The organism is Photobacterium sp. CCB-ST2H9 (assembly GCF_023151555.2).
Lineage (GTDB): Bacteria > Pseudomonadota > Gammaproteobacteria > Enterobacterales > Vibrionaceae > Photobacterium.
This window is the reverse complement of record NZ_CP100426.1, coordinates 229,319-344,661: the sequence shown is the minus strand read 5'-3', so window position 1 is coordinate 344,661 and position 115,343 is coordinate 229,319. Positions and strand designations below refer to the sequence as shown.

Genomic DNA, 115,343 nt, shown 5'->3' with positions numbered 1-115,343 from the left:
TCCCGGCAACTGTTTGCCATTGGCACACTGAAAGTGAAAGAAATCGTTCCTTTTACGCCTTTAACTGCTATTCCGCAATCCCATCCAACGGTTTTAGGAGCAGCCAGCCTCCGTGGTGACACCTTGCCGGTGATCGATATGGCTAAGGCCATCGGTTACCCTGCGCTCACACCGGAAGAACTGAAGCAATGCTATATCATTATCACCGACTGCCGCCGCCGGCTGGTTGGTTTTCTGGTTCGAGGGATCAACAAAATTACAGAGTGTAACTGGCATAACATTGACGCCCCGCCGCCATCGCTGGGCCGAAACATCTTTGTTACCGGTGTGACAAATATTGAGAACCAGCTGGTTCAGTTATTAGATATTGAGTTGTTGTTGTCTAAAGTGTTTCCTGATTCTCCTGAAAGCCTTCATCCGGTTCTGACCGATGTTCAGCGCGAAATTCTGCGCCCGCTGAAAATTCTGCTGGTAGATGATTCTGCCGTTGCCCGCCGCCAGCTTTGTCAGGCAATGGACAGCGTGAGCATCCCTTATCACATCGCAACTACCGGGACTGACGCCCTCAGAATGCTGAATCAGGCTGCCGACGCAGGTCACCCCTTTGAAATTCTGGTCAGTGACATTGAAATGCCGGGACTGGATGGCTACGAGCTGGCATTTGAAGTCCAGAACAGTGCCAAACTGAGTGGCACCTATATAATCCTGCACACATCGCTGTCGAGCGAAATCAGTGTCTCTCAGGCACATCAGGTGGGTGCCCATGAAGCACTGACTAAATTCGAAGCGAATGAGCTGATTCATGCCATGTTAAGAGGTGCGCATCAGCATCAGGAAAATGTGTTGACTGAAGATCAAAAAAATTATGTCGAATAATCCAAATTAACAGAATGCTGACATTCACTGCGGCAGCTATGGCACAGTTGCCGCTATGAGCAATATTCATCTTTCATTGACGGAACCCACATGTTTCAGCGCATCATTTTCAGTGCCATTCTTCTCAGCGCCTCTGGCTCAGCTTTAGCCAATCCTGAACTGCTTGCCCCTGATGAAGCAAATCATGGTTACTTTCAATTAGTCGAAACCATTGAAGTCAAAGGTGACATCGACGACAGCATTGCCCAGCTGGTGAAGAAATCTTTAAAAAATAAAACCGGCCAGTTCTACACCATAGACACCATTAAAGAAGATACACAAAAAGAAACGCTGACCCTGGTGATCAAGCTCTACAATGAACCCACAGGGATGATGACCGACCATCTGGCAGCATAATCATCACACTGCCATTTCCGCTGCTGTATCAATCATGTAATTCCGCTGTTGCCCGGTTTCTTTTGTTGCCGGGCGATGAAAAGAGTAAGATGTGGGTTTCCTCAACTTCACAGGCTGACTCTATGAAATACCAGTGGATATTGTTTGATGCTGACGAAACACTTTTCCATTTCGATGCTTACAGCGGCCTCAAACTGATGTTTTCCCGTTTTGAGGTTGATTTTACCCCTGAGCATTTCTCTGAATATCAACGTATCAACAAACCACTTTGGGTGGACTATCAAAACGGTGATATCAACGCTGAGCAAATCAAACACCTGCGTTTTGAATACTGGGCTTCCAAGCTCAATGTCACGACAGTCACTCTGAACAGCGCATTTCTTGAGGCGATGGCAGACACCTGTTCATTACTGCCAGGCGCGGCTTCAATGCTGGAACGGCTGAATCCGCACGTAAAAATGGGCATTATTACCAACGGGTTTACTGAACTTCAGGATGTCCGTTTACGCCGGACCGGGGTCACAGATTACTTCTCTACATTAATCATTTCAGAACAGGTCGGCGCAGCCAAACCAGCCCCTGAGATTTTTGATTACGCGCTGAATGCGATCGGTAACCCAGAACGCAGCAAAGTGCTCATGGTCGGTGACAATCCGCATTCAGACATTCTGGGGGGCATCAATGCAGGCATGGATACCTGCTGGCTGAATCATCATGATCACGAGGCACCGGAAGGTATTCGTCCGAGTTATATCGTCAGCCACCTGGATGAGCTGTCTTCACTCTTACTGAAAGACGTACAGTAAAATTCAGCCCTGATTGAAAAGATTTTGCTGAAGAGATTCCAAAAATAACAAAGCGCACCCTGGGGTGCGCTTCTCGTGTCTGGTTTCCAGCTGAACGTGAATCGTTACTTACTGGAGGCTATGTCGTGAAATTTTAATTACTCGTAGTCGAAATCCATGTACTCACCGCTGTCCTGACGCTGGCGCGATGGGCGGCGTTTTTTCTTCCGCGCCTGCTGATTGTAATCAAAAAAGTCATCATCAAAATCACTCTTGAGTTTGGACTTCGACCCTTTGCGGAACTTCTCATCTAACTTTGCCATGCTTGTTTCCTGACACACAACCAGATAAAAACATTGAGGATGTTGGGCCACCCCAAACCGGGCTGACCATCACCACTAAGCATAGGGGAACAATTCAAAAAAACACAAATGCTCAGCGGTATGACAAGAAAGTCGGTTCATTCGCTGCACATAGCCAATACAGCGAGAGCTTGAATTCACCAGAACCGCCCTCCTTCCAGCAGCGAGACTAATGCAAAGCCTGAATCTCTGTACAACAAGATATTTTAATCATGACAACAAAATATTTTATTCAGAAAACTGTGCTTATACACTTTCACTAATCTCACTGAACGCAACGTCCAGCAAGCGATCCAGCAACTCAATTTTCTCGTTGTCATCGCGCCAGATCAGATACAAAGTTTGCTCCATCACGGGTGCATTCTTGACGACATAAAGCTCCCCTGCTTCAACACTGTGAGCAATCACAGGCGATGGCAGATAACCGACACCACCATTATTCAGCAAATGCTCCAGCGCCATCTTGCTTGAATGGGTATGCAGTATCGGTGTTTTCTGTAACTCATATATGCGGCTATGCTCTACCGCGAAACGGGTTCCCCAGTCCAGATAAACTAAAGGCATATCTTTGACACCTGTCATATCACAATCCGGCATATGACAAACCAGTTGTAACTGATACTCCCTGACTTTATTGACAATCAGGTTGTCAATCTTGGGCGGTTCACTGGTAATGACCACATCAATGCTTTTATTCAGAATCTGTTTCGCCAGCCCCTGTCTTGAAACCGTCTCGAGTCGCAAAGCTAGGTCCGGAATCGCGCCATAGATGCGGCTGATCCAGTCTGAGATGCCATCAAACTCCCACACCAATGCCGAAGCCCCCAGCGTTATCTGATTATTACAGGAGTCTGATAAAGCAACATCCTGCCTCGCACGGCTCCAGGTCTGTAAAATCGCCTCAGCATAAGGCTGCAGCCGCTCACCGGCTGCCGTGAGGTGAACATTCCCACGCTGGCGAGAAAACAAAGCATTACCCAGTTGTGATTCGAGCTGCCGTATCCGAAAGCTGACAGCCGACTGCGTCAGATATAAATTGTCGGCAGCCCGGCCAAAATGCCTTGTTTTGGTGACTTCAAGAAATGTTTTCAGTAATTCGGTGTCCACAAGTTAACCCGTATATATAGAAGAAGGGACTCATGGCGATACTACACTGAGCGACCCGCACTTATCATTAAAAAGTTTTATCGTGACGACGAAAAACCTTTGATTTACAACTCGACAAACCTGAAAGAATATCAGCGCAAATCTCACATGGCAGGTGATCAGATGAGAAGTGTAGGCAAATTTTACGACGATAAAAATTTCCCACGCGGCTTTAACCGCTCAGGCGTATTCACACTCAGCGAAGCCAATATTCTGGAAAGTTACGGACGTACCATGCGTGGTATCCAGGAAGGTTTGCTTCAGCCTGAAAACCCGGAAGAAGTGCAGTTTTTTGCTGAAATTACAGGTCAGCAGGAAATTGCATCAGATTTCGCGAAGTGCTGGATGAAGTACCTGAAACAGACATCCACCAAGGTACGTAGCTATACCTTGTGCAATTCTCCTCGCAAATCTTCGGCGAACAGCTTTGAAGATGACAGCGATGATAGCGGCGGTAGCGATGAGGATATGGATTACTGAGTAATCTGTTGACTATCGCCATAGCAAGATGCTTTACCGAGCCATTCGCCTAATAGCGCGTGGCTCTTTTCTTTTTTGCCCCATGCAACCGGGCAATAAACTGGTTTATAGAAATGAAAATTTGTTTCGTGATGTACCCTTGGCACAAAGTAGAACCGGAAACCGACTCTACTCTACGATTGATCCATGAAGTTGCCAGTCGTGGCCATACTGTTGCTCTGACAACGCCTAGTAACCTGACCATGCGTGACAGTATGGCAATTGCCTTTTGCCGAGTGCTGAAAAAGACAATCGTTTCCAACAATGTTCCAAGCTTTTACCGGAAAGCAGAATTCCGCAAAGCCGAACTACCTCTGGCAGGGTTTGACGCCATTATCATGCGTGCTAACCCGCCGCTGGACACGATGGCGCTGAACTTCCTGGACTCGGTACGTGACGATACTTTCATTTTTAATGATATTGACGGCCTGCGGGTTGCCAATAACAAACTTTACACGGCTTCCCTGCCTGACCCGAACCGTGAGTTCATTCCGGTCACTCACGTTTCCAAAAACCGTGAATATCTCGAGCGTGTGCTGGAAGAGAACCCGAATGACCGCATGATCATGAAACCGCTGAACGGTTACGGCGGCAAAGGCGTGATTCTGGTTGAGAAAAGCGCTAAATCCAGTGTGCGTTCTTTGCTCGACTTCTATATCGGCGATGACCACAACTATGTGATTTTGCAGGATTACATTGAAGGCGCTGAACAAGGCGACGTGCGCATCATGATGCTGAATGGTGAACCTATTGGTGCAATGAAGCGTGTTCCGGCAAAAGATGATGTCCGTTCGAACATTCATGCCGGTGGTCAGGAAGTGAAGCACACGCTGACCAAACAGGAACTGCGCCTGTGTCGTCATATCGGCCCGAAACTGGTCCGTGACGGCCTGTACTTCGTCGGTCTGGATGTGATCAACGGCAAACTGGTTGAAGTCAATGTACTCAGCCCGGGCGGGATTACCCGTATCAACCGCCTGAACCGCACAAAACTGCAACGTGAAGTAATCGACTTTGTCGAGAGCGTTGTGAAAGCGAAAGATGTCAGCATCGCGCGTAAAAATAAATTCAGACAGGTTATCGAAGATGCGGCAACTAGCTGAGCATGAAGTGCTGGCACTAATCCAGCAAAATATACCTTTTGAAGCTCAGCTGGCTGATGGCAGTCTGACCATCCGTATTTCTGAGTACCAGCCGTTTGTGGCAACAGCCATTCATCACGGCAGCAGAATGCGTCCTGAACTGGTGGCCAAGTGCCACCTTTCTGCACAGGAAAGATATTTCGAAGAAGATCCTTATACAGGTGAGTTTGTCGCATCCATGCCGATTGTGCTGCAGGGCGAAGATTCCCGCTATGAATACGATCTTAATCGCGATCCGAAAAGCTGCATCTACTCTCAGGCTTGGGGCAAAGATGTCTGGCACGCTCCGCTGACCGATGCAGAAAGGTTCGCATCCCTTGCAAAGCACAGTTGCTACTACCGGATTTTTCATGCGCTGATCACGGCTCTGGAGCATAAGTTCGGCTACTGTGTCGTCTATGACGTACACTCATATAATTACGAACGCATTACCACACCGTGCCCTACCTTTAACCTGGGTACGGCGCAGGTTGATCGTAAAGAGTGGCAGTCAGAAATTAAGGATTTACTGACGCGTCTGGGTCAGGTGAACCTGCCCAACCTGGCAGTGACTGCCGGTGAAAATCTGGTCTTCCAGGGGATGGGATATCAGGCCACCTTTGTCCGTGATCATTTCTCCCGCACCCTGATCTTACCGATTGAGATTAAGAAGGTGTATATGAATGAGAATGGTGGTGAAAGTTACCCTCTGGTCATAGAGCAACTCAAAACCGAGCTGAAAAGCACTCTGACAGGCCATGCGGCTTATGTGATTGAATCACGTATGAAGCAGCCTTCAACGCGCCGACGTCAGAAAGCGCACGTACTGGACTCTAAACTGCCAAAGGAAGTTGTGCAGCTTGATCGCCAGTTATACCGGTTTGCCCGTGGCCTGAATACCCTCAGCTATATCAACCCGATCAACCTGAAGCAGGAAAAAAGACGCTTCCTGCATAATCGTGATGCGTACCAGCCTAAGTTTACGTACCGGCAGTTGGATCTGGATCCGTATAAATTCCGTGAGCAGCTCTATCGTTTGCCTGTGGAAGACATTCGTGACGCAGGTATTCAGGCTATGTACCGCAAGGTGATTGACCAGTTGGCTGTTCGTATCGACCTGCTGACCAGTCTGGGCCATGAAGAGTTTCTTTATAACTCATTGCGTTACTACGGTCGCCCGGATGAAAGCGACATCGCCAATGCCCGGTTCATCCTGCATGCCCGTGAATACGCAGAGCGTGAAACAGCTACAATCAGCGCAGATGAGGCGATTGATGCCTTCAACCTGGCTGCTGAGGACTACGGTTTCAGCTGTAAAATCCAGGGCACAACCAAACTGATCGCCCGCGCGATGGTCAGCGGACGCACAGTGAAGGTGAACCTGAACAGCCGCTTCACTCCTGCAGACCTGTATGCCCTGATTCACCACGAAATGGGTGTGCACATGGTCACCAGCGTGAATGCCGAAGCCCAACCCCTGAAAGTGCTGCAGCTGGGCCTGCCCGGCAACACGCATACGCAGGAGGGTCTGGCAATTTTGTGTGAGCACCTGTCAGGGAACTTCCCGCTCCACCGGCTGAAAACCCTGGCGCTTCGTGTCGTAGCCGTGGATATGATGGTGAATAAGCGCAGCTTCAATGAAACCTTCAGCACCCTGAAATTCGACTACGGTTTGTCTGACGATACGGCGTTTACGATTACCACCCGTGCTTACCGGGGCGGTGGCTTCACAAAAGACTTCCTCTATCTGCGAGGTCTGAAAGATGCGCTCCGCTTACACAGAGAAACCGATCTGACTTCACTGTTTATCGGGAAAACCGGCTTTGAATTCAAACCGTTGTTAGACGAGCTGATTGAACGTGAGATACTGTTACCCCCACAGTACATGCCTAAGGCCCTGTCGATGAACACAGAGACGGACCCGATTATTAATTTCATGCTGAATTGCATTGATTAAGAATCACAGACAAAAAAGACGAGATTCCCGCCGGGGATCTCGTCTTTGTTTATTCAGGCCGATCACTTACGGTCTGCTATTCCCATTCCCAGTGACGTCCGTCATGTTCCTGTGTAAACAGCATCCGGTAGCCTGAAATATTGCGGTGTGGAATATCCCGCATCACTTTGTGGAACTGCTTGTTGTTCAGATGGATCAGGTTTTCATGGTCCCCTGATTCGATATACAGTTCATCTTGTTCAAGCAGCAAATCATCCACCAGCATATTGATCTGATATGCCTGTCCCAGCGAAGGAACCGCACCCGGCTCACAGTCCTGGAAGATCTTGGACAATTCATGCTCACCCACCAGAAAATACTGTTTGCCCATAATCCGGTTGATTTTATCAATCATCACCCGCCGGTTTGAGGGGACAACCGCCATCAGATGGTCTCCCTGCTGATCTTTCAGTAAGACCGCTTTTGCCACTTGAGATGTGGGCACATGTGCAGAGATTGCAGAGCTGAAAGACGTATCAGTATGTCTGTGATGTGTCAGGCTGAAGTCCACATTATGGCTGTTGAGGAATTGCCCGACTGTCATTGCCATCGCCATAGGTCACCTCCTGGAAATCCAGTCCCACACAAATTATGAGAGGGCTCCGGCCATTTTGCGAGCCAGAGGCCCAGAAATTTTGGTGGCATATGTAAAGGTCAGCGACCAAGAATCACTGTAACCGGCGTACTTGCCAAAATGCCCGCTGCCAATAGGGGGCATCCATGCTGGAAACAACAACCCCCTGTGACGTAGAAGCATGCAGGAACTCATTGTTTCCCATGTAAATCCCAACATGACGCATAGTTCGGCCCGTCCGAAAAAAGATCAGATCACCTTTTTTCGCCAGAGATAATGGCACCGGCTTCCCTAAACGGGATTGCTCCGACGTCGTTCGGGGCAACATTTGCTGATATACCTCCGAATAAGTCAGTTGCACGAATGCAGAACAGTCAATGCCGCTTCGGGTGGTTCCGCCCAACCGGTATGGAGTCCCTTTCCAGCTTTGGTATACAGTCTGAAAACTGGGTGCAGGTGGTTGTATGGCAAGACTTACTGGAACATGAGTTGGCGTCTTTGCAGTCAGCGTTTTTTCTGCGGCTTCGTCGTTTATATCAGGCTTACTGCTACAGCCCGTCAGGATAAGAATTGCGACAAGGGCAAACATTTTCAGCAATTTCTGTCGTAAGCAGAAGAATGAAATCAGCTTCGTCGTGACCATTTCAACCTCAGCGCAAAAAAGTACCACAAAGGAGTGATTATGCACGAAGCCCTGTCCTGATGCACTCATGTCGCCGCCATCTGGACAATCTTAAAGCACTTCTGACAAAGATATTTTCACCCTACAGAACAGTCCAAATTCATTAATGCGCAGGATACGCAAGAAATTGTTTGCATTTTCAGTGAATTAGCATGCGATTTTGTGAGTTGTTGCATACAACTCATCAGACCTCTTTTGCGAAATTCCTGTACTGGATTACGCTAAAGAAAAAGCAGTTTGTGTATATAAGGAGTTGTTGTGCTCGCTTTTATCCGCCTCTTACTGGCTACCGTTTTTATTGTGTTCACCTGTCTGTTCGCTTTGATTTACTGTTTGTTCAGTCCGCGCGATCCGAAACATGTCTATTTTTTCAGCCAATGGTTTAAAGTGCTGAGAAAAATTGTCAACGTGCAGATTATTGAGCGCGGTGAGGAAAAAGTTACCGGGATCGGCAAAGCCGTCTACATCTCAAACCACCAGACCGTTTTTGATTTCGTCACCTCCCCCGGAATGGTTCGGCCCAGAACAGTTTCCATCGGCAAGAAAAGCCTGCTTTGGATCCCTTTTTTCGGTCCGCTTTACTGGATTACCGGTAATATCCTGATTGACAGGGAAAACAAAGCCAAAGCCCGAGACACCATCAAACAGGTTGTCACTGCTATTCACGAGCGAAATCTGTCGGTCTGGATGTATCCGGAAGGCACCCGAAGTAAAGGACGAGGTCTGCTGCCCTTTAAAACTGGTGCATTCAGAATGGCCATTGAGGCAGGTGTACCCATTGTGCCTATGGTGGTCAGCAGCACTTACAACAAGATTGATCTCAGCAACCGGGACAACGGGACCGTGATTGCTGAGTATCTTGACCCGATTGACACTTCAGCAATGACCGTCCAGGACGCCAGAGCACTGGCTGACCACTGCCATGAAATGATGCTGAATCATATTGCTAAACTGGATGCAGAAGTTGCTGCACTTACCGCTCAATCTGAAACTGTTGCAGCGAAATCGAGCTGATCCGGTGCCATGATAATGCGGACGGACTGATGACATCAAATGCATCCAGGACCGCCTGACTGCTCAGGATCCGACTATGCCCTAACCCTTCGGTTTCTATCAATTCGACATGGTTCAGGGCATTCGCATCCCGGGATTGCTCAATCTGTGCAAACCGATCTGAAACGTCATGTACGATCAGAACCTTCCCCTGATGTTCAGACAACCGGGCAAAAGTGTCGACTGTATCAATCGGATACTGATATTGCTGCTCGATTTCCCCGACCACATCCCGGAATAAACGAAGCGAAAAACCGGACACATCAACCATCCGATAAAGGTTGTCCCTGTAGTTCAGTACCGGGGCAATCAAAAACATCGGTTTTCCAGCCAGCTTCGGATGCTTACTTTCCAGGACCATAGTACAGCCCATGCTGTGAGCCACGACGCCTGCCAGCTCTTCCACATCCTGATCAATCACAGCTTCCAGCCCCTTTACGAATCCCGGTAAGTGGCCATACTGCCCTTCACTGTTCCCATGAGCGGGATTATCAAACGCCAGTGCGGTAAACCCCGCCGCTGCAATTTTTTCCATCAGCGGGAAAAACTGACTGGCTGAACCTGACCAGCCATGCCCCAGCAGCCACACCGGGCCATCCCCCAATGCATAAGTCATCAGACTGCCTTCAGTGCTTTGAATCGCTTTAATGCGCATCCCGTCAGGCTGTTCCGCTTGCTTGATTATTTTTTCTGGCGTCAGTAACAATTTCCGCGCCGTATTTACAGCATGAGATGGAGCCATTCTGTGATAAGCACGGGTGATCAGATTCGTTGCGCGGCGTCTGAGATTCAGGCCACCCGCTGTATTGAAATAAATTTTGCTGCTCATTGCTTGCCTCCACAAAAAAAGAACGGTCGTGCTTTTTTAAGTTTTTAAAAATTATGGTGTTCGCCACTCGGCAAAAACGGTTTCGACTTCACACCAGAACCGGCGACTTTCATCGTCTTCCAGCGCCAGAGAATGAAAGAGCTGACTACTCAGATAAGCGCCATACAGCCGAAAAACTGACTGCCAGGTATCTAAGTCTGCTCTGAACTCACCTGACAACTTCCCTTTCTCCACCTGGAGGCAGAGATAATCCAGCCAACGCCTTGTAATGATGTCGAGCTCCAACTGGACAGAATCGTCACCGTGCCTTCGTTCTTTCCAGGCATCAATAAACATACACCGGCCCTGAAAAGAATGGTTCCATGCCAGCCAGTGGCTCAGCAATGACCTGAGTTTTTGTTCTACCGAGTCAAATTGAATCCGACGGACGGGCTGAATAACATGCAGTGCAAAATAATCTCCCGCATACTGCAACACTGATACCTGCAGATTTTCCTTGGAATTGAAGTGTGCGAACAGCCCGCTTTTCGACATCCCGGATGCTTTGGCAAGCTGACCAATGGTCAGACTGTCCAGTCCATCTTTGCTGGCCAGATCGAATGCCGTTTTCAGTATGTGTTCGCGAGTGACCCGCCCTTTACTCATTGCACTTCCTTTCTCATTCCCTGAGTCTGCTGATTTTGCCTGCACACGCCACTCGGGTGACACCAACTTCGCCGAAGAACTCATTCGTGCTGTCAGACAGCCAATGGTGATCAACAGACCGACCAAGTAAAGCACGATCGTTCTATTTCAGACAAGGGAAGAGTGGTCGAACCAGCATGGTTACTTCCGACCACTCAATTCTTCCGTCCGCTAGAAATCCACGATCTCAGCAGGACAACAAAGAGTTAGTGCTAGCGTTCAGAGAAATGAAACAGACTGTCGACCTGAATCGGACAGTCGCCAATTTCGTGAACAATATCCTCTGCCTGTTTCAGAGAATCATAGCTGCAGGGGATCCCGTACACATCCGTCAGCGGATAATCATTCCCATCATTATCCTTGAAGTTCACACTCCAGCCGGCACTCAGAAAGTCATGCACCAGCCTCGCCTCGACCAGTGTGTGTTGGTTGAACATTTCGCGACATTCAGAAAGAACCATAATCAAATCCTCTCACTGCTTGGATAAAGAATAGAAATTCCTTCTCCACCTCATCACGATTCTTAACAATATAAATATAGCTAATTCTGACCGTTTCCCGAGTCGCAGGTGAACCGTTCCTGCGGGTACCGACTTCAGTAACGTGGAAGACAAGAAATTGAACCATCGATTCCGACTGAATTAGCGTTTGAGATCAACCGGATTACGGGGATAAAGAACAGCAGACTTCAGCGCGGGATGCCATCAGGCTGGTTAAACATCATCTTCTTCGAAGAGAGGGTTGCAAGAAGAGGAGACAAACTTCTCTGAAGCCTGCGTTTGCAGGCTTCAATTTTATGACGACATCGTAAACAAAATTTATTCGCCAATTGCAATAAATGAGAAGCTTCTATTCTGAAAGCTCCCATTCGCACCGCCAACATTGGCTGAAAACCCTGTTGTTTCAACAAAAGGAAAAACGATGTTGTCGAGTGGGCTTTGATTAGAGCTATCGTAGTCAGTTTGAGACCCGACAACACTTGGCGCTAAGTAAAAAGCTTGTTTAAAGCCAACTTTGTAATGGCCCGCACCAACATTTTCAACTGTAAAGTCACCACTACCAGATACAATGTTTCCATTTTTATCTATGTTGCCATAAACGATTTTCATAAATGCTCCTTATCTCTGATTAGCCATCATGTGAATAAGTACCTTTATGAATTCAAACGCACATCAATTCGATACCCCAAGAGCATAGCAAGCGATGCTTTGATGTCAAATAAACCCTACCATTCAAATTTATTGCATAATTTCCATTGAACGCTCACTGGTCTGTCATCCGAGTGATTCACCTTCTCCCCCCTCGCCGGATCATAAGCGTTGGATTGAGTATCGGATTTTTAGCGCAACCTCACACCACCAACCATCTTTGCCATTAATTTTCGTGCGGTTATAGATGATTTCGCTATCCTCCTATTGAAATCTCAGATGCATCTATGCTCTTATTCACCCGATAAAAAATCATATTAAAACAAGGGTTATACGTGTCTGCTATCTCCATTCACACCATGAAGGACGGTGAAGTCACATTTCCGGCTGGCGAACAGCTTGTATCTGCGACTGATCTGAAAGGAACCATTACTTATTGCAACCCATGTTTCTGCCAGGTTGCAGGCTACGCTGAATCTGAATTACTCGGTAAACCCCACAATATTATTCGCCATGCCGATATGCCAAAAGCCGCTTTCGCGGATATGTGGAGTCACCTGAAAAAAGGAAATGCCTGGCGCGGCGTGGTTAAAAACCGAACCAAAAATGGCGGTTTCTACTGGGTTGATGCCTACGTGACGCCGATCTATGAACACGGGAAAATGGTCGGTTATCAATCTGTCCGGGTAAAGCCAACCCCGGAAATGGTAAAAACCGCAGCGCAGGCTTATAAAGTCCTGCGGGGAAATGAAGGCAAAAGTACACTGAATCTCACAGTGCCTTCAGCTGTGCGTTATAGCTTGCTTGGTGCAGCGACTCTGCTCCCCGGCTTATACAGCCTCATGCAGGATGGTTTCTCATGGAGTGTTTTATTTTCCATGATGCCTTTACTGGTGCTGGCGCTTTGGTTCCGGGAGGAACTGTTCAATACACCACAACAGCTTCATCAGCTCAGACAGAATTATGACAGCATCAGCCGCCTGATTTATTCAGGAAACAGTCAGTACTCCATTGCCGACTACCACCTGAAAATGGCATCGGCCCGTATGCGTACGGTTCTTGGCAGAATGACAGATGCCGCCCAGCCTTTACATGTATTGGCAGAAAATCTGAGTGAAACAGCAACCCGGGTCAATCAGGCAATCCGCCATCAAAACGATAACATTCGGAATGTTGCCAGTGCACTTGATGACATGACCGGCTCTGCGCAGCATGTCAGCCAGCACGCGGAAGAGTCCGAACAATTGCTGCAAAGTACGCAAAATTTCAGCGATCAAACGCGTCATCAGTTAGACGCAACTCAGCAAAACCTGCAGGTTCTTTCTGCTCAGGCTGAACAGGCAACCGCAGCAACCGTGCAACTCAGTGATGAAGCAGCCAAAGTCAGTACGGTGATGACAGAGATTCGTGGAATCGCCGATCAAACCAACCTGCTGGCACTGAACGCTGCGATCGAAGCCGCGCGTGCTGGTGAGCATGGCCGTGGTTTCGCGGTCGTTGCAGATGAAGTCCGGGCGTTATCCTCAAGAACTCAGACGGCAACAGAACAAATCCAGAACAGTATTGAACACATGCTGAGTACCATCGACGAATGGCGTTCGGTGATAGAGCATAATCGTGATCAAACCAATGAATGTGTTTCAATTGCTGCCAAGGGTTCAGAAAGCCTGAGGAGCATGGAAGCCAATATGATTGAAATGAACAGGCTCATCGGGCAAATGGCGCAGGCGGCCGGAGATCAGGAGCAGCTCACCGATCATACCCGTCAGCATATCCACTCTATCGCTGCAGCCTCTGAGCAGAACTTTAAAGAGTTACTGCTGGTTGAAGAATCAAGCGCTGGACTCAGTGGCAAAGTCGATGACTTTGAAGCACTGGCGAAGCGGTTTGAGGAAAAGTAATCTCTTCTGATACAGCTGGCCTTCCTGGAAGGTCAGCCTTTTCTTTGTTTATCCTCGCCCTGGCTGTTTTAAAAGTACTTCCGCTTGCTTTGATCTGTGACAAACCTTTCGCTTTGACTTTGATAGCGCATCTGTCAATCCGCAGATACACTCATACTCAAACGTCGTATGAGTTTAAAGGATAGATTATGGCTGATCTGCATCAAACCGAAGAACCCTGTGAAGCCTGTGGTGTCGTTGCCGAAATAGGCTTTTTGATTCGTGAAGGTGATGAAGTTTCAGAGCTCGCCTTTGATGGTGAGAGTCAAGCAGCAATTGAATCGGAGTTTGCCCCATATCTGGCGCTGGCTCAAGGCGTCAACAGTAATGTTAAGCATCAGACAATTTATAGTGATGACGGAAGGCAGATGACTGCCCGCCTGCAATTTGAATGCAGTGCAGAAAAGATAATTTTTGACCTCAAATCCCGTTCACTTACAGCGCGTTAGCTCTGTCTTCTTTCACAATGCAGCGCATTGATTGTGCTGCATTGAGCATGTCAGCTGCATCTCACACCTTCGTCTTCAATACACCTGTCTGCAACACATCCGATTGATTGTTTCGTGCCTTAATATCCAATGTCAGCTTCCCCTGCTCCGCCACTTTTCTCTGATAACACTTTCGCATCAGGGCTGTGATATCATCCCTGCCGGATAGAAACGCAATAGGATGCACAATCATGACAGATAAAACGATCGCCTTCATCGGCCTAGGCACCATGGGTTTTCCTATGGCCGGACATTTAGCAAATGCCGGGTTTCAGGTTGTGGTCTTTAACCGCACCACTGCGACGGCAGAGAAATGGCTTGAGACCTACGCAGGAAAAATGGCCCGGACACCCGCCGAAGCGGCACAAAATGCTGATGTCGTCTTAACCTGTGTCGGTAATGATCACGATGTCCGCGAGGTTTACTGCGGGGAAGAAGGTATCCTTTCCGCTGTCCGCCCTGGTACCTTACTGATTGACCACACTACTGCATCCGCCGACGTTGCCCGTGAAATCGCTGAAGCAGCCCAACAAGTTTCAGCATCATTTCTGGATGCACCCGTGTCAGGCGGTGAAGCTGGAGCTGTGAATGGCTGCCTGACCATCATGGTTGGTGGGAGCGAGGAAGATTTCAGCAAAGCTCAGCCCATCTTTCAGCCCTACGCAAAAGCTTCAACACTGATGGGCAGTATCGGTTTTGGCCAGATCACCAAAATGGCGAATCAGATCTGTATTGCCGGCGTACTCCAGGGACTCTCTGAAGCGATCACGCTGGCAAAAGCAGCCGGATTAGATATTCAAAAAATGACCGATGTTTTGAAACACGGTGCTGCTGGCTCCTGGCAGCTGGAAAACCGAGCAGTCACCATGGCTGAAGACAAATTTGATTTCGGATTTGCCATCGACTGGATGCGGAAAGATCTCGCAATTTGTTTTGAAGCTGCAGAGAAATTAAACGTATCACTTCCGTTGACTCATCAGGTCGATGTTGAATATGAAAAGCTGCAGCAAAGAGGTCTGAATCGGGCTGATACCTCAGTTTTAATTAAGCAGTTTGATTCTTGATTCCAATTTTGCGCTGTGTTTCAGGCAGCGCAAAATCCAGAATGTTTCCCGTCGGCTGCATTCGGTGATACTACTCCCATTTTGTTTTATGGCGCTGTCTTTTCTGTATTTCCGGATTACAATTCCACGTAATCAATGCACAAAATAAGCCAATCCATGAGAAGAATGTCGAAAAGACTCCGCCAGTTCTGTCATTTCAGTGTATTTACACTAACCTTTTCTTTTCATCAGGCTCAGGCAGCCAGCCAGTTTGTTTCTGAATTAAAACTACTGAACTATACCGACAGCTATGGCAACGTGTCGTTAAGGCATTCTAAATTGATCCGTTTGCCCGACCCTCTGCATGTCAAAGGAAATTTGAATCTGGAAAACAGTGATATACGAGTTTTACCCAAAACAATTCGTGTGGATGGGAATCTGGATCTGGCCTATAGCGACATTACGATGTTACCCCGAAAACTGGAGATTGGCGGATATCTGAATCTGGCGCACACCAGGCTGACTCAGCTAAACCCACATTTACGCGTTCCGGGTGATTTAAGCCTGATTGGCATGCCGCTCACTCAGCTGCCTCCCTATTTGCAAGTAGGCGGCAACTTGTATCTGGCACATACAAAAATCACAGAACTTCCGGCGAGTATTACAGTGAAGGGAGATATTTATTTAGGTGGCATTGAACTAAAGTCGATTCCTGAAAACATGATGATTGGCGGAAAAATTTACCGGTAATTTAGATTCAGGCATCGTTTTCACCGGGAATCCAGTCACTCAGTATTCAAATCTTTTCATACTTCGATTCTTTTCATTTTCCATTCCCCAAAAAAGACTTAAGCCAGAAACACAATTCATGGGTGTTTCTGGCTACTTTCAATGGTTGGAATCAATTATCAATCTGATCGTTCTAATTTCTCGCTTCCGCGAGAAACACGTTATTTACTTCTTAGTTTTGACTTAGAAGACTGTGATTGATAATAAAACCATTGTCTACGGCTTCTATTTGTCATAATTCACCTCTCGATAAAACATAGATAAAAAGCTAAGTTTTATTCAAAGCTTTGCTACCTAATCCGTTTCACTTTACCCAAATACCGATGACAGTTGAATGACATTTGGATATCGTTAACGTGACTTATTCCAAAACAAATCTGAATTACACCATCAACAGATGACTGTCGTGTCCTTGGTACTCAGAGTCTGGAAGTAAGATAAGTATGAAGCGAGATGGTTTGCTTACTGAACTTCCTGATTTAATCACTGACCTGTCATCGCATTTGGGGAAATGCTGCTATCAGGGCCAGATCACTTTGTGGGGCTCAGGTTATCCAAGTTTTTTTCAGTGTTATCACCATCTAGTCCACATCAACCAAATCAATATAAGAGCCCCGGGCAATTTTTTCAACCGTATTTTTGACCTTTTTTGTGAGTTTTTGCTCACATTTTCGTTAACGTCAGATCCGACTGATTACAAAGCAATGTGAATCAAGACCTTAACAAGCGTTAACAAAATAAACACACAAAACTCAAACCAATTGCATATTATTTCTTGCCTGAAGAAACCTCCAAATGACCACAACTACAAATAAACCTTTGTAAAATAAGAAAAGTATCATTTTGACCAAATTTGACATCATAAAATTCACTGTTAACATATTGTTACCAACTTAACAGGAATCCATCATGCCAGTGCATACTATCTTATTAGAACAATCTGCCCAGGCTCCAAAAAAAATCTTGTTCGAGTTATTAACAGATCATCAAAACCTTGGTCGATTCTTTAACGGCACTTACCGTTTGGTGAAGCCTGGAAAACCTAAACCGAATGGTATTGGCGCAATACGCCGTGTATCTGCCGGACCATTCACTTTCGATGAAAAAGTGATCGACTATAAAGAGAATGAACACTTGCACTACAGAATCGTGAATGGCGGCCCCGTGCAAGAGCATGGCGGATGGATTCAAGTGCAAAGCCTGAATGCAGATACCAGTAAAATTCAGTACCGAATCAGCTTTTCACCCAAAGTGAAAGGTACCGGCTGGCTAATCAAGTTCTTAGTGAAAAAAAGTATCCAGAAAGCTCTCATCAGCGTTGCACGACACGGTGAATCATCATGGAAGCGCTAATTTTACTCGCCGTCAGTCCCCTTTTCTTCCTTGCGATGGTATGGGAATACCGCCGATTACGCCTTCATGACAACAAAGACTATCACTGGAAAGAAGTCGCCTGTAACCTGACCCTGGCTGGATTGCACCAGACAGCTGATGTCATTGCGACCCTGCTATTGATGCCTTTTTTTCTCTGGCTATATCAATACAGAATATTTGAGATTCACTTATCGCCGGCTACGGTCGCCCTTGCCTTCCTGCTTCAGGATTTTTGCTATTACTGGTTTCACCGGGCGTCGCACCATATCAACTGGCTGTGGGCTTCTCACATTGTGCATCACTCTTCACAGCACATGAACTTCACCACTGCTTTTCGGCAAAGCCTGACCTACCCGTTATCCGGCATGTGGATCTTCTGGTTACCGTTGATTCTGATTGGTTATCCGCCAGAGACAGTCGTTGTGGTTGTCGCAATCAATCTGGCCTTTCAGTTCTTTGTGCATACCCGGGTCATTCATCGCTTAGGCTGGCTGGAACTGATCTTTAACACCCCGTCACACCACAGGGTGCATCACGCCCGTAACCCTGAATACATTGATAAAAACTTCGCAGGTGTCTTGATTATCTGGGATAAAATGTTCGGCACTTTCGTCCCGGAAAACGAACACACACCCATCCGTTATGGGATCCGGGAAGACTTTACCGGCTGGCATCCTGTCACAGCCACCTTTCACCACTGGAAACATATCTTCAGCCGCGCATTCGCCCCCGAACAGTCTGTAAGATCCCGTTTATACCGCCTGTTTGGTCCACCCGGTCAGGACTGAACAACTGCCTGAAGTAACGGTCCGTAAAAACAACACTGGTTTACGGGCCTCATTGCTCGTATTTTTGATCCAGATTCAGTTCAACCAAGATGAAACATATTTAATATAGGCTTTATTTTATCTATCCGGTTTCCAGGAGAATGAGATGAGGCAACCAACCTTAACCACAGAGCGTTTGTTACTCCGTCCGTTACAGCTTGCAGATGCCGGGCGAATCCAAAAAATGGCTGGCGCCCCTGAAATTGCATTAGGCACAACCAATGTGCCCTATCCTTATGATTCTGGCATGGCTGGACAGTGGATCGGCAGAGCTTTGGCTGGCTGGGATCAGGGAACACTGGCTATCTTCGCAATTACATTGAAAGATACAGAGCAACTCATCGGATCGATTGGTTTGCATCATATCCAAGACAACACAGCCCAGCTTGGTTTTTGGCTGGGTGTCCCTTTCTGGCAACAAGGGTACTGTACAGAGGCAGCCCGGCGCATCGTAGACTTCGGATTTACTCATCTCCATCTCACCAAAATTTTTGCTCAGCACCGACGGCTGGACCCAAAACCGGGCAAAGTACTTGAAAAAGCAGGCCTCTCATTTATCTGTGTTAAGACAGATGCAATCCGGGTCAACAGAATCACAGAAGATTTATCTTACTATGAAGCAATGTCATCCTCTCTGGTAGAAGCTTGAGATTCAGGCTTCTCTTAAGGCAAAAAAATATCATACCTCAAAAAAATACCACAAAATTATTCACTTCATTTACACCCTGAAATGAAATAATCATCCGTTCGATTTGCGGGTTACTATAATAATGATGATGGTTAAGCAATGATTAAGTTATCAATCACTATATTCACTAGGGTAATGAGTGGGCAGACATACGAACCAAGCGGCTACAGGAAGTGACCACCCAAATTGGGATAGACTTAACACAGGATTGAAATTTCTTGGCAATAAGTAGGTCTAAATGTGAGAGCCCTGTAACAATTAACCCTAAGAAATTTAGGCGCAACCTAATCAATGGCTTTGCCACTGATAAATGAGGTGAATATTATGACTAGCTTTAAAGTACTCACTGCAACCGCTGTACTGATCATGTCTACATCAGCCCTTGCTGACATCCGCGTAACCGATGCCAACAACGGCGCCTGGGTCACCGTAACCGAAAATGGCCAACCCGCAGCAAACGCTTCAGTCTCTGTTGCGAACGTACCTCAACAACGCAAAACTTATACCACAGATGAGCGTGGTCGAGTCTTCATTCCACTGCAACTGAACTCTTCTCGTTCAGTGAAGTTTGAAGCAACGACTGAAAACGGTAAAAAATCATCACGTTACGCATTTACTGGCTCACGTAAAAACTAAGCTCAGAACTTAGTTATCCGATTGAAGGCTCCCATCCGGGGGCCTTTTAGTTTTTCAGACAATCTCAGAATGCAGAAGCCAAACGCTTCTTAATATTGAGTTTACCGATCAAAAATAAATACACCGGCTTGCTCTTGGGGACGTATGGTTGCACCATAAGTCATACCGTCAGCGAAACGGTGCAACTGAACTGAGCGAGCCCCAACAAACGCAATATCAAAAAGGATTTACGATTACAGGAGAGTAAGCAGCTATGGTTCATTTTCCAACAGCAGCAACAAGAAGTGTGTTACTTACAGGAAGCTCCGAGCAGGCCAAACGGCAAACGTTAAAAGCCGCATTCAACCAGACATGGGAAGTGTATGAATCTCTTTTCTCATTGATTAACAATCACCAGGCCTTTTACAAGAAAGCTGAACCTCTTCGCCACCCCTTGATTTTCTACTTTGGCCATACGGCTGTCTTCTATATCAATAAGTTGAAACTGGGTAAATACATTGATCGCAGGCTGAATGCTCACTTTGAATCAATGTTTGCCATTGGTGTCGATGAAATGTCCTGGGATGATCTGAACGATGCCCATTACGATTGGCCCAGCGTTGATGATGTCCGCAACTATCGTGATCAAGTGAAGTCCACCGTCAGCCAGTTCATTGACACCATGCCACTGTCGTTACCCATCAAAGAAGACGATCCGGCCTGGGTCATTTTGATGGGCATAGAACACGAACGCATTCACCTTGAAACCACCTCCGTCATCATCCGCCAGCTTCCCCTCTCAGACTTAACACCATCCCCGCAATGGGCTCCCTGCGAAGAAGCCGGAGACGCTCCGGAAAATCAGCTGATTGCCATTTCAGGCCGTAAAATCACCCTGGGTAAGCAGGAAAGTGCAGACACCTATGGCTGGGATAATGAGTACGGTGTGCAGCAATACAAGGTCGATGATTTCAAAACCAGCAAATACCTGGTCTCAAATCAGGAATTTCTGGAATTTGTCAAAGATGGCGGTTATCAGCAGGAAAGATACTGGTCTGAAGAAGGTGTTGCCTGGCTTCAGTATACACAGGCGCAGATGCCGCGTTTCTGGGTTGAACGGGACGGCGCTCTGTTACAGCGTAACCTGTGCAGTGAAATGCCGCTGCCGCTCAATTGGCCAGTTGAAATTAACCAGTTAGAAGCCAAAGCGTTTTGTAACTGGAAAGCAGACAAAGAACAGCTCCCTGTCCGCTTACCGACAGAAGCAGAATGGTCTCTGCTGCGCCAGTGTCTGAATACGGCTTCTCCAGCGTGGCAGGAAGTGCCGGGCAATACTGAACTGGCATACTTTGCTTCGTCATGTCCGGTCGATCGTTTTGAACATAACGGTCTGTGCGACATTATCGGCAATGTCTGGCAATGGACAGAAACAGCGATTGACGGATTTCAGGGATTCAAAGTTCATCCTTTATATGATGACTTCTCCACTCCAACCTTTGATGGCAAGCATAACCTGATGAAAGGCGGTTCCTGGATTTCAACCGGCAATGAAACGATTCCAGAGTCACGCTACGCTTTCCGTCGCCACTTTTATCAGCACGCCGGATTCCGTTATGTCATTTCAAAACAGGATCCGGAAAGCATGACCCATCTGAACATCTACGAAACCAACGAGCTGATTGCCCAGTACCTGGAGTTTCATTACGGCAACCAGTACTTCAATGTCCCGAATTTCTGTGTGAATGGCGTATCTCAATGCATGCAGGAGATTTCCCTGCACCATACCCATCGAGCACTGGATATTGGCTGCTCCGTGGGCCGAGCAAGCTTTGAGCTGGCGAAAATCTTTGATCATGTGGACGGAATCGACTTTTCTGCCCGTTTTATTCAACAGGCCTATTCTCTGCTGGAACAAGGAGAAAAGCGCTACACGATTCCCACAGAAGGAGATTTGGTTGAATTCAAAAGTGTCACCCTCAATGACCTTGGTTACCGGAATCTCAAGCACAAAATTCACTTCAGTCAGGGAGATGCCTGTAACCTCAAGCCTCAGTTCAGCAACTATGATCTGGTCTACGCCTCGAATCTGCTGGACCGTTTAGCGGATCCCAAAGTGTTCCTGACCAGTATTGCCGATCGCATTACTGAGGGGGGCTATCTGGTGATGACCTCACCGTACACCTGGCTTGAGGAATATACGCCCAAAGATAAATGGCTGGGGGGAATCAAAGTCAATGGTGAGAATTTCACAACCTTAGATGGCCTGACCGAAACCCTGATCCCGCACTTTGAACTGATTGCCGTGAAGGAAATTCCGTTTGTGATTCGTGAAACCAAACGCAAGTTCCAGCACACCGTTTCAGAGATGACGATCTGGCGGAAACGCTGAGGTAAAATTGCTTCTGCCCCGGACCGATACATTTCACATGGTCTGGGGTAGAATGCCCGCTTTTAACTGCGGCGAGTCAGACACGTGAAAACCCCTTGCGTTGCTAAATGTAAGAACAATGAAGGCATCTGTAGCGGCTGCCTGAGAACCATGAAAGAAATCAGTGAATGGCGACTGATGAATGATGACACGCATACTCAGACCATTGATCAAATTCAGGGAACGGAAACGACCCATAATTGCGCCTTATGCAGGCAACCGGCTTACTGCGGTATTGAAGCCGGACATCAGGAATGCTGGTGTTTTGAGCTGGCCAAACGTGACACCAGTGGTTTACCGAAAGGCCAATGTATTTGCCGGGCCTGCCTTTCCGGGTTACCGCTTCTGCAGTCGTAAACTGCTACTATTAATAGGGACATCTCCTTCACACTGCGAGTGACGCTCACATGAAAAAGTGGTTACTATTTGCTGTCTTGCTGAGCCTGACCGGGTGTGAACAGCCGCCTAAAGCTGGCTTCACCGCCAAAGATTTGCAGCAAGACTGGGTGCTCACCAAGATAGATGGCAGAGATTTTGCTCTGGCAGAGAGCCGGTCACCGATTGGCCTGACGCTGGACAGCCAGTTCAAAGCAACCGGGTTCAGTGGCTGTAATCAATTTATGGGGCTGGCTGAACTCAAAAATGGGAACCAGTTTCGTATCACGTCTTTCGTTTCAACCAAAATGGCCTGTCTTCAAAATGAAATTGCGACCATAGAAACCGTGATCGTCAGTTCTCTGCAGCAGTGGAATACCACGTCTCTGGAAAGTAATACGCTGACACTGACCACAGAGCAGCATGTGCTGACATTTGTGCCGGAAGAAATGCACATGCCGCCTGCGGGTCAACCTTAAGTGTTATGCCTTGACTTCATGGTAAGCCAGATAGGCTGATGCCTTTTCCGGCTCCATATATTTAGCCAGTGTTTTTTCCGGCACCCGGGTTAAATCAACCACGATGAGCCCGTCGAGCGCGTCATTAAAATCCGGATCCACGTTAAAGCAAACCAGCTTCCCGTTCAGGCCAAGGTACTGACGCAACAGCACAGGAACGCTTTTCCCTGTATCCATCCGGGAAATCACCCGCGACAGCAGCTGTACATCAGCCAGCGCAGTCAGCATATCCGGCTGCCAGAAGACACGTTTATCACTCGTCAGGGGGCAGGTAGGAGCCACCAATTTTGCGCTGTCCTGATCAGAGTGATGCACTGTCATACAAGCTGCCAGTAACTGTCTGGCTTCCTGGCTGTATTCATCACTGATACTGACCGGCCCGAACAAATGTGTATACCGGGGATGGCGGCAAACAAATGCGGAAATCCCTTTCCACAGCAACAACAGTGCACTCAAACTGCGTTGATACTCTTCAGCTACGACTGAGCGTCCCAGTTCAATCGATGCACCATACTGTCGGATAAAGCGCTCGTCATAGCGAAACAGTGTACGGGAATAAAGCCCGCCCAGTCCCCTGGCTGCCATCAGTTCATCCGTCAGGCCTAAACGATAAGCACCGACAACTTTTCTGGCCTGACGGTCCCAGACAAAGAGGTGCAGATAGGTTTGATCAAACGCATCCAGATCTGTCGATTTCCCGGTTCCCTCACCCACAGCGCGAAAATTGATTTCCCGAATACGTCCAAGTTCTTTCAGGACCGATGGAATCCGCTCTGCAGCGGCACAATAGACATCAAACTCGCCGCTGCTGAGCATCCGCTCCGATTCTCTCAGGTTTACAATATCTTGTTCCAGCAAATCAGCGGCAACAGGGGATTCAATCGGTTCAGCATTTGGCATGGTTCTGACAGCAGCCTGGCTTGCAGCAAAGCCCGACTCTCTCCTGCTGGCCTCACTGCCCAGGAGATAAGTGTTGAACTTCAGATAATTCACCAGTTGCTGGTCATCCAGAATATTTTTGACTTCGCTGTAGCGAATACTTTCGCCAATCGCAATCGGGATCTGGGTTGCCCGCTTATTCAGCATTTCCCGGCCCAGCATCAGCGTCCGCAGCATCGGATGAACCTTGCCGGCCATATAGAACTGACGACTATTCCGTCCGCCGATAAAGACAGGCACTGTTGTCGCTTTATGTTTATGTATTAAACGACTGACGGATTTACTCCATACTTTGTCCCGTAATTGTCCGGATTTTCTGTCGTATACAGACACCTCACCGGCCGGAAACATCAGCAGCAATCCACCAGCCGATAAATGCCGGTTGGCTTCACGCAAAGCTCTGGCGTTTGCACGAACGGCACCCTGGCCTTCAAACACATCCACACCGATAAACAGTGCATCAAGCTCCGGGACATTTTTCAGATAATGATTGGCAAGGATTTTTACATCCGGACGGATCTGTCGCAGAATCTGTGCCAGAATCACGCCTTCTGCACAGCCTAAAGGATGGTTCGCGACAACGACCGTTGCCCCCTGTCCGGGAATATGCTGACATCCACCCTTCACAACCTGGTAATCGATGCCAAGCACATCCAGGGTATACCGCAGGAAAGCTTCTGTATCTTGTCCCGCCGGGCGCTCTGCATAAAAGCGACTCAATCTGTGCAAACCAGTTGCCCATTCAGTCAGTTTTTCACCAACCCCAAACGGGGTTTTCCGTGGCAAACGAAAAGGACTTACGGTTTCCATACTATCTCCATCCGAAGTAGGTATTCGGGACAAGTATGAGAATGATTTGTGACTCAACCGTGTCAGTTGTGCGGCAGTATGATGAGAGAAATACGTCAGTTTCATGAAGTCAGACGAAATGTCTGCTCTGTCAGCGTATTCTGTCTGACATTCTTAACATTAAGCCAAAAATGTACCTGTGGTCAGGCTATCTTTGACATCATCAGAGAAGAAATGTTCACTAAGGAAGGAGGGCTTCGAATAGAAGAGGATGAGTTACCATGAAAAAAATCATGCTGATCCTGGTCCTTAATTTTGTGCCACTGCTGTTTATGCTACTGGCCCTGACCTGGCTTCCCGAGCATTGTGAAAATACAATGGCTGGTCTGATCAACTGGCTGAATCACAAACCCGAGGCCACACTCCATTCGATCTGTACGACTTCCGCTTCAGAGCTATTCAGTTCGCAACCCCTGCCAACAAATTGACACTTTCTGGACTATTCTCTCAATAGAGATCACAAAAATGTTCCAGAACGCGGCGTTGACCCGCGTCTAAAAAGTCATCTCAACACCCGGCTTCAATAAAGGACGTGGCATTTGGATACTTTGCTTGGCAAGATTGGATATTTGTCGGCCGCAGCGGGCTTTCTGTTCGTATTCCTGCTATTGCTGACCACAAAAGCAAGCAGTTTGCCCAAACGGTTACTGCAAATGACCTGCCTCTTGGGCACAGTCTGGGCATCAGCGTCATTTATTCAAATTCAGTATCAGCTGTCCATTCTGTCCGTTCTCTTCACAGAAAGCCTGCTGAGCCTGGGCTGGTGTCTGCTCATCACCAGCAGTTTGTCGGATTCTCATCATTTCACCCGCATATTTTCGGAAAAAGCGCAGGCCATTTTGTGTCTTGTGATTCTGGTGGCTGCCTTGACCGAGGCCGTCCGCTTCTTCTGGCCGGTCCTTGAGCAACGAATTTTTCTGTTCCTGCATCTTTGTCAGTCCATTATTGGTCTGTGGTTTGTCGAACTGCGCTACCGACGCACAGCCAGAGAAGAGCATCGGGCCATCAAACCGCTCTGTCTGGGGCTGGGGATGTATTTTGCGTATCACTTTGCCCTCTACGCCGATGCATTTCTGACCAATATTCTCACCCAAGGTTTTTGGCTGAGTCGCGGCTGGGTCACGTTGATTTCCCTGCCTCTGATCTTACTGACAGCCCGGCGCGCAGAACACTGGCAAAGCCGGGTATATGTTTCGCGCGACATCATTTATCACAGCAGTTTGTTACTGGTCGCGGCAAGCTACCTGCTGGTGATGTCGCTGGCCGGTTTTTATATCAAGTCGATGGGAGAAACATGGAGTGATACTGTCCAGATTCTCTTTTTTGCCCTCAGTGGTCTGGTGCTGGCAAGTCTGTTTCTGTCTGACACCTTTCGCAAAAACATCATGGTGTTTATTACCAAACACTTCTTCGCGAATAAATATGAGTACCGTGAGGAGTGGATGCGGTTTGCCACTGCCCTTGAAAACACTGAAGGTACACAGTACGACACAGCTCTGCAGGCGATGATGCATCCCTTTGGCTGTGACCAGGGTGTGCTCGCCACACTGCAGGGCCCCAGACTGAAAGTCCGTGCCTGTCAGTCAATAGACAGCCAGCACCCGGATATCGCGCTTTTGCTTGCCACAGTTGCCTTACCTGCGATTGAACATCAATGGATACTCGATATTGAACAGGCCAGACAGGGAAAAGAACCTGCACCATTTCCAGTCGATGCGGCGGCTTTAGCCCGGGTGTCTGAAATGGCTTACCTCATCCCGTTGACCAGCAGCAACGGGACCCGCGGGGTGTGCCTGCTCTCCAGACCCACATCAACCGAGAAGGTCAACTGGGAAGACAGAGATTTAATGAACGCCATCAGCCGTCAGCTCTCGGTTTACCTCAATGTTTTTGAAACAAACCGGAAACTCGCTGAAAGCCAGCAATTTGATACTTTCAACCGCATGTCTGCTTTTCTGGTTCATGATCTGAAAAATGTGCTGGCGCAACTGCAACTCCTGACCAAAAATGCCGCTCGGCATAAACATAATCCGGAGTTCATCGATGATGCCTTTGAGACCGTTGACTCCGCAGCCATCAGGCTGACAAAAGTGTTAACGCAACTGAACAACAAGCGGGTCGAGACTCAGTCGGCAGAGACCCAATCTGTGGAATTCATTGATATCCATGCACTCATCCGGCAGGTCTGCGACAGCCGCTCAGTGAAGGCGCCTTCTCCGCTGATCATTGAGCTGACCAGTGAACCCATTCAGCTCAGGGCAGACAAAGAACGATTCACCAACATCCTGTCTCATCTGGTGCAGAATGCACAGGAGGCAACAGATGAGTCCGGGTATGTCTATCTCTCAACGGCCCAAAGCGGGCATGACTACCTCATTACGATCGCGGATAACGGTGTCGGCATGAGCCGTGATTTCGTTGAGAACCGGCTCTTCAAACCCTTTGACACCACAAAAGGCAATGCCGGCATGGGGATTGGGGCCTATGACGCAAAAAACCTGATTGAGCAGCTGGGTGGCTATATTGATGTTGAATCTGAACCCGATAAAGGCACAACGATATCGATTCATCTGCCATTCAACGCCGCATCCCGCTCCGCCAGCAACCATGAAATTTGCAAGTAAGGAAGAGAATATGGATACGTTACTTGTCATAGAAGATGATCCAGGCATTCAAAAGCAACTGAAGTGGTGCTTCCCGCAGTATGACGTGGTGATGGCACATGATCGCCGCTCAGCCATCACTGCCCTGCGCCGCCATGAGCCCAAAGTGGTGACCCTCGACCTTGGCTTACCGCCGGATGAAGCCAATGCTTCAGAAGGTCTGGCCGTTTTACAGGAAATACTGGCACTTTCACCTTTTACCAAAGTCATTGTCATCACCGGCAACGATGACAAAGTTAATGCTTTAAAAGCAATTGAACTGGGCGCCCACGACTTTTATCAAAAGCCAATTGATGACGACATCCTGGCCGTGATCATCGATCGTGCCTTTATCGTCGCCAACATTGAAATAGAAAATACGCATCTACGCCAGTCGTCACTGGAAGCGAACGGATTCATCGGTAACAGCCCGCAAGTTCAGCAGGTCTGCCGCATGATTGATCGCATCGCGCCAACCGAGATTACAACCCTTATTCTGGGTGAAAGCGGTACCGGGAAGGAAGTCATCGCCCGGGCGATTCACGCCAAAGGCCCCAGAGCGGAAAAGCCCTTTATCGCAATCAACTGTGCATCCATTCCCGAGCACCTGCTGGAAAGTGAGCTTTTTGGGTTCGAAAAAGGCGCTTTTACCGGAGCTCATAAAACGACGGCAGGTAAAATCGAATGCGCCGACGGCGGTACCCTGTTTCTGGATGAGATTGGGGATATGCCTTATCCCCTTCAGGCAAAGATTCTCCGTTTTCTGCAAGAAAAGGTGATTGAACGTGTCGGCGGACGCCAGGAAATTCCGGTCGATGTCAAAATCATCTGTGCAACACATCAGAATCTTGAACAGATGATGCTGGAAAAAACCTTCCGGGAAGACCTTTTCTATCGCATCAGCGAAATTACGATTCAGAATCCGCCCCTGCGCGAGCGCGAACAGGATATCCTCTTACTTGCCCGGTATTTCCTGCAACAAGCCACTCAACCGAACGGCCAGCGCAAAATCAATGGCTTCACCGACGATGCCATACGCGCTATGCTGCGCCACCCATGGCCCGGTAATATCCGGGAGCTGCAAAATAAGGTGAAGTCGGCTGTGATCATGTCAGACAACAAACTGATCAGTGCCCTCGATCTGGCTCTTCAACCCGATGAAGAGGAATCAGCGCCCATCGCTCTGAATCTCCGTCAGGTTCGTGAAACTGCCGAAAAGCAGGCCATCACCAAAGCCCTGTCACTGAGTAACGGGAATATGTCCAATACCGCCAATATATTAGGGATTACCCGTCCGACCCTTTATTCACTGATGGACAAATACATGGTGAAAAATGATTAATTGCCGCTTCTCCATCAAGGACTGGTACAGCTCCACTCATCCCCAACAAATAGTGCCTGCCGACGAATTGTTCGGGGCAGGCTGCTTTTTTCCAATGTTTCAATAAAAAAGCCAGTGAATCTTCACTGGCTCGATGCTTTTCGTGAAACGGGTTACTCGGATAATTTCATCAATTGTTTCACCCAGTATTTTTCCCGTAAACCGGGCGGATAGTCTTCATTGAGAATCATTTCATCATCAATGCCTTCTTCTCCGGTTTGCAGCAACACCTTCCGCTTCATAATCAACAACTGATCCAGTTTTCGAATCGTTGCGATCTTCCGTTCGATCACATTGTTCAGGACTTTTTCAATCTCATTGAGGGCCTGAAATGCATTCGACGAACCGGACGGTTTGAGTGATTCATACTGACTATGATAGTTGTCATATTCTTCCCGGGCTGAGTATTCATATCTGTGCGCTTTGTCTTCGGCCGGATCGCGAGCTGTTTCCCGGGAAGATTCTGCCGGTAACTCAAGATTCATTTCAGCAACAACTTTCTCAGCATTCACCGTATTAATGGCACTGAGTCCTTCCATACAGGCGTACAGAAAAATTCGATCCGCAAGAAGATTAATTTTTCTCGGTACTCCGTGCGTATATCGTGTGATGACCTCAAACACGCCGTCACTCAGGGAGGGCGTACCGCGCCAGCCAACACAGCTGAGGCGGTGTAAAATGTATTCTTTCACCTGATCAGCGTTAAAAGGCTGCAGATTACAGGACGCAATGATTCGCTGTCTTAACTGTTCCATTTCAGGCAAGCGAATAATGCTTTTGAGTTCTTCCTGTCCCAGCAGAAAACTTTGCAGCAGCGGTTTATCGTTATACTGAAAGTTCGATAACATTCTCAGCTCTTCAACTGTATCTGCAGGTAAATTTTGAGCTTCATCCACCAGCAATACCGCCCTGCGCCCTTGCTGGCGCAGCCCGTATAAAAATTGTTCGAGCCGTTTCAGAATATCGGCTTTCGACAACCCTTCCGTGGCAATTCCGAATTTAGACGCCACCAGCTTCACGAGCTCATCTGCAGATAGCCGGGTTGTGGAGATTTGCACCGCCACAATCGACTCATCAATCCCGGATAACAGCCGGTGTACCAGAATCGTTTTACCGGTTCCCACCGGTCCGGAAACCACAATAAATCCTTCCCCCAAAGAGATGCCGTATTGCAGATAGGACAACGCTTTTTCATGATGTGGACTGGAAAAGAAAAAGCGTGGGTCGGGACTTAATTTGAACGGTTTATCCGTAAATCCAAAGTGCGCTTCATACATAGTTAAAACTCCACCCTCACATCAAGAAATAGTCGGGTTTCATCGTAATCTCTCAAAGAATTCGATGATGAACGGTTGTAATATTCTGCCCCGGTTCTGGTCGTCAGCTCCGGTCTGAAAGCATAGGTCGCATCCAGACTAAACCGATGATAATCGTCACTGTCTTTGCCCTGAGAGACATAAGTAAACTCGTAACGTTCATAGCCATAGCCGATATGGCCGGATAATGCCCGGGATAAGCGGTGATTTACGTCCAGCGCAATCCCCCGTGAATAATCGTCTGTCAGATCAGACAAAGACTCGAGGGTCTCCCTGTCAATCTGATACAGCGAAAAGCTGTACCGCGTCCGGCGTAAGCCCAGTTCAGACAACCAGCGCGCTTCTTTTCTCAGATAGAGTTCATCAATACGTCCGCCTTCCACAAAGCGATCGCGCTCGTAGCTGTCCGGCCTTTCTTCATAGGTAAAAATGTTGGTCCAGCGCCGGGAGCGGTTCCGGATTTCCGCAGTGTACGCATCCCCTCGCAAGCGCTTGTCATACTCAAAATAAAACCGTGTTTTGTCATTCGGACTGAGATTCAATGCCCCCGCCCAGAAATCACTGTTCACATCATCTTCTGAAAAGTTATAGCTCACATCGAAGTATGAATAACGATCCCAGAAGTAACGGGTCCCGATTCCCCAGTTGAAGATTTCATTCTCGGAAGAGTCCGTCACACCATCATAGTTTTCGTAATTCAGACGTATAAAGGGCGCGAAACCACCGATTGTCTGTAATCCAAATATTTCACTGATCCGGGTGAACTGCGTCGATACACCGTCATCTTTGCCTTCCCGGTCATCATAATTCAGGCTGAACAGCCAAAAGACATCTTTCACTGACCGGCCATTGGCGTAGGTTACATTTCCCCCCCATCCGGTGTAATTTCCGATGTCATCTTCGTTCGTGATCACCCGGGTATAGATTCGGGAACGTAAGTCCATGGTGCTGAGAGGATTTGTTTGATAGCTCAGCCCCAGCTCAGCCTGATTACTCTGAATGGTATCGCCACTAATCACATCCGCATTCGCATCCGTAGCGATATCGGTGGCAATGTTCTCAATCGAAGCACTGGCGTCGATCTGAAACCCGCTCCGGCCTAATCCCTTAAAGGCGTTAAAGTCCAGATTCTGATAAAACTCATCATTTCCGTCGGCATTCGTGTAAAAGAGATAGTTCAGCGCATAATCCAGACCAACATATCCCCGGCTCCCTTGCACTGTGGCTTCTATACCAGCCTCCAGCGTGGTGATCAGACTGCTCTTTTTATCGGTATCTGTTCTGTTTACATTGTCCGTAAAGGTAAATTCAGTGCCCACATATGGCGTTAACTTCACATCCGCCGCCTGGCTGGGGTGCCCTATCAGAGAAAGACTTCCCAGCAGATAAACACTAGGATTGATCCTCTGTCGAGCCATAGTCATATCCATGTCTGTATTGACCAAATACACTGCGTACGGCTTTGTTCATCACAAATCCGATTGCCATATCCTTATTGAGTTGTGACACTGCGACGTCGACGTCATCAAGACGCGTCTTGTCCTGCTCCACGACAAACACGGCCTGTCCCAGCAATTTCGACAAAGTAATCGTTTCAACCACGCCCAGGACCGGCGGACAGTCAAAGATCACCATCCGATCCGGATACCGGTGCGCCAGCTCGTTCATCACGCGCTCCATTTTGTTACTGGCGAGCAGTTCATTGCTCAGGTGATGCGGCTGACCGGCCGGGATGATACGCAGATTCGGAATTGAGGTCGGATAGATAATCTCCGACAGATGATTCACTTTCCCCTGAAGGTAATCAATGAGTCCGACGCGATAATCAATCCCCAGCATGTCGCTGACCCCGGGCTTCAGGACATCAGTATCCACCAGTAAGACTGTTTTATCTTTTTCTGAAGCCATGCTGAGTGCCAGATTCACCGAGGTGAAGGTTTTACCCTCCTGATATCCGGCACTGGTCACCATAACCAGATTTGACCGCTGATGGTACTGCGCCCCGCTGCTGAAGGCATTGTGAAAGAGTTTTTGTTTAATCGCCCTGAATTCATTGGTGATTGTCGCGTTCGCCTGCTCATCCGTATGAGACACCATCCCCATCTGCATCAGACGATCCAAATTAATCTCGATCGTCGCAGGCGGAAGCCATACCGAAGGGAAACCATCGGCGACAATCGGCTGATCACCCGGATGCGGCACAGGATCCGTGTGCACCAAATCGGGGCTGCCGTCTCGTTCAGGATTTTGAGGCTCTTTCTGTTTGTTGTCCTGCGCAGTTTTCTGCTGCATTGCTTTTTGAATAATACTCATAACCACCCCATCTCCTGCATAATTCGCGCATGAATTGAGGCATCAAGGTTCAGCGCCATGAAACCCAAAAAACACACCACTAATGCGGTACTCATCCAGACAAACCGCCAATGCTCCCTGCGTACTGCAGCCATGATGCCAGATTGCCGGGTTGGAGAGACGCCACCAAGAACCGGTAAACCTGTCATCTGATACAGCTGTCTTGCAGAGGTTGTTGTCGGATAAAGCTGACTGACAAAGAAAGCCAGTCCGAGCCCTGCTCCGACCCCGAAGACCAAGACGATAGCCAGCAGCAGCGGACGAAACGGTCCGGATGGTTTGATCGGCGCACGCGGCGGATCAACGACCCGGAACGTAATATCATCAGAAGCTGCGCCCACTTTTTGGGAAATCAGGGCAGACTCCCGACGGGACAACAGCTCTTCATACTTGCTCTTGGTAATGTCATAACTCCGGGTCAGCCCTGTCAGCTGCGCTTCAACTTCAGGCATCTTCACTAATTTTTCCCGGAGGTCAGCCGCTTTTTCCAACTGGGCTTTTTCACGCACCTGTAAAGACGCGACCTCGTTTTCAAGCTGACTGATCAGAAGCTTCAGATTCTGAAACAGTTCGGTATTTCTGAACTCACTGTTTCTGTCTCCCCCAGAAACTGACAGCAATTCTTGTTTCTGCTGTTCCAGTTCACTGATTTGACGCTTGGTTTCTTTCACATCCGGATGCTTGTCGGTAAAGCGGAACAACAGCTCATCCAGACGGGTCCGGAGCGATTCCAGCCTGTCGTCATACGCCGTCGGTTGCTCTCTCTGATTTCTGGCAGCTGTGTCCATCTCCTCATTCAGCTTATTTTTGGCCGTCTCCAGCTGGGTCCGGCGTTCCTGCAACTGAAGATGCGTGCCTTCGATCTCACTGTTCAGCCCATCAAGCTGACGCTGGAACCCTTGTTCGGAACTCGGCAGATAACCGGCATGCTTGCGCTTAAAATCTGCCAACTTACTTTCCGCTTCAGCGAGCCGCTTTTCGTAATCAGAGAGCTGACGGTTGATGAACTCATTCGCTTTATCCGTATCCTGACGGTTTTTCCCCAAAGTATTCTCAACAAAAACATCCAGGGCAGACTGCACGACATTTTTCACAAACACCGGGTCTGTTCCGCTGTAACTGATGGTGAAAAGGTTTTCCCGGCCAGCAGACTTGATCACAATGTGGTCTTTCAGCTCTTTGAGGATATCCTCATACTCTTCATTATTTGTCGCTTTCAGATCAGCATCGGTATACCGGGCAATCGTCTCCAGGTTTTTGCGGCTGAGCAGTGTTTTGACCATCAGGCTCAGTTCCTGATTGGAGTCATTCGGAATAGCCAGACCTTTTAACAGCGGCTGAAGAATCGAGCGGGTATCGGCATACACTCTCGCCTCAACCGTGTACTGATTGGGCCACAGAGTCACAACGGCCCAACCCAGCGGACAGAGGATCCAACTGGCTATAATGATCCAGCGCCGCCGTACCCAAACCCCATGCAAGTATTCAATCAGGTTCTGGAATTGTTCCTGCATAAAACCTCCAATTAGAACCAGGCTTCAGGGATGATGATGATATCGCCGGGCAAAATGTCGACATTTCTGGTGATATCACCACTTCTCAGCAGATCACCTAACTGCAAGGCATAGGCTTTCTGCTGACCGCCAACGACACGGATCAGCCGTGCATCATTGCCATCGGCAAAATCTGTCAGACCACCGGCAGCCACCATCACATCCAGCAATGTCATATTTTCACGGTAATTGATTGCCATCGGTTGTTGTGCTTCGCCAATCACCCTGACCTGCTCGCTGTAAGGTCCGACAAAGCCATTCACGATGACGCTGACAATCGGATCCCGGACATACTCTGCCAGACGTGCTTCTAAACTGTTGGCCAGTTCAGTCGGCGTGCGGCCGGATGCCGGGACATCCTCCACCAGAGATGTCGTCAGCATGCCGTCCGGACGGACAACGTAAGTCCCAGAAATTTCAGGATTGCCCCAGACAAAGATATTCAGGGTATCGCCGGGACCAATCAGGTATTTGTATTGATTAATATTTTTTGTCAGAGAGGGTTGCGGGGTTGCCGTAGGTAAAGGTGGCAACGAGTTCGACGAACAACCAGCCAGAAGCACCATCAGTGTTGCAGCTGTCAAACTTGTAATCTTCGATAGGTGACCGCTTCTTGTCATAACAGCATCCATCCTGCATTTAAGTCCGTGTCTTACATGCCTTTTTCTAAGGCTTGATGGGTTCAGTGAAGTTGCAATGACTGCCGGCGAATGCCTCATTGAACTAATTTAACTATATATGATTTTTTTATTTTGCAGATTTTTTATGCTTGCCGATACTCATTACATAAGAGGCGATTAATTAATAAATTACACCTCGGATGTGGTGAATATGACAAAAGCAAAATTTCATGATTTAAATTTAAGTAACGCTGTACTCATTTTTTCAGACATATTAGTGCTTTCCGGCATATTCTGGTGTGTTCAGCTGATTGCAAACCACCCCGAGTCATCGGGGTCTTTGTATGTCTGGAATGTCATTAATGTTGTTCATCTCATTTATTTTACACTTCCCTTACAGCTGACTCTGTTATCAGTTGGCCTTTATAATGAAAAAATCAGAGAATCTTACAGTGGCATTGCCGCCAGAATATTAGTCGCCATAAGTTTGGCGTATATGCTCTCGACGAGTCTGTACCTGATCACACCCCTGTCCTTTCCTGAAGGGTTCAGCAGAGAATGGATGTACAGTACGGCACTCGTTGCGCTGGTCATCGTGCGCTATATCGCCATCCGTTCCCGTTATCAAATGCTGGGCAGACTAAAAGTCCTGATTTTAGGGGCCGGTGAGCGTGCCAGTCTGATCAATCGCTGTATGCGACGCCAGTCCGACCGCGTTCGGATTGATATTGTCGGCTATATCCCGATGTCGGGTGATAATCTGGAAACATCCGGTGTTTCTCCGATCATCCCGCTGAATGAACCGCTGGAAGATGTCGTCCGGCAACATCACATCAAAGAAATTGTTATTGCTGCCGATGAACGCCGGGGAAATCTCCCCATAGAAAGCCTGTCCCGGTGCAAAATGCAGGGGATTCAAATCATTGAGATCATCGATTTCATCGAGAGAGAGTCCGGACAGGTTGCCGTCGACCACATTCATCCGTCCTGGGTTATCTTCAACGCGCTGTCTGCACGCAATCGCACCCGGCAACAATTTTACTGGCTGTTTAACTGCTGTATCGCTTTATTGATTCTGCTGGCAACCTGGCCCTTGATAATCGCGGTCATCCTGATGATCAAATGGGAAGACGGCCTTAACGCGCCTGTTCTGTATTCGCAGGAACGTACCGGTCTGAAAGGCGAGCCGTTCTCCATCTATAAATTCAGAAGCATGCATCTGGATGCGGAAAAGGCAGGAGCACAAATGGCCAGCCGCGATGATCCCCGTATCACACGGGTAGGACAGTTCATCCGAAAATACAGACTCGATGAACTGCCACAACTTATCAATGTTCTGAAAGGCGATATGAACTTTGTTGGCCCCCGTCCTGAAAGGCCAGTATTTACCAATCAGTTCGAACAGTCTATTCCTTACTACAACCATCGCTTATATGTGAAACCCGGCCTGACCGGATGGGCCCAATTAAAATACCCTTATGGGGAAGGCATTGAAGATGCCATTGAAAAACTGAAGTTTGATCTTTATTACATTAAGCACAGAAGTCTGATGTTAGATATATTAATTTTGATCAGAACTTCTGAAATCGTTCTGTTTGGCAAGGGGCGTTAGTATGAGTTTTTTAAACGCGCCAAAATTTTCTTCAAAATTAAATGCCATGACGGTCGATGTTGAAGATTATTTCCATGTCTCCGCATTTTCGTCTGTTATTCGTCGCCAAGACTGGGGGACAACTTACCCCTTACGCGTTGATTACAGCACAAGAGAAGTCCTGGATATTTTTGCGCAGCATCATGTCAAAGCCACTTTTTTCGTCTTAGGCTGGGTCGCAGATGCCTGCCCTTCCCTGATCAGAGCCATTACAGAACAAGGCCATGAGCTTGCCTGCCATGGGTACGCGCACATCAAAGCCAATCAGCAAACCCGAGATGCCTTTTATCAGGATGTCAGCAGGAGCAAACATCTGCTCGAAGACATTTCTGGTAAAGAAGTCCATGGTTATCGTGCACCCAGTTTCTCGATCGATCCGAGTAACCTTTGGGCATTCGATATTCTTCAGTCACTGGGGTTTACCTTCAGCAGCAGCACTTACCCGGTCAGGCACGATCATTATGGCTGTCCGGACTGGCCGCGCTTTATCCACCAGCGGGCAGAAAGATTAATGGAAATACCGATCCCGACCTATCAGACCCTGGGAACGAATATTCCTATCGGTGGCGGCGGCTATTTTCGTTTTTATCCTTACGCATTCAGTAAACGGTTCATCCGCAGCTTCACCGAACGATACGACCAGCCCTTCTGTTTTTATTTTCATCCGTGGGAGATTGATGCCGGGCAACCCCGAATTTCGCAGGCGCCTTTGAAATCCCGTTTCCGGCATTACCTGAACCTTGAACATATGGCAGCACGGCTCCACAGTCTGCTGGAAGACTTCCGGTGGAGCACGATTAGCCAGGCCTATCAATTGAATGAGTATGACTATGAATCAGGACCTGACGATTCGCAAACTAACCCGGAAAGATTACACAGCCTGGGATCAGTACGTTAATACACATCAGCAAGGCAGTTTTTTTCATCTGTCCGGCTGGCTGGATGTCATCAATGACGTCTTTGGACATCAGCCCCACTACCTGATGGCTCAGCGGGAAGGTCAGGTGGTGGGCGTTTTGCCTATGTTTGAACAAAAAAGTGTTCTGTTTGGACATGCACTAGTTTCGACGCCTTTCTGTGTCTATGGCGGTGTGATTGCTGATCAGGACACGATCCGGCATCAGCTGGAAGCCGCTGCTCTGGAATTAGGCTGCAAGCTTCAGGTGGATTACATCGAACTGCGTGACCGTCAGGAACAAGATTGCCAGGCCCCCTGGATCAGGCACTGCCATCATGCCACGTTCAAAAACAAACTGGCGGATTCAGAAGATGACATTCTCTCCGGCATCAAACGCAAGCAACGCGCTGTCATTCGTCATGCCCAGAAAAATAACCTGAGCTGGGAAACGGAAGACAATCCTGACCTTTGTTTTGAACTCTATGCTGAGAGTGTGAGAAATCTGGGTACCCCGGTATTTCACCCCAGCCTGTTTCAGAAACTGAAACAGACTTTTGGCAAAAGCTGCGAAACTCTGGTGGTACGGGATACAAATGGGAAACCAGTCTCCGGCGTGCTCAGTTTTTACTATAAGAATCAGGTACTGCCTTATTACGGCGGCGGAACACAAGCAGCCCGGGACCTGAAAAGTAACGATTTTATGTACTACCAGTTAATGGTTCAGGCCAGGCAACGCGGCGCTGAACTGTTCGACTTTGGCCGCAGTAAAATTGATTCTGGCGCCTATCACTACAAAAAACACTGGGGTATGGAAGAGCAACCGCTGCATTACCGCATCGCACTGGTGAAGGCCAAAAGGCCGCCGAACCTCTCGCCCAATAACCCCAAATATCGCTATTTCATTCGAGCTTGGCAGAACCTGCCTTTAGGTCTGAGCAAACACATCGGGCCGATGTTATCCAAATACCTGGGCTGATCGGAGCAAGCACATGAAACCTTTCATCCTGTATCTGTGTCACCGAATCCCGTATCCGCCCAATAAAGGGGATAAAATTGCCAGCTATCATCTGCTGAAATACCTCAATCAGCACTATGAGGTCTGTCTGGGATGCTTTGTGGATGACCCTTACGATCTGCAATACCAGGATAAAGTCAAAGCGCTGTGCCACGAGGCTTTCTTTGTCCGCTTGCATCCCGCTGTTGCCCGCATCAAAGCCCTGACTGCCCTGCTGGGCCGTCATCCCATGACGCTGCCTTATTATCACCATCCGGCCATGTCAGCCTGGGTGAAATCCTGCCTGAAACGCAAGCAAATTGACAAAGCCATGGTGTTTTCCAGCAGTATGGCGCAATACCTGATGGATGCCCCATCTGCCTTGCATAAAGTGATGCACTTCGTCGACCTCGATTCTGAAAAATGGCGCCAGTACGCCGAGAAAAAAACCGGGCTGGCGAGTTATGTCTTTCAGCGGGAATACCGGACGCTGGCACGCTTTGAACAGCAAGTCTGCGACAAGTTTGATTTCAGTTGCTTTGTCACCGAAACAGAGAAAAATGCGTTCACGGCTCTGGTCCCACCGGCCTGTCACCCGAAGATCAAAACACTTGAAAATGGTATCGACAGCCAGTATTTCTCACCGGACGCAGATTTCTCTCGCCATACAATGCACCCGCTGTCCCATGACAACTACATTGTTTTTACCGGTGCGATGGACTACTGGGCCAATGTGGATGCCGTCAGCTGGTTTGCCCGTCAGGTCTGGCCAACCGTGCTTCAGCACCACCCGGACAGCAAATTCTATATTGTCGGTTCTTCCCCGACCTCACAGGTGAAAGCACTGTCCCGATTACCCGGTATTATCGTGACCGGGCGTGTCGAAGATGTGCGTCCCTACCTCTTTCACGCCAAAGCTGCCGTCGCCCCCATGCAGATTGCCCGGGGAATCCAAAACAAAATTTTAGAAGCCATGGCGATGGAAAAACCGGTCCTCACAACATCATTGGGTCTTGAAGGGCTGGAAGAGTATCCGTGCAATCATCCGCGTCACTATCCGGAACAAGCCCTGTATGTTGCCGATGACGCCAGAGCGATGGCTGACTGGATCTGCCAACGGTTAAAGGAGCCCGTCAAGGCTGCAACTGCATCCAGAAATTGGATCGAAAACCACTTCAGCTGGGACGCCAGGCTAGCGCCACTGCTCACCTATCTGGAAGCTCAGCATGGTTAACCGAATCTGGTTTCGCCTGGCATTACCACTGACAGCATGGCTTTGGCTGTACTGGCCTTCAATCAGCCATATGATGTCGGTCTGGATGAATTCGAAAACTTATGAGCATTGTTTTCTGATTTTACCCATCAGCCTGTGGCTGGTATGGCGGGAAAGAGAAACCATTCGTCGGACCCCGCTGACCGTCAGCTGGATCGCAGCCGTTTCGTTAATCATTCCCAGCATCCTGTGGCTGACAGGTCGCGCCGCAGGTTTCGGGCTTTTTGAGCATGTGGCAACAGTCCTCAGCCTCCAGCTACTGCTTTGGGCTTTATTGGGCACCGTCATTGCCCGCCGGCTCTGGTTTCCGTTACTCTTTCTGTTCTTCGCCATACCTTTCGGCGAAAGTCTGATTCCCCGCCTTCAGATCATCACCGCTGATCTTTCCGTGTGGCTGCTCAATCTCAGCCACATACCGGTTTACCGGGAAGGATTGTACATCACCATTCCCAACGGCCGGTTTTATGTGGCAGAGGCCTGTTCCGGGATACGTTTCCTGATGTCCAGCGTCGCACTGGGTACATTATTTGCGTATCTGCAGTTTACGAAAACCTACAAACGAATCCTGTTTGTGGCCTTCTCTTTCGTCTTCCCGATTCTCGCTAACGGTATTCGCGCCTACGGCATCGTCCTGATTGGCTACTTAAGTGACATGAAATACGCTGCAGGGGCCGATCACCTGATTTATGGCTGGGTTTTCTTCAGCCTGATCATCATGGTGATATTTTTCACGGCCAGTTTGTTTTCAGATGCCGAGCGTCCATCGACACTTCCCATGCCACGAAAAAACCAGATTTCACCCGTGAAAAAATGGGGGGTTATCAGCATCATTACCCTTCTCTTCAGCATCACAGCTATCTGGAATCAGCAACTGACTCAGCATCTGTCGCCCGAAGCGTCGGCAAACACAGACTTCAATCCCAATCAAAAGGTAACGCTGTCGGCATGGGGCATAGAATTTCCTCATGCCCAAATGTATCAACGTCAGGCAACTGCCGGGGGAAGAGCTGAAATTTTTACGGCGCGTTACAACATCTGGCAACAGGATGGCGAGCTGATCAGCAGCCTGAATCAACTCTTCAGCAAAAAAACCTGGTCAGTCAAAACCAGTCAGCCTGTCCACTTAGCCTCAGGCGTCAAAGCCAGAACCATGACGGTGACAAATGCCAGTGGCAGCACTATGCGTGTTCTATATTGGTATTGCGTCAACGATTTTTGCAGCAGCAACCCACTGACCATCAAACTGGTCAAAGCATCCTATCGATTAGCCGGACAGCAAGGATTTTCAAATGTCATCGCTATTGCCAGTTCAGAACTGAATGACACTGAAATCCGGCAAATTGCCGAACAGGACAAGGATGTGCCCGCGGCAGAAACCCAATAACAAAACAGAATTATCAGCAGCAATGGCGGTTTAAAGGGGAATTGTATGTGCGGTATCGCAGGGATTATGAATCTGCAGCGGGCGGATCAGATTGATTTAAGGCTGCTGCAGCACATTAACCGGCTCCAGCGCCATCGTGGTCCGGATGACGAGGGATATTACACCGATGAATGGGTAGGTCTGGCACACCGTCGTCTGTCCATTATTGATCTGTCAGGCGGGCACCAGCCGCTGTTTAATGAAGACCACACGGTCGCAGTTGTTTTCAATGGTGAAATTTATAACTTCAGTACATTAGCCAGTGAACTGAAAAATCTCGGACACCAGTTTCGCACCCTGAGCGACACGGAAGTGATTGTGCATGCGTGGGAACAATGGGGAACAGACTGCCTGAAGCGTTTTCGCGGGATGTTTGCTTTTGCCTTGTGGGATAAAAATACCCACACCCTGTTTCTTGCCCGGGATCGCCTGGGGAAAAAACCTTTGTTCTATACCGTCACCCGGAAAGGGCAGCTGATCTTTGCTTCAGAGATGAAAGTACTGGTCTCCCACCCGGATGTGGATTGCTCGCTGCGCAATGAAATGGCTGAAGAATACTTCATGTACGGCTACATTCCTGACCCTTTCACGGCTTATCGCAACATTTTCAAGCTCCCGGCCGGACATGCCCTGACCCTTCAGCCCGGCAGTCAGATCTCCCCCTTCCAGTATTGGGATTTGGCGGCGCCTGCATCAGCACTGAGCTGGCATGAAACACAGGAAGCGCTCATCGAGCAATTGCAAGAAGCCGTCAGGATCCGCATGATCGCCGATGTTCCTCTGGGGGCATTTCTGTCCGGCGGTGTTGATTCCAGTGCCGTGGTCGCCATGATGTCCGGGTTGCAGTCTGAGCCGGTCAACACCTGTGCGATCGGATTTGATCAGGCCAGATTTGATGAAACACGCTACGCCCGGATGATTGCCGATCAATACCAGACGACACATTTTGAGCAACAGGTTAGTGCAGATGATGTCAGCCTGATCGAAATTATCGGCCGACTTTATGATGAGCCATTTGCTGATGATTCCGCACTCCCGACATTTCTGGTATGTCAGTTAGCCCGGCAGCGGGTCACTGTCGCACTGTCCGGCGATGGCGGGGATGAAGTATTTGCCGGTTATCGCCGCTACCGGTTTCATCTGGCAGAACAGAAAGTCAGAGACATGCTCCCTTCCCCTATCCGACAACCCGTGTTTGGCTTTCTCGGTCACATGTACCCCAAAGCGGACTGGGCGCCACAGCGTTTCCGGGCAAAAACGACCTTTCAGTCTCTGGCGCTGGATACGGTGGATGCTTATGCGAATACCATGTCAAAGCTTCGGTATCAGGACAGACAGGCTTTATTCAGCCCGGCTTACCGGCACAGCCTGAATGGTTACACCGGCAACCACATCCTCCACCAGCATGCCCTCAATGCGCCAAGCGACGACCCGCTCAAACAGATCCAATATCTGGATTTTAAAACCTGGCTGCCGGGCGGTATTTTAACCAAAGTCGACCGCGCCAGTATGGCGAACTCGTTAGAAGTGCGGTCCCCTTTACTCGATCATCAGCTGCTCGAATGGGCATTCCGCATTCCTGGCCGGGACAATATCCGCAAGCAGGAAGGTAAGTACAGCTTCAAAAAAGCGCTGGAACCCTGGCTCTCTGAAGACATTCTCTATCGTCCGAAAATGGGGTTCAGCATGCCGCTATGCCACTGGTTCCGTCATCAGTTACGGCCCTTACTCCAGGAGCAGATCCTCTCGCCTGTGATGCTGGACAGCGGTTATTTTGCCCCTGAACAACTGAAAAAAATGATCGCAGAGCATACCAGCAACCGCCGGGACCATGGGGTGGCACTCTGGAGCCTATTGATGTTTGCCCAGTTTTTGGGGAGGCAAACGTCATGAGAATCCTGACCATCTCCACCCTGTATCCGAACGCTGTCAATCCCAGGCACGGCATCTTCGTTGAAACCCGGCTCCGGCAACTGAAAAAGCATTATCCGGACATCAGGCTGACCGTCATCGCACCTGTCCCCTGGTTTCCTTTCGCACATCCGATGTTTGGCCAATACAGCGAATTTGCGTCTGTCCCTTTGACTGAAATCCGTTACGGAATTCAGGTATATCATCCGAGGTATCTTGTTATCCCTAAAATAGGGATGAATCTGACACCTGTGACGCTCGGGTATACACTCAAAAGGCAGATTCGCAGCATGATGCGACAAGGATTTCAGTTTGATCTCATTGACGGCCATTACTATTTTCCGGACGGTGTCGCCATTACCGAGGCTGCGAGAGAATTCAACAAACCTTTCACGGTGACCGCGAGAGGAACAGACATCAATCTGCTCCCGACCTTCCCCAGTGCACGCAAACGCATTCAGGAGGTGATGACGGCAAGTCATCATAACCTGGCCGTCTGTGATGCGCTCCGGACCGCCATGATTGAACTGGGTGCTGAACCAGACAGAGTCAGCACCCTGCGAAACGGCGTTGATCTCGATCTCTTCAGCTTCAGTGATGAATATCAGCAGCAATTACTCAGAAAAGCACTGGGTCTGCCACTCAATATCCCGATTGTGATTTCTGTGGGCTTACTCGTCGAGCGGAAAGGCCACCACCTGGTCATTGAAGCGCTTCGTCAGCTTCCAGAGGCTTTACTGCTGATAGCCGGCAACGGCCCCCAGAAAAAAGCCCTGACAGCCCTTGCAAAGCAATACGGAGTAGCCAACAGGGTGCGTTTTCTGGGGCGGCTCAGTCAGAAAGAACTTTCTGGGTATTATGGTGCGGCGAGCGTCCTGACGCTCGCCTCAGATCGGGAAGGCTGGGCAAACGTCTTGCTCGAATCCATGGCCTGCGGCACACCGGTGGTCGCAACCAATATCTGGGGAACGCCTGAAGTGGTTCGCCAGCCCCGCGCAGGTACGCTGGTCGAACGCAATGCTGCGGCGATTGCTGAAGGCATTCAGCACATCCTGGACAACCCTTTTCCCCGTGCAGCAACCCGGCATTACGCTGAACAGTTCGACTGGTCAGCGACATCTGAAGGTCAGTATCAGTTGTTCAATCGGCTCATCAGGGAGACCTCATGAAAATTCTGTACCATCATCGGGTTGCTTCTAAAGATGGGCAGTTTGTCCATATTGAGGCCATTCTGGATGCATTCGCGCAACAAGGCCATGAGATCATTCTTGTCGCCCCCGCAGTTTCGGAACAAGCGAGTTTCGGCGCAGATGGCGGCTGGGTCAGCCAGTTACGCCGCAATTTGCCGCGTGTTCTCTGTGAATTACTGGAATTGGGCTACAGTGCATACGATTTTTTCAGACTGTGCCGGGCCATCCTGAAACACCGGCCCGATGCAATTTACGAACGTTATAACCTGTTCCTGCCATCCGGTGTCATTGCCGGGAAAGTGTTTCACCTTCCGCTGATTCTGGAAATTAATGCCCCTCTGTTCAAAGAGCGCTGCCAGTATGGCGGACTCTCCTTCACCTGGCTCGCCCGCTGGTCTGAAGTCTTTACCTGGCGTAATGCCGACCACACACTGCCAGTGACTCATGTCCTTGCCGGGGATGTCCGTCGCGCAGGCGTTCCGGATGAGCGGATCACGGTCATCCCAAATGGCGTGGATACAATCTTGTTCCACCCCAGTACAAACCCAAAACATCCGGACTTTGCCGGACATCTGGTTGTCGGGTTTGTTGGTTTCTGCCGTGAATGGCATCAACTGGACCATGTTCTCGCGTTGATCGCTCAGGCAAATCGGCACCGGCATCCGGATGAGCTGCCCATCAAGCTTCTGATCGTCGGGGATGGCCCGGTGCTGAATGATCTCCGACAACAAGCAAAGGCACTGCAAGCTGAGCAACAAATCCACATCGTCGGTCTGGCTTCCCGGGACACCATGCCAGACTGGCTGGCACAGATTGATATTGCTATTCAGCCTGCCGTCACCCCCTGGTGTTCACCGTTAAAACTGATCGAGTATCTGGCCTGTGGTAAAGCGATTGTCGCACCGAACAGCGACAATATCAGAGAACTGCTGACTGACGGTGAAAATGCACTGTTGTTTCAGGAAGGGAAATTAAACGAGATGCTGACCTGTATCGAACGCCTGATATCCGATACACCACTTCGCCGATCCCTGAGCAATCAGGCAGCCAAAACAATCGACCAACGTAAACTGACCTGGCAACACAACGGCGAACGGATTATTTCTATTTTTCATCAGTTGCTGGAGCAAGAAAAAACACCCTGAACCAGTTATCAAATCGGTTATCGAAAACGGGACAGACACCAGAGAAACGAACCGGGACATTCACCGGTATTATTCCCAGAGACCTTGATTCAGGCAGGCGTTTGTTGAAAGAGAAAACGCCTGTCTCATTCAAGCTCTGGAAGAATACCCCTGCACTTCCGCTGTATTCCGGCGCGAATAGTCCCGCAACACCATCACTTTCACCTGCATACTTAATCCGGCCATAGCAGCAGCCAGCGCCCAGAAGAGCTCAAGGTATGCCAGCGACAACGCTGCACCCGCAACACAAAATGCCAAGAGTGAAACCTGCATCATTCTGGCCAGATCAACCTGCCACCGGTATTGTTCATTCCAAGGTGGCTGACTGAGCGTCACTATCACCCAGCGCATTTTCAGGAATGACAGCAAGATAATCAGCAAAAACAGCGCCAGCCCCACAAACCCATGATCCCCCAGAACCTGAAAATAGATACTGTGTGCGGCTCTGGATTGTTCTCCCGGAGGTGGTGTTTCAATAAAGTTGACTTTATCAACATCCACCGACAATCGTTCCCAGACCGTCGGAAAATAAGCCGCTTTAAACCCACCCCCCAAAAACGGACGATCCATCGCCATCAGGGTATGAACTTTCCAGGAATTTACACGATTAATGAATGACGTGTCATTTGTGGCCGCTGTTTCAATCGTTTCCATTCGGTCATACCACTGTTGCGGTAATATCAGGACAGACAGGCAAGCCACAACGCCGACTGCGAGCAAAGTCAGGGCTTTCCTTTTACTCTTGATCCAGAAATAACAGCCGATAATCGCCAGCGCCAGAAAACCGCCCCGGGAATAGGTGCCAAGAATCGCCAGAATGCAAAGCCCCAGCACACCGACGAGACCGGCTCGAATCCACTTCTCTTCTACCGACTTGAGCTGGTACACAATGAGCGGAATGATCATACACAGCGCGGTCGCAAAGTGGTTATTATCCGTCAGCAAATGTCCTGTCGGGCCCTGTATTTTATGCCCGCCCATGCTGGCAATAAACTTCAGCCCTTCAATCGCTCCCATAAATCCCACCGACATAATGAGACCCCAGAGAAGCATTTCAAATTCATGCCGCTGCCTGATGATTAAAGCGATCATCATGAACATCAGAAACACTTTCGAAAATTTTTCCCACTCCAGCCACACCAGCTCTGGAATAATGATCGTGTTGTAAGTTGTCAGTCCGGTCAGAATCCAGAACAAACAGGTAAACACGACGACCCCATCCATTAAAATCACTGGCTTGCGACGTGAAAACAGGTAAGTCAGAAAAGTGATGAGCGCAAAGGCGGTATTGTAGCTGATGGGTTTGGCAAAACTGTAAACCCAGTAAGAGGGTACAAAAAGCCCCGACCACAACCAGAGCGAAACAGCCATATAAGGCCTTCGTAAGGATAAACAGGCTAAGATCATGAAAACACTTAAAAATACAAGATCCCTCATGACTCAGCCTCCGGTGCTTATTTGCGATGATGTGGTTTTGCTTGTTGTTTCGGCATCACTTTTTTGTCTTGTTTCACTGAACGAACACAAAGATAAACCAGTAAAAACAGTCCCAACGTGAAAAGAATCGACTCCATCACTCCCTCCACCATGCCAGCCCTGAGAAAAAAGCCATTTCAATACAGAGTTTTATGTCATTTTAAATTGATAATTTGCTGCCGGATTCACTCTTCTCACTATAGAACCGGATTGACTGACCCACAAAATTTTGACGATGATTAATTTATCAATGTAAACCTGACTGAAAACAAAAACGTCTGGTTTCAGGATGTCATCCGGAAAGACATTTTCAGTTGCTGCTGGTCAGCGGAATACGGAACATCCGGCCCAGCTGCACCTGAATGCTCCGGTATTCTGGTATCCATCGGACTGACAATGGCAATATCAGAATCATCGCTATCGTGTACACTGCCACACCGGTTGCCACACTCACGATCAGTCCCATCACATGACTCTCAATTTGCGCCGACACCAGACTGACGCAGAAATACATCAAAACGGATACAAGCAGCGGCAGGATAACAATTGGCAGAAAACGACTGGCTTTCAGACGAATCACAGCCAGGAAAATGATCGCCACACACACAAGAAAAATGCAGCCCACAATCAGCCGCACCATGGATAAACTTGCCGGGTCGTCATATCCAAGACCATAAAAGCCGACGATCACCAGAACAATCGCAACACAATCCCACAGAAAGAGTGAAGGCATCTTTGATTTTAAAATCAGCACTGTTTGCACCACCATGTACAGTGTCATAACGATCATCAGAAAAGAAAGATGCTGCATCACGGGAATCACAGCCAACCACTTCTGGCCCAGAATGACATGAACGAAATCTTCACTGATAGCACACATACCGAAAGAAACCGGCATCACCAGCAGCATCAGCAACGCCAGCTGAGAGTAAAGCCGTTCTTTGAAGAGCTGTTCATTGTCTTTAAATTTAGCAAAGACGGAGAATGCTCCCCGGTTCATCGGCGACAGGAAATCGGTATATGGCAGCCAGGAAAACTCCTGCGCCATATTGTAAAAACCGATATCACGGCTGCTGAGCAGATTCCCCAACACCAGCATATCCATCCGGGAACGCAGATATCCGGACACTGACACCAGATACAACCACTTAGACACATACCACTGCTCTTTCCAGTACCGGGTGCTCCAACGTGGCCGGAACGGGCAAAGCATATAGCTGGAGCTCACTTCCATGACAGCCATCAGCATCACACCGGCCACCAGCGCCCAGTAATTGCCGACGATGAACGCAAGCAGGATGGTACAAACCGTACCGAGGGTTTTCGCAACCATCAGCATCACGGTTTCCATTTTAAAATTGAAGTTTTTTTCAAACACATCCATGCCCACATTATGAAAGGCACGGAGCAGCGGGATCACACTGACAACTTTCACGACCAACGCCAATTTAGGCTCGTTGGCATATGAAGCAATATAGTCAGCTGAAAACCAGAGGATGACTGCACTCACCAGACGGAAAAGCAGATTAAGCGACCAGATGCTGTTCAGTTTTTCTTCATCTTCCGTGTTTTCCATCAGCACATACTGCTTTGTACCGACAGTAGACAGCGCAATAAAAAAATAGACGAAAAACATGGCGAAACCCGCAACGCCATAATCCTCAGGAGACAGCAATCGGACAAGTACCAGCGTGCTGATCAGCCCGATACAACGGTTGTACCAGATCATCAGCAAGGTCCACTTCGCACCTGAAAAGATTGCCTGAGAATACTTATCAGCCATATCGACCGCCTTTAGGCTTCTGTCATCGCCATATCTTTCGCCAGTACAATCTCTCCGCCAAGCTCTTGCTGAAACCATTCAATATAACGACGCGTCGTCGTTTTCAGATTCAGACAGTCCTCAGCTGTCTGTGCATAAGGTGTTCTCCCCTCAACCACACTGGGGGAGTGAAATGACAGCACAAACACTTCCTGACCGATATTTAGCTGAGCCTGAGTGATCGCTAAAAGCTGAGATAGATCATTACCTTCCGGAGACAGCCGGTATTTTCTCAGTCGGAGCGCTTTACCGATGAAACGGGTGAGCCCCGTGTGATTCAACCGCTTACTCCATGACGGAAACTGATTGACTTTCATTTCAAGCCGCCTGGACACCGACAGCCATGAACTGGTGTGAGGAATATGACGGATGGCATTTTCAACGAAAGGCTGATTGGTTCGTTCACTGAAATCCGGACCACTCTGATGACTAAAGTCACAATAAGCACTGATGCTGAGATCGACCTGATAACCAAGCGAACGTAAATGCTGATTGGTCAAAGGGCCGATACCATATCGTCCTGCCAGATAGGTCACTGGCGTCATCCCGGACACAGACTGAATTTTCTCTGTCAGCAGGCGGATTTTTTCAAATTCAATTTCCGGGGAAAGATTGCAAGGATAAGATTCAAAATCGGATGCCTCTTCCTGAGTCGAGACAAAGGGCGGATTCACCCAGGGATGAAGGTGGGCAGCGAATTCCACTTGCTGATCAACCCGTGGCTGGTAATGGGAAATCACTTCCTGCCCGCCAGGACTATCGACAAAAGGATAATCCATCGCCAGGGTAATTTTGGCGCCGACATCAATTAACTCAGCCATAAAGGGAATCAGAACCTGATGATGGTTGACAGCATTATTCGCACTGTTGAACCCCTGTTCCCAGTCAAATTCTTCTTCTGCATGAATCACGACCAGCAGTTTAGCGACCATCTCTTCCCCCCTGGTTCCCTCTCAGTTTCAGAACGGTTCCGGCGTGGAAAGATTCCATATTCCGGATATTGGCACACGAAGTACGGTGAATTATTGCTTCTTAAAGATGGCACAAGAACTGCTGAGCAACCAAAGCGATCACAAAAAATTCTCCTGTACCGAACCATCAATTTTGTCATGCTGCAGCATAAAATTTTCATGCGGTACCGGGAGCAATACATCCTGTCCCAAATTCGCTGGGTTCAAAATATCAGTGCACGTTGAATCAACGCGTTCGCATAACTTGCTGCCTCAATCACAGAGCGTCCTCACAACGGGTCTTTCGCCAGATGTGTGATTTCTTACCTATACTCAGCCGAATAAGCAGTGCGATTTTTTTGCCGTCTGTACTGTGCCAGCCAGCGTATTTCATTGTGATCCCGGAGGATGCGGATGTTTCGCAACGGACTGAAAACCTACTTCGCCATCATCGGCATCCTGGCCCATCTTGTCGTGATCAGCGGGATGGTCTATCTCGTCAGACACTGGGTCACACAAAATGAAACTCTGCCTGCAACACTCCGCCATTCGGCCAATCAATTGAAGCAACTACGCCCCGAACTGCAGCCGGTACATCAGGCCATCGCCGGTGTCGCGAGCAGTTTATCCAGTCCATCCTATTTTTGGCGCGAGTTTGATACCCGTTACTGGCCCACCATCGGGCCAGACGGGCATACTCAAGCCACACCTGCGGCACCACTGGGTACCCTTTGGGTATCCGACGCGGAAAGTTTCAAGAATGCTCTGAAACAGGTGCTTCCGGGACAGGAAATCGTCCTGAAAAAAGGCCGGTATGCGCTTCAGGAAAAACGACTGGACATCAGCCAGGTCAGGCCTTCTGCATCCAGACCCATCATCGTTCGCGCGGAAGAACCCGGACATGTTGTTCTGGCGCTGAATGGCCTGGAAGGCATTGTGATCAACCAGCCCTACTGGACAATCTCCGGGCTGACATTCAAAGGCGCCTGCCCCGTCCCTTCTGACTGTGAACATGCGCTGCACATCGTCGGCGATGCGGATTACAGCCTCATCGAAAACAATACGTTTATCGATTTTAATGCGGCCATTAAAGTGAACCGTTTCCGGCAGGCCTTTCCGGATAACGGCATCATTCGCCGCAATCATTTCTACAACACTCAGCCCAGGGATACATCAAACCCGGTCACACCCATCAATCTGGACCATGGCAATCAATGGGTGATCGAGCGGAACATCATTCGTGATTTTATAAAAACCGGCGGCAACCAGGTCAGCTATGGTGCTTTCATGAAGGGAGGCAACAGAAACGGAATTATCGAAAACAATCTGGTCATCTGTAATACCAGCAGCCGTCAATATGGCGGATATCAGGTCGGGCTGTCATTGGGCGGCGGCGGCATGGGACAGGAAAACCGCCGGGACCAGGCTGCCTTCGAAGGACTGAACCACACCGTCAGAAATAATATTGTAATGCATTGCAACGATGTCGGTCTGTACATCAATAAAGTCAGTGATGCTCTTGTGAACAACAATATTTTCTATCACACTTCCGGCATCGATGTGCGTTTCCCGGAATCCAGCGCCAGACTGCTGAATAATATCGTTGGCGGACACATTCGCGAACGCGATCAGGGCAAAGCCGCTGCATCACATAACCTGCTCTTTTCCATTGATTTTCTGACCGAAAAACAAAAGCTCGATGACTGGTACAAATCACCGGCGATCGGCAATTTCTCCCCTAAAGATCAGGTCAGGCAAACAGAATTAATGTCTCAGGCAACCACTTACCCGATCACAGCACAACAGACAGTTTCGGACTTTTGCGGCAACCTTGTGAGGCCACAGGACAGCTTTGCCGGAGCATTCAAGAGCAGCGAGAATTGTTTTGTGACCAGACCCGGCGCTTCAGACCGCGAATAACTTTTTTCATCCGGTACAGGAGGTGCGGAAACCGGTAATGATATACCGCAAACCCGACGGTCTGATTGGCAAACGTCTGCTTATAGCGGGACACACCGCCCATGAAGTCATATCCGTCGAATCCTTGTTCCATGGCCATCTGAATTAACAGATAATGTGCCACCAAACCCGGCTTCAGGTGTCTGTCCTCAGCTGAACTGCTCAAGTCATAGTTCAGCGCGCTCAGATAAAACAGGACCCAGTTGCCATGATGAAAGTTGTACACCACACCCAGATCCCTTTCACCGGCATAAATATGATGAATGGCGACAGTGCCTGAAGGCAGACCGCGGCGAATCAGCTCCTGATGAAACCGGAGAAAATGCGGATTAGCAAAACCACTCTGCCCGGGCCGATTGCCCCAGCGCTTCAGGTGATAGCCAGCAGCATGCTCAAACAGTACGAGTCCCTGCGCAACTGAACTGGCCGTGATAACTTTCAGCCCTCCTGCAGCCTGATAAATTTTCATGCTGCGTTTGATCTGATACCGGGCGCTGCGAGACAGATAGCTGTCCAACGTTTGGTGCTGCTTCTGAAGAGGCGCAAAATACAGCTGGAAAGCCTGAGACTCCCACCCCACTTCCTTTTCCGGCAGAACCACAGTGCCGTCTGCCAGTACCATCAGGGTGTCTGTCCCGTGCTCAAATGTGTCTGTTCCCATCACTGCGCAGCTTAAAAAATCCTTGTCCTGAGTGACACCGACGACAAAGGTGTCAGCCCCTTTCATGTTGTTCATGACACAAGCCGTCATCAGCGGACGCACCAGATCAGCAACGGTTCGATCGAGCAGGAAATCGTTATATTCAATCCAGATTTGATCCAGCAAACGGTCGCCCGTCCGGTGGAGACAAAACTGACGACCCAAAGACAGCGAAGTCATCTTGTTTTCGTGAATCACAATAATGCCCAGCCCGACGACACACGCCTCATTGCGTGCCACCACCACAGAAAAGTCGTCCACAAAACAGTCCAACCAGGTGCCAATCCACAACCAGGACAGAAAAAGGTTTGATTCTGCACGGGCTTCCAATGCCAGCCATTGTGTTTTCAACCATTTCTGATCCGGGTTGACTACCCATTCACACTGGAAAAAATCACTGTTTCGGGCCATCCGCTGCTTTCCGACATTCTCTGAGCTCAGTTGTCTCAATCATAGCAAACCCAAAGCTTCTGACTTTTCTGAGATATTTTTGAGCCGTCTGTTTTTTACACAGCCAATCCCGCCCGGTGTCAAAAGAATGACTATCATAAAAAAGTCCACACCCAAAAAATTCGACAGGGATGCTTATGGCTAAGTTACCTCGTACTTCACTGCATGCGCTGACACTTGCCGGACTGCTCGCCGCAACACTCACTGCCTGCGGTGAACAATCGATTGAAGAATACATAGCTAAAGCGAACACTTATCTCAGTCAAAATGAAGAAAGCGCTGCCATCATCGAGCTAAAAAACGCTATCCAGGAACACCCGGATGCGGATCAGGCCCGCCTGATGCTGGGTAAACTGTATTTGCGGCAAGGTGACTTTGCCGGTGCCGAAAAAGAATTATATAAAGCCTTGCGTGGTACCCAGAACAAAGATGAAGTGGAACCGCTTCTGGCCCATGCTTATCTGGGACAAAAGAAATCCGCAGAAATCGCCGATCTGGCGGAACAGCCGCAGAGTCATCAGCCCGAAGTCCTCGCAGACCTTTATGCAATGAAATCGCTGGCCTTGCTGCGGGATAACGACCAGGAGAGTTCCCAGAATGCTTTCCTTCAGGCCCAGCGCACAGGGCAGACAACGCTCTATACCCGTCTTGCCAAAGCCAGTCTTGAGGCTTCCCGGGACCATACAGAAAAAGCACTCAAAGAAGTCGAAGCCATTGTTCAGGCTTATCCGGACAGCAGTGAGGCATGGATACTGAAAGGTCATCTCGAAACCAGATTAAATCAGGATCAGGCCGCTGCCAGCAGTTATCGCCAAGCTGTACAGAGTTCGCCCAAAGCCCTGCAATACACCCTGTTTCTGGCTCAGGCTCTGGTTAAAACCAGACAGCTCAATGAAGCCGAAAAGTACGTCGATGCCTTACTAGCTGCTTTCAGCGGTCACGCACTCACCAATGAACTGAAAGCCACCATTCTTTATGCCAGAGGTGAGCAGGATGAAGCGAAGGTGCATGCCGATCTGGCCATTCGAAATGGCTCACGCAACATCACCACTTATCTGATCTCTGGCGTCGTTGCCTATCATCAGGGGAACTATGCGCTCGCCAGTGAGCGTCTGGAAAAAATCATGCCTGTCATGACCGACAACATGGTGAAACGCCTTTACGCTGCCAGCCAGCTGAAGCTCGGGAATATTGAAGGCGCCATGCAAACCATGCGCGGTTTTGATGCCACGAATCTGGAAGACAGTCAGTTCATTTCCAGTATGAGTCTGGAATTTGCCAAAGTCGGACGCCAAGATTTTGCACTTTCGCTGGCAGAACAAGCGTCGGCCGCTTCTTCACCCGACAATCAGCTTCGGTTGGGTCTGCTGCAGTTGGCGAGTCATGACGCCACCGGCATTGAAACTCTGCAAGAAATTCTGAACAGCAATCCGGATATGCCTGAGGCCACTCTGGGACTGGCTTACTACTACATGAAACAGGGAAAGTACGAACAGTTACATGAAGTCGCAGACGAATGGCTGACCCGGGACCCGGATGACAATGCCGCCAACATGCTGAAAGCCTTCGTGCTGCTGATTGAAAACAAACCGACTGAGGCAAAAATCATCTACCGTAAAATACTCAGTCAAGATCCGGACAATATTCAGGCGAAGCTCGGACTGGCACAGATCGCCGCCTTAGACGGTGACACTGACAAAGCCTTTGATTTCGCGCGTCAAGCCTATGAAAACAAACCGGGGCACGCACTGACTACCCGCTCACTTTACCGGTACGCTCAATTCAGCGGTAACATCCAGCAGGCCTTTGATATCGTTGCGACTCAGGTGAAAGTCCGTCCGGACAATCCATCGCTGAAACTGGATCTGGCCCGTGGCTACATCTTGCGACAGCAACCGGAGAAAGCCATCGCCTATATCAGGGAGTTGCCCCCCCACCAGCAAACGATTCAAAGCTGGCAATTACTTGGTGATATTTATTTCTCACAGAAACACTACCGCGAAGCCGAAACCGCTTACAGCAAATGGCTGGAAATGGATGTTCTCAATCAGCAGGCTTATCTTCGGAATATTCAGATCAAAGAAATGAACAATAAGGTAACGGAAGGACTGACGCTCGCTGAAAAAGCAGAAGAGCAATTTAGTCAGACCCCGCTGTTTTCCCTGATGAAAGCCGGACTGCAACTCAGGCTGGGTGAACTGGATGCCAGCCAGAAAACTCTGGGCAACATGCCTGAATCTGTCAAAAAGCAGCAGTACTTCATGCACCTACAGGCCTTAAATTATCTCCAGCGCCAGCAATATCCGGAAGCCACGGCATGGCAGTTGAAACGCTATGAAGCTTACCCGGGCATCCAGAGTGCAAACGACGTTGCCGGGGCATATGCCATGAATCATGAGTCAGAAAAAGCGGCGGCTTTTATTGAGTCCGTTCTCAGGGAACATGGCGAAAAAGCAGCACCACTCCGGCTGACCCTGGCGCAGCTTCAGACAAAACATCAGCCAGATAAAGCTATGAAGCTGTACCGCACGCTGCTGGAAACAGATCCCAATAATGTGCTGGCGCTGAACAATCTGGCCTGGCTGTACCTGTCCAAAAAAGACTACAAACAAGCCTGTGACAACGCATCCAAAGCCCATGAGCTGGCGAAGGGACACCCCCAAATTCAGGATACGTACGGGTACTGTTTGCTGAAATCCGGTCAGGCCGCCAACTCTTTGCCAATGCTCGAAAAAGCCTACAGACAAGTGCAGAACAACCCGGAAGTTGCATTGCACTATGCCGAAAGTCTGCTTGCCAATCATCAAGCAGGGAACGCGAGAGATGTTCTGAGCCGCGTGAACACAACCGATCCGGAACTGCTGCAGCTCAAACGTAAATTGGAAGCGCAGATCAACCTGTAGTCTCCTGCCGCCCCGGCGACACGGGGTGGGTTAACAAAGTGCCACCAGAAAATTAGGATGAAAGACGATGGTTTTTCCTGTCAAAACAACCGGCTCATTCTTTTTCCGGATGTTCGGAGTTTATCTCTTGCTGACATTCTCATTTCCCGCTCTGGCGGCATTGCCTGAGGTCATCAGTCAGATTAAGCCTTCGATCGTCGGTGTGGGCACTTATCAGAAACTGGCCACCCCGCGTGCCAGTTTAACCGGGACCGGATTTGCAATCGGAGATGGCTCGCTGATTGCCACCAACAATCATGTTGTTCCTGCCACAATCGCCGCGAACAAAAATACAGCATTTGTCGTATTTGTCGGGACCGGAAATACGCCAGACATCCGCCCTGCGCATTTGGTCGCACGGGATACAGAACATGACCTGGCCCTCCTCAGAATCAGTGGCCCGCCGCTTCCGCCACTCAGGCTCTCTGCCCGTCAGGTCAGGGAAGGCGAAATGTACAGCTTTACCGGTTTTCCCATCGGCGCAATTCTGGGACTTTATCCGGTGACACACCGGGGCATGGTTTCCAGTATTACTCCAATTGCCATTCCAGCCCGCACGGCGAAAGAACTGTCTGTCTCCCGGCTCAATCACCTGAAAAACCCGTTTTTTGTCTACCAGCTGGATGCGACGGCCTATCCCGGCAACAGCGGCAGTCCGGTGTACAGTCAGGATAATGGCGAGGTAATCGCCATTATCAATAAAGTACTGGTCCAAAACAGCAAAGAAAACGCACTGACTCATCCCAGTGCCATAACCTATGCTGTGCCGGTACGCCATCTGAGCCAACTGCTGGCAACTCAGCCTTAAATCGGGAAGAAGACCTGTGCAACGGACCCAAACGAATCTTCTCTATCAAGAGATAAAAATACGGAAATTACAGTTTTTCGCACTGGCCCTCTTTTGGGGACACGGATTCCTGATTACCTGGCTGACCCTGATGCCTCCGGCAGAAAAAGGCGCGCTGACGGACCTGAAAAGCTATGGGATCGCTCATCTGGATTTCATTCTGCATGCCATGTGTTACGGCCTCTTTGCCGGTTATGCACTGCTGATCAGCAAACACCTGAGGCGATACAGCTATATGCTCTTGCTGCTGGTTCTTTACGGCAGTTTTCTGGAAACGATTCAGAGTATGGTCCAGCCCGGAAGGGAAAGTTCTGTCTCAGACGCGATTGCAAACCTGACAGGCGTCGTGCTGGGCGGTGTGATTTCCTGGTCGCTGATGCAAACGTTCATGACCAATCTCACTGGCACCCGAAGATAAGCGCTTGCTATTCAAGAAACATTCAGACAAATTTTTGATAGCCAGTCAGGCAAAAGTGACATTTTCCGGTTATGCTGTGGTGTTCTTATTACCCATCATGGAGACCTTGAATGAAACGCGCACTGCTCTTTTCCGCGATGCTCGCGGGAGCATCTTTACTGGCGGGCTGTTCAGACAACGAAGTCGGCGATGTCAGTCTTGGCGTATTTACCACGAAGGACATCAAACTCAATGTACTCAGTGATCCCTTAATCCCAGGTGTCACCTGCCACATTGCCAGTATTGAAGCCGACCTGGATTTTTCAGATCCGAGTGACTCCTCCATTTCCTGCCGCCAGACCGGCGAAATTACTCCGGAAATGATCGCCGCTATCGATAAATCAAAAGCGGGTGACGTGGTTTTCAAGAAATCGAAAAGTGTTTTCTTCAAAACCATGAAGATCAGACGGATCTATGATCCGGAAAGCCAGACTCTGATGTATCTGTCCTATTCAACCAAAGAAACGTCAGGCAGCTACAAACACAGCCTGTCTACAGTTCCGCTCTGGGGCACCAAAGCTTACCAGGCCCCCGTAACACCCGCTCTGCAGTAAACCCTTGTAACAATATTCACCGAACAGCTCTGACCTGTGTCAGGGCTGTTTCAATGTTGTCCCCGTCGCAATCAACACAAAAAGATCAATAAGTTAAGCTCATGTTTTGAGCGCTGACTGAGATTTTTACCTCAAAATCACTACAGTGGGCTCTTGACGGTTCTAAGAAAGCCGCTTTTAATAATTTAACAAGATAATAACAACCAAGGAATGGAATCATGACTTTGCCTTTACAGCCAAATTCTTCAAGGGAATCGCTCAAGATGCAGGCGCTGCCACATGAACGTGTATTGCAATGGGCTGAAGAACGCCCGAATGAAGTTTTTCTCCGTCAGATCATCAACCGTCAGTTTTCCGATTTCACTTATGCAGATGTCGCCGATCAAGCCTTGCGCCTGGTCAGTGCCCTCCGGGCGATGGGCCTTCAGCCTGGTGACAAAATCGGTTTAATCTCTAAAAACTGTGCTGAATGGTATATCTGCGATCTGGCCTTAATGCTGGGTAGTTATGTCAGTGTGCCAATTTTCCCAACCGCCGGAGAAGAAACCATTGAGCATTGTCTAACACACAGTGAATCCAAACTGGTCTTTATCGGCAAACTGGATAATAACCGTGCCATCAATGCCGTCACCAGCCGACTGCCAGACATCACAACCGTCAGTTTTCCCTATCCGGATGTCCCGGAATGTCAGCATGAGGTGAATACGCTGATCAAGGCGCATACACCATTTGAAGAGCGTCCGTCCCATCAGGATGACGATATGATGTCTCTGGTCTATACATCCGGCACCTCCGGCTTACCGAAAGGCGCAATGCTGTCCTACGGCGGCTTTGCCTTTTCTGCCCAGAACCTGATTGAACATATCGGTATTATTGAGAACGAACGTTTGTTCTCCTACCTGCCGCTGGCACACATTACTGAACGGGTTTACATCCTGGGGACGTCCATGATGGCCGGGGTTCAGGTGGCTTTCCCGGAATCACTCGATACCTTCATTGAAGATGTCAAAATGCATCGCCCGACGCTGTTTATTTCCGTACCGCGTCTCTGGACCTTATTCCAGCAGCGTATTCTGGATAAACTGCCTCAGGCCCGGCTGAACCTGCTGCTGAAAATTCCGTTTGTCTCCGGCCTGATCAAACGCAAGCTGGCAGATGGACTGGGTCTGAACGAAGCCCGGGTGCTCGGTTGTGGGTCTGCCCCGGTCTCCCCTGCGTTACTGCGCTGGTATGAACAGATTGGTCTGAACATTACCGAAGCCTGGGGGATGACAGAAAACTTCGCTTACGGCACCCTCAACATGCCTTTCCGCAGCGACAAAATAGGCACCGTCGGCAACGCCGGTCCGGGCGTTGAAATCAAAATCGCCGAAGATGATGAAATTCTGGTGCGCAGTAAAGGGCTGTTTTCCGGCTACTACAAAAACGACATCGCGACCAAAGAAAGCTTCAATCACGAAGGCTGGCTGCATACTGGCGATCTGGGCAGTCTGGATGAAGAAGGCTACCTGACCATCCAGGGCCGTAAAAAAGATAACTTTAAAACAGCCAAAGGGAAATTCGTCTGCCCTGTCCCAATTGAAAAGCGTCTGTTTGAACTAAGCGGTATTGAAATGATGTGTATTGTCGGCTCAGGCATGCCAGCACCGATTCTGCTGGCAGTTCCTCATGACTATCCGCACTTTGACCGGGAACGCTATGCCCGCAGGGTGACGCACGCCATTGAAGCCATCAACAAAGAGTTGGAGTCCCACGCGAAAATTAAAGGGGTTCTGATGATCAAAGAACCATGGAGCATTGAAAACGGCATCCTGACGCCAACACTGAAAATTAAACGACACCTGTTGGAGAAAAAATACCACGAGACAGGCAGTCATTGGCCGAAAGGGCAACTGATTCAGTGGGAAGATTAAGTCAGATAAATAACGTAAAAAAACGGGCAGCCGAAGCTGCCCGTTCTTCATTCAAAATCAGACTGATTTACTGATAATCTGCGTAAGGGTTCACGGTCGGTAAAACAATCGCTTCCCCAAACGCTGACAAACGGATGGATTCCTGAGTCAGGCTGACAGAAGATTCATCCATGACAGACTCACCAAAGGAATAGCGAATTTCTTCTTCACCCCGGCATGCCTGCAAATCACGTTCTGCGATGATATCACGGACTTTTTCATTCCGGCTCAGATATTCCGCCATTGCGGCCTCACCGTATTTCTTCTCCAGCATCGACAGTGTCTGCTGAGGTGACAAGACCAGAGCTGACGCATTGTTTCCGCCAAAGCCCTTCGCGTTAATAATCACACCCTGCATATCATCACCAGCCGTGCCGGCAAAGTAATGATCCATTAGAATATTCAGGTTCGACTGGTGAACATCGTCCGCAATGTGATCAATGGTCTTAATCCCCGGGATCCAGCCGTACTGCCAGACACCCAGTGACGCCATCAGCTGGTCGCCTGCTGCCGCACTCATAGAATGTCCGATATAAGATTTAATCGCAGTCACCGGCCAGTTCGAAATCCCAAAAGTTTTAGCAACTTCATTCAGGATATGACTTTCTGTAACGCGGTTCTGCGGTGTGCCCGTACCGTGCGCCTGGACAAAGGTTTTCTTCACGCCGTCCGGGCCAAGAATGGCCTGAGCCAGTGCAGCAGCCTTGGCAACGGTCACATAGTTACCGACACCCGGCGCCGAAATCGACTTCTTATTACCGTCAGCATTAATAAAGACATCAGCGGCAGTCCCGTAAATATTCACACCCAGTTCCAGTGCCAGCGATTCATCCATCAGCACGGCAAACTGAGCCGATTCCGCCATCGTAAAACCAGCATTGTCCGAGAACGGACGGCAGGCACGGCGGTTATCGACAGTGTCGCTGTTATCCAAAGCACGCAGCTCTTCATCCTGAGCCAGCGCGCCCATCACGCGGAAACCTTCCATAATTTCAGAGACTACCGGTGCTTCGGCATTCCCAACAATCGCAACTTTTGCCTGTCCGCTCTGAATGTCCAGCAATCCCTGGCGCAGGTTATACAGGAAGGTGGCGCAGGCGCCCATATTGGTTCCCGTGGTCCCGACACTGTTAATGACGTAACCATTGATGAAGTCCGCCGGCATTTCTGCCAGTGACAGAGCCATCATCTTGGAACTGACCCGGCCACCGGTCAACGGCGCAGCTACCATTCCGGCCAGCGACTGATCATCAATCTGTGCCAGGCCACTCCCCGCATAGACTGAAATTTCGTCAGGGCGGATATGCTTAAGCACTTCATCCCAGTCCACACCCAGAGAATTCAGGGCATCTGAGGCACCGTACACCGTCAGTTGAAGACCGCGCGGGTGAAAGCGTGAGTTGTACAGCTTCCCGGGTTCGAAACCGCGGGGAATATTACCCCCGCTGCTCACAGGAAAAGGTTTGTAGTCAGCCAGCAATGCATCCAGTTCACCGGTCACGGTCACATGGACTTTGCTGCCTGATTCCTCCAGTTGCCAGTTTTCAGGGATATGCTCCGGCAATTTTGACTTACGGAGTGTGAAGCGAATTTGATCACTGCCCGCAGACAGCTCCGCTTTATACTGCTGTAACACACGATCCGGGTCGAAGCTTTCAATCCGGCGAATCAGGGTGCCCGCTTGAATCGCTTCGATCACGGATTCGGTGACTTCCCCTTCAGCTAATCCCATTCGATGAGCAAGATCCTGCCAGGTCGAATGCATATCGCTTGCAGGCAGAATATCAGCCAGCATGCGTTTATAACTGTGAAAACCTGAACTACGACCTGCGGCGTTAATGCCGCCAATTCCGACAATCAGAGGTAATTTCATTGTTGATTCTTACTTGATAACTAACTTGACTGTCAGATTACCAAGTTACACTAGTATTACATCAGGCAATTACGCCATAATTACTGACATATACGCCATTCTGGCCGGGTCAGACCAAAATCAGGGAGCCGGATCCTGGTGATTCAGTTCCCGTACAGCAGAAACAGCCCAAGTCACATCATCAAATGGAACGATACGCTATATGAAAATTGCGTTTGTGCTTTACCCCCGCGCGCTGATCACAGGGATTTCTCTTGCAGCCGAAATGCTCACCAGTGCGGCAGGATTAAGACCCCGGCATCTCCAGAAATCACAACCTGTTTCTATTTCAGTTGTCGCCAAGAGCCTGTCCCCTCCTGAGTTGAAATCAGGCCTGCGTATCCAGCCCGACTTGACCTTAGCATGTGCCGGCGAGTTTGATTTCATCATTCTGCCTCCAATTTGGGGAAATCCGCTGTCTGTACTCAGGCAAAGTCCGGAGCTGATTCCCTGGCTGACACAACAGTACAAGCAAGGCGCCAAAATCATCGCAACCGGAACCGGCGTCTGCTGGCTGGCAGAAACCGGACTTCTGGATCATCAGGTCGCGACAACCCACTGGTATTACTACGATCAGTTTGCCGCACGATATCCGCTTGTCACCCTGAACCGTCAGGCATCAATCACCGTCGCCAACGGTCTGTATTGCACGGTCAGTATTAACTCGCAGTCAGAGCTGATTTTGTACCTGATCCGTGAACACTTTGGCCAGTCGGTTGCAAAAACTGTCGAAACCCACTTCGGCCATGAAATTTCCCAGTCTGATCAGCAGCCCTTTTATCAAATTGGCGGCGAAGTGCAGTTCGACGAATCCATTGCCCTCGCGCAGGACTGGCTGAAACGCAACCTGGCGCAACCGGTCACCGCCCAAGACATCGCTGAGCATTGCGGACTGCCGCTCAGAACCTTCCAGCGGCGTTTCAAAACACAGGTAGGACAGACGCCCCATGAGTACCTGCAATCTCTCCGCATGGAAGCCGCACAGAGCTTATTGCGTGACTTTGGCCTGTCCCTTCAGGATGTGGCAGAACAGGTCGGATACCGGGATGCACATCATTTCAGCAAGCGTTTCCAGAAGCAGTTCAGCCTCAGCCCCGCACAGTATCGCAACATGGTGAAAGCCAAAATTTACCAGGCTTAAGCTCAGAGATGAGACAAAATACAGAAAAGATGATCCAATCAGGCACTTAGCATTGCCCCGGGCAGAAGCGAATGCAAACTGTCGCTATGCTAACAGGAGAAAAGAATGATCAATGTGTTGAATTGAGGCTTTAACCGCCTCGTCGTAAGCAGGCGTTTCAAGAAATGTTGTGTCGTATCTGGCTGTACTTCATTTTCATCGCGTCCGGTTCCATTCACATGGCTGCTGCAGGACTTTTGCCAACCAGCCGCACAATGTTAGGCACGCAGGTCTGTCGGCTGGATCTTTACCATCTGGCTAAAAACCAGTCCAATCGCATCGAGAATGACTTCCAGATTGCCTTGATTGCCGATCAGGGATTTAACCGGCGCTATGTCGCCTTAAAAGCCGACATCTCTTACCCGAAGGGATTTGAAAACTTCAGCTATTACCGCACCGGGCAACCTGTCGAAGTCTTTACCGCCAACTGGAAAAATTATTACGGCAGTATCAGTGTGGCTGATACCAATCGAAGTTACAGTATTTCGCACTTGGTGCGGCTGGGCGGAAGCAATCCCAGGCAAGCCTTCGATGTGCTCATCCGGTTGATTGCCGAAGATCACGGGCATTTTGAATTACAGAGTGCCAGCAGACGTTATCGCTTCTATTTAGAAGACGGTCATCTTGACGCCTTTTTTCACTGCCTGCATACCGAATAATTTTCCCCTTAAAAAACAAACGCCAGCTCATCGGCTGGCGTTCTGTGTTTTACAGAGTCACTATCATTTATCGATTGCTTTGGACTGGCTCGTATTCGCCTTCGATTACACGTCCCTTGCTGGTTGCGCCATTTGTTTTGCCCGCATAAAACGTCGCATACTGTTTCGACAATTTACGCTTCAGGAATGGCTGAGCAATAAAAGCAACCAAGGCCATAAAAACGCCCATCACTGTCGCGAAAGTCAGAGCAAAGAAGCCAATCACCAGTGCAAATACGCCAGCAATGATATTTTTCATCTGTCACCTCATTATCAGGTAAGAAAGCAGGAAGATACCTGTTTCAGACGTTCAGCCTTACACATTCAAGTTGAATGGCAGTTGAACAATCGTCAGTTAATAGCATTATTCCACTGCTACAGGTTCCATTTTCCTGCTCAATTACTGCATATCATTCACATACTGAATCACTGACACCACAGCGCCGCAAGGATCCATGATGGCACACATTCGGCCAACATTTGGCACATCCATGGGCGGATACATCGCTTTACCACCAGCTGCCTCCGCTTTTGCCAGACAGGCATCCACATCATCGACCGTGATATAACTCCACCAGCCGATCTGAGCATCCTGGCACTCTGCCGTACGCTCCATGATTCCGCCAACCGGATCATCACCCGCCTTAATAATGTGATACAGCCGTCCTTCCTCCGCTCCGGGCATCGGAACGGATTCTATCTTCCAGCCAATCACTTTTGTGTAGTATTCAATGGCCTTCTGAGCATCATCGACCACGAGTTCAGCCCAGCTGAATGCGCCCTGATGTTTAAACGGGTTTTCCATAGATCCTCCGGTTTCTGGTGAATGTCGCAAATCAAAGATAGTCGTGCCTGAATATCTGTGCCAGCTGGCGCGACATATTCAGTCATCGCCAAAGGCAATGCTGCCGGAAACGCCTCCGGAGCCATTCAACCGTGTCAACCCAATCAAAAAAGCCAGCTTTCGCTGGCTTTTCTCAAAGATGAGTCGTTAAGGCGCCAAATCGACCTCAACCGGCAGGTAATGTTTGGGTTCCAGTTTTAACCACTCCGGCAAAACCGTCCCAATTGAAACGGACGACCAGGTGCCGGAAATAATGCCGATAAACATGGCAGTCGCAAAACCTTCCAATGGAGCACCGCCCATGAACCACAATGCCGCAACGGTGATCAGCGTGGTCCCTGAGGTCACCATCGTGCGCGAAAACGTTGCAATCACGGCCTGATCGTTGATATCTGCCGTCGGTGTTTTCTGTTTCGCCACCAGGAGCTCACGAATCCGGTCTGCAATAATGATGGAATCATTCAGAGAGTATCCGAGAATCGCCAGCACTGCGGCAAAGACCGTCAGGTTAAACTCCATCTGAGTCAGCGCAAAAAAGCCCAGCACCAGCACAACATCGTGGATCAGCGCCAGCAGTGCGCCGCTGGCAAGGCGCCATTCGAAACGAAAACAGAGATAACCCAGGATGCACAGCATGCACACCAGCAACGCTAAGCCACCCTGTTCAGTCAGATCCTGACCAACCTGAGAACCCACCATACTGTTACTGATGATTTCCACCTGACCGGACACCTGCTGGAGCAGGTGATCAATTGCTGGCGGCGTCTGTTCCTGTTCTGAACCTTGTCCAGACTCCTGATTGGCCAAAGGATAACGAATGACCCAACGCCCTTCTTCACCGGATTTAGTCACGGAGGTGGACTCACCCAGCGCTGGTTTCAGGACATCCAGCAGCTGATGGTTTGTCACCGAGCGGCTGACCACCGCTTCTGTCACCATACCACCGGTAAAGTCCAGCCCCATGTTCAAGCCTCTGACAGCAAGTGCTGCCAGAGAAATCACCATCAGCGCAATTGACAAGACGCTGGTGATATAACGAATTTTCCGGATACGGGATTTCAGAGATTGAACCATGATTTATACCCTCACTTCACGACGACTGTCGCGTCCCCAAATCAGATTGATCAATGCGCGTGAAGCAAATACGCCGGTAAACATGCTGGTCAGCAGACCCAGCCCCAAAGTCAGCGCGAAGCCCTGAATGGGCCCGTTACCAATCGAGTACAAAATCAATGCTGTAATCATTGTGGTGATGTTAGCATCCAGAATGGTACTGAAGGCACTGCTGAAACCGAGATCGATCGCCTGAGCAAAACTGCGGCCCTCCGCCAGTTTGTCTTTGATCCGTTCAAAGATCAGTACATTGGTATCGACGGCCATCCCCACCGTCAGCACCAGACCCGCAATACCCGGCAGCGTCAGCACAGTCCCTGGCAGCAACGCAATCAAACCCAGCAGGCACACCATGTTTGCCATCAGCGCCACGTTTGCGACCCATCCGAGGCGTCTGTACCACAACACCATGAAGGTCAGCGTCATTGCCATTCCTAATGCCAGTGCAGAAAAACCGTTCTCAATATTTTCCGCCCCCAGTGATGCGCCAATCGTTCGCTCTTCAACAATCGTCACCGGCGCTGTCAGAGAACCGGCACGCAGCAACAGCGCAAGCTGCTGTGCTTCTTCTGTTGAGCCGGCACCAGTAATACGGAACTGATTCCCCAGTTGCGACTGGATCGTGGCCACACTGATGACGCGTTCGCTGCGCTCCGTTTCTCCCCGCGCATTGGTTTTGTATTCCCGGTAGACAGTCGCCATCCGCTTGCCGATGTGTTTGCCTGAAAAATCGCTCATCATCTTGCCCCCGGCATGATCGAGCGAAATATTCACTTCAGAGAAACCCATTTGATCGGCGCCAGCACGGGCATTAACGATGTGATCACCGCTCAGCACCGGACGTTTGTTCAGCACCACGGTTCTGCCACTGTTGTCTTTCAGGACCAAATCATCACTGGAAACGGCTTCTGAGCCGGTTTTGACTTCATAAAACGCCAGACTTGCAGTCGCACCAATGACCTTTTTCGCCTGTGACGGGTCCTGTACACCCGGCAGCTCAATACGAATGCTATTTTCACCCTGACGCTGAACCAGCGCTTCGGTAATGCCCAGCTCTTCGATACGATCCCGCATGATCTTCAGGTTCTGTTGCAGCGTCGCTGACTGAAAATCGAGTTTATTCTGTTTAGTCGGCGTTACAGTCAGGCTGCCTGAACCCCGTTTTACATCCCAGCCCGGATAATTCTGTTTCACAAACTGACTGGCCTGACTGAGTTCAGTCTCTGATTTCGTAGTCACACTGAATCCGTCACTGCCTTGCCGGCTGATGCGGACCGATCGCAGATGTTCACTGCGCAACATGTCCTTCACGTCATCCACTATGGTGTCGCGCTGCTCCTGAAACGCTTTGTCGACGTCCACATGAAGCAGGAACTGCACACCTCCACGCAGATCCAGACCTAACTTAATCGGACTGAAACCCAGTTTTCCGTACCATTTTGGTGCAACAGAAACGTACGAGTATGTGATGTTATCACCGTCTTGAACCCGTTTATCCAGTGCTTCACGCGCATGAGACTGCTCAGCTTCGTTGCCGAAAACCAGTACCATCTGATTGTTCTGCTGTGTAATTTCCTGTGGTTCAACGCCTTGTGCTGTCAGATATCTGTTCACACTGACAACATTGCCGAACGCACCGCCCGGATTGGCAGACTGAATCTGGATTGATGGTTGTTCACCATACCAGGTCGGAATAGCACTGAGTGCCAGAATGACAACAGTGACCACCAGTACCACGTACTTCCACGCAGCATAGTGGTTCAGCACCCTGGACGATGCTCTAGAATTATTTTTCTTCATCAATATCCCCTCAGCGTCATATGCCGAGTTAAAAAAAAAGAGTTGTGACAACGTCACCTATTTGAAAGGGAATATCAGCTGAAGTACTGGCTATTCAACGCCACATACATAGCGTTGGTTTCTTTCCAGCCGGAAAGACGATAGGAAGTGTGGAAATCCTGATACGAGGCGTAACTTGGCTGCCGAACTAAACACAACGGCAAACGAGGATCAGACACGGGATAGAACGGCGGCGTGTCCAGAAGATCCGGCTCACCGTCATGGAGATTGTTTCGGTCTGGAATATTCCAGCGATAGGAATGAAGAATCGCAACCGCGTAACCGGAGTGATGAGTTTCCGAAACCGGTGACGGATTCTGTGGCTTTTGATGCTGAGTCTCATGTTCACAGAGAACAGCATCATTCAGCTGCGACTGCGAAATCACAGTTGATTTCACTGTTATCGCAGCGCCTTTGTCGTCCAGGCACGCCATCGCCTGCGCAGGAAATACCAGCGCTAAAAACGATAGCCAGAAAATACGAATCACATGCCAGGACATCAGGTTGCCTACTTCTAAAACTACAAAGCAGTGTATGTCTGAGTGAGACGCCGCTCAAGGAAAATTTTTGGGTCGATCTTTGCGTTTCCAGCCAATGCTGATTTCGGTATGAGCTTACTCTATCCCCGCCCGCCTACCATGCCTTACCGGATTAGTGTTAAGATCACAAAAAACAACGCGACTTGTGGGCTGTAATCATACGGGTTGCAAGCTAGCTGGTTTAAAACAGTAAGAGGGTTTTCCCTTGCTTTTTTATACTTCAGTTTTTGCTTTCCACAAGGCAACACCAAAAAGGTTTATTTTTCAAATGTCTAGCACAAGTATCCAGTGGTTTCCGGGGCACATGCATAAAGCCCGTAAAGAAATTGAAGAAGCCATTCCTAAAGTCGATGTCATTATTGAAGTGCTTGATGCACGTATTCCTTTCAGTAGTGAAAACCCGCTCATTGCCTCGATTCGTGGTGATAAGCCGGTGATCAAAGTGCTGAACAAACGTGATCTGGCCGATCCTGAGATGACAGAACACTGGATCGCACATCTGGAAAAAGAACACAACGTGAAAGCAATGGCGATCACGACGGAGAACCAGAATGAGGTCCATAAAATTCTGGAACTGTGCCGGAAACTTGCGCCGGGCCGTGAAGAAATGGGCAAGAACATTCGGACCATGATTATGGGCATTCCGAATGTCGGTAAGTCGACCATCATCAACACTCTGGCTGGCAGATCCGTTGCTGTCACCGGCAACCAGCCTGCGGTAACCCGCCAGCAGCAACGCATTAACCTGCAAAACGGCATTGTCCTGTCTGACACGCCGGGAATTCTGTGGCCAAAAGTCGAAAACCCGCACAGCGGTTTCCGTCTGGCTGCGACCGGTGCAGTGAAAGATACCGCCATGGATTACATTGATGTGGCCTTCTATACCATTGAGTATCTGAAAGACGCCTACCCTGAGTTGATTCAGCAGCGTTATGAACTGGACGATGAACTGCCGGAAACTGACATTGAGCTGATGGAAGCCATTGGACGTAAGCGCGGTTGTCTGCGCTCCGGCGGTAAAGTTGATTTACATAAAGCCTCAGAAATTCTGATCAATGAGCTACGTAACGGCACCCTTGGCAAAATTACCATGGAACGTCCGGAAATGATCACTCAGGAACTGATTGATGTGGCCATTGAGAATGAACGGAAAGCCGCTGAAAAAGCCAAGAACAAAGAAGAACGACGTAAGCGTTACCTGAGAAACAAAAGATAAATAAAAAAAGGTGCTGTTCCCCCGCTACGCGGAACAGCACCCCAGTCAATCATTGACAAAATGTACCTACACTCAGTAGTCCGCGATGATGCGGAGATCACTTCCAATCTAAACCTGTCAGATTACAAGAATATCACCATCGCAGCCTGACTATCTAAAAGCACACATCATGCCAACTTTTCATATCATTGTTTTTCAATGTTTTTTCCATTCTGCATCTGCCCTATTTCATTGATTCTCAATCAGCTATGCACAGCTTCAGTGAAGTGCTGCACCAAAAGGTGTAATCAACCACTGCCCGACATCAGAATTTTTCACGAATTTTATTTTCAGCCAGCCCACTCAATTTGTACGTTTTTTAAACAAAAACAATAGAATGATCACAAATCATTCCATCACTAAACAATAAGCTTCACGTAATAAATAAATTCATTAAACACTTGAAAGAATTGAATAAATCATTTATTTAACATGGTAATAACCTGATGTAATACACATACCTCTAAAGACAGCCATTTCCTTATATTTAGTGTGAGAAAATCCATGTTTGGATATTACTTTTTCTCATTTTACCTCACTCATTTTTCAGTCCATATTCACCGAAAATTTGCAGGGAACCGGGCCACAACAAAGCCGGATGACCTGTAACACATCCTGCAAAACCCTGAGCGGACCTATCGCTGTCACCGAGACAGCTTTTTTCGGGTCTGCCCCCTGAAATCTGGAGAGAAGTGTAGTGAGTGAAATCACTGCTGCGCGTCAGTCTGGCGGTATTTTTGTACCCGTTGCCGGACTGACCGCTTTTGCGATTGCATCGGGTTATCTGATGAGCCTGATTCCGCTGACGTTAAATTATTATGAACTGCCTGCATCACTTGCAAGCTGGCTGGCCAGTATCTTTTATCTGGGTCTGCTGATTGGCGCATTGCTAGTTGAAAATGTTGTGGCCCGTATTGGACACCGGCTGTCTTTCATCGGATTTCTGCTCATGCTCGCGCTGACGATCATCATCATGCCGGTCATGGCCGAACAATGGGTCTGGCTGGTTACCCGATTGATTGCCGGTGTCGCTGTCGCTGGTATTTTTGTGGTTGTGGAATCCTGGTTGCTGATTGGCGACAGTAAGAAAGAACGTGCCAAACGCCTGGGCTTTTATATGACCGCACTTTATGGGGGCGGAACACTAGGGCAATTCGGCATTGGTTTTATTGGTGTCGAAGGCTTAGTGCCATTTTTCAGCATTCTGGCACTGCTATTCATCGCGATTGTGCCGGCACTGGTTTCGAAACAATCTCAGCCAGCCTGTGAGCAACATATCAGCCTGACCACAAAACAGATCCTGGCTTTAAGCAAACCTGCGGTTCTGGGCTGTCTGGTCTCCGGGGTTGTGATGAGTTCTATCTACGGTATGCTGCCTTTTTCTTTACAGTTACAAGGCCTGAACGCGGAGCAAATCAGTGGTCTCATGGCCTCAACTGTACTCGGCGGCATGGCAATCCAGCCAGTGGTCAGTGCGCTCTCCTGCCGGATGAGCAAATCACTGCTGATGGCAGCAGCCTGTCTGCTGGGCATTTTTGCCACAGGCTTCATGAGCTTGGTTGAGGGTTACTCTGTGATGGTGATTGGACTGGCAATGCTGGGCATGTCATCTTTCGCACTGTACCCGATTGCGATTTCACTTGCCTGCGATGAACTGGATTCGTCTCAGATCGTTTCTGCAACTCAGATCATGCTGTTCAGCTACAGTGTTGGCTCTGTCATCGGGCCGCTGACTGCAGGACGTTTTCTTGTGCAGGCGCACGGTTTGATGAATTTCTTCTTTATCGCGCTGGCCAGCACAGCTATGTACATGCTGATGGCGAGTCTGAAGCAAAAGCCGCAAGTTGTTGCCGGCTGATTTTTGAAAGGACAGAAAAAAGAGCGGGCGCAACTTTCGTTGCGCCCTTAGGTCTTACTTGCAGCAATCCCGCTACGATAGTGCTCCCTGCATCATTCCATGATACTGCTGTTTCCTTCAGCGTTCCCTAAAACTCCATCCTGGAGGTGTTCCATTTGGTCTTACCTTGACCCGTTGCAACATCCTGCTACAACTCTCTTCTCCATCCTGGAGGTGTCCCTGGCTTCATCCTGAAGCGGTCCTTTTGTCATCCTGACCAGTAAGCATCCTACTTACTGTATCGAATCCATCCGATATCCCTTCACAGTCCTTGTAGATACATCATCCTAATGCACCTGCCTCATCCTGAAGCTGCCAATTCCGTGGCCAGTTCCTGTTCCGTTCCGTCAGTTCCTTCCGACGGGGTAAAGATTACTTGATTCAGATTTCTTCGCAACGAACAGAGATCACACTTTTAATGTCGATTAAAATAAAAAAATCACAATACAATTTAAGCAATTGAAAACAAAGGAAATAAAAAGTCGAGCACGGCATTCACCCCCTGAAAATAATCGCTATTTCCCACGCGCTTGTGAGATATCTCTTACAAGAGCTCTGGATAATTACGCAGAAATATCCTTTATTTCTTCAATCCAAAGTATAAAAAAATCTACTTCACCAACATGGCAGCACCAAAAACGCCGGCACTGTCGCCCAGAATTGGCTTCACGATGGGCGTATTGAACACCGGATTAAACAAATGCGGCATGACCGCCTTTCTGCCTGCGTCATAGAGCAAATCAATATTGCCGACGCCTCCGCCAACCACAATGACATCCGGATCCAGAACATTGACGATCTGGGCCACAGCCAGACCGAAGTAATGCATTAACCTGTTCTGAATAAACAAAGCATCGGGGTCTTCATGCTGTGATAACTGTATAATGTCGTTCAGTGGTCGCCGATGACCAGTGCGTTGATGATAAGCAATTTCCAGCCCCTGTCCTGAAATAACGGTTTCCAGACACCCCCGTTTTCCGCAATAGCATGCCCGGCCATCCGGCTCAATCACGTTATGCCCCCACTCACCTGCAATCCCGTGCAAGCCGTGAATCACTTTTCCGTTCACCACAATCCCGGCTCCAACTCCGGTGCCCATAATAATGGCGAACACGACTTCCGCCTCCGGATGAATTTGCTGCACCACCCCAAGGTGTGTTTCTGCCAGTGCAAGGCAATTCGCATCATTGGCCAGCCGGACCTTCACTTTCAGTAAATCCGCCAGATCCCGATGCAATGGCTTACCATTCAGGGCGGTTGAATTACAGTTCTTCATCAACCCAGTTGCGGGATCCAGCGCACCTGGTGTTCCAAAACCAATTTCAGAAGGATAGCAACCTAACATTTCGGCACAATGCGAGACCAATCGCTGAATCTGATTCAGAATATGGGCGTAGCCACGTTCCGCCTGACTGGGAATACGTTCGCGCAAGACACAGCGATCATCTTCTCGGGACATCACCGCACATTCCACTTTTGTCCCGCCTAAATCTATGCCCCAGTAATACTTATCCATTCATGACGCCCTTTTCCCAGACTAAGATAAAATCGACCATAATTAGAGTACCCCAAGACAGGAGGTTCGCTCTATGTTTCTGAAAGAATCCAAAAGCGGCGATTTGGTTGATGTGGTCGACATGGCTTCACTCACCAACCCATTTAAAAGACATGTGACTGTGCAGTTTCAGTCGGGTGAAGATCTGGCAGATCCGGTGATGATAGAGAAACAGCACCTGGCTTTCCCATCCGGCGAAGGACTGCCAGAATGCTGGATCAACGGCTACTACCGATTACAAAACCGCTAACCCGCCAGCGTTCACTCTGCCTGATAAAGCACTGAAGATGATAATCGTTGTGCAATTTGTGTGGTAAGACGGCTGACCGCTTCCGAAAGTGCATTCACCTGAGCGCTGTAACCTGGCTCTTTTAAGGGAACCTGAAAACTGAATGGCTGTACGGTTTTCAGATTCCCTGATTGTCCGACCAGCAGCCATTCGCCGCTGAAATGCGCTGAACCTGAGTAATGACCATTAAATTCATTGACCCGGACCTGCAACTTGGGCACATTTACTGACTGAATTGCCGCGGAACGCTCCGTTGGCCAGTATCTTGACTGTTTGAGCCGTAAATCACCATTGATGCGCCGGGTCAGCTGGCGAGCAATGTCTTCTGCCCAAAGGTTCTGCTGTGCCTGAACCACGGCTGTTTCACTGGTTTGATAAACCAGACCGGTGCCTGCCAGATGCAACGCCATCTCAACCGGTGACACAACCAGTAAAGGCTGCTGCGTCACAATCCCCGGTGCCGTTTGTTCCGGCGCCTGCGGCAGCAAATAGGTTGTGATATCCGATTCTTCCGGTTGGCTGCTGCATCCGGTCACAGCCAGACCGGCTGCAAGCAGCGCACTCAGAAACCTGTCTCGCATATTCATGCTTATTCTCCTGCTACCGGAATCGGGTCTTTGCCCTTGCTGTCAGAAAAAATCAGCGAATTCGGCTTATCATTCACCTGCCGGAGCACAGGCTGAAGCTCTTTCATCACTTGCTCAAAACGAATCAGTGCCTGTTCCAGATTCCTGTACGTCGTCCCTTCCGAGCCATAACTGCTGAGTGTCGCCTGAATCTGAGCCAGGCTATTTCGAAGCTCAGCCGGTATCGCCTGAGTGTCCTTTTGTGCAAGCAGCACATTGACATTTTTCGCAGCCTGTTCCGCCGCTTTCAGCGTTTTTGCTGTCGCCGCCAGTGTCTGAGTCAATCCATTAAGTGTGTCTTCCAGTGGTAAGTTGTTCATTTTATCCAGTAAAGAAGCCACCTGTTTCTGGATCTCAGCAAATCCGCCAGCGATAGTCGGGAACACATCATAATCTTTATAAGTCAGTAAACCGGGCACAGGTTCTTCGGTATAAAACTCAACATCAACCATGAGTTGTCCCGTCAGAAAGTTTGCCGTTTTCAGTGATGCCCTTAAGCCTTTTCTGAACTGACTGCTCAGGTTGTCATGTAAATCCTGCAGATCCTGAGTGTCCACATATTCCTGAACACGTGCTAATTCAATACGGACCAAAACCGGAATCTGCTGGTTTGAAAAACCCTTGCTCTGATTTGGCAGCCGCAACGGCACCTTAGAGACAGTCCCGATGCGCACGCCCCGATACTCCACCGGAGCCCCCTGATTCAGCCCCCTCACCGATTCATCGAATAGCATCACATATTCCAGATACCGATCGTAAAAGCGTTCGCTCACTTCATTCTGATTGTTATACAGCCTGAAGCGGCTGAGTTGTTTGGTCACCAGTTCACCTGGCTCAGATCCTGCTGGTACATTGAAACTCACCCCGCCAGTCAGCAACGATTCCACAGAGCCGATTTTGAGATTAAAGCCTTCTGCCGACATTCTCAGTTCCACTCCTGATGACAGCCAGAATCGGGTCCGTTTGCGGATCAGACTGTCATAAGGCTCAAAAATGAATAACTGATAATTAGCTTTTTTGGTCTGGGTATTAAAGCTCACCTTCTCGACACGACCAACCGTAAACCCTTCATATAGGACAGGATCTCCGATGCTGAGCTTGCCTGCTTCTTGGTGCGTCAGGATTAATCGCAGACCTCTAGCATCCGGAGGTGCCACAGGCGGTGTATCCAGAACGGTAAATGTATGTTTTTCTTTTTCTTCCACGCCGGGCTGCAATTCAATGTAAGCGCCTGACAGTAAAGTCTCCAGTCCGGAAATTCCCTGCTTCCCGATCCGTGGTTTCACAACCCAGAACCGGGTATCCGTTTTCAGCATTCTGGCTGCATCTTTATCCATTTGAGCCGTGGCCATAATGGAGTTGTAATCATCACTCAGTTTTACATCCGTGATGACCCCCACTTTCACATTCAGCGCTTTAATTTCTGTTTTCCCGACTTCAATTCCGTCCGCAGTGGTCAGTTTGAGGGTAATTTCAGGTCCTTTGCTGGCCAGAAACTGTATCAGCATCCAAAAACCAATGACGAGTGCGACCAGCGGTACCAGCCAGATCAGAGATAGCTGCCGGATTTGACTGACTTCAGCCTGCGGCGGATCTTGTTCACTCATATCCGGTGTTCCTTCTGTTTGGTTGTTGTCGGAAGACCTGATGTGACCTGAGGCTGCTGGGCAGCAGGCGTCACATCCTGCCAGAATATCCGGGGATCAAAGACCATCGCCGCCAGCATGGTCAGTATCACAACTGAGGCAAATGACAAAGCCGCAGGTCCCGGATAAATCGCCATCAGGTTCTGCAACTGAACTAACGCCACTAAAAGCGCAACGACAAAAATATCAATCATTGACCACCGGCCGATAAATTCAGTCAGACGATACAGCTTCAGGTGGCGAATTGCCTTCCGTCCTTCATTGTCGTCATGCCGCGCTGCTTTAATAAACAGCCAGCCCAGTGCACAAATTTTTGCCAGCGGGATGATCACACTGGCAAGAAAGATCACCATTGCGATTGGGTAGGAGCCGTGATGCCAGAGCAGCACCACCCCGCCAATAATGGTTGAACCCTCCGATTTTCCAAGGCTCACGGTATACATCATGGGATAAAAATTGGCCGGAAAGAGAAAGACAACTGACGCAAGCAGTAATGCCCAGGCATACTGAAGGTTTTTCCATGGATGATAAGGATGCAGCTTTCCTCCGCACCGCAAACATCGGTTATGGCCTTTTTCGGGAAACGGATTCAGCTGGGCACAGACATGACATGCAATATGATTCTGTGAATGATGACTATCGCCCGCTTTCACGTCAGGTAACGGTACCATGGGCGCGAACTGCAACCATAACCAGGTGCGGTCAACCATGGAGACACATTTCACCACCAGCACGGTATAAAGACAGAATGCCCAGAAAGACATCCCAAGCCCGACATCAGCCAGTGCAGCGATTTTGACCAGACTCACCAGAATACCAATCAAGAACACATCGACCATCAGCCAGGGTTCAATGCGTAATGCCAGCCTGCACAGACGTTTCACCCGCTGATTCACACTGTCTCGATTAATTTTCCCATGCTTGCCTGACAGCCAATACAGGTAGAGCACAGAGGAAACATAACAAGCCGGTAGCACCACAACGGTCAGTAAAAGCAGCAGGGCCAAGGGTCCATTTTCGAACTGGCTGAGCATTTCCGCCGAATGCATCAGCGTAATCTCCTGCCGGATTCCCTTCACACTGAAAGACATAAACGGAAAACTGACACTCAGCACCAGCATCATCAGACAGGCTATGCCGTAAGCCAGTGTGCGATGTTGCGGATGTGGGACTGTTTTCATCAGCAGATGACCACAACGCGGGCAATTGGCACGCTGTCCAGGTGCAAGCTCAGGCAAAGTTACAACAAGGCCACACTCCTCGCAGCCTGTAATGCCAGCCGTCAGTCTTTCCTGCTTCATTCTGTGCCCACTTTCACTTCCCCATGTCACCAGTATAGATAGGGACAATTCCAAAGTTGGCTTTTATTACCGATAAAGCGTTCAAATACAGAGAGATGAATTGGGGCAATGACACTGATTCAAGAAAAGACCATTGAACGTCTTTCATCCGTCAGCACAACATCAAGAAGCAATCTCCATCGTGATCGACGGCGATTCATGAATACAAAAAAAGCCAGTGGAAACCACTGGCTTTATTCAGACTTCAAATGGCAATGAATTCAGTACCAATCACTCAGTTTTTATTCGAAAACTCAATGGGTAATGTCTGTTTCACATAATCGCCAGGGGCGGCACCGATTGCTAAGTAACTTTCGTTCCCAATCTCTCGTGCCGGAACCTTTTCTTCGGTATTGAAACCATTCAGCCAGTTATTCCAGTGCGGCCACCATGAACCATCGTGCCGTGCAGCACCTGCCAACCAGCTTTCCGGATCCGCGGCGGCTTTATCGTTCGTGTAGAAGCCATACTTTTTCTTATCCGGGTGGTTAATAATACCGGCAATATGACCCGATTCACCCAGCACAAATACAGAATTGCCATTCAATACCTGTGCACCACGATAAGTTCCCTGCCACAAGGCAATGTGATCTTCCTGAGTTGAAATAAAGTAGCTTGGCACTTTGATTTTCGACAAATCAATATAAACGCCACCGACTTTATAGCCCTTCGGATCCATTAACTTGTTTTCCAGATAGAACTGACGCAGCAAAGTGCTGTGACAGGCTTTGGCGACATTGGTGCTGTCACCATTCCAGAACAACAGGTCGAAATCGATTGGACTATTCCCTTTCAGGTAGTTGTTTACGTAATAGTTCCAATACAGGCTGTTTTCACGCAGCAAGCTGAAAGTCACACTGAGCGAACGACCGTCCATATAACCTTTCAACTCATTCTGTGCTTCAATTGCCGAAATGATTGGATCATTAATATAGACACCAATCTCACCAGGCTGTGAAAAATCCAGAATCGTTGTAAAGAATGTGGCTGATTTCACCCGATTTCGCATTCGTTTGGCAGCACTATATGCCAGCGCAGTCGCCAGCAACGTACCGCCGATACAGTAACCGACCGTATGAATCTGTTTTTCATCCGAGACACTTTCAACGACATCCATAGCTTTCAGTGCACCATCTAATACATATGTATCAAAGTCCACGTCCTGCATTGTCGCATCAGGATTGCGCCAGGAGATCATAAAGACCGTGTGCCCTTGCTCAACCAGCCAGCGTGCCATGGAATTCTTCTCACGAAGATCCAGAATGTAATATTTGTTGATAAATGGCGGAACAATCAGTACTGGCGTCGCATTCACTTTTTCAGTCAGCGGCTTATACTGAATCAATTCAAACAAATCGTTTTTAAAAATTACTTCTCCAGGAGTATTGGCGATGTTATCACCCACCTGGAAAGCATCACCATTGGTCATGCGAATTTTAAGCACATCAGCGCTGGACTGCATGTCTTCATGCAGAAGCTCCATCCCTTTAATCAGGTTCTGACCATTCGATTCAACAGTCAGTTTTGCCAGCTCAGGGTTGGTTGTAATGAAATTGGTCGGAGACAACGCGTTAATGGCCTGGCGTGAGAAAAAGCTCAGTCGCTCTTTTGCTTTCTCATCTAAACCTTCAATCGAGTCGATGGTTTCTTTCATCTTATTGCTGAATAACAAATAAGACTGTTTGATGTAATTATAAAAAGCTTCATTTTGCCAGGCAGGATCAATAAAGCGCTTGTCATCATGCTCTGGCATGACAACATCTTGGTTTTCTCCAGTCTTAGTAACACTTTGCAAAATTTTCATCTGGCTTTCAAACCAGTCCATCTGAATTTTTGCAATGACGGCAGGCTGCGCAGATGCCTTTTCCAGCCAGGCCGTTGTATCTTCCAGGTTCAACTCACTCATGGCTTTGTTGAACGGGGTATTAATGGCTGCCTTGCCGGAATCAAACTCCTTCCACCACGCTTGGTTCATTTCCTGGAGTTTAGCAAAGTAGTCCGTGAAAAAATTCGGGTTCATCGCAATGACCTCTGCTTTTGGACTAAAAATGCCGCCCACAAGGCGGGACGGCATTAAGGAAGGAATCGAACTTAAGCTGGAGTAACTTGCTTTACGTTTTCAGCAACCAGTTCTTCAACTTCAGCTTTGAAGCCTTGAGCCAGTGCAGAAAACTTATTGCTGTCTTCAACCAGTTGTTGGGACAGTTTTGTCAGGTTTTCCAGTTGCTGACCTTGGAAGGTCGTCAGTGATTGCAGATCCTTGATTTCACTGATCGCTTTCAGTTGAGACAGACCCAGATCGCTGTAAGCACGAACAGCAGCCAGTTGAAGTTCAGTCAGCTCTTCCACATTCTTTGTGAACAGCTTGTTGAATTTCACATAAGGTGCCAGCGTTTTTTCAGTTTGCTCTGAGAATGACTTAAACATTTCCGTATACATAATATGTTTCCTTAATTTAAGTGCTATTTAAGTGCTATTTAAGCGCCTGCCGAAACAGGCGCAAATTGAGTAATGCTTAGTTTCAGACACTTTTCAGTACGATTGCCGTACCCATACCGCCACCGACACAGAGTGTTGCAAGGCCATATTCTGTACCGCGGCGACGCATCTCATGGAGCAGGCTGACGATAATACGGTTACCTGACGCTCCCAGCGGGTGACCTAGTGCAATCGCACCGCCATTCACGTTACTGCGCTCGGCCAGGTCTTCAACCTTGGTATTCAACGCATCAGACAACTCATGCAAAACGCCCAGTGCCTGTCCAGCAAAGGCTTCGTTAAACTCAAACAAACCGACTGATTCAATATTCAATTCAGCTTTTTCCAGCGCTTTCACCACAGCAGGAACAGGGCCAAGGCCCATGACCTCAGGTGCAACACCAGCTTGCGCATAACTTTGAATTTCTGCCAGTGGGGTTAAACCATACTTCTCAACTGCAGCTGCAGAGGCTACGATAATGGCGCTCGCACCATCATTGATACCCGATGCATTCCCGGCGGTAACGCTCCCGTCAGGTTTGAAAGCCGGACGAAGTTTTTGCAGACCTTCTAAGGTTGCATCAGCTTTAGGATATTCATCGGTATCGACTGTTTTGGTCTCACGGCGCACTTTCACTTCAACAGGGATAATTTCATCCACGAATTTACCCTGCTCAATCGCAGCAACTGCTTTCTGCTGACTTGCGAGTGCAAAGTTATCCTGTTGTTCACGAGTCAGACCAACCTTTTCCACGACGTTCTCAGCGGTCACACCCATGTGATACTGGTTAAAGACGTCCGTCAGACCATCATTAATCAGTAAGTCTGTCAGTTGCAGGTTACCCATTTTCTGACCGTCGCGAATGGAAGCCGGTACAGTGAAAGGAATCTGAGACATGCTTTCTGCACCAGCAGCAACAACCAGCTCTGCATCACCTGCTTTAATATGTGCTGCAGCATCCATAACCGCTTTCATGCCGCTGCCACAAACCATGTTCAGGCTATAAGCCGGTACATGCTCAGGAATGTCAGCATAAATTGCAGCCTGGCGGCCAGGACCCATTCCCTGGCCCGCACCCACAACGTTCCCCAAAATCACTTCATCCAATTTCGCGGGATCAACATTCGCCTGAGTCAGCGCGGCTTTAATCGCAACAGCTGCCAGTTGTGCAGGTGAGACAGATTTTAGTGCGCCGTTAAAGCTACCGATTGGGGTACGCTTCGCTGCAACAATATAGACTTTGGTCATGTTTCAAGTGTCCTTACTTCGAAAAAAGTTAGTGCATGTATAAGCCGCCGTTTACCGAGAGGGTTTCACCGGTAATATAGGCAGCAGCATCGCTGGCAAGGAAATTCACAGAAGCCGCAACTTCACTTGGCTGTGCCAGACGCTTCATAGGAATCTCTGCTTTAATCGCATCCAGTACTTCAGTTTTGATGGCTTCAACCATTGGAGTCCCCGTGTAACCCGGTGCAATCGCATTTACAGTCACACCATAACGAGCACCTTCTGCGGCAAGCGCTTTGGTAAAGCCAATCATGCCTGCTTTCGCTGCAGAATAGTTCGCCTGTCCAAACTGTCCTTTCAGGCCATTCACAGATGAAATGTTGATAATACGGCCAAAGCCTTTATCACACATTGAAGCAAATAGTGGATGAGTGACATTAAACAGACTATTCAGGTTGGTCGTAATCACTTCATTCCATTGCTGAACTGTCATGCGTTTAAAGGTGCTGTCGCGGGTAATACCAGCATTGTTTACCAGCACATCAATCTTACCTTCTTCTTTTAAAAGAGTGGCCAGCGCCTCTTCACAATATGCTGCGTCTGTCACATCAAGAGGAAATAATCGAACCTGAGATTCAGAATAGTTATTTTCCGCAAACCATTCTTTCGCTTTTGCTTCACCCGTTGGGAAATACGTGGCAACGACTCTATAACCTGCATCTACTAAGCCCTGAGTAATTGCAGAACCAATACCACCTTTAGCGCCAGTTACTAATGCTACCTTAGTCATCAAGCAGACTCCTTTCCATCCTTTTATCAGCACAAATCAATATTTATCAAAAGTTTATTTGTGCTTTCACTGATGAGAACCTGTTGCTGTACACCTGAACCAGACTTGTTCTCAACTCCACTCTTACGCAGCGTAACGATCCCACAAGTCACTTGCGTGAAATTTACATTGCATAAATATTATAAGAACACAGACACATATAGATATCAACATAGGGTATCTGTTTGAACACCAAAATCCCTTTATGGAATCAATCTAGAACCAATTAATCGATTACACAATAGGCGCGATTTGTTAACGGAATATTTCAATGCATGAGTAATGCCAAGTTTACAAAATTCTACATTTCAAACATTTTCTCGCTGTCTCTTTTATATTCCGGTCGCATTTTTCAATTGATTGCACTTTTCCAGTGCAAGGTTGCACCAATTTTTAACTGACTCTTGTATGAAATACCGAGGAAATTTTTTTTGATCCAAAACAAAGAAATGAAGCAAAAACGCAACATAAAAAACACATCTGACCAGTTAAAAATGTGATATTGTTAATTCGATCATCTTTTATTTTTCTCAAGTTTTTTCTTAAAAAGAGACTTTAATCACCCAAGAAGTGTAAAAAAGAAAAATAACATTTATCATTTTCCCCGTATTTACTGTGAACTTTCTTTACATGACAAAGTCGAATCTGATGAAAGTAAGCCAACTGACTGGATTACTTTTCAATGATAGAGCTGCCACCGTCCTGGAAGTGTTTTTATCTGGCCGACCAAGCTCACCAGATCGCCTCCAGAGCCTGCGTCAGCAGATGAGAGTTCACAGACGTTCCAAGGATAATCAAACCCATGCTTTCAAAGACCTTTCAGCAACTCGAACAATACTTACAACAACAGGTCATTGGACAACCCGACATGGTGCAACAACTGCTCATTGCACTCTTAGCCGACGGACATATCCTTGTTGAAGGGCCCCCAGGACTGGCAAAAACCCGAGCGGTCAAAACACTGGCCGAATGTATTGAAGGGGATTTCCACCGTATCCAGTTTACCCCTGACCTGTTACCGGCAGATTTGACAGGAACAGATATCTTCCGTCCCGAAACCGGAGAATTTGTTTTTCAGCCCGGCCCTATTTTCAACGCCTTGCTCTTGGCCGATGAGATTAACCGTGCGCCGGCAAAAGTTCAGGCCGCCATGCTGGAAGCCATGGCTGAAAAACAAATCACTGCGGGCAGAAACACTTATCCTCTGCCTGAGCTGTTCTTAGTGATGGCAACCCAAAATCCAATTGAGCAGGAAGGAACCTATCCGTTACCCGAAGCTCAGTTAGACCGTTTCCTGCTTCAACTGAATGTTGATTACCCGAATGCAGAGAGCGAGCTGGCGATTTTGCGCCTGAACCGCGGTGAAGCACTTGATCATCACCATCATGAACAACCGGAAGCTGTACACCTCAGCCAGCAGGATATTTTCAGTGCAAGAAAAGAAGTACTGCAGATACACATGGCAGAGGAAGTAGAGCAATATATCATCCGTCTGGTGATGGCTACACGGGAGCCCCAACGTTACAGTGATGAACTGGCCGCCTGGCTGCAGATGGGCGTCAGCCCGCGGGCCACCCTGGCACTGGATCGCTGTGCCCGTGCGTTTGCCTGGCTGCAGGGCCGTGACTTTGTCACACCTGAAGATGTACAAAAAATGGCTTACCCGGTTCTGAGACATCGCTTGTTGCTGAGCTATGAAGCACAAGCGGAAGGCATCGCACCCGATCAAATCATTCTTTCACTCATTCAGCAGGTCACCAGTGCATGATCAGGGCAACAGACACAAATCCCCCGGCTTTGCCACCGCACAGTAGTGGGTACAGTTTATGTCTGGCCGAACTGTTATTGTATAAAAATCAATCCGTAAAATGGTTGCCACCAGCGCGTAGCGTCTGGTCCCAGCTCAATGGTCAGCACCTGAGCCAGCAAAAAGGTAGAGGGATGAATTTCGCTGAAGTGCGTCCCTATCAGCCGGGTGATGACATCCGGGCAATCGACTGGCGGGTCACAGCGCGAACGGGTAAAACCCACACCAAGCTGTTCAGTGAAGAACGTGAACAGCCAGTTATGCTGCTGGTGGATTTCAGCCAGAGCATGCGTTTCGGAAGCCGTTTATTACAGAAATCGGTGCAGGCTGCTCACTTTGCCAGTTTGTTAAGCTGGCTGGCCATTCAGCAGCAAGACCGTATCGGAGCCTTAATCTATAATGGTTCCGCACTGAGTGAGTGCAAACCAACGGCCAGGCAGCAAGGTCCCTTAGCTGTGCTGAACACTATGATCAACATGCACCAGCATGGTGCACCAGCGCCTGAACACAAAAAAATTCACTTTTCTGATGTACTCAGGCATATGCATCACCTTTGCCCTAAAGGCAGTGAAATCATTGTGTTGAGCGATTTTTATTCGTTACAGCAAAGCGATAAAAAGAGGCTCAGTCAGTTACGCAGCCATAACCGGGTCCAATTTGTCCATTTGTACGATCCACTAGAGCTGGGCGATACCCTATATCGTGGCCGGGAATATGTCTCAGATCGCCAACGGTCGACCTGGATTAACTTTGGTGCACCCAGCACCAGAAAAGAGCTGGAGACACAGTTCACCCGGCATCTTGAAAATCTGTCAGAACTGGCGTCATCACTGGCCATTCCGCTGCACTCTCTTTCTGCAGGCACACCGTTACTGAAGCAATTAGGCCAGACATCCCGTCATTCGACCAGTCAGACACAGTTAGATAAGTCGTAACCTATGACACAAACACAGACACATCCGCTACAACTGGCAGATCTGCATCTGCCATCACCGCCCGATCTCTGGCCTTTAGCCTGGGGATGGTGGGTATCCGCTCTGGCACTCATCCTGTCAGCAGCACTGATTTACTTCGTCGCCAGACAGCTCCGGCAAAAAAGACGCCAGCAGGCTGCAAGAAAACTGGCCTTAGCGCGTCTGAAACAAGCCGGCTCTGTCTCAGAGATCAATACGCTGCTCCGGCAGACTGCTTTAACTTACTTTCCGCGTGCTCAGGTTGCCGGTCTGAACGGCAATGCATGGCTGACATTTCTGGATCATCAGCTCCAGCCTCAACATCAGGGATTTATCGCACTCAGTGAGACCTGGACAACTGCAATGTACGCCCCGCAGGTGGAAAACGACATTCTGAGCCATTGCCGGGCTCAGGCTGTCATCTGGGTCAAACATCTGCAGCTCCCGCAACACGCACCGAACGATCAGGGAGAAAGCCATGTTTGAGTTTATCTGGTGGTGGGCCTTTGCACTGCTTCCCCTGCCCTGGTTTGTTTATCGTTTCACCCGTCCGGTAAAACCCGTGTCTGCCATAACTCTGCCCGTATTACCGGGTGATTCAGGCATCAAACCTAAACGCCGCTGGTCCGCAGTCGTTACCTGTCTTTGCTGGCTGTGCCTGATTGCCGCGGTTGCCAGACCCGTCTGGTTTGGTGAACCAGTACAAATACAGCCGGAACACAGAGATATGCTGCTGGCTGTAGACTTATCCGGCTCAATGTCGATTGAAGATATGGCTGATTCGCAAGGGAATGCGATTGACCGCCTGACCGCAGTCAAACATGTCGTCAGCGATTTCATCAGCAACAGGCAAGGCGACCGTCTGGGTCTGGTGTTATTCGCCAACCACGCATATTTACAAACGCCCCTGACATTCGATCTCAGTACAGTTCAACAACAGCTGAAACGGGCCGTACTGGGTTTGATTGGTCAGAGCACTGCGATTGGAGAAGGACTGGGCATTGCGACCAAAACCTTCATTCACGGCGAAACGCCACAACGCGTAATCATCCTGCTCAGTGACGGAGCGAATACGTCAGGTGTGATTCATCCGATGGAAGCCGCCAAGCTGGCCGCTGAAAATCAGGTCAAAATCTATACGGTCGGCATTGGCGCCGAAGAAATGGTTCAGCGAGGCTTATTTGGCAATCGTATTGTCAATCCTTCACAGGATTTAGATGAAAAAACGCTGACTCAAATCGCCACTCTCACCGGCGGGCAATATTTCAGAGCCAGAAACCCGCAGGAACTGGCTGAGATTTATCAAACCATCAATGAACTCGAGCCTGTCTCCAGCGCCAGTCAAACCTGGCGACCCAGAGAAGAACTGTTTCGTTTTCCGCTTGCCGGAGCGTTATTTCTGAGTGTACTCCTGGCAGTCAACTGGAGGCGTTATGGCTGACTTTAGTTTTTTACATCCTGACTGGCTGCTGGCTTTGCTGCCGCTCTGTGTGCTGCTGCCCTGGCTAATCAAAGGCCGGGGACAATCCGGCTTGATCGCCCCTCATCTGCAAACCAGTACAGAAAACCAATCCGCTCGGCGTCATATGCTCCCGGTAATCCTTCTGGGTACCGGATGGCTGCTGACGGTGATCGCCATGGCGGGCCCAAGCTGGCAAAAACAGCAACTGCCGAGCTATAACCTGAGTCAGGCCAGAGTGCTCATCATGGACATGTCTAATTCCATGTATGCCACGGATCTGCAGCCGAACCGTCTTGCACAGGCAAAGTACAAAGCGCTGGACCTCCTGCCCCACTGGCAGGAAGGCACTACCGGACTGATCGCATACGCCGGTGATGGCTACGTTGTCAGTCCGCTCACTCAGGACAGTACCACCCTAGCCGGATTAATCCCGGGTTTATCGCCGGATATTCTGCCGATTCAGGGCAGCAATGCGGCGGCGGGCATACAAGAAGGGATCAATCTGCTCAAACAAGCGGGTCACGCTCAGGGGGATCTGATCCTGATCACCGACGGCCTGAGCGCCAGGGAAGCCGAGAAAACCACTTCACTGTTAACCGGAACGAACTACCGACTCTCCATTCTTGCCGTCGGCACAGCTCAGGGGGCACCGATCACCATGCCTGACGGCCGGTTGCTGCAGGATAATCAAGGTCAGACGGTCGTCAGCAAGTTGCATCCGGAGCGTCTGCAATCCCTCGCGCGCGAACACGAAGGCGTGATGGTCAAATGGCGGGGCAATGATCAGGACATTACTGCGTTGATTCAAGCTTCGTCTCGGATAGGTTCAGTCACCCAAGCAGATAAAGAAAAGACCATTGAAGAAAAACTGAATGGTGGTTTCTGGCTGTTACTGCCGCTGCTGCTGATTTTCCTCCCGGCATGCCGCAAAGGGGCTGCTTTGGTTTTACTGCTTGGTATTTTTGTTCCGGTTGATCACCCTGAAGCCTCCCCGTGGCTGAACCAGAGTCAGGAAGCCTATGAACTATATCAGCAAAAAGATTATGAAAAAGCCGCTGAACAGTTCCGCTCTCCCGCCTGGAAAGGTGCAGCGCAGTATCAGGCAGGTGATTATGATGGCGCTATTGAAACCCTGTCGGATTTAACCGATCCGCAGTCACGTTATAACTTAGCAAACGCTTATGCACAATCCGGCAAGCTGGAGAAGGCGAAGGATATTTATCAGGATTTACTGCGTCAGCATCCGGAAAATCAGGACGCCAAAGCGAATCTGAATACAGTGGAATCCCTCCTCAAGCAAAAGCAGCAGGAGAACCAACAAGGCCAACAAGGCCAACAAGGCCAACAAGGCCAACAAGGCCAACAAGGCCAACAAGGCCAACAAGGCCAACAAGGCCAACAAGGCCAACAAGGCCAACAAGGCCAACAAGGCCAACAAGGCCAACAAGGCCAGAATTCTCAGTCAAATCAAGCTGCAGGTAAACAGTCCGGTTCGCAAAACAACCAGGGCGCTACCGGACAGCAATCCTCCGGAGAGAGAAACGCCCAACAACAAAGGCAACATTCTGATTCTTCATCCGGTACAGATGATCAGTCAGCGCAAGCTGAATCTGGGAAATCGGCTCAGTCTGAGCAACAACAGGGTTCACCGAATCAGGGTGATGAACAGCAACAGGTATCTCAGCCGGATTCATCAACGACTGAACAGCAGCGTCATGCCCGATCAGAATCTGATGCTTCTTCAGAAGACTCACAGTCCGCTCAGACAGAAAAGCAAATTCAGACAAGCAAAACGAAAGAAGACAACAGTGATTCACAAAAAGATGATCAACTCGCAATCGGAAATCAAGACAATGCCACTGGCGATGACGTCGGCGGCCTGACGGCCAGCAACCCAACATTAAAAAAACTAGAGCAAATACCAGACAGTACCAGCGAATTAATCCAGGCACAGATCCTACTTCAGGCCAGAGAAAAAGACTCGCCTGATGCACCGGAAAACCGCTGGTAATGCGTCTACAGCAGCAAGGACTCACTATGAACGCCAAGCATTTCACCTTTATTTCTCAACTCGTCCAAAATCGGGTCTGGGCAGGCGTGATACTTCTTATCGCAAGTTTGCTCTCTTACTCAGCCAACGCTGCACAGGTCGTGGCAACAGTCTCGTCCAATCAGGTTGGCATCAATGAAATCTTTGAGCTGAAGGTCAGTATTGATGACAGCGTCAGCAACAATGCCCTGGATCTGTCTCCGCTGAAGAAAGACTTCACCGTCGGCACGCCAAGTACCAGCTCGTTCAGCAGCTTTGTCAATGGTTCAGTAACCCGGCGGACCGAATGGCGGGTGGCACTGGCCGCAAAATCAACCGGCAAGCTGACCATTCCGGCTTTTCGGATTGGCGCAACCCGCTCTGACCCCATTGTCATCACCGTCAGTAACCAGCCGGGTCAAACCAGTCCGGCGACCGATCTTGCCATTGAAGTCACCGGCCGGATGGATAAGGACACCCTGTATGTCGGTGAAAGCCAGATTTATCAGGTTCAGATAAAAATTGGTGAGCAAATTGAGCAGGCCAGTCTGGCCTCCCCTCAGGGCGACGGCATTGATGTTGTTCAGGTTGGTAAAGATCATCAGGCTGATACCGTCTTAAACGGACGGCAATATACTATCATCAACCGGAAATACCGGATTACGGCCACCAAACCGGGCAATATCACCCTGCAAGGTGCCAAGCTGACAGGCACGGCATTTAAAAGCGGCAGAGGCCGCAGCGTCGGCTTGCGAATTCCGGTCAATATTCAGGCGGAACCAAAGTCTTTAGCGGTGAAGGGAAAGCCGGACACCTATCAGGGACTCTGGTTGCCTACCGCTGACCTTCAGCTGTCACAGCAATGGCAGAATGACAGTGCTGAACTGAAAGTCGGCGAACCGGTTACCCGTGTCCTGACGCTGAAAATGAAAGGGACACCGCAAAGTCAGCTACCTGATCTATCTCTGAGCTACCCGGACTCTGTCCGCGTTTACAGTGAAAAACCGGTCTACAGTCAGGAAAGTGACTACAGCGTTATGACATTGAAGCAGGTGATTATTCCGCGCCAGAGCGGCGCCATTTCTCTTCCGGCATTAAAAGTCAACTGGTGGAATACTGAGAAAGGCCAGCAGCAGCAAAGTCTTGCAGACGGCAAGACACTTCAGGTGAAACCAGACAGTACAGCCAATGCATCCAATCCACAGACACCGTCAACAAGCAGTCAGGACAGCGTTCAATCCTCGCAAAACCTGTCCCGTCAATCGCTGAACTCGTTGTCTGGCGATACGCCTAAGCAACAGGGCGTTGCACCATTCTGGCCGTGGCTGACGCTTATTGTCACCGTGCTCTGGATCATCACACTGGTACTCTGGCTGCGCGCACGCAAATTCACGGTCAAAGAGCCAAAGGTCTCAAGCGCCGCCAGCCATTCTGACCAATTCGCCAAAGCCGAACTGATCTCTGCGGTGCAATCAAATCAGCCGATGCTGATTCAGACCTGCTATCAGCGCTGGGATAAAACGCATCTGACTGCAACCTACCAACAGGATCTTGAAACAGAAATCGCCAGAATGATGCGTGCCTGCTATGGAAAATCTCCGACCAATTGGGATAACCGCCAATTACTGGCATTACTGAAACAGGAAACCACTGCCCAGCACAAAGCTGGTCAGTCAGAAGCGCTGGCGCCACTGGTACCGGATTTACCCCCGGTCAGAAGTAAAGGCTAATGAGCGGTTTACTGCCCAATTCGTTTGAGATCTAACGGATTATGCAGCTTGTTTGTTACATCCGTTGCATTCTAATCCTGCCTTTATGGCAGGATTTTTTTAACATTTAACATTCGGTGTTTTGCGAAGCATTCCACACAGCATACTGTCAAAGGCAGGAAAACAGGCAGATTGCTCTAAAAGCAGTAATTTATTATTGATAAGTTGCTCACAAAACACAGATTCCGGGAAGGTTAATGATGTGTAATCTAAAAGTTTATAAAAAGAAGTGTGGAAATCCATCGATTATCCTGTTACAAAACCACCCGCAAACAACATAAAACGCTTCCGAACCAACTCAAAACATTCAGGATGTAGTATGAGTCAACCACAACCATTCCTTGCAAAAATTGCCAATGGCAGTCTGGTTATCCAGATTCTTATTGGTATCGTGGCAGGTATCGTCCTTGCTGCTGTATCTACAGATGCTGCTATGAAAGTCGGTTTCCTTGGCAGTCTGTTCGTCAGTGCCCTGAAAGCTGTTGCACCTGTACTGGTATTTATTCTGGTTGCATCTTCAATTGCAAATCAGAAGAAAGGTGCAAACACCAACATGAAACCAATCATCATGCTGTACCTGTTCGGTACACTGATGGCCGCGCTTACTGCAGTAACCCTGAGTTTCCTTTTCCCGACAACTCTGACTCTGGATGCTGGTACCGCGAATCAGGCTGCACCTGAAGGGATCGCGGAAGTTTTGAACACGCTGCTGTTCAAAGTGGTTGATAACCCGATCAATGCACTGCTGTCCGGCAATTACATCGGTATTCTGGCATGGGCTGTCGGTCTGGGTTTTGCCCTGCACTCAGCATCTGATGCAACGAAACAAGTATTCCAGGACATGTCGAACGGCGTTACGCTGATCGTTCGTTTCGTCATTCGTCTGGCACCGATCGGTATTTTCGGTCTGGTTGCGAAAACTTTTGCAGAAACCGGCTTTAGCGCTCTGGGTGACTACGCTCACCTGCTGGCTGTACTGCTGGGTTCTATGGCTATCATCGCGTTCATTGTGAACCCTGCGATCGTTTTCTACAAAACGAAACAGAATCCATACCCGCTGGTTCTGAAGTGTGTTCGTGAAAGTGGTATCACTGCCTTCTTTACCCGTAGTTCTGCTGCAAACATTCCAGTGAACATGCAACTGTGTAAAGAGCTGGATCTGCATGAAGACACTTACTCTGTCTCTATCCCACTGGGTGCGACCATCAACATGGCTGGGGCAGCAATCACAATCACTGTACTGACACTGGCTGCCGTGAATACACTGGGTATTCAGGTTGATCTGCTCACTGCCCTGCTGCTGAGTGTTGTCGCTGCAGTTTCTGCATGTGGTGCTTCTGGTGTTGCAGGTGGTTCTCTGCTGCTGATTCCACTGGCTTGCAGCCTGTTCGGTGTATCGAACGAAGTTGCGATGCAGGTCGTTGCGATTGGTTTCATCATCGGTGTGATTCAGGACTCTGCCGAGACTGCGCTGAACAGCTCAACTGATGTTATCTTTACCGCTGCTGCATGCCGCGCAGCTGAAGCTGAAGCAAACGGTCAAACAGCCAAAGCTTAAGCAACTGTAATACACTGTCTGAGACAGCTGACAGTCAAATGAAACGGCGACCCCAGGGTCGCCGTTTTGACATCTGTACCTGCCCATCATCGATGAGCGTTGCAATTAGTTTTGCAGAGATCCCAGCTGCTTGTTCAGAGCATCTTTGGCATCTGCTGCCTGGTCACCCATATCCTCCAGCAGATCATGCGCTTCTTCCATCGGACGTGAATCAAGCATATCTTCAATCTGATCTTTATAGGTCACGCCGATATAAATCCCCAGGCCCACCAGAGCAATCACAATATATTTCAACATTTTCTGTCTCGCTGTTATGAAGGGTCATCCAACCCTGAAAATTTTTCACAAGCATTATAACGATATCATAGATGAGAAACGTGCAAGCTTGCTTCCAGATTCGTATTCCGGATTTGTACTGACCGAATGGTACAAAAGAATGCTCAAGCTCTCTCACCTTCCTCAGAAAGAAGACGAGGGACAACCACAGTGACCGGATACTTTCGAAATCTGATGACTCAGGCCCCTTCCTGTGAAGTAATGCCAAGAACATGCAATTGCAGCTGACCCGGAAGCCGTAAGATTTGAAGTCTGGCCGGCAAACAACGACAAAGCCCACGCATACGTGGGCTTTGATATATATGGCTTGTAATAAAGCCTGTGACAGGATGTTCAGCAATACGCTGTAATAATTATTTTGTTTTTAAGAATGGAGACAAAGCTTCAAACAGTTTGTCGATTTCTTCTTTGGTATTGTAGTGCATAAAACCGATACGAATGACGCCACCACTCTCAAGAATACCCAGCTGGCGACACAGGCCTAATGCGTAGAAATGGCCATTCCAGACACACATGTTCTGCTGACCGAGCCGGAATGCTATATCCGACGGCGGGACATCTTCAACACGAATCGCGAAAGTTGGCGTACGTTCTGCGAGTTGCGTCTCATCCTCAATTCCAAACAATGACACATTGCTGAACTTTTTGACCCAATTCAGGAAATGCTGACTCAGCGCTTCTTCATGAGTCTGATACTGTGCATAGCTCGTTTCCAGACGCTGCCGCAGATTCTGCTCCGGTGTTCCCCACTGAGCAAGATAGTCAATTGCCGCAATCACGCCTGCCAAACCTTCAAAGTTCTGCGTGCCGGTTTCAAAACGCCCCGGACCAATGTCCGTCGCCGGTTCTACTTTGTATGGTTTCAGCGTTTGCAGCCACTGCGGAGCCACATAAGCAATGCCAACGTGGGGTCCGAAAAATTTATATGCTGAACAAGCGAGGAAGTCGCAGCCAAGTGCCTGAACATCTACCAGTTTATGCGGTGCATAATGAACCGCATCCACATAAACCTTCGCTCCGACACGATGCGCCGCTTCAACAATTCGGGCTACATCCACCACAGAGCCGGTTGTGTTCGATGCATAAGTCACCGCAACCAGTCGTGTTTTCTCATTCAGCAGCGACTCAAAATGTGCATAGTCCAGCGTACTGTCATCTTCGTTGACCCGAACCTGGCGAACCAGCACGCCTTTATCATCCGCAGCCTGCTGCCAGCTGGACACATTGGAATAATGATCCAGTGAAGTCACAATCACTTCATCACCCTGCTGCCAGTCACGCGAAATCGCACGGCTGAGCTGGAAGGTCAGCGACGTCATGTTCGGACCAAAAACAATGTTGTCTGGTGAAGGGGCATTCAGCAGCGCTTGTACAGCCTGACGGGCGGATGCCATCAGTGACACCGTCACCTCACTCGAGAAAAAAGCGCCACCCAGGTTTGAGTTATAGCGGCCCAGATAATCCGTCATCGCCTGAAGCACTGTCGAAGGCACCTGCGAACCACCCGGGCCATCAAAGAAATAAACAGGTTCGTTATTCACCCGCTGATTCAGTGCAGGAAATTGCTGACGAACCTTCGCCACATCAAAGTGCATAATTTGTCTCCCGGGCCGTCAGAACAAACAGGTCCATATAACCTTGCTGATCTTGTTTCACCGCTTTGATCGGACGCGCGTTATGCCAGAGCTGATTATCCGCCAGAATAGCAACCTCACCCTGCTCCAACTCCATGCTCAGAATGGGCAAATCATCTTTCGTTTTGTAGACCAGGAACTCACCACCTTCGATGTTCTCGCGACCAAAGCCGATTACGGCGATATGATCAAAGCCATCCTGATGGACACCTTCCGGCGCAACCTGAGTTTCTCCGTCCAGCGCAGCGATACGAATCTGATGAATTTCAATTTCCTGATCGTCTGACAGTGCATTGGCACGCTTGAATACTTCACACATCTCGCGCATACCCGCACTGTAAACAATCTTGTCTTCCAGCGGTTCAAATGTCCGGGCGACATTACCCTGAAAATGATTGATCTCATCCGACTGCATAAATGCTCTTTGCGGCAGATGCTCAATACCATTAGCGGTCGCTTTCACAATCGAATATCGACGCAAACGGTATTCACCGTCGGCATGACCTGTTTTGGGAAGATGATTAAACGAAGGAGACAGATCGCTGATAGCCTGTCCACTTAATTGGGTGAGTTGAAGGGTACGATCCACTGAAACACTCATTGCATCTGCTCCTCTTAGCAAGCGCCACATCCATAGCAACACCCTGCATCCAGCAAGGCGTACGTCTCAGCCTGCACGACAATGCAAACATCGATTAACAATTTCATTACACAAGAGGATAAAGAAAAATTCGTTTTTGCCAACACCTTGCAGTGATAAACTTCATCAACTAGAGATAATTCAGTTAATAGCTCTATCCAAGTGAAAAACACTGGCCTATTAAACCAGATTTTTCTACTGGACCCTTGAAAAACCAGAGTTCTTTGCTAAAGAGTAATATAAGTCATTGATATTGAATGATTTGGCTTTTTGATTCTGATTCCAAAAGCCATCTCAGATCACACCAAAAACCAGTTTATTATGCTATTTGTGATAAAAATCCCATTCAAAATATTGGTATCGAATTGAATCATGACGTGATATTCGAATGAAGAAAGCCTCCCTGCCGGACACCAAAATGGTTAACGTCAGGAAGGCTAAAACTGGAGGATTTCAAAGAGACTGGAGGATCGTCAGTTAAGGACGTTGTGGCGTGTAAACGTACTTGTCACCAGATTGCTTATAAAAAGCATTGTCGATAACGGCGTAGGTTATCCCGGAAATCACCGCAAAAGTCACCAGTTCCGGTAAGTTCGATCTGTGATATTCTCTACGCGGCCGCTCATGCACCACGACAACATCCCGATGGTGATAGTGTCTTGGCTCATGATAATGATGTTTATGTCTGTGTTTGTGCTTGTAGTACTTTCGATGTTCATGGCCGTATCCATGATCTCTGCCACCATGAGCCCAGCTCATTGCTGGCATGACCAAAGACAGACACAGCGCACCAATCCATAGATTTTTCATAGAATGCCACCTGTTCTTTTGCATTTATGTACAGCGTACATATAGCTTGGTAAAGCAGTGTCAATATCAGGTAAAGCTTAAGTAAAATCACGCAACATTCATTCAACACTCTGCATATTCAAGACAATCGACACAGATGCCTGAAAATAACGACAAGATCGCCCCTGAAAACAACAACCACCTGATCGGGCTGGGCTGCCCGGATTTCACCTTCGCAGCTTATATCGAGAACCGTCCTGATATGCCCGGAATGGCAACCCTTGATCAATTGCAACCTGCAATCCCGGGGGAGATTGACAGCATTGGTCAGGCCTGCGGCAACGGGTGGCGAAAAGTGTTTAATGTTTATGCCAAACTGATTGGCGCCCTGGATCACCAGCGATTTCCCTTCGCCGCGCAAACACCAAGCTGGCAGCACTACCGGGATAATTTTTTACTCCAGCCATCCGGTCAGACTGCACTGCTTTTCAGCCCGCCCGCTCTGGCGACTGATATGGCGTTCCCCCTCAAATACCACATCATCATGGGGCGAACATATGCCAAAAAGCTGATCAGCGCAGGTCAGCTGAACATTCCTCTGACCTGGCTGGATCACGAATTTGCCATCAACCGGGAACACAGACTGGTTGTCTGCCCGTATTTCGATTATCGGCAGCTCTCCAACATCAAAATTGAACGTTTGGCAGCAATTCTCGCAGAATTCGGAACCTGAAAAGCAAGCAAAACTCCCCGGGAATTAAAAACATCTATGCTTTTAAAATGTCATTCCTGATTCTGATCGCCCGGGGGCCGTATGCTGAATGAGCTGCAAACCATGATTTTCGAAATCGGAATCATTGTGGTCAGTTCAGCATTATTGGGGACACTTTTTCTCTATGCCCGCCAGCCCATTATTCTGGCTTATATTGCCGCTGGCATCGCCCTTGGCCCCAGCGGCCTCGGAATGTTGTCGGATAATGACCGGATCATTCAGTTCGGACAATTCGGCGTCATTCTGCTGTTATTTCTGCTTGGCCTGAACCTGCAGCCTTTTAAACTCATCAGCCTGTTTCAGGAAAGTGCCCTGATCACACTGGGCACCTGCTGCCTTTTTTTTCTGGTCACCCTGGGATTCGGATGGTTGATTGACCTGTCTCTGGCTGACACACTGGTCGCTGCAGCCGCACTGATGTTTTCCAGTACGGTGATCGGTTTAAAGCTGATTCCGACGACCACACTGCACCATCAGCGTCTTGGGGAAGTGATGACAAGCGTCTTACTGATCCAGGATATGCTGGCCATTATCGTCATTCTGTTTCTGAACGTCCGCACCCCGGATGCCATGCTCAGCGCGTTCGGACTCATTCTGATGAAACTGGCGCTCCTTTGCTTGCTGGCTTATCTGGGCGTGCGCTATCTGGTATTGCCCTTGTTCCGTCGCTTCGATGTGATTCAGGAGTATACCTTCGTGGCTGCACTGGCCTGGTGCCTGCTCTGGGCAGAAACAGCACATCTGGCTGGCCTTTCCTATGAGATCGGCGCCTTTGTCGCCGGACTTTCCATCGCAATCAGCCGGGTGGCCCAGGCCATTTCCCTGCACCTGAAGCCTTTAAGAGAGTTTTTCCTGATTCTGTTTTTCTTCGCTGTCGGGGCAAAAATGGAATTCACACGGGGAGATGTGGTGCTGCTGTGGGGATGTTTGTTTGGTGTGATTTTAATTGTGGTGAAGGCGTTCGGTTTTGCATTTGCACTAAAACTGGCCCGTGAAAAGGCGACCCGCGAGTTATCGGCCCGCTTAAGTCAGGCCAGCGAGTTTTCGCTCTTACTGGCCTATACTGCGCTGACCGCCGGACTGGTCTCCGATCAGGGGATGTTATTTATTCAGGCGGCCACCCTGACCACCTTCATTTTATCGACTTACTGGGTTGTGAGTCGTTTCCCGACCCCGATTTCCAGTGCTAAAAACCTACGGAAAGACTAGTTTCCAACTATGCCGTACGACGCTGGCATTGCATTGAGAAATGGTCATGCGGCGTAATGTGGTACCACATTTCAAACTTCGCCGTGTTTTTTCCTTTCAGCACAGGCTGAAGGAAGATACGGTAACCCATTAAATCACGTTGCGCATCGTAGCCGAACGGATCCGCTTTATACGGATCAACCAGAATTTCCCGTTTCATCGAAACAGGTTTCAGCCGGTACTGGCCTTCGTGCGCTTCAAGCAGGTAATCAACGAAGAGGTTGAACTCCAGTTCCGTTTTCCCCTGTTCCTGATAGCGGATCCATTCTTTTGAAACCACTTTGCCATCACGATGAATGTCGTAATTTACCCAGCTTTCTTCCTTTTCTGATGCTTTTTTATCGGGCAAACATTGCCATTTTCCGACCAGCTCCGACATAGAAGCAAAATCTGTAACATCTGATTGTGCTGCAAGAACAGGCTGTGTCACCAGCAGCATCATTGCCAGGCATCCGCCCTGCGTCCATGACATCATCCATTTACCCTCTTCATTGTGGCTGCAAAACCTAAGATAGCCGACTTCATCTCATGGCTCCACCCGGTAATTCCCAAAATCAGACATGAAAAAAGGAGCCACAGCTCCTTTTTCAGGTTGATTCATTTTCGATTCAGGATGGTTTCGCCTGAAGCTGATCAAGCCCCTCATCAGATGTCTGAGAAGAAGGGGATGCCGCCTTAGCGTCCCGCTTCTCTGCCAGGTAAGCCAACAGATGACTTACCGGCACAATCGGCCCCATCATATTCACCCGCATTGGCGACCCGACTGCACCCAGGTGCAATTCTGCGTCATCCGATGCCGAGTAGTTGTACTTATAGTTAAATTTGTCGGTTGCCAGATGGAGCAAATCAAACTCCTTCCGATGGCAGGAAATATACGCACGCCAATACATTGCATCCAGCACTTCCCCGGGGTTGAAAGCCCGAAGAATAAAGCGCCAGCTGCCATCCTCACCGTAAAAATCCAGCGGGAATATTTGCTTTATTTTTCTTTTGCTTAACAAGGTAAATCTATCCACTTAGCCAGCGAGACACTTGGATCTGTTTACCTTTCGTCATCAGCTGGCATCACGCAGTCGAAAGAAACGCTGCCGATCCGGTCCGGCGCAACACGTTTGATACCGGACAAATAACAACCACGAAAGATAATCAGACCCTCGGATTATCCTAGGATTAGGTCAGATTGGAAGAAAAAAAAGCAAAAAAATGACAATTTTGACAATTCGTTTTCGAATTCTCAGGAGGAATAACGGGGATGTAATCTTCGGGAGGATACCACAAAAAAAATGCATATTTCAGACTTGTGGAAAAAATTTCTCCACCTATAATGCTGAAAACCGGAGCGTCTGCCAACGCTCCGGTTTTTTTGTGCCTGCTCTTCAGACAATGAAGCTATCTGCCAATAGTTCATACTCTGAAGAGCAATATCCGATAGCAACACTGAAGACAGATAAGGAAACTTCAATGCGTATCGAACAAGACCTGAAATTGGGATTCAAAGATGTACTGTTTCGTCCGAAACGTTCAACGCTGAAAAGCCGTTCTCAAGTTGAATTAACCCGCGATTTTACATTCAAGCACAGTGGCCGTCAATGGTCTGGCGTGCCGATTATTGCGGCCAACATGGATTCTGTCGGCAGCTTCGACATGGCTGCTGCACTGGCGAAACACAATGTCATGACCGCCATTCATAAACATTACTCCGTGGATGACTGGGCTGGCTTTGTTCACAGCAATGGTGCTGATATCCTGAAACATGTGATGGTTTCCACCGGCACTTCAGATGCGGATTTCCAGAAAACCAAAGACATCATGGCTCTGTCTGACGATCTGCTATTTATCTGCATCGACATCGCGAACGGTTATTCTGAACATCTGGTTGAGTACGTTGAAAAAGTCCGCGCAGCCTTCCCGGATAAAGTGATCAGCGCCGGAAACGTCGTCACCGGTGATATGGTTGAGGAACTGATTCTGGCCGGTGCTGACATTGTCAAAGTCGGGATTGGTCCGGGTTCTGTATGCACCACCCGCGTGAAAACGGGTGTCGGCTACCCGCAACTGTCAGCCATTATCGAATGTGCAGACGCAGCACACGGACTGGGCGGTCAGATCATCGGAGACGGCGGCTGCACCTGCGCCGGTGACGTCTCCAAAGCCTTCGGTGGCGGCGCCGATTTCGTCATGCTCGGCGGCATGCTGGCTGGCCATGAAGAAAGCAACGGTGAAATCGTTGAAAAAGACGGTAAAACCTACATGAAATTTTATGGCATGTCTTCACAGAGCGCGATGGACAAGCATTCTGGCGGTGTTGCCATCTATCGTGCCGCTGAAGGAAAAACCGTCCTATTGCCATACCGTGGCCCGGTGGAAAACACCATTCAGGATATCATGGGCGGCGTGCGCTCAACCTGCACCTACGTTGGCGCAGCGAAGCTCAAAGAGTTGACCAAACGAACCACGTTCATCCGTGTACAAGAGCAAGAAAACAACGTGTACGGAAGAGAATAACTCGGTTTTTCCGAAGTATTTAAGGCCGCATTTGAGCGGCCTTTTTCATACCCAAAATCGCCAAGTGTCTACAAAATGTCTACACCTGAGAAATTTTTCTCACAGAAACCGTGATTTCTTAAGCTCCTTTTCTCCCCCACACTGTGACTCAATACCTGATGAAAGAAATTGAAATCGAATCTCCAATAAAAATCATGTAACCAACTGTTTTAAAATGGATAATTGGAAATATTAAAATTCTCCACTGATCCTTAGAACAGTCCAACTTCTGACGGAAACCATCGGAATCCATAAATATCAATGAGTTACACCAGACCGAAGATCAAATTTCGATCATATCTTTTTCAATTTACTGAAAGTTTTTTCAATTTTTGAAATTCCTATTTTCCTACAGACCCCAGTAAACTAGCACCTTCGGGGTACAATTTTCATTAATCCAAAACTGAAAAAAATCTACCGCGAGAACCTCGCAGGCGGGGAGGAGGAGTGCGGATTACGTCACGCGATCACTTCATTCCATGACCGTCAGAGTGGGACTACCAGCAGGCAACATAAAAGCGCCCGTGCTGGCCGATTATTAGTTTGGGGATATCTCTATTGCATCAGTTTAACTTTGTCGCATAAGTTCTAACGCTAATATCTTTCCACCCATTGTCCTTTATCAGCTTCTCTGCCAGTTCGTTGGCTGCATCTTGTGTCTCTCCTTTTACCGAGATAACAAAAAAATTTTTGATTCCATCTCTTCGAACAGTATTCGCCCATTCGTTATAGTTTTTTCCAGCCTCACCCCCCTCATCAATTTTTTGAAAAATGTCTCTACGAATTGATTCAGGGCTTGTGCTCATACTGCTCAATAATTTTAGATAGCCTTGATTGCCCGTTGGATAAGCTTCCCAAGTGTTTAAATTAAGGCAAATGACTTTTTGGAACGTTGCTTCAACCATATGATCATCCTTTAGAAATAACTAAGCCATCAAATACTAATCGGTTTGAATATTCTAGATTATAGCCCTAGTTAGCTACCGCTATTGGTTTTATCTGAACATTCAGCGTGATTTCCTCGATCACAGCCGCCGAAATCGCTTCAGCCATATCGCCCCAGCGGTATGCTCCACTTCTATCACAAAGCCTTCGCTTGCAAATTAGTAATAATCCTCTGTTTCAAAGCGTTTTTATTGAGTGCCATAATTACTTCCCTGCTAATACGGTAGTTGATACATCAACGTGCGGCTTGGTAGATAATGTCGCATCATCCGTGATGTACTAAACACGGATGATGAAATCTTGGCTAACGGTTAGCTTCACTTAGCCCTTCCAAGCATTAATTTTCCCAAGTACTCACAAGATGGATAACTTGATCAAACAAAGTCCAGTAAATAAAATTATTGAATATCCAAATGTGTTACAGAAAGAATAAAATAGAAACTTAAAATTCAGACAACAAAAATAGAAAGCTCTGAGTTAAATTTCGGTATAAAAAATAAAGATAATCCCGGCATATAACACCGAATGTAATTTCACGTTCATATTTCATGTCATGCCAACAAAAACCAAAACTAAAGATTCGATGATTACATTTTACTATCACATTAATGAGAAATAGAACTGAAGCCTCACCAAAACTCCAGCCCATACCTCAACTGTTCTGTCCACACTAAAAATATAAATAACAGCCATTCATCTATTCGAAAAATCGAATCACTGATGACTCGAATTTCTGGTTGCTAAAGATAAATTTCGCCAATTTTTACAGATGTAATACGATGACGGAATATAAATCAGTTCCAGCAGAAACAAAGCGGAAAATTTCAGAGACATCTGATAAAACATAGACAGCATTTCCACTTGAACGAAAAAGATAAATGAATTGCTGATTAAAATAAAAGCCATCAAATAACGATTTTTCAGTGGCGGTGTACCATAAACACAAGCGGCTGTGCCCCAAAGGGCAAATACGATAGAAACCATACACCATGCCGCCCACAAATTGGCAAACAGGTACACGTTTGAAGTCTCGGAAAGATCAGCCATCCTCCCTGAAGAAAACATTGCCGTCAGAATAAAAATCGTCAGAAGGATCCAGAAGTATATTTTCCCAATATTCATGCAGTCGTAAGCCTTTCGCATTCAAAAACATCATGTGCTTTCATCATGCGACCCATTGATATAAAACATTGAGCACATATGAGCTAACCGTAAAAAAGTTAGTCAATTCCAAAGCAACACCCCTACGCGTACATCAGCAGGATGCCGTTGCTCCAACACTTCCATCGATCGTCACAATCTTTAACCCTTTGCCTCATGTAGATAAACGTGTATTCGTGCTACATTGGCGGCTGGTTTTTGATTGAAGGCAGCAAAATTTTCCATGCTTACGGAATGGTTCAACTCTCATCAGATAGATGTTCAACGCCTGATCGACCTTGGTGAGGCGCTGGGTCTGATCGCCGCGATTTCCATTGTGATTCATTTAATTCTGCATCGCGGGGTCATTCTGTGGTTAAACCGGTTTACAGGTCACAGTGAAACGCTCTGGCACAAAGCCGTATTTGGCCAGAAATTATTCAGCCGGTTTGCCCTGCTGATTCAGGGGATTGTCATTGCGATTCAGGCACAGCTCTGGCTTTCCGATGAAAGTGCCGTCTATGAAATTCTGCAAACCCTCACCTCGCTTTGGATTGTTCTGTACGGTCTCCTGACACTCTTTGCCGTGCTTGGCGTGATTGAAGTTCTGCTGGGTCATACTCAGGCTGGCCGCAACATGCCGCTGAGAGGTATTTCCCAGAGCCTGAAGATCATTTTCTTTATTATCGCGGCACTGCTTGGTACCTCGATTCTGATTGGGAAATCGCCGGTGATCCTGCTCAGTGGTCTGGGTGCGATGACGGCGGTAATCATGCTGGTGTTTAAAGATCCGATTTTAGGTCTGGTGGCAGGTATCCAGCTTTCGGCCAATAAAATGCTGAGTGTTGGAGACTGGCTGGAAATGCCGAAATACGGCGCAAATGGAGACGTGATTGATATCAGTCTGACCACGGTGAAAGTGCAGAACTGGGATAAAACCATTACCACGATTCCAACCTACGCGCTGATTTCCGATTCATTCAAAAACTGGAAAGGGATGCAGCAGTCCGGAGGCCGACGGATTAAACGCAGCCTGTTGATCGATGCCACCAGCGTACATTTTCTTTCTGAAGAAGAAACCCGCTACCTGCGCAAGGCACAGCTGCTGGAACCTTATATGAAAGATAAGGTAGAAGAAATCAGCCGGTATAACGAGCAAAGCCGCTCTGATCTGGCATGCCGTATCAATGGTCGACGGCTGACAAATATTGGTAGTTTTCGGGCATATCTGGAGCGATACCTGCGTCAGCACCCCAGTATTCATCAGCATATGACGCTTATGGTCCGCCAGCTGCCACCAACACATGAAGGCATATCACTGGAAGTTTACTGCTTTACCAATACCACGGTATGGGTAGATTACGAACGCATTCAGTCGGACATCTTCGATCATCTCTATGCGGTACTCCCAGAATTTGGACTGCGTGTTTCTCAGGCGCCGACAGGCCATGATTTCCGTGAATGGCAAACGTCTGCCAGTCATCGGCATTCCCAAAGCTCGGAAGCGATTGCAAGTGAATACCAACCTGCCGAATCGATGAGAATGAACTAACCAGCCAGCCACCTGCATTTTCACGATCGTCTTCAGACAGCCGTATCATTCGATGCGGCTGTCTTGTTCTGTCCTGAAATTCACAATTGTGCCCGTCTCAATGACGGCCATTGGCGCAATCATAAAAATTTTTCTTGAACATGGTCGCCATATGCACCTGTGTTTTTTCATATTTGGATCTTCATGATGAAGTTATTCGCTTTTACATTGATTCCATTTCTAGCGTTTCAAACGCAACTGGCTTTTGCCAATTCACTCCATCAAAGCACTTTGGTTGAAGAACAAAATGGCAAACGCGTCAGTTATAGTCATTTTCAAGGTCATGAACCGTCAGAATATCGTGCAACGACTCTGTATTCTCAGATTTCGAAAAAGAAGTATGATGAATTTCAACAGACTTTAGATAGTTTATCGATCATTGAACAAAGTCTGGTGCCATCCGAAGATGACTATGTTCTGAAAATCGATCAAGACAAATACAATGAACGTCTGCAATGGGCCATCCGTTTCATCTCGGGCCTGAAAGTCACGAAGACACAACTTAAGGAAGGGATCACCCTGTCTCAAAGAAAAGGGACACTTTATCGGCAACGTTTAGAACAGTACTCTGAAGCGACCGCAGCGAAAATGAGGCCAGATCGCTATACGGTATTCCTGACGCACACAACCACGGGCACCCCTTCAATCGCCATTCAATGGCCCAGATATTGCCGCCCTGACACAATGCCGGAGCGGAGTGATGTACTGGTCAACAATGTGACCGTCAAGATGAAGGTCAGTTGTGATTCAGAGCACCTGATGACGACGGTACCTGAATCCCCAAAAGCATTACAGCAACTGAAAAAGTCATTTTCCCGTGAAACGTGGGTGACAATGAAATTTCCGCAAAAAAAAGATGAAGTGAAATTCTGGACGGTCAACTTCCAGGAAAGCTGGGACGCCCTCACCAGGTAATCTGAATAGGTTCGGCCTGTATCTTCAGGGCATCTCATCACTGAGGTGCCCTTCTATTTCGGTGAACGCTATCACCCTTTACCTATCAACTTATCAATCGCTCGCATTTGCGGCAGATCTTTTCCAGGAGCAACGCCCCGATGACGGGCAGGCAGTAAAACATCGCGTTTGTCGCGAACGATAGAAGTGGCTCTGCTTTTGGCCCGGCGAGCAAAAACCAATGCATTTTTCTGTCGAAACCAAGAAACGCAGCCACCAGAACATACAGAACGGGCAAGTGCTTCAATTGCAGTCTGAGCGCCAGAGCAATCGACACCATCAGGGCAGCCACAATCGTCGTGCCATGAATAATGCGTCCAAAGGTAAACTGAAATACCAAAGCCAACAGAATCATCATCGCAAGATAGATGATCGATTTTTTCAAGGCCGTTTTTAACCCGCTCATATGGCTCCAAAATGATTTCAACAAAATACCCTTCCTTATGGCGCTCTGATCGGATGATTTCTTAAATGTGACTGGCAATAAATAGAGCTAGAATAAGGCAAGCAGAAAAGGAAAGCATACAGGGACAGGTCCTTGACTCAATCGTGCCTGTGCCCGTTAAGAAAGCGCCCCGTTACACAACGCTCACCCGCTCGCAGATTGGAAACAAGCTCCGGAAAAGTGCCTGTCCCCGTCAGGCATGCTCACCTACAATCATACCGTTTGATTCAATTTAAAATTTTTATGAAATCATCAGCTGTTCAATCAACCGAACCGTCGAAACAGAAAATACTTCAACACCTCAATACCATCGCATCAAAAAATATTAACCTCATTCAATTCGAACGATGATGGAATCTTTATATCGTTCACAACTGTATTCACGGAGGAAACAATGCACCCGATGATAATATTAATCCCTGTGTTATTAATTTTTTATTCTGCTCAGAGTTTTGCTTCCAACGGCGCCTGGATATTTGCACACAGAGCAAACAGCCCGGCATCCGTCAATCATGCAATTGATGACGGGCTGAATGCGATAGAAATTGATATTACGCATGCCTCGGAGATTTCACCCCGTATTCGGTGCAGTCAGGAAGAATGGTGTGCTTATCACCGGGGAGATGCCAAAGCTTATAATTTATCGGAGGTATTAAACACAGCCCATACAGGTACAGGCATCAACGGGCAAAGTATCAATCACATGGGTGCGGTCTGGCTCGATATAAAATCAGGACAGCGCTCAGACGCGGAATATCAGACACTCACGCAAATCGTCGACCACGCTCTGGGTACAGGTGATGGCTCGCTTCGGAAATTCTGGGGAGTATGGCCGGTCAGTCAGCTCGATACGGCCTATACACAAGTGATCAGGGCCGACATCTCCCGTTTTCACCGTCACCGGGAAAGTACATTGATTATTGAAGTCGATAGCAACCGGGACAGTAATACTGCCGCGGAGAAGTGCAAATCATGGGAGATTCAGTGTGGTCTGTCCGCCGGGAATCCCTTTTTAGGGGATCTGGGCACGCATACAGGGCCTTCCTGGGATATGAATAATTTAAACTATCTCAGCGGCGATATTGCGCACAAGTCTCACATCAACTCTGTCTTTCTGTGGACGTTTAATTGGGGCGGCCCCTACGAAGATGACATGGTGAGGCTCTTATTTGGTCATCGGAAAAACTGGGAATATTTAGCCGGATTCAACTGGCAGTGCGGGCAGGAAGGCAATGGCGTCATTATTGGCCCCATCAATTCTGTTTACGCAGAAAATTTTTGTACCCAGGGCAATCATCACGATGCCTGTTCTGTTGCCATGGCAGCCATTCATGCAGGGCCGAATACCTTGGGTGACCGGAATACGGATGTCGGCCAGCCCAGAAACACTTATGCCAGCCAAAACGCATTCAACTGCAATGCTTACTATCCGACTGACTAATCTGTAAAGTTTCGATGCGTCCCCTGAAAAAGCGCAGCTGCTTTCAAGGGGCGCATTCAATCGTTTACCCTGATTTTGCCCACCTTAATTTTTCAGTCTTGGCGGTTTCAAATCACTCCATACACCCGCACCACGCTGGCTGGGGACAGATTGCGGGACAGCTTGCAACGCTTTCGTGTCCTGTTGCTGCTGCGTGTTCTGCTGAGCGCTAAACAGCTGGCATTTCGGCAAGGGTGTTGCGGTGCACATTTGCCCGACTCTGTCCCAGGTGTCTTTCGCATTCGGTTTCTGAGTCCGGAAGCTCGTGTAATTCTGGCTGACAATCGGGGCATTAGCAGTCGTAGTATCCCCGGAGAAATAGAACGACTGAGGATGCCGGTACCAGACACCGCTATTCGCATCCGGGGACGCGTTTTTATTGAAAGCATAACCGAACAAAATCGGCTCAGAGCCTTGTAATGTCAGGGCGTAAGCCTGAACCGAATCATTCAGCTGCGCACTTCGCTTTGCGCTGTAAGGCAAATGTTTGATGAAATCGCGTCGTGGCGGATGATTTTCCGGTGAAAACAAACAGCATTCCGGCATATCTGCGGGCCTGTCTTCCGGGTAAGTCAGGAAGTAAGCTTTATTCCCGAGCGAAATGAAGGAGCAGGTGTAATTGTTATTCTGAATCGGAAAAATCGGCAGACAGTACTTATCGTAATGCTCCATCATGGCACCCTCACCGTCCCCGTCAGACGGGCGATACGTGCTGTCGTAATACGTCGTGCCATACGACACGGTATAGTCCTGTGCACTCAGCGTGGACGGCGGATTGGTATACGGTGGCGGATTACTCTGATAATTCTGAAAAACTCTGAACATGGTCCAGTCGCTGACCCAATATTCCGGATACTGAGGATCAGTGGGATCTCCCGCCTGCCGTTTTGGCAGACAAACACTCGCAGGTTCACAGCCGAAGTTATTGTGAACCCCCATGGTGAAGTAAACACCAGACGGTGCTTCTGCAGCGAACGTCTGCACATTCAGACTGAAGCTGGCTAAAATCAGACTCAACACCATGCTCACCGCTGATGCAGTCAACACAGACCGTCTGCGCAAAGAAATACCCTGTCGTTGTTTCATGTGCTGCCTCCCATCCGGCTGATTAAACCGAGCTGGTTCTGTTGAGGATCCGTAAACATTGCAATCGTGACGCTGTCCTTGCCTAATGGGACCGTTACCTGAGGCATCACTAACTGACCGCCTGACTGAACAATTCGCCCCAATGCCGATTCAAGATGGTTCACTTCAATATAAAAGCTGGCGAATTGATTGAATCCCGGCCTGTCGGCGATTTTTGCAATTCCGCCTTCCGGGCCTTGCGACTGTCCCGTGCTGATGGTCAGAAAAGGAGCTTCCGCAGTGCCAGTCTGCCGTATCTGCCAATCGAACAGTGACGCATAAAATTCATCAGCCAGGGTGATCGGCTCAGGCGTCACGATTTCATTGAACCGGAAAGGTGTGACAGGAACGGGGACCATCTGACCGTCCCGGGTCACCGGCTCCATCACCCCAATCTGGTTTTGCTGCGGATCTGAAATCACCGCCAGACGGTACTGCCACTCTCCCAGCATTGATGACGCTGCAGGCATGACAATCTCTCCGCCCAGCGCAACAACCCCGGGCAGAAAGCTATCAATATCCCCGACCTGAACATAAAACAAGGTGGCCTGAGCAAACCCCGGCTCTGCCGAGGTTTGCGTCAGTAAGCCAGCCGGAGCATCGCCGGGTCTGTCCGGGAGAATGGCAAACAGCGCACCCTGATCGTCCATCTGCTGAAAGCGCCAGCCAAACACTTCGCCATAGAAACGGCACAGCTCGGAAGGTGACGGCGTGACAATCTCATGAAAGATAAACGGATGACGCATAAGTCCTCCTTACACGTTGGTCGCAACGTACTGGAACGGCGGCGCAGCATATACGCCATTGCCCAGGTCAATGGTTACCATTTTCTGAACACTCAGACGCAGCTCATACATCAGTCCCATCGCATGATCCAACTGCTGCGGTTCCCCGTTGAAGGTATGGTGCAGTGAGTTCAGGAGTGAGGAATAGGTGTAATTCGTCTGATCTGCATAACGCCGGGCCACACTGCCTGCCGGATAATCTTCCGCTTTGGCACTTGGTTTCAGGTTATACACATCATCCGGATTCAGCGGCACGGGCGCCCCGCTGAACGACCAGCCCACCGGAGAACCGGCATCTCTGACCAGACGTTTGCCGTAATAAATTTCAGCAAAACGATAATAGTGTGCCAGCTCACCCTCCTCATCGACCGGTGACTTACTGCTGCCCTCCCCCTGATCCACAATCAGTTGCAGCGCGCTGCAGGCACTCTCCACGTCCGTGACGGCCCACAGCTCATTGGATGGGAACCATTTGGTATCGGCCAGCTGACGACTGGGATCGCCGGTAAAAATGCCGTCCCCTAATTGCTGAATCTTGTCAATAATGGCCTGATAAAACTCACCAATCGTGGTATAGGACGGGTCGGCTGCCAGCATGAGTTTCTCAACCGGGATATCAATCGGATTTGCCGGTTCCTCAATCGCCATGAAGACAGTTTTGACCTGTTCTTTGGTCAGTGGCGCCAGAGTAGCAATCAATCCCCGGTCTTCGCCAACGCCCATGGGTAACGGCCCCGGGAAAGTCGGCACGAAACCGGGCTTGTTTATTTGAGGCTGACCGCCAATCGCATTCAGCACGTTACAGGCAATGCTCATGTGCAGCATTTCTTCAATCACAACACTGCGTACCAGATTTCCGGCTTCCACATTCTGGGCCTGTTTCAGTGAAAACAGCCCTGTCAGATAAACCGGGATCGTCGCGTGTTCCAGTTCAATGGCGCTTTGCAGGTAATGATGCAATTCTACGACATTGGTAATCCCGCGAATCTTTTCAACAACTTCCTTTTTGAGTTTCAACATGATCTTGCCCGCCCTTTAATCTTGTTTGTTGGTATGACGTCGATACAGGTCTGCTGCCAGCTCTTTTGACCCTTTCAAAACCTCCGGCGCTTCAGCAAGCAGACGCGCTTTCACCTGCCCCTGAGGCTCAGAAATTTCACAGGACGCACAGGGTTCAATCGGCAGCGGGGCATCATCCTGACCGCGACGCAGCACATACTTCCCGCTGCTGTCCTGCTCACAGAGCCACTTCAGGAGCATTTGCCGTTTGGGTTCAGACAGGTCGCGTGTCACCGGCATATAGTTGGGATCGTTATGTTCCCGGGAGAAGGCCAGCTCCAGCAGACTGCGGAATCGCACCATCGACTCATAGCTGCTGAGGTTGACCAGCATCCGTCCCATCACCGGATACAAGTTGTTGTACTGACTCATGATAGGTTTGACGTCATTCCAGGTCGGCTGAGCCGGCACGGTGTAATGGTCAAAAACCAGATTGGCAATGATATCCATGAACTGCTGGATATAATCCGTCGCACCCACCGGTGTATAACTCATCAGATACACCTGGCCATCCATATACTTTCTGGGATTGCCAGGCCCTGTCACCGAATATTCGTAGCGAGCTTTTCCGTTGGCATTCGTGACAGCATTTTCGCCCATCGTGATCGCGGATGCCGGAATATTGATGACAGGAATCGGGACGTCCAAATCATCCGGACCAGCACCCTGATCAGATGCCGGCGGCTGAAGCGTGACCTCAATTTGCTCGCCTTTCGACGGCACCCCATAGCGTGAAGCATAAAAATCAACCGCCACCGGCATATCCGGATTCAGCCGGTGAACCACCTGTTCGGCACGGACCAGCAGCCCGTCCTGTGTTTCACGAATCAGGATGGAATTGTCATTCGTATTGAGTAAAGCCAGTGGCTGTGAACTCATGGCCTGAATCTGCCTGTCTGTCAGATTCGTGGCATTGAACAACGCCCCGGTATTGTGCATCCAGTTTGTGCTCATATACGGAATCGGATCGCCAATGGGTGTGAATACCGACTCGCTCAGATGTGTGGTGCCTTCATCAAATTCGCTGCCCAGCATCACCAGCTGAATCGGTCCAATATCGACAAAATCACCATTGCCATTCAACAGGGGTAAAGCATTACTCAGGTCCACACAAATATTGCGTCCTTCTGCATCCACCTGAGCGTTAAAAAAGTTCATATTCTGCGGCGTTCTGTCACCGTTTGCCGGTGCAAATCGACGCCCCAGCACAAAGCTGTCCGGCTCGCCTTCCAATGCCGGGCCAATCACACCCGACACTCGCCCGATGGTAAATTCCGGACTGGTCCGGTCCATGTTATAGCTGTAAACCATCATGCGAACCGACAGCTTGCCCGTTTTCTCCGACATCGCTTTCAGTTGCTGCAGGAATGGCGAATGACTGACATTCACCCAGGACAAGTCTTCCAGCACCGACTGATAAATGGCCGTTGCCGTCTGATCCCCGCCGCCGCTTTGCTGCTGGCGTCCGAACAGAATGTCCCGAAATGGTGCAGGCTGGAATTGGCCTTCAAAAAAGCCGGGGATTTTGCCGTCAGTCAGGCGCATAGTCAGGCCCCACAACTCGGAAACCAGCTGCATCTGCGGATCCAGATCCACCATTTTGGCGCTGACCAGATCGTTGGAACCGCCAATCAGCATCCCAATCACCGGATCTTTCTGCGGATCGCTGGTGGTGGTGCCGTCCTGATAGCCGACTTCTGTCACCTGACAGTCGATCAGCCGGAAAGCACCGGAACCACACGGGTTCCACCAACCGTTGTATCCGGTCTTGTCCTGGTATTCCTGATATTCCGGCTTGAATTTCTCGACATCAAAATGCCGGACATCATTATTGACGGTAGACACATCCGACTGGAATCTGCCGGAGAACACCATCCGCAAGTTATTTAAGTAGCCCATATTGCCTCGCTATTGAAAGTGCTGTTGCAACAGACCACAGACTTGCTGCATGGATAAGCAATCCGGCTGATTCAGCCGATTCAACATCTGCTTGTTATTGGTGATGAAAATCGGTCCATGCTCGGGGGATTCCGCCAGTCGGCCATGACTGCCTTTCACTAACGACGTATCTAACGGTATGACATCCATCAGCATGCGCTGCCCCAGTTTTTTCTGTAATAATCGGGCAGCAATCTTGAGTTTGACGAAACGAATTGCAGGGTCGACAAAGAGTTCAACCGGGTCATACCCGGGTTTACGGTGAATATCTACGGTTCGGGCAAAATCTGGCGCTTTGCTGTCGTCGAACCAGTAATAGTAATCAAACCAGCAGCCGGGCTCTGCAATCAGAACCAGCTCACCGCTGCGTTCATGATTGACCTGTACGGCCTGCTGTTCGCAGCGATCCAGCACCTGTTCAATGCCGGGCTGGGACTGAAGGAACTGCTTCACGGGCTGGATATCCCGCGGATCTTTGATATACACATGAGCGACCTGGTGGTCGGCAACGGCAAAAGCACGGCTCGCGCCGCAATCCAGCAGTTCCCAGTCCAACGACTGTCTGACCTGCAGCAATCCGGCTTCCCGTAACATCCGGTTCACCGAGACCGACTGGCTGACCGGGGTCATTCCGTATTCAGACACCACCATGACATCCGCCCCCTGTTCGCGGCCAAAGTCAATCAAACGTCCGGCTTCGTAATCAATCTGAGCAAGATCGGCGTTGATCTCCGGCGAATCCGGGCCCAGACGTTGCAGGTTGTAATCCAGATGCGGCAAATAGACGAGCTGAAGATCCGGCCGGTTCAGGGTGAATTCCACCATGGCACAGTCGACAATCCAGCGGCTGGAACGAATGTCCGCCGCGGGTCCCCAGAAACTGAAAAACGGGAATGTGCCGACTTTTGCTTCAATATCCTGATGCAGCTGAGCGGGCTCGGAATATAACCCGAGAATTTTACGGCCGTCTGCGGGGTAATGCGGACGTGGCGTCACCGCATGATCCACATCAGCATACATGTTGTACCACCAGAATAATTGCGAGCAGCGAAAATCAGGACGCGTACGCTTGAGCTTGTGCCAGATTTTCTCTCCCTGAACCAGCTGGTTCGGCTGCAACCAGAACTTCACTTCCGCCAGTTCGCGAAAATACCAGCCATTCCCGACAATCCCGTGTTCCGCAGGGCTCAGCCCGGTCAGCATTGATGCCTGTGCTGTCGCCGTGACAGCTGGAAACACACCCTGCAAGGGCGTCATGATGCCTTCATTCGCCAGCGCATTGAGCCGCGGGGTATGTTCCCCCAGCAACGCAGGAGTCAGCCCGACAATATTGATCACAATCAGCGGCTTAGTCATAGCGTAATAAGCCTCTGTCTTTCAGACGCTGTTCCAGCCAGTTCAGTTCTTTGACGATACCGCCAATCAAATCATCGTCATTTTGTGGCTGTAATCCGGGCGGTAAAACCAGCCAGGAGTAAGTCTCTACTTCCAGCCAGGGTTTAACCTGATACCGGTAATCAGACAAAAACTGGAAGACGCTGTTCAGGGTGTCGTGCAGGGGGGTCATGGCCGGGTGAGTACATTGGGCCATATCCAGTGGCACATGGAAATGGACCCGCCAGTTCTCGGCCTCAGCCAGTTCTGAGCCCGGTGCATACATGGCTGACAGCGCTTCAGACAGATCCGGCATGGCACTGAGGCGCCCGTCGGCATGCCGGGCTTTGACCTGATGCAAATATCGCGCTTCCGCAAATTGCGCCAGGACGTCCGGTAAGTCCGACAAAGGATCCTCCAGTGCCTGCGTATCGACTTCAAAAGCATTCGAAATCTGAATCTTCCCAATATAGATCCCGGCTTCCGTCAGACGACGCAGAGAATCATAGGCATCCTCGTACATGACCCCCTGATGGCAGACATCAAAGCACACGCCAAGATGCTCAGGATAGCCGCCATTTGCTGCGGACAAGGCCGCGAAAAAATCAATCATCTGTGAGGTTGACTCGAGCACGCAGTCCGGCTCCATTTCCAGACAGACCTGAATATGCCGTCCCTCCAGATCTTTCAGGACCGCAAGCTCCTCGTTCAGCCAGATCAGATGTTCAATCGCTTTCTGGTGCTTGTCGTCATTCCAGTGTTGCCGGTAGCCGAGTGGCAGAGTTGAAATTGCGCCCATCGTCACGTGATGTGGGAGACAGTTCGCCAGAATGACCGCCAGCTGGCAGCTGTAGAAGAGTCGTCGCGGATCACTCCAGTCAGGCAGATACACATCGTCTTTCACCTCACTCTGGTGAAAGTTGCCATAAGGAAAGCCGTTTAACGTTGTCAGCGACACACCGTTGCGTTGCAGACAGCGCCGGAAATGCTGCAAGGCTTCAGGATGCTGTAACTCAGATGCAGCGCTTGCGCTCAGCCACAAGCCGCTCGCCATCTGAGTCTGCCCCCGCTTCGCCATCACCGGTGAAAAAAATCGGCTGAGATTCGCTTCCACGTCTGCCAGCGTTTCGCCAGGGTGAAGGTTACTGCAATAAGCCAGTTCACTCGGATGCCACATACCACCCCATCTCCTTGTGTCCGTTTATCCCCTGAGCGCTGATATCAGGTTCAGTTCTCAACAACCGGTTCCTGTCCCCGCAGCGCTGAGTTGGATTCCCACAACCGGGTTTGATCAACTTTAATCGGCGTATTGACTGCCTCTCTGCTGATCCGGCCGCTTTGCGCAAAGAAATCAATCGGATTTTCAAACAGTACCCGGGTAATATCAGCTTCGCTGTAACCGGCATCTTTCATTGCGGCTCCGGTCTTCGGTACTTTCAGCGGATCACTGCATCCCCAGTCCGCAGCGCTGTTGACCACCATTTTTTCCAGACCGTATTCCTTCAGCAGTGCAACCATGCGCTGCTCAGACATTTTGGTGTTGGGATAAATGGAATGGCCGCGCCAGCAGTCAGTTTCCATCACCAGCGGCAGCGTGAGTTCGTTCAGATGATCGATCAGGACCATCTCTTCAGGGATTCCCACTTCACGAATCAGAGCGATTGTTCGTTTGGTTCCGCCAATCTTGTCTCTGTGCGGTGTATGAATCAGTACCGGCAGCTCAAACTCCATCGCCAGCTGCATCTGCTCAGCCAGAAAAATATCTTCTTCCGGCGTGATATCGTCATAACCGATTTCGCCCACAGCCACCACGCCATCTTTGGCCAGAAAACGGGGCAGCACCTCCATCACCTGATTGGCCAGTGCCAGATCATTGGCTTCTTTGGGGTTCAACCCCATGGTGCAGTAGTGATGAATCCCGAACTGGCTGGCTCTGAATCGTTCCCAGCCCAGCAGGGAGTCAAAATAATCGACGAAGCTGCCGACTGAGGTCCGTGGCTGTCCCTGCCAGAAAGCCGGCTCTATCACGCCGACGATACCGGCCGCATACATACGCTGATAGTCATCTGTGGTGCGAGACACCATATGGATATGCGGATCAAAGAATTTCATGATGAGAATGTCCTGTTGTTGAAAATGGGGAGTGCGAGCGTTTGAAAGGGAATTCTGACAGCAGGCGATCAGCAAGCATCCGGGTTTCATCCGGCATCGACGACTGAAGGTGAGACAGTTTTCGCCAGAACTCCGGCGGGCAGTCCTGTCCCCCGTTATTGACCAGAGCCAGCAGCGTATAGTGCTGATGTTCCTCTGATTCAGAAAATACATATTGCATGTACATTTGTTTCGCTATGTCCGTGAGATAGCGATAGCGCATCCCCAGCCAGATTGACGTCGGCACCTCCCGCGCTGCACGCAGCCGCTCTTCCGTTAGATCCACACAGAGTTGCGTCAGTTCAGGCGACTGACGCAGCGGCAGCCCTTCAATCTGCTGAATATTTAAATCAAGGAACAAGGCTTTCAGTACCAGTTGATGAAAGGCCCGCTCATTAAAGTACTTCACCGGATAAGAGTTATTGAGCGCAATTGCCGCGAACAGGTTGATATCATTGGTCCGCGTCGTTTCCATCGCAATCGGGTTCAGATCATGATTCTCCCCCAGCCAGTCCAGTGCCCGGACAGTGACAATTTTTTCGTTTTCATCAAATTGCCGGTAAAGAGAAAACAGTAACTCCCCCCACTGCGCGCTCGGCACGATGCTTCTCAGTGTCAGCAGCAGCAAGAGCCGGCCAGCCTGATCAACCTGCCAGTGTGTCCCTTCGGGCTGGTATTTCAGTTCCTCTTCCCCCAGTTTGCGCCGGGTCATGGCACTGGTCAGCATCAGGGCGTTCACTGCGTTATCGAGTGTTCTGCAATCCAGAATTTTGTCTCTGGCAACCTGCAGCCAGGTTCTGGATGCAGGATCCAGCATGGCAAACAACTCACTTTGCAGTGCATCCGGAGAAAAATGGCTTAGCGGAGTATCAAAACGTCGGGAATACATAATTTGGTCTCACACAATCAGGTTGCCTGAACCCACTTTTGTAAGTGAGGCATAATGAAAAACAATGCAACACAGAACAGACTGGGCAGAATCAGATTCATACTGGCCAGCATCAGCCCGTCCAGAAGCGGTACCGCTGCAAGCAAACCACCAATCAACGCCCGCACATTTCTGGACGCAGAAAAAAGGCAGTGCTTCAACATGAACAACAAATACAAACTCAGTAAACCGGCAAAGAGCCAGAAATAAGGAAAGGCGTACCCCAGCGTGGTCAGGAGCAAAACAGGGAGGAACAGCAGCCCCACTGACCACCATTGCGAGACCCGGTTAGCATGTTCTTCCCGGGCAGCGTAGGTAATCCCGCTGATGTAAAGGCACAGCGCTACTGCCGCCAGCACAATCTCCGGAGTGATCTCCGCCAGCATCATGGCCGCAATCAGATAAACGCCCAGCCGGCAGCCGCCCATCAGGACCGCACTGTGCCGAAAGCGTTTGTGAACCAGGTTATAGAGCAAGATCAGCGCCGCCAGACAGAGCACCATCAACCAGCCCAGCGATGCCTGTTCCGGATACGCGTGCTGATATAAAGTCCCCGCGATTACCACGCCGAGCAGCAGCATCATGGCGCCATTCAGCCAGACCATCGCTGCCGAAACCTTTCCTTCCGGGATTGGACGGGCATTGCCGTGACGTCTGTCCCAGCTGGCGTCAAAAGCATCATTGAGAAACATGCCCGCCAGATACATCAGCGACAGAGAGATCAGACATCCCCCCCACAACAGCACTTGCAGGCCCGGGCTTCCCGCTCGCATCAAGTCAGTGTCGAGGCTGGCCTGTGCCACCAGTGCGGCCGCAAACACGTTACTCCAGACACTGGGCAGATTGGAGGCCCGCCCGAGTGTCAGCCAGGTGTGCATTCGCATCAGCCGACCTCCTGCCAACGCGGCTGATCTTCATCCTGCTTCTCGGCAGGCTGATGAAACTGCTTCAAGGAGCGCAGTGCAAACAATAACCGGCCGGTGTCGATATCATGGACTTCGTCATCAGTCCCGATCGCAGTTAACAGCGTGATACATAACTGGCCGCCCAGATGCTGACGAAATTCTTCCAGTCCCTC

General features: G+C 49.1%; 104 protein-coding genes (2 of these 104 running past the window's edge). 53 read left to right on the top strand and 51 right to left on the bottom strand.

Translation table 11 applies throughout. The annotated features are described in order from the left end of the window. From L4174_RS18105 to yjjG, 3 genes are all read left to right on the top strand, one after another. A protein-coding gene (locus L4174_RS18105; RefSeq protein WP_248142515.1) for a chemotaxis protein crosses the window boundary here: on the top strand, positions 1-876 show its 3' portion. 54 nt of this gene lie to the left of the window's left edge; the window shows 876 of its 930 coding nt (coding positions 55-930); the start codon falls outside the window, past its left edge; it ends in the stop codon at positions 874-876. Between the two features lie 90 nt (positions 877-966). Next, positions 967-1,272 (top strand): hypothetical protein, encoded by a 306-nt coding sequence (locus tag L4174_RS18100; protein ID WP_248142516.1) that lies wholly within the window; start codon positions 967-969, stop codon positions 1,270-1,272. 122 nt (positions 1,273-1,394) lie between these two features. Then, positions 1,395-2,078: a pyrimidine 5'-nucleotidase gene (yjjG, locus tag L4174_RS18095; RefSeq protein WP_248143332.1), complete on the top strand. Its 684-nt coding sequence runs from the start codon at positions 1,395-1,397 to the stop codon at positions 2,076-2,078. Positions 2,079-2,215: 137 nt separating this feature from the next. Here the strand turns inward: yjjG and L4174_RS18090 are convergent, their stop codons facing one another. Both L4174_RS18090 and hdfR read right to left on the bottom strand, forming a co-directional pair. Further along, on the bottom strand, positions 2,216-2,380 hold the full coding sequence (locus tag L4174_RS18090; protein WP_248142517.1) for a hypothetical protein: 165 nt from the start codon (positions 2,378-2,380) through the stop codon (positions 2,216-2,218). Positions 2,381-2,665: 285 nt separating this feature from the next. Further along, complete coding sequence (gene hdfR, locus L4174_RS18085; protein ID WP_248142518.1) at positions 2,666-3,526, bottom strand: HTH-type transcriptional regulator HdfR; 861 nt, start codon at positions 3,524-3,526, stop codon at positions 2,666-2,668. 162 nt (positions 3,527-3,688) lie between these two features. Between hdfR and maoP the strand changes: the two genes are divergently transcribed. From maoP to L4174_RS18070, 3 genes are all read left to right on the top strand, one after another. Beyond that, positions 3,689-4,045, top strand: coding sequence for a DUF413 domain-containing protein (gene maoP / locus L4174_RS18080; protein ID WP_248142519.1), 357 nt, complete (start codon positions 3,689-3,691; stop codon positions 4,043-4,045). A gap of 113 nt (positions 4,046-4,158) precedes the next feature. Further along, positions 4,159-5,187 carry a glutathione synthase gene (gene gshB, locus L4174_RS18075; protein WP_248142520.1) on the top strand — a complete coding sequence of 343 codons (1,029 nt, stop codon included), beginning with the start codon at positions 4,159-4,161 and terminating at the stop codon, positions 5,185-5,187. Further along, positions 5,171-7,162, top strand: a complete 1,992-nt coding sequence (locus L4174_RS18070) for a flavohemoglobin expression-modulating QEGLA motif protein (RefSeq protein WP_248142521.1) — start codon at positions 5,171-5,173, stop codon at positions 7,160-7,162. Before gshB ends, L4174_RS18070 begins: the two co-directional genes overlap by 17 nt. 76 nt (positions 7,163-7,238) lie before the next feature. On the opposite strand, the gene L4174_RS18065 is transcribed toward L4174_RS18070, so the two are convergent. Next, positions 7,239-7,757, bottom strand: a complete 519-nt coding sequence (locus L4174_RS18065) for an aminoacyl-tRNA deacylase (RefSeq protein ID WP_248142522.1) — start codon at positions 7,755-7,757, stop codon at positions 7,239-7,241. Between the two features lie 112 nt (positions 7,758-7,869). Further along, on the bottom strand, positions 7,870-8,487 hold the full coding sequence (locus L4174_RS18060) for an NlpC/P60 family protein (RefSeq protein WP_248142523.1): 618 nt from the start codon (positions 8,485-8,487) through the stop codon (positions 7,870-7,872). Between the two features lie 228 nt (positions 8,488-8,715). Between L4174_RS18060 and L4174_RS18055 the strand changes: the two genes are divergently transcribed. Further along, positions 8,716-9,471, top strand: coding sequence for a 1-acylglycerol-3-phosphate O-acyltransferase (locus tag L4174_RS18055; RefSeq protein ID WP_248142524.1), 756 nt, complete (start codon positions 8,716-8,718; stop codon positions 9,469-9,471). On the opposite strand, the gene L4174_RS18050 is transcribed toward L4174_RS18055, so the two are convergent. From L4174_RS18050 to L4174_RS18035, 4 genes are all read right to left on the bottom strand, one after another. Beyond that, on the bottom strand, positions 9,431-10,339 hold the full coding sequence (locus L4174_RS18050) for an alpha/beta hydrolase (RefSeq protein WP_248142525.1): 909 nt from the start codon (positions 10,337-10,339) through the stop codon (positions 9,431-9,433). The two genes, L4174_RS18055 and L4174_RS18050, sit on opposite strands and share 41 nt — an antisense overlap. Before the next feature lie 51 nt (positions 10,340-10,390). Continuing rightward, a complete protein-coding gene (locus L4174_RS18045; protein WP_248143334.1) occupies positions 10,391-10,984 on the bottom strand; it encodes a TetR/AcrR family transcriptional regulator in 594 nt (197 codons plus the stop codon). Between the two features lie 251 nt (positions 10,985-11,235). Then, entirely contained in the window at positions 11,236-11,484 is a 249-nt protein-coding gene (locus tag L4174_RS18040) for a hypothetical protein (RefSeq protein ID WP_248142526.1), read from the bottom strand. Positions 11,485-11,841: 357 nt separating this feature from the next. Next, on the bottom strand, positions 11,842-12,132 hold the full coding sequence (locus tag L4174_RS18035) for a hypothetical protein (RefSeq protein WP_248142527.1): 291 nt from the start codon (positions 12,130-12,132) through the stop codon (positions 11,842-11,844). Positions 12,133-12,530: 398 nt separating this feature from the next. Here L4174_RS18035 and L4174_RS18030 point away from each other — a divergent pair, with 398 nt between their 5' ends. The 11 genes from L4174_RS18030 to L4174_RS17980 all read left to right on the top strand — a co-directional run bounded on the left by L4174_RS18030 (position 12,531) and on the right by L4174_RS17980 (position 23,217). Further along, positions 12,531-14,072 carry a PAS domain-containing methyl-accepting chemotaxis protein gene (locus L4174_RS18030; protein ID WP_248143336.1) on the top strand — a complete coding sequence of 514 codons (1,542 nt, stop codon included), beginning with the start codon at positions 12,531-12,533 and terminating at the stop codon, positions 14,070-14,072. 188 nt (positions 14,073-14,260) lie between these two features. Further along, positions 14,261-14,560: a DUF406 family protein gene (locus L4174_RS18025; protein WP_248142528.1), complete on the top strand. Its 300-nt coding sequence runs from the start codon at positions 14,261-14,263 to the stop codon at positions 14,558-14,560. Between the two features lie 230 nt (positions 14,561-14,790). Beyond that, positions 14,791-15,663, top strand: coding sequence for an NAD(P)-dependent oxidoreductase (locus tag L4174_RS18020; protein WP_248142529.1), 873 nt, complete (start codon positions 14,791-14,793; stop codon positions 15,661-15,663). Positions 15,664-15,828: 165 nt separating this feature from the next. Continuing rightward, positions 15,829-16,392, top strand: a complete 564-nt coding sequence (locus L4174_RS18015) for a hypothetical protein (protein WP_248142530.1) — start codon at positions 15,829-15,831, stop codon at positions 16,390-16,392. Positions 16,393-17,340: 948 nt separating this feature from the next. Then, entirely contained in the window at positions 17,341-17,784 is a 444-nt protein-coding gene (locus L4174_RS18010) for an SRPBCC family protein (protein ID WP_248142531.1), read from the top strand. After that, entirely contained in the window at positions 17,772-18,593 is an 822-nt protein-coding gene (locus tag L4174_RS18005) for a sterol desaturase family protein (protein WP_248142532.1), read from the top strand. The genes L4174_RS18010 and L4174_RS18005 overlap by 13 nt, the downstream gene beginning before the upstream one ends. 145 nt (positions 18,594-18,738) lie before the next feature. Beyond that, positions 18,739-19,281 carry a GNAT family N-acetyltransferase gene (locus L4174_RS18000; protein WP_248142533.1) on the top strand — a complete coding sequence of 181 codons (543 nt, stop codon included), beginning with the start codon at positions 18,739-18,741 and terminating at the stop codon, positions 19,279-19,281. A gap of 363 nt (positions 19,282-19,644) precedes the next feature. Continuing rightward, entirely contained in the window at positions 19,645-19,956 is a 312-nt protein-coding gene (locus L4174_RS17995; protein WP_248142534.1) for a DUF4198 domain-containing protein, read from the top strand. Between the two features lie 253 nt (positions 19,957-20,209). Beyond that, complete coding sequence (gene ovoA, locus L4174_RS17990) at positions 20,210-22,324, top strand: 5-histidylcysteine sulfoxide synthase (RefSeq protein WP_248142535.1); 2,115 nt, start codon at positions 20,210-20,212, stop codon at positions 22,322-22,324. Positions 22,325-22,408: 84 nt separating this feature from the next. Next, positions 22,409-22,720, top strand: a complete 312-nt coding sequence (locus tag L4174_RS17985; protein ID WP_248142536.1) for a cysteine-rich CWC family protein — start codon at positions 22,409-22,411, stop codon at positions 22,718-22,720. A gap of 50 nt (positions 22,721-22,770) precedes the next feature. Continuing rightward, entirely contained in the window at positions 22,771-23,217 is a 447-nt protein-coding gene (locus tag L4174_RS17980; protein ID WP_248142537.1) for an META domain-containing protein, read from the top strand. Positions 23,218-23,220: 3 nt separating this feature from the next. Here L4174_RS17980 and L4174_RS17975 read toward each other — a convergent pair whose 3' ends face one another. Further along, on the bottom strand, positions 23,221-25,005 hold the full coding sequence (locus L4174_RS17975) for a lysophospholipid acyltransferase family protein (protein ID WP_248142538.1): 1,785 nt from the start codon (positions 25,003-25,005) through the stop codon (positions 23,221-23,223). Positions 25,006-25,265: 260 nt separating this feature from the next. Here L4174_RS17975 and L4174_RS17970 point away from each other — a divergent pair, with 260 nt between their 5' ends. The 3 genes from L4174_RS17970 to prsR all read left to right on the top strand — a co-directional run bounded on the left by L4174_RS17970 (position 25,266) and on the right by prsR (position 29,028). Beyond that, a complete protein-coding gene (locus L4174_RS17970) occupies positions 25,266-25,472 on the top strand; it encodes a hypothetical protein (RefSeq protein ID WP_248142539.1) in 207 nt (68 codons plus the stop codon). A gap of 111 nt (positions 25,473-25,583) precedes the next feature. Beyond that, on the top strand, positions 25,584-27,668 hold the full coding sequence (gene prsK / locus L4174_RS17965) for an XrtA/PEP-CTERM system histidine kinase PrsK (RefSeq protein ID WP_248142540.1): 2,085 nt from the start codon (positions 25,584-25,586) through the stop codon (positions 27,666-27,668). Positions 27,669-27,678: 10 nt separating this feature from the next. Next, a complete protein-coding gene (gene prsR / locus L4174_RS17960) occupies positions 27,679-29,028 on the top strand; it encodes a PEP-CTERM-box response regulator transcription factor (protein WP_248142541.1) in 1,350 nt (449 codons plus the stop codon). Between the two features lie 152 nt (positions 29,029-29,180). On the opposite strand, the gene L4174_RS17955 is transcribed toward prsR, so the two are convergent. From L4174_RS17955 to L4174_RS17935, 5 genes are read right to left on the bottom strand one after another with little or no spacing between them, the layout of a single operon-like run. Beyond that, positions 29,181-30,344 carry an XrtA/PEP-CTERM system-associated ATPase gene (locus L4174_RS17955; protein ID WP_248142542.1) on the bottom strand — a complete coding sequence of 388 codons (1,164 nt, stop codon included), beginning with the start codon at positions 30,342-30,344 and terminating at the stop codon, positions 29,181-29,183. 2 nt (positions 30,345-30,346) lie between these two features. Further along, entirely contained in the window at positions 30,347-31,801 is a 1,455-nt protein-coding gene (locus L4174_RS17950) for an outer membrane beta-barrel protein (protein ID WP_248142543.1), read from the bottom strand. Then, on the bottom strand, positions 31,776-32,696 hold the full coding sequence (locus tag L4174_RS17945; RefSeq protein WP_248142544.1) for an XrtA-associated tyrosine autokinase: 921 nt from the start codon (positions 32,694-32,696) through the stop codon (positions 31,776-31,778). Before L4174_RS17945 ends, L4174_RS17950 begins: the two co-directional genes overlap by 26 nt. After that, positions 32,693-34,249 (bottom strand): XrtA system polysaccharide chain length determinant, encoded by a 1,557-nt coding sequence (locus L4174_RS17940; protein WP_248142545.1) that lies wholly within the window; start codon positions 34,247-34,249, stop codon positions 32,693-32,695. The genes L4174_RS17945 and L4174_RS17940 overlap by 4 nt, the downstream gene beginning before the upstream one ends. Before the next feature lie 11 nt (positions 34,250-34,260). Further along, positions 34,261-34,872, bottom strand: coding sequence for an XrtA/PEP-CTERM system exopolysaccharide export protein (locus L4174_RS17935; protein WP_248142546.1), 612 nt, complete (start codon positions 34,870-34,872; stop codon positions 34,261-34,263). A gap of 247 nt (positions 34,873-35,119) precedes the next feature. On the opposite strand from L4174_RS17935, the gene L4174_RS17930 reads away from it, so the two are divergent. Genes L4174_RS17930 through L4174_RS17895 form a run of 8 tightly spaced genes read left to right on the top strand, consistent with a single transcriptional unit; the run spans position 35,120 to position 45,393 of the window. Next, positions 35,120-36,520, top strand: a complete 1,401-nt coding sequence (locus L4174_RS17930; RefSeq protein ID WP_248142547.1) for a TIGR03013 family XrtA/PEP-CTERM system glycosyltransferase — start codon at positions 35,120-35,122, stop codon at positions 36,518-36,520. A gap of 1 nt (position 36,521) precedes the next feature. Then, a complete protein-coding gene (locus L4174_RS17925; RefSeq protein ID WP_248142548.1) occupies positions 36,522-37,457 on the top strand; it encodes an XrtA system polysaccharide deacetylase in 936 nt (311 codons plus the stop codon). Next, the gene (locus L4174_RS17920; RefSeq protein ID WP_248142549.1) at positions 37,390-38,433 is read left to right on the top strand and encodes a FemAB family XrtA/PEP-CTERM system-associated protein; all 1,044 of its coding nucleotides are present in this window, start codon (positions 37,390-37,392) and stop codon (positions 38,431-38,433) included. Before L4174_RS17925 ends, L4174_RS17920 begins: the two co-directional genes overlap by 68 nt. Before the next feature lie 13 nt (positions 38,434-38,446). Further along, complete coding sequence (locus L4174_RS17915; protein ID WP_248142550.1) at positions 38,447-39,685, top strand: TIGR03087 family PEP-CTERM/XrtA system glycosyltransferase; 1,239 nt, start codon at positions 38,447-38,449, stop codon at positions 39,683-39,685. Further along, the gene (gene xrtA / locus L4174_RS17910; protein ID WP_248142551.1) at positions 39,678-41,108 is read left to right on the top strand and encodes an exosortase A; all 1,431 of its coding nucleotides are present in this window, start codon (positions 39,678-39,680) and stop codon (positions 41,106-41,108) included. The genes L4174_RS17915 and xrtA overlap by 8 nt, the downstream gene beginning before the upstream one ends. A gap of 45 nt (positions 41,109-41,153) precedes the next feature. Continuing rightward, positions 41,154-43,040, top strand: coding sequence for an XrtA/PEP-CTERM system amidotransferase (locus tag L4174_RS17905; RefSeq protein WP_248142552.1), 1,887 nt, complete (start codon positions 41,154-41,156; stop codon positions 43,038-43,040). Then, positions 43,037-44,227 carry a glycosyltransferase family 4 protein gene (locus tag L4174_RS17900; RefSeq protein ID WP_248142553.1) on the top strand — a complete coding sequence of 397 codons (1,191 nt, stop codon included), beginning with the start codon at positions 43,037-43,039 and terminating at the stop codon, positions 44,225-44,227. Before L4174_RS17905 ends, L4174_RS17900 begins: the two co-directional genes overlap by 4 nt. Beyond that, positions 44,224-45,393, top strand: a complete 1,170-nt coding sequence (locus L4174_RS17895) for a glycosyltransferase family 4 protein (protein ID WP_248142554.1) — start codon at positions 44,224-44,226, stop codon at positions 45,391-45,393. The genes L4174_RS17900 and L4174_RS17895 overlap by 4 nt, the downstream gene beginning before the upstream one ends. 129 nt (positions 45,394-45,522) lie before the next feature. On the opposite strand, the gene L4174_RS17890 is transcribed toward L4174_RS17895, so the two are convergent. The 3 genes from L4174_RS17890 to L4174_RS17880 all read right to left on the bottom strand — a co-directional run bounded on the left by L4174_RS17890 (position 45,523) and on the right by L4174_RS17880 (position 49,662). Beyond that, positions 45,523-46,839 carry a putative O-glycosylation ligase, exosortase A system-associated gene (locus tag L4174_RS17890; RefSeq protein ID WP_248143337.1) on the bottom strand — a complete coding sequence of 439 codons (1,317 nt, stop codon included), beginning with the start codon at positions 46,837-46,839 and terminating at the stop codon, positions 45,523-45,525. Positions 46,840-47,218: 379 nt separating this feature from the next. Next, the gene (locus L4174_RS17885) at positions 47,219-48,691 is read right to left on the bottom strand and encodes an oligosaccharide flippase family protein (RefSeq protein ID WP_248142555.1); all 1,473 of its coding nucleotides are present in this window, start codon (positions 48,689-48,691) and stop codon (positions 47,219-47,221) included. An 11-nt stretch (positions 48,692-48,702) separates the two neighbouring features. Next, positions 48,703-49,662 carry a hypothetical protein gene (locus tag L4174_RS17880; protein WP_248142556.1) on the bottom strand — a complete coding sequence of 320 codons (960 nt, stop codon included), beginning with the start codon at positions 49,660-49,662 and terminating at the stop codon, positions 48,703-48,705. Between the two features lie 432 nt (positions 49,663-50,094). Between L4174_RS17880 and L4174_RS17875 the strand changes: the two genes are divergently transcribed. Next, complete coding sequence (locus L4174_RS17875; protein ID WP_248142557.1) at positions 50,095-51,600, top strand: chondroitinase-B domain-containing protein; 1,506 nt, start codon at positions 50,095-50,097, stop codon at positions 51,598-51,600. Here L4174_RS17875 and L4174_RS17870 read toward each other — a convergent pair. After that, complete coding sequence (locus L4174_RS17870) at positions 51,545-52,750, bottom strand: GNAT family N-acetyltransferase (protein ID WP_248142558.1); 1,206 nt, start codon at positions 52,748-52,750, stop codon at positions 51,545-51,547. The genes L4174_RS17875 and L4174_RS17870 overlap by 56 nt on opposite strands. Before the next feature lie 176 nt (positions 52,751-52,926). Here L4174_RS17870 and prsT point away from each other — a divergent pair, with 176 nt between their 5' ends. The 5 genes from prsT to L4174_RS17845 all read left to right on the top strand — a co-directional run bounded on the left by prsT (position 52,927) and on the right by L4174_RS17845 (position 59,502). Further along, a complete protein-coding gene (prsT, locus tag L4174_RS17865; protein ID WP_248142559.1) occupies positions 52,927-55,692 on the top strand; it encodes an XrtA/PEP-CTERM system TPR-repeat protein PrsT in 2,766 nt (921 codons plus the stop codon). Positions 55,693-55,759: 67 nt separating this feature from the next. Further along, positions 55,760-56,539 carry a serine protease gene (locus L4174_RS17860; RefSeq protein WP_248142560.1) on the top strand — a complete coding sequence of 260 codons (780 nt, stop codon included), beginning with the start codon at positions 55,760-55,762 and terminating at the stop codon, positions 56,537-56,539. A 16-nt stretch (positions 56,540-56,555) separates the two neighbouring features. Further along, complete coding sequence (locus L4174_RS17855; protein WP_248142561.1) at positions 56,556-56,996, top strand: VanZ family protein; 441 nt, start codon at positions 56,556-56,558, stop codon at positions 56,994-56,996. Between the two features lie 110 nt (positions 56,997-57,106). Next, a complete protein-coding gene (locus L4174_RS17850) occupies positions 57,107-57,589 on the top strand; it encodes a CreA family protein (RefSeq protein ID WP_248142562.1) in 483 nt (160 codons plus the stop codon). A gap of 263 nt (positions 57,590-57,852) precedes the next feature. Next, on the top strand, positions 57,853-59,502 hold the full coding sequence (locus tag L4174_RS17845; protein ID WP_248143338.1) for an AMP-binding protein: 1,650 nt from the start codon (positions 57,853-57,855) through the stop codon (positions 59,500-59,502). A 67-nt stretch (positions 59,503-59,569) separates the two neighbouring features. Here the strand turns inward: L4174_RS17845 and L4174_RS17840 are convergent, their stop codons facing one another. Next, the gene (locus tag L4174_RS17840; RefSeq protein ID WP_248142563.1) at positions 59,570-61,414 is read right to left on the bottom strand and encodes a beta-ketoacyl synthase; all 1,845 of its coding nucleotides are present in this window, start codon (positions 61,412-61,414) and stop codon (positions 59,570-59,572) included. A gap of 202 nt (positions 61,415-61,616) precedes the next feature. On the opposite strand from L4174_RS17840, the gene L4174_RS17835 reads away from it, so the two are divergent. Further along, positions 61,617-62,594, top strand: coding sequence for a GlxA family transcriptional regulator (locus tag L4174_RS17835; protein WP_248142564.1), 978 nt, complete (start codon positions 61,617-61,619; stop codon positions 62,592-62,594). Between the two features lie 164 nt (positions 62,595-62,758). Then, positions 62,759-63,292, top strand: a complete 534-nt coding sequence (locus tag L4174_RS17830; protein ID WP_248142565.1) for a hypothetical protein — start codon at positions 62,759-62,761, stop codon at positions 63,290-63,292. 67 nt (positions 63,293-63,359) lie between these two features. Here L4174_RS17830 and L4174_RS17825 read toward each other — a convergent pair whose 3' ends face one another. From L4174_RS17825 to L4174_RS17805, 5 genes are all read right to left on the bottom strand, one after another. Next, a complete protein-coding gene (locus L4174_RS17825) occupies positions 63,360-63,590 on the bottom strand; it encodes a hypothetical protein (RefSeq protein WP_248142566.1) in 231 nt (76 codons plus the stop codon). A 141-nt stretch (positions 63,591-63,731) separates the two neighbouring features. After that, positions 63,732-64,136, bottom strand: coding sequence for a VOC family protein (locus L4174_RS17820; protein WP_248142567.1), 405 nt, complete (start codon positions 64,134-64,136; stop codon positions 63,732-63,734). 186 nt (positions 64,137-64,322) lie between these two features. Then, positions 64,323-65,249 (bottom strand): protein translocase subunit SecF, encoded by a 927-nt coding sequence (secF, locus tag L4174_RS17815; RefSeq protein ID WP_248142568.1) that lies wholly within the window; start codon positions 65,247-65,249, stop codon positions 64,323-64,325. Positions 65,250-65,252: 3 nt separating this feature from the next. Further along, positions 65,253-67,088, bottom strand: coding sequence for a protein translocase subunit SecD (gene secD / locus L4174_RS17810; RefSeq protein ID WP_371929425.1), 1,836 nt, complete (start codon positions 67,086-67,088; stop codon positions 65,253-65,255). 74 nt (positions 67,089-67,162) lie between these two features. Beyond that, complete coding sequence (locus L4174_RS17805; RefSeq protein WP_248142570.1) at positions 67,163-67,627, bottom strand: hypothetical protein; 465 nt, start codon at positions 67,625-67,627, stop codon at positions 67,163-67,165. Between the two features lie 307 nt (positions 67,628-67,934). Here L4174_RS17805 and ylqF point away from each other — a divergent pair, with 307 nt between their 5' ends. Both ylqF and L4174_RS17795 read left to right on the top strand, forming a co-directional pair. Further along, positions 67,935-68,882, top strand: a complete 948-nt coding sequence (gene ylqF / locus L4174_RS17800; protein ID WP_248142571.1) for a ribosome biogenesis GTPase YlqF — start codon at positions 67,935-67,937, stop codon at positions 68,880-68,882. A gap of 736 nt (positions 68,883-69,618) precedes the next feature. After that, positions 69,619-70,779 (top strand): MFS transporter, encoded by a 1,161-nt coding sequence (locus L4174_RS17795; protein WP_371929424.1) that lies wholly within the window; start codon positions 69,619-69,621, stop codon positions 70,777-70,779. A gap of 649 nt (positions 70,780-71,428) precedes the next feature. On the opposite strand, the gene L4174_RS17790 is transcribed toward L4174_RS17795, so the two are convergent. Continuing rightward, positions 71,429-72,334, bottom strand: a complete 906-nt coding sequence (locus tag L4174_RS17790; RefSeq protein WP_248142572.1) for an ROK family protein — start codon at positions 72,332-72,334, stop codon at positions 71,429-71,431. Positions 72,335-72,407: 73 nt separating this feature from the next. On the opposite strand from L4174_RS17790, the gene L4174_RS17785 reads away from it, so the two are divergent. Then, positions 72,408-72,623, top strand: coding sequence for an acetyltransferase (locus L4174_RS17785; RefSeq protein ID WP_248142573.1), 216 nt, complete (start codon positions 72,408-72,410; stop codon positions 72,621-72,623). An 11-nt stretch (positions 72,624-72,634) separates the two neighbouring features. On the opposite strand, the gene L4174_RS17780 is transcribed toward L4174_RS17785, so the two are convergent. From L4174_RS17780 to L4174_RS17750, 7 genes are all read right to left on the bottom strand, one after another. After that, on the bottom strand, positions 72,635-73,249 hold the full coding sequence (locus L4174_RS17780) for a membrane integrity-associated transporter subunit PqiC (protein WP_248142574.1): 615 nt from the start codon (positions 73,247-73,249) through the stop codon (positions 72,635-72,637). 2 nt (positions 73,250-73,251) lie between these two features. Next, positions 73,252-74,895 (bottom strand): intermembrane transport protein PqiB, encoded by a 1,644-nt coding sequence (pqiB, locus tag L4174_RS17775; RefSeq protein WP_248142575.1) that lies wholly within the window; start codon positions 74,893-74,895, stop codon positions 73,252-73,254. Then, positions 74,892-76,235, bottom strand: coding sequence for a paraquat-inducible protein A (locus tag L4174_RS17770; RefSeq protein ID WP_248142576.1), 1,344 nt, complete (start codon positions 76,233-76,235; stop codon positions 74,892-74,894). The genes pqiB and L4174_RS17770 overlap by 4 nt, the downstream gene beginning before the upstream one ends. Before the next feature lie 274 nt (positions 76,236-76,509). Continuing rightward, complete coding sequence (gene phaC / locus L4174_RS17765; protein WP_248142577.1) at positions 76,510-78,294, bottom strand: class I poly(R)-hydroxyalkanoic acid synthase; 1,785 nt, start codon at positions 78,292-78,294, stop codon at positions 76,510-76,512. A gap of 71 nt (positions 78,295-78,365) precedes the next feature. Then, positions 78,366-78,713, bottom strand: coding sequence for a phasin family protein (locus L4174_RS17760; RefSeq protein ID WP_248142578.1), 348 nt, complete (start codon positions 78,711-78,713; stop codon positions 78,366-78,368). 82 nt (positions 78,714-78,795) lie between these two features. Beyond that, positions 78,796-80,001: an acetyl-CoA C-acetyltransferase gene (locus L4174_RS17755; RefSeq protein ID WP_248142579.1), complete on the bottom strand. Its 1,206-nt coding sequence runs from the start codon at positions 79,999-80,001 to the stop codon at positions 78,796-78,798. A gap of 28 nt (positions 80,002-80,029) precedes the next feature. After that, positions 80,030-80,770: an SDR family oxidoreductase gene (locus tag L4174_RS17750; RefSeq protein ID WP_248142580.1), complete on the bottom strand. Its 741-nt coding sequence runs from the start codon at positions 80,768-80,770 to the stop codon at positions 80,030-80,032. An 841-nt stretch (positions 80,771-81,611) separates the two neighbouring features. On the opposite strand from L4174_RS17750, the gene L4174_RS17745 reads away from it, so the two are divergent. The 7 genes from L4174_RS17745 to sstT all read left to right on the top strand — a co-directional run bounded on the left by L4174_RS17745 (position 81,612) and on the right by sstT (position 90,387). Further along, on the top strand, positions 81,612-82,577 hold the full coding sequence (locus L4174_RS17745) for a MoxR family ATPase (protein ID WP_248142581.1): 966 nt from the start codon (positions 81,612-81,614) through the stop codon (positions 82,575-82,577). Further along, positions 82,574-83,551, top strand: a complete 978-nt coding sequence (locus L4174_RS17740) for a DUF58 domain-containing protein (protein ID WP_248142582.1) — start codon at positions 82,574-82,576, stop codon at positions 83,549-83,551. Before L4174_RS17745 ends, L4174_RS17740 begins: the two co-directional genes overlap by 4 nt. A 3-nt stretch (positions 83,552-83,554) precedes the next feature. Then, complete coding sequence (locus L4174_RS17735) at positions 83,555-84,055, top strand: DUF4381 domain-containing protein (protein WP_248142583.1); 501 nt, start codon at positions 83,555-83,557, stop codon at positions 84,053-84,055. Next, positions 84,048-85,010, top strand: a complete 963-nt coding sequence (locus L4174_RS17730; protein WP_248142584.1) for a VWA domain-containing protein — start codon at positions 84,048-84,050, stop codon at positions 85,008-85,010. Before L4174_RS17735 ends, L4174_RS17730 begins: the two co-directional genes overlap by 8 nt. Then, entirely contained in the window at positions 85,003-87,042 is a 2,040-nt protein-coding gene (locus L4174_RS17725) for a VWA domain-containing protein (RefSeq protein ID WP_248142585.1), read from the top strand. The genes L4174_RS17730 and L4174_RS17725 overlap by 8 nt, the downstream gene beginning before the upstream one ends. A 26-nt stretch (positions 87,043-87,068) precedes the next feature. Beyond that, positions 87,069-88,790: a BatD family protein gene (locus L4174_RS17720; RefSeq protein WP_248142586.1), complete on the top strand. Its 1,722-nt coding sequence runs from the start codon at positions 87,069-87,071 to the stop codon at positions 88,788-88,790. A gap of 358 nt (positions 88,791-89,148) precedes the next feature. Continuing rightward, positions 89,149-90,387 (top strand): serine/threonine transporter SstT, encoded by a 1,239-nt coding sequence (gene sstT, locus L4174_RS17715; protein WP_248142587.1) that lies wholly within the window; start codon positions 89,149-89,151, stop codon positions 90,385-90,387. 105 nt (positions 90,388-90,492) lie between these two features. Here sstT and L4174_RS17710 read toward each other — a convergent pair whose 3' ends face one another. The 4 genes from L4174_RS17710 to L4174_RS17695 form a co-directional block, all read right to left on the bottom strand. Next, a complete protein-coding gene (locus L4174_RS17710) occupies positions 90,493-90,684 on the bottom strand; it encodes a YtxH domain-containing protein (protein WP_248142588.1) in 192 nt (63 codons plus the stop codon). A 392-nt stretch (positions 90,685-91,076) separates the two neighbouring features. Continuing rightward, entirely contained in the window at positions 91,077-92,318 is a 1,242-nt protein-coding gene (locus L4174_RS17705; protein ID WP_248142589.1) for a cysteine desulfurase-like protein, read from the bottom strand. Then, a complete protein-coding gene (locus L4174_RS17700; RefSeq protein WP_248142590.1) occupies positions 92,308-92,958 on the bottom strand; it encodes a 2OG-Fe dioxygenase family protein in 651 nt (216 codons plus the stop codon). Before L4174_RS17700 ends, L4174_RS17705 begins: the two co-directional genes overlap by 11 nt. A 516-nt stretch (positions 92,959-93,474) precedes the next feature. Next, positions 93,475-93,807, bottom strand: a complete 333-nt coding sequence (locus tag L4174_RS17695) for a hypothetical protein (protein ID WP_248142591.1) — start codon at positions 93,805-93,807, stop codon at positions 93,475-93,477. Positions 93,808-93,943: 136 nt separating this feature from the next. Between L4174_RS17695 and L4174_RS17690 the strand changes: the two genes are divergently transcribed. Both L4174_RS17690 and L4174_RS17685 read left to right on the top strand, forming a co-directional pair. Continuing rightward, on the top strand, positions 93,944-94,519 hold the full coding sequence (locus tag L4174_RS17690) for a hypothetical protein (RefSeq protein ID WP_248142592.1): 576 nt from the start codon (positions 93,944-93,946) through the stop codon (positions 94,517-94,519). Positions 94,520-94,600: 81 nt separating this feature from the next. Then, on the top strand, positions 94,601-95,767 hold the full coding sequence (locus L4174_RS17685) for a cation:proton antiporter (protein ID WP_248142593.1): 1,167 nt from the start codon (positions 94,601-94,603) through the stop codon (positions 95,765-95,767). 7 nt (positions 95,768-95,774) lie between these two features. Here the strand turns inward: L4174_RS17685 and L4174_RS17680 are convergent, their stop codons facing one another. After that, complete coding sequence (locus tag L4174_RS17680) at positions 95,775-96,281, bottom strand: hypothetical protein (protein WP_248142594.1); 507 nt, start codon at positions 96,279-96,281, stop codon at positions 95,775-95,777. A 133-nt stretch (positions 96,282-96,414) separates the two neighbouring features. Beyond that, on the bottom strand, positions 96,415-96,807 hold the full coding sequence (locus tag L4174_RS17675; protein ID WP_248142595.1) for a hypothetical protein: 393 nt from the start codon (positions 96,805-96,807) through the stop codon (positions 96,415-96,417). A gap of 460 nt (positions 96,808-97,267) precedes the next feature. On the opposite strand from L4174_RS17675, the gene L4174_RS17670 reads away from it, so the two are divergent. Continuing rightward, positions 97,268-98,311 (top strand): GMP reductase, encoded by a 1,044-nt coding sequence (locus tag L4174_RS17670; RefSeq protein WP_248142596.1) that lies wholly within the window; start codon positions 97,268-97,270, stop codon positions 98,309-98,311. Between the two features lie 602 nt (positions 98,312-98,913). Here the strand turns inward: L4174_RS17670 and L4174_RS17665 are convergent. Together L4174_RS17665 and L4174_RS17660 are read right to left on the bottom strand one after the other, a co-directional pair. After that, on the bottom strand, positions 98,914-99,255 hold the full coding sequence (locus L4174_RS17665; RefSeq protein ID WP_248142597.1) for a hypothetical protein: 342 nt from the start codon (positions 99,253-99,255) through the stop codon (positions 98,914-98,916). 754 nt (positions 99,256-100,009) lie between these two features. Next, complete coding sequence (locus tag L4174_RS17660) at positions 100,010-100,438, bottom strand: hypothetical protein (protein ID WP_248142598.1); 429 nt, start codon at positions 100,436-100,438, stop codon at positions 100,010-100,012. Positions 100,439-100,679: 241 nt separating this feature from the next. Here L4174_RS17660 and L4174_RS17655 point away from each other — a divergent pair, with 241 nt between their 5' ends. Together L4174_RS17655 and L4174_RS17650 are read left to right on the top strand one after the other, a co-directional pair. Then, on the top strand, positions 100,680-101,987 hold the full coding sequence (locus tag L4174_RS17655; protein ID WP_248142599.1) for a mechanosensitive ion channel family protein: 1,308 nt from the start codon (positions 100,680-100,682) through the stop codon (positions 101,985-101,987). Between the two features lie 183 nt (positions 101,988-102,170). Then, positions 102,171-102,941 (top strand): hypothetical protein, encoded by a 771-nt coding sequence (locus tag L4174_RS17650; protein WP_248142600.1) that lies wholly within the window; start codon positions 102,171-102,173, stop codon positions 102,939-102,941. Between the two features lie 85 nt (positions 102,942-103,026). On the opposite strand, the gene L4174_RS17645 is transcribed toward L4174_RS17650, so the two are convergent. Then, positions 103,027-103,410, bottom strand: coding sequence for a hypothetical protein (locus L4174_RS17645; RefSeq protein ID WP_254589146.1), 384 nt, complete (start codon positions 103,408-103,410; stop codon positions 103,027-103,029). Between the two features lie 409 nt (positions 103,411-103,819). Between L4174_RS17645 and L4174_RS17640 the strand changes: the two genes are divergently transcribed. Further along, positions 103,820-104,866, top strand: a complete 1,047-nt coding sequence (locus tag L4174_RS17640; protein WP_248142602.1) for a hypothetical protein — start codon at positions 103,820-103,822, stop codon at positions 104,864-104,866. Between the two features lie 84 nt (positions 104,867-104,950). Here the strand turns inward: L4174_RS17640 and L4174_RS17635 are convergent, their stop codons facing one another. The 10 genes in view from L4174_RS17635 to L4174_RS17590 are tightly spaced (at most 50 nt apart) and all read right to left on the bottom strand, a layout consistent with a single transcriptional unit that may run on beyond the window. Continuing rightward, positions 104,951-105,991 carry a hypothetical protein gene (locus L4174_RS17635; RefSeq protein WP_248142603.1) on the bottom strand — a complete coding sequence of 347 codons (1,041 nt, stop codon included), beginning with the start codon at positions 105,989-105,991 and terminating at the stop codon, positions 104,951-104,953. Then, positions 105,988-106,776, bottom strand: coding sequence for a hypothetical protein (locus L4174_RS17630; protein ID WP_248142604.1), 789 nt, complete (start codon positions 106,774-106,776; stop codon positions 105,988-105,990). Before L4174_RS17630 ends, L4174_RS17635 begins: the two co-directional genes overlap by 4 nt. A 9-nt stretch (positions 106,777-106,785) precedes the next feature. Next, the gene (locus L4174_RS17625; RefSeq protein ID WP_248142605.1) at positions 106,786-107,835 is read right to left on the bottom strand and encodes a ferritin-like protein; all 1,050 of its coding nucleotides are present in this window, start codon (positions 107,833-107,835) and stop codon (positions 106,786-106,788) included. A 15-nt stretch (positions 107,836-107,850) separates the two neighbouring features. Beyond that, entirely contained in the window at positions 107,851-109,773 is a 1,923-nt protein-coding gene (locus L4174_RS17620) for a hypothetical protein (RefSeq protein WP_248142606.1), read from the bottom strand. A 9-nt stretch (positions 109,774-109,782) separates the two neighbouring features. Then, a complete protein-coding gene (locus L4174_RS17615; RefSeq protein WP_248142607.1) occupies positions 109,783-111,168 on the bottom strand; it encodes an alkaline phosphatase family protein in 1,386 nt (461 codons plus the stop codon). Beyond that, complete coding sequence (gene eboE, locus L4174_RS17610) at positions 111,161-112,363, bottom strand: metabolite traffic protein EboE (protein ID WP_248142608.1); 1,203 nt, start codon at positions 112,361-112,363, stop codon at positions 111,161-111,163. The genes L4174_RS17615 and eboE overlap by 8 nt, the downstream gene beginning before the upstream one ends. A gap of 50 nt (positions 112,364-112,413) precedes the next feature. Next, positions 112,414-113,298, bottom strand: a complete 885-nt coding sequence (locus L4174_RS17605; RefSeq protein ID WP_248142609.1) for a TatD family hydrolase — start codon at positions 113,296-113,298, stop codon at positions 112,414-112,416. Further along, positions 113,285-114,226, bottom strand: coding sequence for an EboA domain-containing protein (locus tag L4174_RS17600; protein ID WP_248142610.1), 942 nt, complete (start codon positions 114,224-114,226; stop codon positions 113,285-113,287). Before L4174_RS17600 ends, L4174_RS17605 begins: the two co-directional genes overlap by 14 nt. 17 nt (positions 114,227-114,243) lie before the next feature. Next, a complete protein-coding gene (locus L4174_RS17595; RefSeq protein WP_248142611.1) occupies positions 114,244-115,149 on the bottom strand; it encodes a UbiA family prenyltransferase in 906 nt (301 codons plus the stop codon). Beyond that, positions 115,149-115,343: the end of a 3-dehydroquinate synthase gene (locus L4174_RS17590; protein ID WP_248142612.1), read on the bottom strand. The gene runs 1,734 nt beyond the window's last position; only the last 195 of its 1,929 coding nucleotides appear in the window; the start codon falls outside the window, past its right edge — the gene reads right to left on this strand; it ends in the stop codon at positions 115,149-115,151. The genes L4174_RS17595 and L4174_RS17590 overlap by 1 nt, the downstream gene beginning before the upstream one ends.

Coding starts and splice junctions, on each gene's coding strand:
- L4174_RS18100 (WP_248142516.1), top strand. CDS start 967: ATGTTTCAGCGCATCATTTTCAGTGCCATTCTTCTCAGCGCCTCTGGC.
- yjjG (WP_248143332.1), top strand. CDS start 1,395: ATGAAATACCAGTGGATATTGTTTGATGCTGACGAAACACTTTTCCAT.
- L4174_RS18090 (WP_248142517.1), bottom strand. CDS start 2,380: ATGGCAAAGTTAGATGAGAAGTTCCGCAAAGGGTCGAAGTCCAAACTC.
- maoP (WP_248142519.1), top strand. CDS start 3,689: ATGAGAAGTGTAGGCAAATTTTACGACGATAAAAATTTCCCACGCGGC.
- gshB (WP_248142520.1), top strand. CDS start 4,159: ATGAAAATTTGTTTCGTGATGTACCCTTGGCACAAAGTAGAACCGGAA.
- L4174_RS18070 (WP_248142521.1), top strand. CDS start 5,171: ATGCGGCAACTAGCTGAGCATGAAGTGCTGGCACTAATCCAGCAAAAT.
- L4174_RS18065 (WP_248142522.1), bottom strand. CDS start 7,757: ATGGCGATGGCAATGACAGTCGGGCAATTCCTCAACAGCCATAATGTG.
- L4174_RS18060 (WP_248142523.1), bottom strand. CDS start 8,487: ATGAGTGCATCAGGACAGGGCTTCGTGCATAATCACTCCTTTGTGGTA.
- L4174_RS18050 (WP_248142525.1), bottom strand. CDS start 10,339: ATGAGCAGCAAAATTTATTTCAATACAGCGGGTGGCCTGAATCTCAGA.
- L4174_RS18045 (WP_248143334.1), bottom strand. CDS start 10,984: ATGAGTAAAGGGCGGGTCACTCGCGAACACATACTGAAAACGGCATTC.
- L4174_RS18040 (WP_248142526.1), bottom strand. CDS start 11,484: ATGGTTCTTTCTGAATGTCGCGAAATGTTCAACCAACACACACTGGTC.
- L4174_RS18035 (WP_248142527.1), bottom strand. CDS start 12,132: ATGAAAATCGTTTATGGCAACATAGATAAAAATGGAAACATTGTATCT.
- L4174_RS18030 (WP_248143336.1), top strand. CDS start 12,531: ATGAAGGACGGTGAAGTCACATTTCCGGCTGGCGAACAGCTTGTATCT.
- L4174_RS18025 (WP_248142528.1), top strand. CDS start 14,261: ATGGCTGATCTGCATCAAACCGAAGAACCCTGTGAAGCCTGTGGTGTC.
- L4174_RS18020 (WP_248142529.1), top strand. CDS start 14,791: ATGACAGATAAAACGATCGCCTTCATCGGCCTAGGCACCATGGGTTTT.
- L4174_RS18015 (WP_248142530.1), top strand. CDS start 15,829: ATGTCGAAAAGACTCCGCCAGTTCTGTCATTTCAGTGTATTTACACTA.
- L4174_RS18010 (WP_248142531.1), top strand. CDS start 17,341: ATGCCAGTGCATACTATCTTATTAGAACAATCTGCCCAGGCTCCAAAA.
- L4174_RS18005 (WP_248142532.1), top strand. CDS start 17,772: ATGGAAGCGCTAATTTTACTCGCCGTCAGTCCCCTTTTCTTCCTTGCG.
- L4174_RS18000 (WP_248142533.1), top strand. CDS start 18,739: ATGAGGCAACCAACCTTAACCACAGAGCGTTTGTTACTCCGTCCGTTA.
- L4174_RS17995 (WP_248142534.1), top strand. CDS start 19,645: ATGACTAGCTTTAAAGTACTCACTGCAACCGCTGTACTGATCATGTCT.
- ovoA (WP_248142535.1), top strand. CDS start 20,210: ATGGTTCATTTTCCAACAGCAGCAACAAGAAGTGTGTTACTTACAGGA.
- L4174_RS17980 (WP_248142537.1), top strand. CDS start 22,771: ATGAAAAAGTGGTTACTATTTGCTGTCTTGCTGAGCCTGACCGGGTGT.
- L4174_RS17975 (WP_248142538.1), bottom strand. CDS start 25,005: ATGGAAACCGTAAGTCCTTTTCGTTTGCCACGGAAAACCCCGTTTGGG.
- L4174_RS17970 (WP_248142539.1), top strand. CDS start 25,266: ATGAAAAAAATCATGCTGATCCTGGTCCTTAATTTTGTGCCACTGCTG.
- prsR (WP_248142541.1), top strand. CDS start 27,679: ATGGATACGTTACTTGTCATAGAAGATGATCCAGGCATTCAAAAGCAA.
- L4174_RS17955 (WP_248142542.1), bottom strand. CDS start 30,344: ATGTATGAAGCGCACTTTGGATTTACGGATAAACCGTTCAAATTAAGT.
- L4174_RS17950 (WP_248142543.1), bottom strand. CDS start 31,801: ATGGCTCGACAGAGGATCAATCCTAGTGTTTATCTGCTGGGAAGTCTT.
- L4174_RS17945 (WP_248142544.1), bottom strand. CDS start 32,696: ATGAGTATTATTCAAAAAGCAATGCAGCAGAAAACTGCGCAGGACAAC.
- L4174_RS17940 (WP_248142545.1), bottom strand. CDS start 34,249: ATGCAGGAACAATTCCAGAACCTGATTGAATACTTGCATGGGGTTTGG.
- L4174_RS17930 (WP_248142547.1), top strand. CDS start 35,120: ATGACAAAAGCAAAATTTCATGATTTAAATTTAAGTAACGCTGTACTC.
- L4174_RS17925 (WP_248142548.1), top strand. CDS start 36,522: ATGAGTTTTTTAAACGCGCCAAAATTTTCTTCAAAATTAAATGCCATG.
- L4174_RS17920 (WP_248142549.1), top strand. CDS start 37,390: ATGAATCAGGACCTGACGATTCGCAAACTAACCCGGAAAGATTACACA.
- L4174_RS17915 (WP_248142550.1), top strand. CDS start 38,447: ATGAAACCTTTCATCCTGTATCTGTGTCACCGAATCCCGTATCCGCCC.
- xrtA (WP_248142551.1), top strand. CDS start 39,678: ATGGTTAACCGAATCTGGTTTCGCCTGGCATTACCACTGACAGCATGG.
- L4174_RS17905 (WP_248142552.1), top strand. CDS start 41,154: ATGTGCGGTATCGCAGGGATTATGAATCTGCAGCGGGCGGATCAGATT.
- L4174_RS17900 (WP_248142553.1), top strand. CDS start 43,037: ATGAGAATCCTGACCATCTCCACCCTGTATCCGAACGCTGTCAATCCC.
- L4174_RS17895 (WP_248142554.1), top strand. CDS start 44,224: ATGAAAATTCTGTACCATCATCGGGTTGCTTCTAAAGATGGGCAGTTT.
- L4174_RS17890 (WP_248143337.1), bottom strand. CDS start 46,839: ATGATCTTAGCCTGTTTATCCTTACGAAGGCCTTATATGGCTGTTTCG.
- L4174_RS17885 (WP_248142555.1), bottom strand. CDS start 48,691: ATGGCTGATAAGTATTCTCAGGCAATCTTTTCAGGTGCGAAGTGGACC.
- L4174_RS17880 (WP_248142556.1), bottom strand. CDS start 49,662: ATGGTCGCTAAACTGCTGGTCGTGATTCATGCAGAAGAAGAATTTGAC.
- L4174_RS17875 (WP_248142557.1), top strand. CDS start 50,095: ATGTTTCGCAACGGACTGAAAACCTACTTCGCCATCATCGGCATCCTG.
- L4174_RS17870 (WP_248142558.1), bottom strand. CDS start 52,750: ATGGCCCGAAACAGTGATTTTTTCCAGTGTGAATGGGTAGTCAACCCG.
- prsT (WP_248142559.1), top strand. CDS start 52,927: ATGGCTAAGTTACCTCGTACTTCACTGCATGCGCTGACACTTGCCGGA.
- L4174_RS17860 (WP_248142560.1), top strand. CDS start 55,760: ATGGTTTTTCCTGTCAAAACAACCGGCTCATTCTTTTTCCGGATGTTC.
- L4174_RS17850 (WP_248142562.1), top strand. CDS start 57,107: ATGAAACGCGCACTGCTCTTTTCCGCGATGCTCGCGGGAGCATCTTTA.
- L4174_RS17845 (WP_248143338.1), top strand. CDS start 57,853: ATGCAGGCGCTGCCACATGAACGTGTATTGCAATGGGCTGAAGAACGC.
- L4174_RS17840 (WP_248142563.1), bottom strand. CDS start 61,414: ATGAAATTACCTCTGATTGTCGGAATTGGCGGCATTAACGCCGCAGGT.
- L4174_RS17835 (WP_248142564.1), top strand. CDS start 61,617: ATGAAAATTGCGTTTGTGCTTTACCCCCGCGCGCTGATCACAGGGATT.
- L4174_RS17830 (WP_248142565.1), top strand. CDS start 62,759: ATGTTGTGTCGTATCTGGCTGTACTTCATTTTCATCGCGTCCGGTTCC.
- L4174_RS17825 (WP_248142566.1), bottom strand. CDS start 63,590: ATGAAAAATATCATTGCTGGCGTATTTGCACTGGTGATTGGCTTCTTT.
- L4174_RS17820 (WP_248142567.1), bottom strand. CDS start 64,136: ATGGAAAACCCGTTTAAACATCAGGGCGCATTCAGCTGGGCTGAACTC.
- secF (WP_248142568.1), bottom strand. CDS start 65,249: ATGGTTCAATCTCTGAAATCCCGTATCCGGAAAATTCGTTATATCACC.
- secD (WP_371929425.1), bottom strand. CDS start 67,088: ATGAAGAAAAATAATTCTAGAGCATCGTCCAGGGTGCTGAACCACTAT.
- L4174_RS17805 (WP_248142570.1), bottom strand. CDS start 67,627: ATGTCCTGGCATGTGATTCGTATTTTCTGGCTATCGTTTTTAGCGCTG.
- ylqF (WP_248142571.1), top strand. CDS start 67,935: ATGTCTAGCACAAGTATCCAGTGGTTTCCGGGGCACATGCATAAAGCC.
- L4174_RS17790 (WP_248142572.1), bottom strand. CDS start 72,334: ATGGATAAGTATTACTGGGGCATAGATTTAGGCGGGACAAAAGTGGAA.
- L4174_RS17785 (WP_248142573.1), top strand. CDS start 72,408: ATGTTTCTGAAAGAATCCAAAAGCGGCGATTTGGTTGATGTGGTCGAC.
- L4174_RS17780 (WP_248142574.1), bottom strand. CDS start 73,249: ATGAATATGCGAGACAGGTTTCTGAGTGCGCTGCTTGCAGCCGGTCTG.
- pqiB (WP_248142575.1), bottom strand. CDS start 74,895: ATGAGTGAACAAGATCCGCCGCAGGCTGAAGTCAGTCAAATCCGGCAG.
- L4174_RS17770 (WP_248142576.1), bottom strand. CDS start 76,235: ATGAAGCAGGAAAGACTGACGGCTGGCATTACAGGCTGCGAGGAGTGT.
- phaC (WP_248142577.1), bottom strand. CDS start 78,294: ATGAACCCGAATTTTTTCACGGACTACTTTGCTAAACTCCAGGAAATG.
- L4174_RS17760 (WP_248142578.1), bottom strand. CDS start 78,713: ATGTATACGGAAATGTTTAAGTCATTCTCAGAGCAAACTGAAAAAACG.
- L4174_RS17755 (WP_248142579.1), bottom strand. CDS start 80,001: ATGACCAAAGTCTATATTGTTGCAGCGAAGCGTACCCCAATCGGTAGC.
- L4174_RS17750 (WP_248142580.1), bottom strand. CDS start 80,770: ATGACTAAGGTAGCATTAGTAACTGGCGCTAAAGGTGGTATTGGTTCT.
- L4174_RS17745 (WP_248142581.1), top strand. CDS start 81,612: ATGCTTTCAAAGACCTTTCAGCAACTCGAACAATACTTACAACAACAG.
- L4174_RS17740 (WP_248142582.1), top strand. CDS start 82,574: ATGATCAGGGCAACAGACACAAATCCCCCGGCTTTGCCACCGCACAGT.
- L4174_RS17735 (WP_248142583.1), top strand. CDS start 83,555: ATGACACAAACACAGACACATCCGCTACAACTGGCAGATCTGCATCTG.
- L4174_RS17730 (WP_248142584.1), top strand. CDS start 84,048: ATGTTTGAGTTTATCTGGTGGTGGGCCTTTGCACTGCTTCCCCTGCCC.
- L4174_RS17725 (WP_248142585.1), top strand. CDS start 85,003: ATGGCTGACTTTAGTTTTTTACATCCTGACTGGCTGCTGGCTTTGCTG.
- L4174_RS17720 (WP_248142586.1), top strand. CDS start 87,069: ATGAACGCCAAGCATTTCACCTTTATTTCTCAACTCGTCCAAAATCGG.
- sstT (WP_248142587.1), top strand. CDS start 89,149: ATGAGTCAACCACAACCATTCCTTGCAAAAATTGCCAATGGCAGTCTG.
- L4174_RS17710 (WP_248142588.1), bottom strand. CDS start 90,684: ATGTTGAAATATATTGTGATTGCTCTGGTGGGCCTGGGGATTTATATC.
- L4174_RS17705 (WP_248142589.1), bottom strand. CDS start 92,318: ATGCACTTTGATGTGGCGAAGGTTCGTCAGCAATTTCCTGCACTGAAT.
- L4174_RS17700 (WP_248142590.1), bottom strand. CDS start 92,958: ATGAGTGTTTCAGTGGATCGTACCCTTCAACTCACCCAATTAAGTGGA.
- L4174_RS17695 (WP_248142591.1), bottom strand. CDS start 93,807: ATGAAAAATCTATGGATTGGTGCGCTGTGTCTGTCTTTGGTCATGCCA.
- L4174_RS17690 (WP_248142592.1), top strand. CDS start 93,944: ATGCCTGAAAATAACGACAAGATCGCCCCTGAAAACAACAACCACCTG.
- L4174_RS17685 (WP_248142593.1), top strand. CDS start 94,601: ATGCTGAATGAGCTGCAAACCATGATTTTCGAAATCGGAATCATTGTG.
- L4174_RS17680 (WP_248142594.1), bottom strand. CDS start 96,281: ATGATGTCATGGACGCAGGGCGGATGCCTGGCAATGATGCTGCTGGTG.
- L4174_RS17670 (WP_248142596.1), top strand. CDS start 97,268: ATGCGTATCGAACAAGACCTGAAATTGGGATTCAAAGATGTACTGTTT.
- L4174_RS17665 (WP_248142597.1), bottom strand. CDS start 99,255: ATGGTTGAAGCAACGTTCCAAAAAGTCATTTGCCTTAATTTAAACACT.
- L4174_RS17660 (WP_248142598.1), bottom strand. CDS start 100,438: ATGCGAAAGGCTTACGACTGCATGAATATTGGGAAAATATACTTCTGG.
- L4174_RS17655 (WP_248142599.1), top strand. CDS start 100,680: ATGCTTACGGAATGGTTCAACTCTCATCAGATAGATGTTCAACGCCTG.
- L4174_RS17650 (WP_248142600.1), top strand. CDS start 102,171: ATGATGAAGTTATTCGCTTTTACATTGATTCCATTTCTAGCGTTTCAA.
- L4174_RS17640 (WP_248142602.1), top strand. CDS start 103,820: ATGCACCCGATGATAATATTAATCCCTGTGTTATTAATTTTTTATTCT.
- L4174_RS17635 (WP_248142603.1), bottom strand. CDS start 105,991: ATGAAACAACGACAGGGTATTTCTTTGCGCAGACGGTCTGTGTTGACT.
- L4174_RS17630 (WP_248142604.1), bottom strand. CDS start 106,776: ATGCGTCATCCGTTTATCTTTCATGAGATTGTCACGCCGTCACCTTCC.
- L4174_RS17625 (WP_248142605.1), bottom strand. CDS start 107,835: ATGTTGAAACTCAAAAAGGAAGTTGTTGAAAAGATTCGCGGGATTACC.
- L4174_RS17620 (WP_248142606.1), bottom strand. CDS start 109,773: ATGGGCTACTTAAATAACTTGCGGATGGTGTTCTCCGGCAGATTCCAG.
- L4174_RS17615 (WP_248142607.1), bottom strand. CDS start 111,168: ATGACTAAGCCGCTGATTGTGATCAATATTGTCGGGCTGACTCCTGCG.
- eboE (WP_248142608.1), bottom strand. CDS start 112,363: ATGTGGCATCCGAGTGAACTGGCTTATTGCAGTAACCTTCACCCTGGC.
- L4174_RS17605 (WP_248142609.1), bottom strand. CDS start 113,298: ATGAAATTCTTTGATCCGCATATCCATATGGTGTCTCGCACCACAGAT.
- L4174_RS17600 (WP_248142610.1), bottom strand. CDS start 114,226: ATGTATTCCCGACGTTTTGATACTCCGCTAAGCCATTTTTCTCCGGAT.
- L4174_RS17595 (WP_248142611.1), bottom strand. CDS start 115,149: ATGCGAATGCACACCTGGCTGACACTCGGGCGGGCCTCCAATCTGCCC.